This window comes from Okibacterium endophyticum (assembly GCF_054780075.1).
On sequence record NZ_BAAGXA010000010.1, the window covers coordinates 1 to 103,011 of the forward strand.

A 103,011-nucleotide genomic window follows, 5' to 3' on the forward strand; every position below is an offset into this window, starting at 1 on the left:
AGTAGGACACCGCCGGACTTTATTTGGTCAGGAAGGCCACCCATCGTTGGGTGGCCTTCCTGCGTTAACCCCCACACACACCCGTGGTGGTCGCGGCCGGTGACCGAGACTGCCAAGACCTAGGTGTACACCTAGGGCGTGTCCGACAGCTGAGTCATAGTGCCCAGCGAGGAAGCGATCAGATCGGGTTCACCGCTCGAAGCGGGGGATGGGGATGCGAAGCCGGTGCGCTTCGCTCATCGTGTCGTCGAGGACGGCGCGTGCCTCGGCGGCGCGGGGATCCGTGTGCACCGCGAGGCTCCTTTGCGCGATCGGAATCAGTCGAGTCGCCCATGCGATCATCGTCGCGACGAGGAGCGGGTGTCGGTACGGGATCATCGCCATGCGGTGCTGTCCGAGGTCGACTCCTCGAGCCGTCAGCATGGGGACCAGTTCGCGTGTCGTCAAGAAGGCGTCGCGGAAAGCTCGGCGGTCTCCAATCATGTTCGCCAACGACCCGCTGCGCAGCGCCTGGTTGAACATGCCGGCGTCGGCGATGAAGTGAAGCCAGAGCCACCCTCGCATGTCCTTCTGCTGGCGGACGGTCAGGCCCGCCTGCCGGAAGGCAGTGAAGATCTCCTGCACCCGTGGCCGGGGAGAGGCTCCCGTGGTGCCGATGATGACGGAGGGCATCATCGCGCCTCGCAGTACGCCGTCGTCGCCGTAACCGCCGCCCGCTTGCGGGAACCCGAACACGACCCGATCGGGCGGAAGTGGCGCGACGGCGGTGAGCGGTTCCGCCCACACGTTGCCGAGCACGAGAACCGTCGCCTTTCCGAGTCGGGGCGCCAGGAACGCCGCTGCCTCTGCGAGGCGGTGGTGCCCGACGCTGAGCACGATCAGGTCGAAGCCGTCTGTCTCGTCAAGGGACTCGCGCAACGTGGTTCGGTACGACTCGCGAACCCGCCGGCCGAATGGCTTGTGGCGACCGTCGATCACATCCACCTGCACCATGTCGCCGTACTCCGCAACGCGTCCCGGACGCACGTAGAACTCGACATCGTGTCCTGCGGCGTGAAGCACGCGGCCATAGATCGTCGCGATCACTCCGCGACCGAACATCAGAATGCGCATGGCGGGTGTGCCCTCCCGTAAAATGGAGCGTGTCTCCAACTATGAGGATATGGAGACTGTCTCCGATTGTCAAAGGAGGTCACGCGTGGCCGAGGCGCGAGCGCTACGAGCAGACGCACGCCGAAATAGAGACGCGATCGTGGCAGCTGCGCGTCAGGTGTTCGATCGTGATGAGCAGCTGCGCTTCGATGACTTCGCGGCGCGTGCCGGCGTGGGAGTGGGAACGCTCTACCGGCATTTCCCGACACGGGAGGCGTTGGCGACGGCAGTCTACGAGGAGGAAGTCGCCGCACTCTGCGACGAGGCCCGCGACCCGACTCGATCCGCCGACGAAAACCTCGGCGCCTTCTTGCGAGGTTTCGTTGAGTACGTCGTGGCACATAGCGGACTTGCCCGCAGGCTCGCAGCCGTCGTCGACCCGTCCGTGCAGGCCGACGGGGGCATCCAGCTCGAACGCACCGTCACCGAGCTTCTGACTCAGGCCGTCGTCGAAGGCGGCGTACGCAGCGATGCGAGCGCGGGGGCGGTCATGGTCGTGCTGCACGGCATCGGGTCGGCAACCGACCGACCGAACTGGATAGCGGAGTCGCGCGCGGCCGTGGAGATACTACTCGCCGGGCTCAGGGCTGCGTGACGCGGGCCACGGCCTCGCGGAGCAGGACCCGTCGTCGGTCGTGATCGCTGCCGGCAGGGACGTCCGTTCTCGGGCGCGCGGCTCATGGTCGAGGGCATCGTGTACCGATATCGGTGCGGGATCGGCCCGTGGGACTCCACGATCGCTCGCGCGCATCAGCACGCACGCGCCGTCGCCCTCAACACCGTCATCGCCTGGATCAGACATTTGTCAGACACGCCCTAGGCTTCGACAAGCTCGACCACCCGCGGACGGGCACCGACCAGCTCGCCTCTCGCTCACCGCTGGCACGCCGGGCACCAGAAGATGACACGCTGCTCCGTCGCGCGTCGGCCGAGCTCTGCGCGTTCGATCCGGGTGCCGCACCGTCTGCACGGCCGGCCGTCGCGACCGTAGACCCAGCTCTCTCGACCCGGTCGTGTGTCTCCGGTCGTTGTGCGTCGAACGCGATCGCGGTTCGCCGTGATCAGCCGGTGCGAGAGGTCGACCAGCCGCACGGCATCCGTCTCGCCGATCGGGGTCGTGGGCCTCACGCCGCGGAGGAAGCAGAGCTCGTTGGCGTATTCGTTGCCGAGGCCGGCGAGGTTGCGCTGATCGAGCAGTGCGACAGCCGTGGGCACGGACGGGTCGGCGCTGAGCCGCCTAGCCGCTTCCGCAGCATCCCAGTCAGGGCCGAGAGGATCGGGACCGAGATAGCCCACCAGGTCGTCTTCTGCCGATCGCGGCACCAGCTCGAGAACACCGAGGTCGAACCCGACGGTCACCCAGTCGGCGTTCGCCAGCACGGCTCGCGCCTGATGCGCCGGCCGTTTCCACCTGACGCCGAGACGGTAGATGTGCCACGAGCCCTCCATCTTGAGGTGAGTGTGAAGCGTGTGGTCGCCGATCCTGTGCAGGATGTGCTTTCCGCGACTGACCACACCTGACACGGTCTGCCCGGTGAGATCCGACGTGGCGAACCCTGGCACACGCAGGTCGAATCTTGTCAGGGTCTCACCGGCCAGCACCTCGTCGAGATGACGAGCCGTACGCCAGACGGTGTCTCCTTCAGGCACGGATCCGCAGCCCCCGCGGCGTCTCACTGAACCCGGCGCTTCTCAGCACAGCGGCGAACTCCGTGCCGAGAACGAACTCGCCATTGATCTTCTCGACGGCGATCTTGTCGATGCGCCCCGACCGTACGAGCGAGGCGACGGAGGCCGCTGCAACCGAGAGCACCTCTGCATCGTCGGTGAACGCGAGGAGCGTCTTGCCTCCTCTCTCGAGGTACAGCGCCAGTGAGCCGTCGACGAGAGTGACCAGGCTCCCCGCCTTGCGGCCCGGCCGGTGCCTCGTCGCACTCTCGGCGAGGGCGGGCCAGGCGATCGACGCCCCGAAGGGATTGGCCGGATCGGTCGCCGCGAGGGTGATGGCGTCAGACGGGTTCGCGTCGTCGCCGTCAGCACGTGTGTGGGTGCGCAGTCGGTCGACCGTGCCAGACGTCGAGAACTGTGCAGCGCCCAGACCGTCTATGAAGTAGCCCCGTCTCGCCCTGCCCGAATCTTCGAAGCCCGCAAGCACCCGATAGGTGAGTGCAAACCCGCCCGGCACCCCCTCGGCCATCACCGAACCGCGAGTGACGATGCCGTACCTGTCGAGCAGCGTCTCAGCCGTCGCTGCGGCTCGGACCGTCTGATCCTGCTCGGCCAGTGGCAGGATCGACCATCGCCCGCCGAGAGCGGGTGAACCGACCCGTGTGCGCATTGTCGCCGGCCTGACGGCGCGACGCTGGGCCGAGAGTGACGACGAGTACGTCCGAGAACGCGGCGCACGCCTCGTGGTCCGGTGTGCACCACCGGTTCCCGTGAGCATCCGGAGCGGTGAGAAGGTGTCGTTTGTGATAAGACCGGCCCACACCAGTTCCCAGAGCGCGGCGACGAGTGCTTTGTCATCGTGTGTTCCTGTGGCCTCCGCGAGCTGAGTGAAGAAGTATGCGCCTCCTCCGCCGAGTGCGACGAGGATCTCGCGCTGCAGGTCATCGGGTTCGTGGACGCCGGCGGGCGCGTCGAGAGCGACCGGCAGCGTCAGCGGGGCGGACTCGGCCAGATGAAGCGAGACCCACCCGTCGCTGCCGGGCAGTGCACCGGCACCTGACCAGACCACCTCACCTGTCGCTGTCAGCTCGTCGAGCATGGCCGGCGAGTAGTCGGACACACGCTGGGGGAGCACGAGGGTCTCCCATGCCGAAGCCGGCATACGAACACCGGCGAGTTGCTCGATCACCCCGACGACGCCATCGATCCCGGTGAGCGGTGCAGAGACATGCTGCCAGGCCACAAGAAAACGAGCGAACACAGCCTGGTCGACGGGCTCGACCTCGTGCCGGAGCGCCGCGAGGGAGCGCAGGCGCAGGCGGCGAAGGACTCCCGTGTCGCACCACTCGGTATTGTCTGCGTACGCGTCAGCCGCGCTCTGCCGGCCCGCAGCAAGGAACTCTCCGCGGACGACCCGTCGATCATCGGCGAGGCGGCGCAGGGTGTGAGCGGCCACCGCGCTGCCGATCCCGAACCGGCGGGCGACGTCGTCAGTCGTGAACGGGCCGTGTGTGCGGGCATACCGCGCCACAAGATCGAGCAGCGGATCGGCGACCGGTTCGATGAAAGCGTTCGGCACCCCGATCGGAAGCGGAACACCCATCGCATCACGGAGCCTCGACGCATCTTCGATCGCCGCCCACCAGTCTGGGCTGTCTGGGCTGTCTGGGCGTCTGTCGTCGCGCTCGGCGTCGTGACCCGGCCGTCGCACTCTCAGCACACGCCTGTCTCGCTCGAGTTCGGTCAGGTGCTCTGTCGCTTTCGAGACCGCGTCGTCGTCTGCGGGCTCGAGCCTCGCCGCCACCTCAGCCGCGGTGAGGGGACCGAGCAGGCGCAGAAGGTCCGCAACCCCCTCGACACCGCGCATACGGCGCGAGGGGGCGGTCCGCTGCAGCTCCTGTTCTGTCTGTTCGATGACGCCGGGGTCGAGCAGCTCGCGCAGCTCGACCTGGCCGAGGAGCTCTGCGAGCATAGCCGTGTCGAGCGTGAGAGCGGCCGCCTTGCGCTCCGCTATCGGACTGTCGCCCTCATACATGAACTCCCCGACGTAGCCGAAGAGAAGCGACCCGGCGAACGGCGACGGTGTCTCGGTGACTGTTTCGACGAGCCGGACGCCCCTCGCCGAGATGCGCCTGGACAGGTCGAGGAGAGACGGCAGGTCATAGACGTCTTGCAGGCATTCTCGAACCGTCTCGAGAATGATCGGGAAGGTCGGGTATTTTCGGGCGACGTCGAGCAGCTGAGCCGAGCGCTGGCGCTGCTGCCAGAGGGGGGCCCGCCTGCCCGGGGAGTAGTTCGGCAGCAGAAGGGCGCGAGCCGCGCATTCCCTGAATCGCGAGGCGAACAGCGCAGAACCACCGACCTGTTCGGTGACAAGCGCCTCGAGCTCGTCTGCATCGAAGATGAACAGGTCCGCGCCCGGCGGCTCGAGCTCGGTATCGGGAATACGCACGATGATGCCGTCGTCGCTCGCTATCGACGCGCCGTCGATTCCGTACCGCTCGTGCACACGGGCATTCACGGCCAGGCCCCAGGGAGCGTGGACATGCATCCCGTAGGGGGAATGCAGGATGATCCGCCAGTCGCCGAGCTCATCTCGTGTGCGTTCCACAACGAGGGTCCTGTCGGTGGGCAGGTGCCCGGTCGCGCGTCGCTGCTCGGCGATGTAGCTGAGCAGGTTCGCGGCCGCACGGTCGTCGAGACCAGCCTGCGACAGGCGGGCGGCGGCATCCGCCGGCCGTGCCGTGTCGAGCATACGCAGGAACCCGCCCACCGCTTCACCGAGCTCAGCAGGACGGCCGAGGGCATCGCCCTTCCAGAACGGCAGCCGGCCCGGCTGGCCGTAAGCCGGCGTGACCAGCACCCGATCGTGTGTGATCTCCTGAATCCGCCAGCTCGTTGTGCCGAGGGCGAAGACGTCGCCGACACGTGACTCGTAGACCATCTCTTCGTCGAGCTCGCCCACACGAGAACCGGGCCCGGCTGTTCCCGTCGCGGTCGCCGCCGACGGTTCGCCCATAAGGTACACACCGAACAGGCCGCGGTCGGGAATGGTGCCTCCGCTCGTCACGGCCAGGCGCTGAGCGCCTGGACGGCCGGTGATCGTTCCCGCGTCGCGGTCCCATACGATTCGAGGGCGCAGCTCGGCGAACTCGTCTGACGGATAGCGCCCGGCGAGCAGATCGAGAGTGGCCTCGAACGCCGAGCGCGGCAGGTGAGCGAACGGCGCGCTCCTCGTGACGACCTCGTACCATTCCTCGACATCGAGCGGTTCGAGCGCTGTCGCCGCGACCGTCTGCTGAGCGAGGATGTCGAGCGGGTTCTTGGGCACGGCGAGGGACTCGATCTGCCCGGACCGCATCCGTTCCGAGGCGACGGCGGAGTTCACGAGGTCTGCGCGGTGCTTCGGAAAGAGCACACCGCGTGAGGTCTCGCCCACCTGGTGGCCGGCCCTGCCGACCCTCTGCAGACCGCTGGCCACGGACGGCGGTGCCTCGACCTGCACAACCAGGTCGACCTCGCCCATGTCGATGCCGAGCTCGAGGCTCGACGTGGCGACGACACAGCGCAGACGACCGGCCTTGAGGTCGTCTTCGATCAGCGCGCGTTGCTCTTTCGACACGGAGCCGTGGTGGGCCCTGGCGAGCACGGGAATGTCATCCGCGTCACCGTCACCTGTGCGCTCCGCACGAGGCGTGTCAGGAGCATGCCCCGCACCGGCCGCGCCTCTGGTCTGACCGCTCCCGCCCATCAGCGCGGCGGGTGCCCTGGTCTGTGTCGGCACACCGACGAGCTCGAGCGCTGCGTCGTCTGGCGCCATCCGTTCCGCATGGATCTCATTGAGCCTCGCCGTCAGACGCTCCGCGAGCCGTCGTGAGTTCGCGAAGACGATCGTCGACCGATGCTCGAGCACCCTCTCGACGATCGCCTCTTCGACGTGCGGCCAGATGGATCCGCCCCGCTCGCCGTCCGCCCGGACAGGGCCGGCAGCGGAGCCGTCCGGAACCGCGGGCTGCCCGGCACTGAGATCGGTCATGTCTTCGACGGGCACAACGACCCGAAGGTCGAATTTCTTGGCGGCAGGGGGAGCGACGATGTCGACGTGGGCCTTGCCGCCGAGAAAGCGGGCCACCTCTTCTCTCGGCCTCACCGTGGCCGAGAGGCCGATGCGCTGGGCTGGACGCTCGAGCATGGCATCGAGCCGCTCGAGCGAGAGCGCGAGGTGCGCCCCGCGTTTGGTCGCCGCAACGGCGTGCACCTCGTCGATGATGACCGTCTCGACGGAGGTGAGGGTTTTGCGCGCCGCCGAGGTGAGCATCAGGAAGAGAGACTCAGGGGTGGTGATGAGGATGTCGGGCGGTGATGCGATGAGCGCTCGCCGGTCCGAGGCAGGTGTGTCTCCGGAGCGAACGCCGACGGTGACCCGAGGAGCCTCTTCACCGAGCCGGAGCGCTGTCTGTGTGATTCCCGTGAGCGGCGCGCGCAGATTGCGTTCCACGTCGACACCGAGTGCTTTCAGCGGAGAGATGTAGAGCACGCGCGTGGCGGGGGCGGAAAGGGCTTCACCCCGGGGCTCGCGAGGGAGCGAGATGAGCCTGTCGATCGACCACAGGAACGCCGACAGGGTCTTTCCCGACCCCGTCGGGGCGACGACGAGCGCGTGCGAACCGCGCGAGATGGCATCCCACGCCCCCGCCTGCGCGGAGGTCGGCGCGTCGAAGGCACCGGCGAACCACTCCCGCGTCGCCGGCGAGAACCTGTCGAGGACGTCGCTCATGCACCCATCACAGCACATTCGGCTGACATCCCCACGGATGCCAGGCGATTGCACGAGTCCGGCGCAGCGGCGCTCAGCGTGTGCTGAGCTGCCGCGCCACGAACCCGTGGATGTCGGAGAGCTCCTGCTCGTTGATCGCGTGCCCGAGGCCCTCATAGATCCGGCCCGTGAGCGTGGAATGCGAGGGAAGCCACTCGGTCGTCGCAGCGACGTCCGTTTCGGGAATGACATCGTCGACAGCGCCCCTGCCCCAGAACACGGGAGGGCGTCGTTCGGCGAGCGTCTCATCGCCTTCCATCTGGCGAGACGTGATGAATCCGGCCAGGTTCACCCCGTACGCGAAGCGGTCAGGAGCCGTGCGCATCAGGTGCAGCACCATCGCCCCGCCCTGCGAGAAGCCGAGAAGACCGATGGACGCCGGTGTCACCTCGAGGGAATCGATCCAGTCGATGACTGCAGACGCAGACCGGTCGAGGTCCTCGAGGTCTGGTTCCCCGGGTTCGCGGCGCTGGAACCACGACCACCCGTCTACCGGCCAGGGCGCGAGAAGCGGCGCACGCAGAGACGCGATCACAGGCTCGAGCGGAAGGTGTGGCGCGAGACCGAAGAGATCTCCTTCGTGAGAACCATAGCCATGCATCACGATCAGGAGGGGGCGGCCGGCTCGCTCGGGCGCGCGGGCAGACCAGATGACGGCGTCGTCGTCTATCGCAATCCGGTGCATCCGTTCTCCGTTCGACGCCTTCAGCCTAACCACCGGACGACGCACGGTGCGGAGCGGGCGGCATCCGCTGTAAGAATGGAGCATGGCCGTTCGAACACCAGACCCAGACCAGCCCGAAGACTCGGAGCAGAACCCGACACCGGGCTGGCTGAGCGACATCGAACTCGAGCAGATCAGGCACCGCTTGCCGTTGCTGTATGTCGAGGCCGTGCCGGTGCGTGTCGACGGGCTCGGCATCGTGACCGAACTCGGGGTTCTCCTGCGCGCGACGCCGACCGGGCAGATGACGAGAACCCTGGTATCCGGCCGGGTGATGTACGGCGAGATGCTGAGGGACGCCCTGTTCCGGCACATCGAGAAGGACCTCGGCCCGATGGCGTTTCCGTTGCTGCCTGCGTCTCCCGTGCCCTTCCAGATCGCCGAGTACTTTCCGATGCCAGGCGTCTCTCCATACACAGACGATCGGCAGCATGCCGTCGCACTCGCCTATGTCGTGCCGGTGACCGGCACCTGCGAGCCCAGGCAGGATGCCCTCGAGCTGACCTGGATGACCCCCGAAGAAGCGCAGTCGGACGCCGTGAGCGCTGAGATGGAGGGCGGGCGCGGAACGCTCCTGCGTGCGGCGCTCGCGTCTGTGGGCCGCCTGCGCTGAGCCTCTCACAACCCGGAGTACGCTGCTGGTGATGACCAAGGAGCCGTTGACGAGCGAAACCGATCCTCGAACCGTGACCGGCGACTCCGAGCCTGCCGGTGAGCACCCGGCTCCTTCGATCCGCATCGAGACGGAAGCCCTCATCGCCGCGCTCATCGCAGGACTGGCCGGTGGTGTCTTCGCGGCGATCGCGTTCTGGGGCCGCCATGTGCCGATCTGGGGCGATATCTTTCTCGAGGGCAGCGTCGGAGCGATAGGGGTCACCGGGATGGTCGTTGCCGGCCTCGTGTCCAGTGTGGTGAGCTATTGGCGATCGCGCTGGCTGCCCGAACAGAGCTGGCGTCGACGTCTGCCGACATGGAAGACGGTGCTCGACGCCGGAGCTGTTGCGCTCGTGCACACGGCCATCGCCGTGTTCGCGGCGGGGACGCTCTTCTTCGTCCTGCAACTCGCCTTTCGACGGCTCACCGTCGACGGATACACCGCAACCATCGGCGTAGCCCTCGCGATGGCGCTGTCTGCATACGGGCTGTACCTGGCCGTCTCGCAGCTGACCACCGAGTCGATGTCGCAGCGATTGCTTCTCTTTATGACGGTCGGCGTTCTGCTGAGCATGGCCACATCGACCGACCCCATCTGGTGGCGGTACCACTTCAGTCACCTCGGCACCTTCGGCGATCAGCCGAGCATCGTGTTCAATGCGACACTCATCATCGCCGGTCTTCTGGTCACGACATTCGCGCTGTACGTGAGCCGCGACATCCGTCGGCTGGCACGCAGAAGGATCGTGAGGTTCGAATGGAGCGCGAGAGTCATCTCGGCGTTCTTCATCGCGATGGGAATCGCGCTCGCCGGAATCGGCCTCGTTCCGATCAACCTCACCATCATCGGCCACAACGTGTTCGCCGGAGGGACCGTGATCCTCTTCGGTGTGCTGCTTCTGGCGACGCCGATCATGCTCTGGGGGATGCCTGCGGCCCTCGGCATCACGGCGCTCGGCTTTTTCGCGGCACTTGCCGCATCGGCGTGGCTCGCGAGCATCGGCTATTTCAACATCACCGCGTTCGAGCTCGTGGCGTTCGTGATCATGTTCGGATGGATCGCGCTCTTCGTGCGATTCGTCTCTGCAGTGCTCGCCTCGGACAAGGGGACAGGGCCGTCTGAGGAACGGGAGCGCTCGGGCCGGGTGCCGCCTACCGAACGAGCCTGACCTCGTGCAGGTCTTCACCGAGGAACGGCTCGATGTGCTCCGCGCCGTCCGCGGTGAATCCGTTTCGTGTGTAGAAACCGTGCGCACGCGGGTTGTCTGAAGCGACCCAGAGATAGGCCGGGTCGGCGCCGAGAGCGGCATCGAAGAGCTTCTGCCCTGTGCCCGTGCCGTGGTACCGCGAGAGCAGATAGATGAAGTAGAGCTCCCGATCGCGCGGGGCATCGTCGTCGCGCGCGGGCCCGGAGCCGGCGAAACCGATGATCTCGCTGTCTTCGAGCGCCGCGTAGAGGCGATAGTCCTCGCCCTGCGCCACCCAGTGCGACCACAGTTCCGCGATGCGCCGAGGCGAGAGCTTGGCGAGCGTCGCCTCGCTGATGAGGTGATCGTATGTTTCGTGCCAGCAGGTCGCGTGAACGCGACCGAGGGCTTCAGTGTCAGTGTCTCTCACAGGTCGGACGACGACGTCAGTGCTCATAATCCGACGGTAGCCCGGATGCGCGTCGCGTCCTAATCGAGCGGCGGGCATGGCGAAACATCCGCGCTGAGGCACCCCGCGCACGGAAAAGCGCTCGCGCCACCGAACATTTCGGCAGCGCGAGCGCTTTGTGCAGTGCGAGCGAGATGTGCCGCGCCTGACGCGAGTATCAGCCCTGAGCGCGACGCGATCCGCGACCGCGACCGGCCGACTGCCCGCCGACGAGGCTTCCGACGCGCAGCCCACCCGCGCGCGCCGGCTGTGCCTGTGAGCCGCCGCGCGACGATCCGCCGTTCGACTGCGCCGCCGGCTGACCGGAGGCCGCGGGCCGAGGGGAACGGTCACGACGTGAGCGTTCGCCTCGTGCTGTTCCGGCCGCCACGGCGTCACGGGATGCCCCGCCGCGTGCGCGCTTGCGCTGTGCGTTCGCGCCCTGTGAACGGCCTCCGCCCTGCTGCTGCACGGGGCGAAGAACGGGCTTCACATAGGGAGCGATCTCGCCGACGAGCTCGGTGACCTGCTGTGAACTCGCCGTGACCGCAACCGGCGTGACAGTGATCGCTGCCTTGCGGAGCAGCTGCGCGAGGTCGCGCTTCTGCGTCGGAAGGCAGAGCGTCACGACGTCGCCGTCGCTGCCCGCTCGAGCGGTGCGGCCCGAGCGGTGCAGGTACGCCTTGTGTTCCATGGGCGGGTCGACGTGGATCACCAGTTCGACGTTGTCGACGTGCACACCGCGTGCCGCGACATCCGTTGCCACGAGCACACGCGCGGTGCCATCGCTGAACGCAGCGAGGTTGCGGTCGCGCTGGGGCTGCGAGAGGTTTCCGTGCAGGTCGACAGCGGGGATGCCCTGCTCCGTCAGCTTCTTCGCGAGCTTCTTGGCGTGGTGCTTCGTTCGCATAAAGAGAATGCGGCGACCGGTGCCAGAGGCGAGCGTCTTGATGACCTCGTTCTTGGCATCGAGCGACTCGACCTCGAAGACGTGGTGGGTCATCGCCGCGACGGGAGAGTTGGCCTCGTCGACGGAGTGCAGAACCTCGTTGTGCAGGAACTGCCTGACGAGCTTGTCCACGCCGTTGTCGAGGGTCGCGGAGAAGAGCAGTCGCTGGCCGTTGGCCGGCGTGGACTTGAGGATGCGTGTGACGCCGGGCAGAAAGCCGAGATCGGCCATGTGGTCTGCTTCGTCGAGCACCGTGATCTCCACGGCGTCGAGCGAGATGAAGCCCTGCTTCATCAGGTCTTCGAGACGCCCGGGGCAAGCCACAACGATGTCGACGCCGGCCTTCAGTGCGTCGACCTGGCGTTTCTGGTTCACGCCGCCGAAGATCGTTGTCGTCTTGAGCCCGTATGCCCCGGCGAGCGGCGCGAGCACCGCGTCGATCTGCGTTGCCAGCTCACGGGTCGGGGCGAGAACGAGGCCGAGCGGACGGCCGGCGCGGCGAGCGCCGCCGGCGAGTTCTGTTCCCAGCCTGGCTGCCATCGGAATGGAGAACGCGAGGGTCTTGCCTGAGCCGGTCTTGCCGCGGCCGAGCACGTCGCGGCCGTTCAGGGTGTCTGGGAGTGTGTCGACCTGGATCGGGAAGGCAGAGGTGATTCCGGCTTTGGTGAGCGAGGCGACGAGCGGTGCCGGCACGCCGAGCGCGCCGAAGGATGTTTCAGTCAATGTGTGCCTTTCGTGCAGCAGTCTGCACTGTGGTCAAATCTGCGCAGTGGTCAGCACGCTTGTGCTGGAGCGGTGTGCAGATGATTGGCGAAGGCGCCGGAGGGCGCATCCGTTCGCCGTATGAAAGTCATCGACCCGGTCATTGCTGACACGAGGAGAGAAAGCGTTCTACGACGCAAGAGACACATAGTTGTGCCTGCGAGTCATACCAGTCTAGCGCATCGAACGGCGCCAGCCGAACGGCAGGGGTCAGCCAGGTTCGGATGCCCCGTCCGTCGTCTGTTCCGGCGGCTCTGGATCGTATGCCCAGGTCGGCGCGAGCTGTTTCATACGCACCTCGCGCCACTGCCACAACGCCCACAACGGGTACCAGTACAGTGCAGCTGCCGGCCCGCCGATATCGAGCCGATCCCGATAGAGGGCCGCACCGGGCCGATCGGGAACGGCTGACACCGCCATCCGGTGCCGCCACGAGGCGAGAGAAGCGAGCGGTCCCGAGACGCCGCCACCCTCATCGCTCAGGATCCGGGTGCCGTCTGGCCTTCTGTCGTCGCGCAGGGCGATGCGCTGGCGACCGAGAGGAACGAGCCCGGCGGCGCGGATGGTGAGCACATGTTCCGTTCCCGTTGTCCACGACGTCGGGAATCCGCCCTCGATCCCAGAGGCCGTGTGTACAAGGGGGCCATAGAGCTCCTGCAGAACCGCAGGGGAGTGCAGCGCGCGCCAGACCGCTCGTGGCTCACAGTCCAGTTCGACCTTCAGCTGTATGCGCATGCCTCCATCCTGCCCCGTTCACGGCCGCGATGCGCTAGACATGACGTATGGCGATCCGGTACTGGCTGGCAGTGGTGCACAGGGACCACGTGCGGGTCGGCGTGGCAGAGGGATTCGCCCAGGTCGGTCACGGGCGCCGTGAGGGCCTCGGCAGAATGCGCGAGTCAGACGGGCTCGTCTTCTATTCGCCTCGGGAGAGCGCCGACGGGCCGCAGCTCAAGTGCTTCACGGCGATCGGGCGGATCGCCGACGACGAGCTGACACAGGTGCACGCCGATCGCCTCGACGCGACCTGGCGGCCCTGGCGCCGGCGCGTCGACTACCGCCTCGACGTGGGCGAGGCGCCGATCCGGCCGCTGATCGGAGCACTGGACTTCACCAGGGACAAGCTGAACTGGGGATACCAGCTTCGCAGCGGCCTGATCGAGTTGAGCCGGAACGACTTCGACGTGATCGGCAACGCCATGAGGCCCCCGTCCCCAGACGACCGCCTGCGATGATCGGGCGACGAACGCGTTCGGCCGGAGGCTGCCTTCTGTCATGGTTCGTCATCGGACCACGGCAGGCAACGCCCGTCGATACGATAACGGCGTGAGCAACAAGACCGTGAGCGACCAGCCTCAGACGCAGACTCCCGAAACGCAGGTTCCCTATCAGGTGCGATTCGATTTCGGCGCATCGGGTCTCGCCCGGATCGGCCGGGCGGATGTTGTGGTCTGGGTCGACGCGCTCTCCGGCACCGGGGGATCGCAGGCGCCGGACCTGGCCGCTGTGCCACCGGGCTCCGCGGTGATCGCGGCATCACTCGTCAACCGGTCCGCGGCCGCCGACTGGATCCTCGAGCACCAGCTCAGCATCGGCGGGCGGGTCGCCGTCGCTGTCGTCGCGGCCGGTCGTTCCGATGGATTCGCGAGCAACGACATGCTCGCCGCCGGCGCTGTCATCGACGCGCTGGTGACGAGGGGCATCGACTTCACCTCACCGGAGGCGGCCGTGGCCTGTGCGGCATATGAGGGGCTCCGCAATGCCGTCGGTCATCTGTACACGGCCTCGGTCGAGGGCAAGGAACGTGTTGCGGCGGGCGAACGGGACGCTGTGAAAGCAGCGGCCGCCGTCGACAGCTCAGAGGTCGTCGAGGTGCTCAGAGGTCGTCGAGGTGCTCAGCGCAGGCCGTTGAGCTGACGCCCGCCCTGTGCGGCCCGCGCCAGTGCAACGGGCTCACACCAGCTTGCGCAGCGTGCGCAGGTTCCGTGTTGTTGTGGTCTCGCGATAGCGCTTCTTGGCCGATTCCCGTGCGAAGGCCGTGTCGGTGCTCCCGCCGCGCGTGACCTCCCAAAAGATGATCCCGCCAGCGCCGATTTTCGTGGTGCCGAGGTCCGGCGCCGCGGTGACGCGTTCGTCTGCCGGATCGAGCCCGGTCGCGGCGAATGCGAGCAGCGAGTCCAGCGACGCTGTGTCAGACGAGAACATCACGTACGGCTGCTTTGTGTCGACCTCGTCGAACGGGTAGGCATCGATGATCTGTCGCAGCGACGATTGATCGGTCAGCACGATCCAGGCGTCGTAGCCGAAGGCATCCGACAGCGCCTGCTCGATGGTTCGTTTGGTGTCGTCAGCGCCGAGGTGGTCGGCGCCGACGAGATCTGGTGATGGATGCTGAAAGAGCACGTTGCCAGAGGCGAGCACAGTCGTCACGTCGTCGAAGCCCAGGTCGCGGAAAACCGCCGCGAGATCCGATGACCTGATGGTCACGCCCCCGACGTTGACCCCCCGGAGCAGGGCGACCTGCTTGTTCTGCATGTTCGAACTCAACCGTTCTGACTCTCTCTGTTCTGGCTCTCTCTGTTCTGACTCTCTCTGTTCTGACTCTCTCTGTTCTGACTCTCTACTGTTACTTTTCTGACTCTCTACTGTTCTGGTTCGATTCGCCGTTCTGTCTCAACCGCTCCGATCCGGCCGATGAGGTCAGCGCGACGCGGCAGCTCGTTTGCGCGTCGAAGCGCTGATCTCGCGCTTCGTCCAGGTGATCTCGAATCGAGGATCGAAGCGCCGTGAGCACACGGCGCACGAACTCGGTCTCGTCGGCCGCCGGTGGCGGTAGATCGTGTGTCCGCTCGGGCAGGTGCCGACCCACGGTGCGAGTTCGTCGGCGGATTCGCCGTCGTGCAGACGTGAGCCCACGTATCCGAGCCCTGTGGCGACAGCACGCCATTTGGGCCCGTGCCCGGCGCGGGGACCCGCCATCGCGTGAGCGACCTCGTGCAGCAGCACCTGATGGATCTCGTCATCCGCGTATCGCGCGGCGAGATATCTCGACACCGTGATGCGCTTGTCAGAGAAGTTGCACAGGCCCGCACGCCGTTTGGCATTGTCGAAACCGAACGTCCAGACGGCGGCGTCGAGGTGCAACGAGATGAGCGCGTCTGCCCATACCCGCACCCGCACAAGATCTGCCATGCGAGAAATCTACTCCTGGCCACAGACAGAGGGTAAGCATCCGCGAGGGCAACAGCTGGTGAACCGATGCTGTCCGAGCGCCTTCGGCGCGCTTCGGATGCCGCTACCCGGCGGCCGGTTGATCAGATGCACTGAGAAAGGACTCGGTGACGGCCGCAGCGATCAGTGTCGGTTCCAGCTGGTCGTCGGATGCCCCGGCCTTTCTGCGCAGGTCGATGGCGCGTGTGAAATCACCGAGAGCGGCTGCGTAGTCGCGCTGGTCGAAGAAGACACGGCCGCGGTGCTGCAGCGAGAAGGCCTCGAGCAGGTGCCACTCGTGGGTGCGCGCCTCTTCTGCACACGAGGTGAGTTCGTGGACGGCCTCGTCGAACGCGCCACGGAACTGCAGGACCTGCGACCGCAGGAGTCTCGGCCGGATGAGGTCTCGGCGGTTTCCGGTGAAGCGTGCAAGGCGCACGGCTTCATTGGTGATGTCGAGGGCCTCATCGAGCTGGCCGGCGACCTTCAGCAGCCAGCCGCGCTCGAGCAGGGCGCTCAGGCTGCGCATGTCGCCGAGCTCGTCGAGGCGGTCCCCCACGGCCTTGAGGTCGACTTTTTCTCTCAGTGTGACGGCGTCGTAGCCGATGATGATGCTCAGAATCGTCTCCAGGTGGTGCGTGTGCCGTCGGGCTGGTCCGAGCCTACGTCGCGCAGGGCGAATCGAGGGTCTTGGCTGCGGCGTGCCTTCGGTGTTCGCCGAGAGGATGCCGCTGGCCGCTCCAGAAGTACGACTGAGGGACGACGACGGTTAAGCCTTGACCTGGAAGATGCTCTTCGCGGGAAGCGGTGACGGCACAGCTGTCGCGTCCGTCACAACGGGGGCAGAGGCGATGAACGCGCGAAGCTCTGCATCCGCTATCACCTTCGCCGGGTAGGGACCGCCCGCGAGGAGCCGGGGAACGAAGTCGAGCGGAAGCGGCGAATGCGATCCGATCAGCACGACATTGCCGAATCGACGGCCCTTGAGAGTGGCCGTCTCGGCGAACGCAGCGACGTGCTCCACCGCTGCCTGCAGTGTGGCAGCCTGGCCGCGGGCGAAGGCGAGACCATGGCCGTCCGCGACGTTCACGGCGACGATGCCCTCTCGCGTGAGCAAAGCCGAAGCCTCTCGATAGAACTCGAGACTCGTCACGTGGGCCGGAGTGCGCGCCCCTGAGAAGATGTCGACGATGACCAGATCGGTGCTCCCCGTCAGTGCGGCGGGCAACCGCGAGAGCACCTCCCTGGCATCGCCGTAACGCACGCGGATGCCCGCTCTCTTCGACCAGGGAAGGTGTTCGCGCACGAAGTCGACGAGGTCCTGCTCCAGCTCGATCACCTGTTGACGCGAGCCGGGCCGGGTCGCGTCGATGTAGCGAGGAAGAGTGAGCGCACCCGCGCCGAGGTGCACGGCGGTGATCGGCTCACCCGGGGTGCGCACGAGATCGGCGACGTGCCCGATGCGCTGTACGTATTCGAAGAACAGCGCTGAGGGGTCCTCGAGGTTCACGTGGGACTGAGGGGTGCCGTCGACCACAAGCCGATAGCCGCCGGGGACGAACGCGTCCGGTTCGATGACGGCCTCGTGACCGCTGTTCCGCAGGGTGATGCGCGGGTTGTCGGCTCGCTCGCCCCGTGCATTCCCGCGTTTCTCAGCCACACCATGAGCCTACCCGCGCACGGCCCGCACGTTCCCCGGCCTCCGGCCCCTGACGAGCCCCTGACGAGCCGCTGACGTACGCTTGAGATGTGCGAGTCGACCTCAACAGTGACCTCGGTGAGACCGTGAACGGGGTGCGGACGGCGGACGATGACGCGATGTTCGGTGTGATCTCGAGTGCCAACATCGCGTGCGGGTTCCACGCCGGTGACCCGGAGACCATGCGCCGGTTGTGCGACCTGGCCGTCGAGCGCGGAGTGAGCATCGGCGCTCATGTCTCGTACCGAGACGCGAGGGACTTCGGGCGCACGGACGTCGAGGTCGAGCATGGGGTTCTCATCGATGACGTCCTCGAGCAGATAGCGGTGCTCGAGAACGCCGCTCGGCCGGCAGGCACCCGCGTCGCCTACGTGAAGCCGCACGGTGCGCTCTACAACCGCATAGCCCGCGATGAGTCCAGAGCGGATGCCGTTGCCGTCGCAGCCTCGTCGTTCTCGCCTTCCCTTATGCTGATGGGCCTGCCCGGCTCGGCCATCGAGCGCGCGGCGGCTGAACACGGTGTGCCGTTCGTGGGAGAGGGGTTCGCGGATCGGGCGTATCGGGACGACGGATCCCTTGTTCCGAGAACAACGGACGGAGCCGTTCTCACGGGCGACGACCGTGACGTCGCCGGCCGCGCGGTCACCATGGTGACGACGGGCGTTGTGCCCTCCATCTCGGGCGCCGCCGTTCGTGTGCGCCTCGGCTCCCTGTGTGTGCACGGCGACACTCCGGGAGCGGTTCGTCTGGCGCGCCGGGTGCGCGAGGCGCTCGCCGCCGCCGGGGTCGACGTTCGGTCGTTCGCCAGGTGAAGTCCCCGCGGAGCCCCGCCTCCCGGGGAGCTCGCAGAACGACTGCGCCTGGGTTATACCTGAGATTGCGAAACTCGTCAAGGAGATGAGTGGACTTAACGTGCGCGACCGCATACACTGGACCTTTGCGCTCCCAGACGTTTTCTAATGCCTTCATATTGCGGTCGGCCCACGCGTGCACATGCTCGAGTCACTCCGAGTTCGTGCTGTATTTCGCTGACGTCTGGCGAGTTCTCCATTACTCACAGGTAACTAGGCCCGACGGGGCCCACGGAGGTTATTTCCTTGGCTGCTGCGCGCAACGCACCCACCAATCCACCCAAGAACGGCCGCGGAGCTTCCCGCCTCTCGTTCGCCAAGATCAGCGACACCCTGACGGTTCCCGATCTGCTCGCCCTGCAGACCGAGAGTTTCGACTGGCTCGTGGGCAACGACGCGTGGAAGGCGCGCGTCGACGCCGGCACGAAGGCGGGTCGTCAGGACCTCGCGACGAGCTCGGGCCTCGACGAGATCTTCGAAGAGATCTCTCCCATCGAAGACCTCGGCGAGACGATGCAGCTGTCGTTCACGAGTCCGTTCCTCGAGCCGGAGAAGTACTCGATCGACGAGTGCAAGGAGCGCGGCAAGACCTACGCAGCCCCTCTTTATGTCGAAGCCGAGTTCATGAACCACCTCACCGGTGAGATCAAGACCCAGACGGTCTTTATGGGCGACTTCCCGCTGATGACCGAAAAGGGAACCTTCATCATCAACGGCACCGAGCGTGTTGTGGTGTCGCAGCTCGTCCGCAGCCCCGGTGTCTACTTCGAGCGTGCCCAAGAGAAGACGAGCGACAAAGACATCTACTCGGCCCGGATCATTCCGAGCCGCGGTGCCTGGCTCGAGTTCGAGATCGACAAGCGTGACCAGGTCGGTGTGCGCATCGATCGCAAGCGCAAGCAGTCCGTCACCGTGTTCCTGAAGGCGCTCGGCCTGACGAGCGAAGAGATCCTCGAGCGCTTCGCCGGGTACGAGTCGATCGAGGCGACGCTCGAGAAGGACGCGATCCTCACCAAGGAAGACGCGCTGCGCGACATCTACCGCAAGCTCCGCCCGGGCGAGCAGGTCGCGGCAGAGGCGGCCCGCGCGCTTCTCGACAACTTCTATTTCAACCCGAAGCGTTATGACCTCGCCAAGGTCGGTCGTTACAAGATCAACAAGAAGCTCGGCGTCGACGCTCCTCTGCAGAACTCGGTGCTCTCGGTCGACGACATCGTCGAGACCATCAAGTACCTGGTCCGCCTGCACGCCGAGGAGAAGACGTACACCGGCATCCGCGATGGAAAGCCCGCCGAGATCCGTCTCGACACCGACGACATCGACAACTTCGGCAACCGTCGCATCCGTGCCGTCGGCGAGCTCATCCAGAACCAGGTCCGCACGGGCCTGTCGAGGATGGAGCGCGTCGTCCGCGAGCGGATGACCACGCAGGACATCGAAGCGATCACCCCGCAGACCCTGATCAACGTGCGCCCCGTCGTCGCCGCGATCAAGGAGTTCTTCGGCACGTCGCAGCTTTCGCAGTTCATGGGTCAGAACAACCCGCTCGAGGGACTCACCCACAAGCGCCGTCTCTCGGCGCTCGGCCCCGGCGGTCTGTCGCGTGAGCGCGCAGGCGTCGAGGTCCGTGACGTCCACCCCTCGCACTACGGTCGTATGTGCCCCATCGAGACACCTGAAGGCCCGAACATCGGCCTGATCGGCTCGCTGGCGTCGTTCGCCCGCATCAACGCGTTCGGGTTCATCGAGACGCCGTACCGTCGTGTGGTCGACGGCAAGGTCACAGACAACATCGACTACCTCACGGCGATGGAAGAAGACGAGTTCGTCGTCGCCCAGGCCAACGCCCCCCTGAACGAGGACGGATCCTTCAAGGAAGGCCGCGTCCTCGCCCGTAAGACGGGCGACGAGGTCGACCTGGTTCCCGCAGAAGACATCGGCTACATGGATGTCTCGCCGCGCCAGATGGTGTCGGTCGCGACCAGCCTCATCCCGTTCCTCGAGCACGACGACGCGAACCGCGCTCTTATGGGTGCGAACATGCAGCGTCAGGCGGTCCCGCTGCTGCGCAGCGAGTCGCCGCTCGTCGGAACCGGTATGGAGGGCTACGCAGCCATCGACGCCGGCGACGTCATCACGGCGGACAAGTCGGGTGTTGTGCTCGAGGTGTCTGCAGACGTCGTCACCGTTCAGCTCGACGAGGGCGGCACACAGGACTACTACCTGCGCAAGTTCGACCGCTCGAACCAGGGCACGAGCTACAACAACCGTGTCGTCGTCTCTGCGGGCGAGCGTGTCGAGGCAGGCGAGGTCATCGCGGACGGCCCGGCGACGGAGAACGGCGAGCTCGCGCTCGGCAAGAACCTGCTCGTCGCGTTTATGACCTGGGAAGGCCACAACTTCGAAGACGCGATCATCCTGAGCCAGAACCTGGTCAAGGACGACGTGCTCTCGTCGATTCACATCGAGGAGTACGAAGTCGACGCCCGCGACACGAAGCTGGGCAAGGAAGAGATCACCCGGGACCTGCCCAATGTCAGCCCCGAGCTGCTCAAGGACCTCGACGAGCGCGGAGTCATCCGCATCGGCGCCGAAGTCCGCCCCGGCGACATCCTGGTGGGCAAGGTCACGCCGAAGGGCGAGACCGAGCTGAGCGCAGAAGAGCGTCTGCTTCGCGCGATCTTCAATGAGAAGAGCCGCGAAGTCCGCGACACCTCGCTGAAGGTCCCCCACGGCGAGTCGGGAACGATCATCGCCGTCAAGGAGTTCAACGCCGAAGACGGAGACGACGAGCTGGGCTCGGGCGTCAACCGCCGTGTTGTGGTCTACATCGCCCAGAAGCGCAAGATCACAGAGGGCGACAAGCTCGCCGGACGCCACGGGAACAAGGGCGTCATCGCCAAGATCCTCCCGGTCGAGGACATGCCGTTCCTCGCAGACGGCACACCCGTCGACATCATCCTCAACCCGCTCGGCATTCCGGGTCGTATGAACTTCGGCCAGGTGCTCGAAACGCACCTGGGCTGGATCGCGAAGCAGGGCTGGGAGGTCGAGGGCAAGCCGAGCTGGGCGAAGACCCTTCCCGCCGAGGCACACAGTGCGGCGCCGGGAACGAAGGTCGCCACCCCGGTGTTCGACGGCGCAGCCGAAGAAGAGATCGCCGGCCTGCTGGACTCGACGACGCCCACCCGCGACGGTGAGCGCCTGATCGACTCGACCGGAAAGACCCAGCTCTTCGACGGTCGCAGCGGTGAGCCGTTCCCGGCTCCGATCTCTGTCGGCTACATGTACATCCTGAAGCTCCACCACCTCGTCGACGACAAGATCCACGCTCGTTCGACAGGACCGTACTCGATGATCACCCAGCAGCCGCTCGGTGGTAAGGCTCAGTTCGGCGGACAGCGCTTCGGCGAGATGGAGGTGTGGGCGCTCGAGGCCTACGGCGCCGCATACGCGCTGCAGGAGCTGCTCACCATCAAGTCTGACGACGTGCTCGGCCGGGTGAAGGTCTACGAGGCGATCGTCAAGGGCGAGAACATCCAGGAACCGGGCATCCCCGAGTCCTTCAAGGTGCTCATCAAGGAGATGCAGTCGCTGTGCCTGAACGTCGAAGTGCTGTCCGCTGACGGCACCGCGGTGAGCTTGAAAGACACCGACGATGACGCGTTCCGTGCTGCAGAAGAGCTCGGCATCAACATTTCCTCCAGGTTTGAGTCCTCGTCGATCGACGAGATCTAAGCCTGGCCACTGTAGAACTCACCAGTATTTCCGTAGGAGAGAAATTGCTCGACGTAACAACTTTTGACGAGCTTCGCATTGGCCTGGCTACCGCCGACGACATCCGTCGTTGGTCGTACGGTGAGGTCAAGAAGCCTGAAACCATCAACTACCGCACACTCAAGCCGGAGAAGGACGGTCTGTTCGGCGAACAGATCTTCGGACCGAGCCGTGACTGGGAGTGCTCGTGCGGCAAGTACAAGCGCGTGCGCTTCAAGGGCATCGTCTGTGAGCGGTGTGGAGTAGAGGTCACCAAGTCCAGCGTTCGCCGCGAGCGGATGGGCCACATCGAGCTCGCCGCGCCCGTGACGCACATCTGGTACTTCAAGGGTGTTCCCTCACGCCTCGGCTACCTGCTCGACATGGCGCCGAAGGACCTCGAGAAGGTCATCTACTTCGCCGCATACATGGTCATCGACGTCGACGACGAGGGTCGTCACGCCGATATGCCCGGACTCGAGAACGAGCTGCGTCTCGAGATCAAGACCCTCGGCGACCAGCGCGACTCGCGCATCGCCGACCGTCTGCAGAAACTCGAAGACGACCTCGCTGCCCTCGAGGCAGAGGGGGCGAAGGCCGACCAGAAGCGTCGAACCAAAGACGCCGCTGAGAAGGAGATGAGCCAGACCCGCAAGTCCTTCGACGAGCAGATCGCTCACCTCGAGCGTGTGTGGGAGGACTTCCGCAACCTGAAGGTCGGCGACCTCAAGCCTGAGGATGCCGTCTTCCACGAACTGCAGGACCGCTATGGCATCTACTTCGACGCCTACATGGGCGCAGAGGCGATCCAGAAGCGCCTCGAGACCTTCGACCTGGTGGCAGAGGCAGAGACCCTGCACCTGCAGATCGCCGAGGGCAAGGGCCAGAAGAAGATCCGCGCGATCAAGCGGCTGCGCGTCGTCAACTCCTTTGTGCAGACGGGCAACTCGCCGGCTGCCATGGTGCTCGACGTCGTCCCGGTCATCCCGCCCGAGCTGCGCCCGATGGTTCAGCTCGACGGCGGCCGTTTCGCCACGAGCGACCTCAACGACCTCTACCGTCGTGTGATCAACCGCAACAACCGCCTGCGTCGCCTGCTCGACCTCGGTGCTCCCGAGATCATCGTGAACAACGAGAAGCGGATGCTGCAGGAAGCCGTGGACGCGCTGTTCGACAACGGCCGCCGTGGTCGCCCCGTCACAGGAACAGGCAACCGTGCCCTGAAGTCACTGAGCGACATGCTCAAGGGCAAGCAGGGTCGATTCCGCCAGAACCTGCTCGGAAAGCGTGTGGACTACTCCGGTCGTTCCGTGATCGTCGTCGGTCCGCAGCTCAAGCTGCACCAGTGCGGTCTGCCCAAGCAGATGGCGCTCGAGCTGTTCAAGCCGTTTGTGATCAAGCGCCTCATCGACCTGAGCCACGCTCAGAACATCAAGGCTGCGAAGCGGATGGTCGAGCGGAGCCGCGGCGAGGTGTGGGACGTTCTCGAAGAGATCATCCGCGAGCGCCCCGTGCTGCTGAACCGTGCGCCGACGCTTCACCGTCTCGGCATCCAGGCGTTCGAGCCGCAGCTCGTCGAGGGCAAGGCCATCCAGCTCCACCCGCTCGTCTGCGCGGCGTTCAACGCCGACTTCGACGGTGACCAGATGGCCGTGCACCTTCCGCTGTCTGTCGAGGCTCAGGCAGAGGCACGCATCCTGATGCTCGCCTCGAACAACATCCTGAAGCCGTCTGACGGCCGCCCGGTGACGCTGCCCTCGCAGGACATGATCATCGGACTGCACCACCTCACCACCCTCACAGAGGGTGCTGTCGGTGAAGGCCGCGCGTTCTCGAGTGTCGCAGAGGCGATTCTCGCGATGGACCAGGGTTCCCTCCACCTGAATGCCAAGGTGAGGATCCGCCTGAACGACGTGCGCTTCCCCGCGGGTGAAGCGCCCGAGGGCTACGAGGGCGGGCCTGTGCTCAAGGAGACGACCCTCGGCCGGGCGCTCTTCAACGAGGCGCTGCCAGACGACTACCCCTTCGTCGAAGAGGTGGCGGACAAGGGCAAGCTCTCGCAGATCGTCAACGATCTCGCCGAGCGCTACCCGAAGACCGTTGTGGCGGCCACACTCGACAACATCAAGGACGCCGGCTTCCACTGGGCGACCCGTTCCGGAGTCACCGTCGCACTCAGCGACGTTCTCACACCGCCGAACAAGCGGGAGATCGTGGCTGGATACGAGAAGCAGGCCGCCAAGGTGCAGTCGCAGTTCGAGAAGGGCCTCACAACAGACGCCGAACGTCGTCAGGAGCTCATCAAGATCTGGACAGAGGCGACGGACGAGGTCGCCGCGGCCATGCGTGCGAACTTCCCGGTCGACAACACCATCAACCGCATGGTGTCGTCTGGCGCCCGTGGTAACTGGCTGCAGATCCGCAACATCGCGGGTATGCGCGGGCTCGTGAACAACCCGAAGGGTGAGATCATCCCTCGCCCGATCATCTCGAGCTACCGCGAAGGTCTCTCGGTCGCCGAGTACTTCATCGCAACCCACGGTGCTCGCAAGGGTCTTGCCGACACGGCTCTTCGTACCGCAGACTCCGGGTACCTCACCCGTCGTCTCGTCGACGTGTCTCAGGACGTCATCATCCGTGAAGACGACTGCGGCACCACGCGCGGGCTCGAACTGCCCATCGCCGCCGTCGACGCGAGCGGAACGCTTGTGCGCGACGCCAACGTCGAGAACTCGGTGTTCGCCCGTTCGCTGGCCGCAGACGCCGTCGACGCGAAGGGGACTGTTCTCGCAGAGGCGGGTTCCGATGTCGGAGACGTGCTGATCGACGGGCTCGTCGCCGCAGGCGTCGAGAACATCAAGGTTCGCTCGGTGCTGACCTGTGAGTCTGCTGTCGGTGTGTGCGCTGCCTGCTACGGCCGCTCGCTCGCCACCGGGCAGCTCGTCGACATCGGTGAGGCCGTCGGCATCATCGCGGCGCAGTCCATCGGTGAGCCGGGAACCCAGCTCACGATGCGTACCTTCCACACGGGCGGTTCGGCATCCGCCGACGACATCACGCAGGGTCTTCCGCGTGTGCAGGAGCTGTTCGAAGCGCGTACCCCCAAGGGTGCGACGCCGATCGCAGAGTCCGCTGGCCGCATCACGATCGACGAGACGGACAAGAGCCGCAAGCTCATCCTCACGCCGGACAACGGTGACGAGGCGATCGTCTATCCGGTGCTGAAGCGTGCGACGCTTCTCGTCGAAGACGGCGACCACGTCGAGCTCGGCCAGCCGCTGCACATCGGCGCCATCGATCCGAAGGAGGTCCTGCGCGTGCAGGGCGTCCGCGAGGTGCAGAAGCACCTCGTCGGCGGCGTCCAGGGTGTCTACCGTTCTCAGGGTGTGCCGATCCACGACAAGCACATCGAGGTCATCGTTCGTCAGATGCTCCGCAAGGTGACTGTCGTCGACCACGGTGACACCGACCTGCTGCCCGGCGAGCTCGTCGACCGTTCGCGGTACAACGAGCTCAACCGTGCAGCGCTCACCGAGGGCAGGAAGACCGCGAGCGCCCGCCAGGAGGTCATGGGCATCACCAAGGCCTCGCTGGCGACCGAGTCGTGGCTGTCGGCTGCGTCGTTCCAGGAGACCACCCGCGTGCTCACGCAGGCGGCCATGGAGGGCAAGCGCGACCCCCTGCTCGGCCTCAAGGAGAACGTCATCATCGGAAAGCTCATCCCCGCCGGCACCGGGCTCGCCCGTTACCGCAACGTGACGGTGGATGCGACGGAGGAAGCGAAGGCGGAACGGTACCCGAACCGCATCTTCGCGAGCGACGGAACGTTCGATGAGAACGATCTCGGTTTCGTGGACTTCGACACCTTCTCGAGCGACGACTACACCCCGGGTACGTACAACTAACCTGTACGCACTCCACCAGGGCGGGTTCCGGCGCAGCCGGAGCCCGCCCTGTTCGTGTGCGGCGAACGCCGTCTTCGCCCGACCCACCCGCCGCGCGTTCTCGCCGTCGAGAGGGTGCGCGACGATAAAGTGTGCTGAAGCCGGGCGCCGGACGCCCGCGATCGAGGAGTCACAATGAGCAATCCCACACCCGGCAGCACACCACCCGAAGACGAGCCGTCTCGTGCCGAGAGTCCGGCAGACGAGTTCGCCGGCAACCCGGATGCACCGCCTGCCGAGCCGGAACCCCGCCTGCCTTCTGACCAGACGCGAGACGCGGCTCAGCAGCACGACGTCGGCGACGCCGCTCGCACGGATACCGGTCCTGATCTGGCTGGACACGGGCATGCCCACACACCGGAGGTCGCGCACGAGGCGTATGCGGCCGACACGAGCGACGAGGGCCGCCCGTCTGTGATCACACCATCGGAACCGCAGGCGAACACGACATCGTTCGACGACCTGAGCGAGGCGCACAGCGCACCGGCTCAGCAGCGCCATGCGCACACGCGGTCCGGTCCCGTCTTCGTGCAGGCGCCGACGCCGCCGCAGAAGAAGGGCAACAGGGGTTTCGGCATTCTCATCGGCCTTCTCGCCACCCTCGTGTTCGCCCTCGTCTACGGGGGTGTCCTCGCGCTGGTCACCTTGCTGAGCGTCGGAAGCGTCGACATCGTCGGCGGCATCCTGGTGCGGGCACCGTTCTGGCTTCCGGTTGTGATGTTCTTCATCGCGATGGCCGTGCTCGCCGCCATCGTCAACCGAGGCGGATGGTGGGCATACGTCATCGGAGGTTTCTTCGTCGCGGTGTGTGCCTACGGCGCCTACATCGGTGGGGTCCTGGTCGAACGGGCGTTTATGCTCACACCCGCGGACGTCGGCCCGTTCGTCACGTCGATCCTGCTCACCCCTCCGGCTGTCGTCGCCTTCGTCGTCGGCCGAGAGGTGCCCGTCTGGTTCGGCGCGTGGATCGCGGCTCGTGGTCGCAAGGTGCGTGAGCGAAACGACGAGCAGCAACGCGAATACGATCGGCTGCTCGAGCAGGGTCCCGTCGTCTGACCTGCGTGGGAGCGTGGCCGTGCGGCCGCGCGCTCTCTGCTCGTCGAGGTGCGTGCGCAGAGAGCGTGGCTGAGGCCTGTGGGCGGCTATGGGCAGTTCTCCCCATAGCGCCGCTCGGAAACGCTCATATGCTTGGATGGCCATGACTGCAGCTCTTGAGACGATCGTCACGCCTCGCTCCCGTGTGACGGTGAGCGTCACAGGCGCGAGCGACATCGGTCACGTGCGGCAGGTGAACGAAGACAGCTATCTCGCCGAGGCTCCTGTCTTCGTCGTGGCAGACGGAATGGGCGGCCACTCGAAGGGTGATCTCGCCAGCCGTGCGATGGTCGACCAGCTCTCAGTGAGCGTGAGGCGACACGAACCGACGAGCCCCGAAGTGGTGTTCACCGCCATCACGGCCGCCAACGCGCAGATCATGTCGTGGGCTGAGAAGAGCGGCATCGCCGGCACAACGGTCGCCGGGCTGGCCCTGGTGAGTCTCTCGAGCCAGGCCGATTGCCACTGGATGGCCTTCAACATCGGGGACTCGAGGGTCTACCTGTGGGACGACGACACCCTGCGGCAGGTGACCGTCGACCATTCCGCCGTGCAGGAGCTCATCGACGAGGGCACGCTCTCGCACGCAGAGGCCCTCGTGCACCCCGAACGCAACGTCGTGACACGCGCCGTCGGCGTCGAAGTGGATGCGGACCCGGACGTCTGGCTTCTTCCGGCGACCGACCGGCAGGTGTTCCTGATCTGCTCGGACGGACTCACCCGAGAGGTCTCTGAGGCCCAGATCGTCGACGTGCTGCGCTCCGGCGCGGCAGATGCGGCGGCACAGCTTGTGCAACTGGCCCTCGACTCCGGTGCGCGGGACAACGTCACGGTGCTTGTGGTCGACGCCTTCACCGAAGACACCACCCCGCCGAGCCCGGGATATCATGACAGTCGGTCGCTCGGTTACCTCGAGCAGACCCTGCCGAGAATCTGAAGGGTGACGGATGTTCCGTTATGAGCCGGCGCACGCCGAGGACTGGCTGGCCGTCGCCACCGCCGGTCGTGTGCTCGTCGCGCGGGCGGACGGTGACCTCGACCGTGTTCGGACGCTCGCGGCCACAGCCCTGCAGGACGTCTCGGTGCAGCAGGTTCTCGACACCCTGACAGCGCGCGGACTCGGTGCGACAGGACCTTTCGCGCTGGTCTTCTGGGTGGACGGCGCCATGAGCGAGCAGGGCCTCGGCGTGATCGTGCGCGGCGACGCGACGGTGACCGTGGACACCGAAGGAGCCACGGTCACGGTGTCTGCAGGCGGCGTGACCACCTGGACGGAGCAGGTCATCGAGAACGCGACAGCATTCAGCGTTGTCGTCGCGCCGTCGACCCCGTCTGAGATCGCGCTCCCTCTGCGCGACGGTGTCGCCTGGGTCACGCGCATCGACTACCCGGCCTCGGCGGCAGACCCGGAACGCGCCTCCGCCGCGGCGACCGTCACATCGGAGCCGGCGAGCGGCAAGGCGCCCGCCAGAGCATCTGCAACGGCTGACGACGCGGTCACAGGGGACACCGTCGTGAGCGTCGCCGCCGTCGAATCCGGGCCGAGACCGTCCGTGCCTCACACCCGTGCAGCAGAAGAAACCCGCATCTTCGGCACAACGTCGTCGAGCGCGACCAGAGAGGATTCCGCCGCGGGCGCTCCCGACGGCACCCTCGAGGGCGGTCACGACGACTACGACTACCTCTTCGATGAGACGATCGTGCAGAAGGCGAGCACACACCCGGCCGACCCGCCCGGCCGGGAGGGAGCCGGAGGCGATGCCACTGTGTCATCGCATCGGGGTTCGACGCACGACACCCTCGGAGACCACGACGGGCGAACAGTCCTCGCCTCCGACATCCAGGCCGCCAAGAGCGCGAACGCCGGACGGGGGACGAACGCTCACATTCCCCGGGAGCACCACTACACACTCGTTCTCCCCGGCGGAGCCGTGCAACCGCTCACCGCTCCCGTCGTCCTCGGGCGCGCGCCGAGCGTCTCGCATGTTCCGGCATCCGTTCTGCCGCACCTTGTGACCTTGACGGGCGATGACATCTCACGCAGCCACGTGCGCATAGCCGTCGAGGGCGGCACGGTCGTTGTGACCGACCTGCATTCGAGCAACGGAACCCACGTGATCGCACCGGGAAAGGGCCCCCAGCTCCTGCGAGCGGGCGAGCCGACGCCCGTCATCGCGGGCACTGTCGTCGACCTCGGCTCCGGGGTCGAGCTGCGTGTGTCGGAGGCGTAGTTGCGCTCTCGCCAGGTTGCCGCACCACCAGAGCTTCCCGGGTTGCGATACCTGCGGTTGCTCGGCTCCGGTGGCTTCAGCGACGTGTTCCTGTACGAGCAGGAACTCCCGAGGCGGCAGGTCGCCGTCAAAGTCCTCGCCGCCGACGATCTGACCGATGCGTCGCGTTCCGGGTTCGTGTCCGAGGCGAACCTCATGGCGCAGCTTTCCGCGCATCCGTACATCGTCACCATCTACCACGCCGCCTTCGCTCCGGACGGCCGGCCCTATTTCGCCATGGAGTACTGTGCAGGGCCGAGCCTCGCGGAGCAGTACAAGAGCCGCCGCTTCGGCGTCGCCGACGCGTTGCGCACGGGGGTGCGCCTCTCGAGCGCCGTCGCCACGGCGCACGCCGCCGGCATCCTTCACCGCGACATCAAGCCGGCCAACGTGCTGACCAATGCCTACGGCTGGCCCGCTCTCACCGACTTCGGCATTTCGTCTGCCGTCGACACCGAGTTCCCCGCGAACACCACAACGCGAGCCGCGCTCGACTCAGCTGATCAGGCCACCGCGACGGGAACGATCGGCATGTCGATTCCCTGGTCGGCGCCCGAGCTCTTCGACGACCATCCCAACGCCGACGTGCGCAGCGACGTCTTCTCGCTGGCGGCCACCGTGTACACCCTGCTTGCCGGGCATACGCCGTTCGAAATCCCTGGCAGACCGAACGGCGTCGTCGATCTGATCGGTCGCATCGAGCGCGGGGCCATCACACCGATCCAGCGCACGGACATCCCTCGTTCCCTGACCGCTGTGCTGCACAAGGGAATGTCGGCGAACCGGGAGAACCGCTTCTCGAGCGCTATCGACTTCGCACGCGCCCTTCAGCGCGTCGAGATGGAGCTGTCGTACGCACCGACCACCATCGACGTGCCCAACCTCACAGTCCACGACATCGCGGGCACGGAGGCGGCGGACGAGGCCGGCGATGCGACCCGTGTCAGGCAGATGCCGTCGATCAACGCCCACTACCCCGCCACAACGCCGGACGAGCCGCCGACCGCGTCTCTGGCCGGTGGAGCCGGACACGGTCGTGATCAGCAGGCAGATCCGACCGGCGACGACACGGTTGTGCGCCCGCCGCTCCCGGTGCAGCACGGAAGCACCGAAGGGCGGCCGATCGACACGGTCATCAGGCGTCCGGCTGCGGCGGTCCCGCCCGACGACGCATCCGCTGCGTCCGAGCCCGGCCGTCGCCGCTGGGTCCCCGCGGTTCTCGGAGTCGCCGCCGGGGTCGCTGTCGCCGGCGTTGTGACCGCGGCCGTCGTGTTCGGCTCGTCGGAGACCACCGAGGAGCCGAGGCCGTCGGCGACATCAGACCTTGCGGTCGGTGGGGTGCCGACGCCTGAGCAGGTGTCGATCCAGCCGAGCGCGGACGGCACGGCTGTCACCTTCACGTGGGACAACCCGGATCCCCAGGACGGCGATCGATACGTCTGGCAGCGGGTCGGGGGAGCGGAACAGGGCGCCAAGACCCCTACAGACTCCGAGTCGGTGACGATCACCGGCGTCGAACCCGGCAGCGAACAGTGCATTAGCGTTGAGATCAACAGGAACGGAAAGCTCTCGACCGACCCCCTCCGGATGTGCACACAGTGAAGCCACCACGTATCGAGTTCTGCGGTGAATGGTATGACGTCGGCGACAGGCCGTTCTTCGTCGGGCGGGACTCAGACCTCGTGATCGACGAGAACCCGTTCCTGCATCGCCGATTCCTGTCGATCACGAGGGAGAACGACCTGTGGTGGCTGTCGAACGTCGGGAGTCTGCTCGCCGCGACGGTGACGGACACCTCCGGGCAGGTGCAGTCCTGGCTTCCCCCCGGATCACGTCTGCCGATCGTGTTCTCCGAGCTGCAGGTCCTGTTCAGCGCCGGCTCGACCACCTATGAGTTCACCATCCATTCAGAGTCCGAGTTCTTCGGCACGTCGATCATGACCACCGTCTCTGCCGGCACCACGACTGTCGGACCGGTGACGCTCACGAGCAGCCAGCGACTGCTTGTCGTTGCGCTCGCCGAGAACGTCCTCAGGCAGGATTCACCCGGGCGGGGCGAGATCCCCGCCTCTGCGGATGCCGCTCGACGACTGGGCTGGACGCAGACGGCGTTCAACCGCAAGCTCGACAACGTCTGTGACAAACTCGACAGGGTCGGTGTCAGAGGACTCCGCGGCGGGCGAGGAAAGCTCGCCACCCAACGCCGTTCGCGCCTCGTGGAGTATGCGGTCTCCACACGTCTTGTCGGCCCCGATGACCTTGTGCTTCTCGATCGTCTCGACCTCGCGCCGGCGAAGGGTCCGTCGCCGGCCGGTGCCCCAGAGGCATCCGCTGTGCCCGACCGGCCTTCTGAATCGTCCGGTTCCGCCACCGAATCGATGGCTCCGTCTGACGAGAGGTGACCCTCTCCGCGGTTCGATCGCGTGAACACGGCGTGCTAGCTTAACAGGCGGCCCGGTGTAGCCATTTCGGGGGCCAGAGAGACCATGACCCGGAGGTGACCGTGCGCGTGCTGAAATGGCTGAGAGGGCGCAAGATCACCGCGTCGGTCGTCGCGGCGTCGGTCGTCGTCGCAGTGCCGGTCACCTTCGCCGTGCTGCACCACGGTTTTCCCGTGACGGATGTCGACCTGGTTGCGAAAGACGTCTGGGTCACCAACGGGTCTGAGCTGATGGCCGGCAGGCTCAACCGCCAGATCGAAGAGCTCGACGGCTCCGTCGCGAGCGTCTCGAACGACATCGACGTGCTCCAGAACGGCGACAACGTCCTTCTGCACGATCGCTCGTCATCGACCCTCGAGCGCGTCGACCCGGCGTTCACCACACTCATCGAACGCGCAGAGCTTCCGCCAGGGTCAGAGGCCGCCCTCGGAGGCACACGCCTCGCCGTCATCGATCCGGACGACGGAGCCCTGTGGCTCACCGATATCGGTGCCGGGCTTCGATTCTCGACGGCCGACAACGAACCGCTCGCCGAGCTCGGTTCGGGCGCACAGGCCGCCGTCTCTGCGGAGGGCACCGTCTTCGCCGTCTCGCCGTCTGAGAAGCGGATGTACGCATACGCCCCAGAGGGAGGGGAACCGGCGGTCACCACCCTGCCAGAGCTGGGCGACTATCAACTGACGGTCGCGGGAGACACCCCCGTCATCCTCGACCTGGAGCAGAACACTCTCGTCGTCGACGGCGGCCGCTTCGATGAGCTGCCGGAGCCCGCTCTCAAGATCCAGCAGGTGTCGGCGACGCCTGGCGAGGTGGTTGTGGCGTCGGGAACCTCGTTGCTGCGGGTCGAACTCGCGAGCGGTGACGTCGAGACCATCGACGCAGGACTCTCGCAGCCGGTGACCAAACCGATCGAGGTGTCGTCCCCCGTCAACCTCAACGGATGCCTTCACGGCGCGTGGTCGGGCGCGAGCGCCTATGTCGCGCGGTGCGATGGCAACGAGGTGCAGACGCAGAAGATCGAGCCTCTCGCGCGCGGCTCGATTCTCGAGTTCAGGGTCAACCGCGACGTGATCGCGCTCAACAACCTGCAGACCGGCGACGTGTGGCTCGTCGATGCAGACATGCGTCTCGTCAAGAACTGGGAAGAAGTCACTCCGCCTCAGGAGGACGAGGGCGAAGAGGGCGACGAGAAGGCATCGACCCAGTCATTCGAAGACACCCTCGCCGATCGCACGGAAACCAACCGCCCGCCCCTCGCCCGTGACGATGAGCTCGGTGCGAGGCCAGGCAGGACAACCGTGTTGCCCATCCTCGACAACGACACGGACCCAGACGGAGACGTGCTCACCATCGGCAACATCGAGGGGTTCGCAGAGGCCTCTGGAACGCTCGAGTACATCGACGGTTCCCGTGCCCTGCAGTTCACACCGAACCCGACGCAGTCCGCTGGAACGGTGTCGTTCAGGTATTCGGTCTCGGACGGGCGCACGGCAGGCGTCGACTCGGCGACGGTGAGTGTGCTCATCCAGCCACCGGACGCCAACAACCCGCCCGTCGGACAGCGTGAGGGCGCTGTTGTCGTCGAAGCCGGCCAGAGCGTGACCTACAACCCCCTCATCGACTGGCGCGATCCAGACGGCGACGATGTTTTTCTCGTCTCTGCGGCCTCAGACGCCGGCGACCTGGTGCGGTTCTCGCCGGACGGGTTCGTGACGGTGACCCACACGTCTGCGCAGCAGGGGCCGCGAGACGTTGTGTTCGTGGTGTCAGACGGCACTGAGACCGCGACGGGCACCTTCGTCGTCGATGTGAAGCCGAACGGCTCGCAGAACCCGGTCGGAACACCGGACCACATCGAGACATTCGTCGGCGAGCCGGTGTCTGCCCTTCCGCTCGACAACGACATGTCGCCGTCCGGTGATCAGCTGGAACTGCTCGGCGCCGAGGCGCTCAGCGGAGGTCTGTCGACGACGCCGAACACCGACAAGGGCACGATCCAGGTGAACGCGGGGGTCGCCGGCGTCTATTACGTGCAGTACACCCTCGGCGCCGGGCCGAAGACGAGCATCGGCCTGCTGCGAGTCGATGTGAAGGACCACCCGGACGACGCGCTCGCCCCCGTGGCCGTGAGGGACACCGGATACCTGCGCCCGAACGAACCGACCACCCTGAACGTGCTGACCAACGACGCGTCTCCGAGCGGGGAGGTGCTCGCGATCCAGAAGGTCGACGTCCCGGACGACGCGCGCGTTCTCTCGATCGAGGTGCTCAATTCCTCTGTCATACGGGTGACCGCGTCTGCGGCGATCACCGCGCAGCTGCAGTTCAGCTACACCGTCTCGGACGGTGTCAACACCGCAGAGACCACCGTGGCGATCGTCCCCGTTCCTCCGCTCGTCAAACATCAGGCTCCCATCGCCGAAGACGACCAGGTGACCGTGCGCGCCGGTGACGTCGCGAGCGTCGCCGTGCTCGAGAACGACCAGCATCCCGACGGTGCGACCATGGCACTCGACCCGCGACTCGTCGAGGAGCCGCAGGCCGGCCTTGCTTTCGTCACGGACGACAGGCTCCGCTATCAGGCGCCTGCGGAACCGGGAACCTACTCCGTGGTCTACACCGTGACCGACGACTTCGAGCAGAGCGACGTCGGCCAGGTCACGTTCACTGTTGTCGCGCCAGACATCGAGACCAACAACGAACCGGCGCCGAGAACGCTCACCGCCCGGGTTTTCGCGGATTCGCACGTCACCGTGAACGTTCCGCTCGACGGGATCGACCCTGACGGCGACTCGGTGATCTTCGACGGACTCGAGAGCACACCGTCCCTCGGCCTGGTGAGCGAGTCGACGAGTGTGAGCTTCACCTACGAGGCCGCCCCCGGCTCTGCCGGGACGGACACGTTCAGCTATCGGGTGAAGGACGTCTACGGCGCCGTGAGCACCGGTGTTGTGCGTATCGGCGTCATACAGCGGCCGGAACAGACGTCACCGCCGATCGCCGTCGACGACACCATCGAGGTGCAGCCGGGCCGTGTGGCATCCGTCGACGTGCTGGCGAACGACTCCGATCCGAACGGATACGAGATCGCGCTCGATGAGAAGCTGCCCGAGGTGCCGGAGGGGATCGAGGCGAACGCAGACGGTCGTCTGGTCGAGGTCGAGGCGCCGGACGAAGAGACGACCTTCTCGATCCGCTACGAGATCGGCAACGGGCACGGCGGCTCTGACACCGCCTTCATCCAGGTGCGGGTGACGCCCGACGCGACGCTGCAGCCGCCCACGGTGATCGACCACATCGTGGAGCCGGACGAGATCGTCGGCAAGAAGACCGTCGACATCGACGTGCGCGAGGGAGCGAACAATCCTGGTGGGCGTGTTGGCGATCTCGCTGTCAGCGTCGAAGGCCCGAACGCCTCGCAGGCCGAGGTGCTCGACGACGGCAGGGTGCGCGTGACGCTCGCAGAGACCAGGACGGCGATCGCCTACTCCCTGACGAACGAGATCGACGATCTGAGCTCGGCCGCGTTCATCGTGGTGCCGCCGCTCACCGCAGACGGCGCCGAAGAGTCGGAGCCGCCGCGGCTGATCCCCGGACTGGGCGAACAGGTCGTCGACATGAACGGGACGATCAGCTGGAATCTGACCGACATCGCAGAGTCCCCGATCGGCAACGACATAGCGCTCACCGGGGCCGCGGGCGTCTCGGCGACGCGCAGCGACGGAACACCGAACTACGTGAACGACCAGCGGCTGACGTTCACACCCGCCCCTGACTACCGGGGGCCGGCGACGATCACCTTCGAGGTGTCCGACGGAACACCGCACGGTGTCGCCCTGCTCACCCTGCCCGTCACGGTCGGCGATGCCGACATGGAAGACGTGCCGCCGACGTTCACACCGCCCGAGATCACCATCGAAGCGGGCGAAGAGCCGGCGACGCTCGACCTTCGCGCGTCGACGGCGCATCCGAACCCGGCTGTGCTGGAGCAGGTGAGGTACGCAAACCTCTCTGGCCAGGGCAGCGGTGTCGAGGCATCGCTGTCGGGATCGACGCTCACGGCGTCCGCGCCGTTCGGAACCCAGCCGGGCACCGTTGCGACCCTGACCTTCACGGTGTCGTTCAAGGAGTTCGACATCGAGGGCTCTGCGGTGGTGCGCGTGGTGTCGTCGACGAGGCCGCTGCCGTCCACCGTCGAAGACGTCGAGCCCGATGCCAGAAGCAGCAAGGCCGTCACGATGAGCGTGCTCGAGAACGACTACAACCCGTTCCCGGGCGAACCGCTGACGATCGAAGAGGCTGTCATCGATTCGGGCAATGCGACCGTGACGATCTCGGGCGAGAACCTGGTGGTCACTCCCGGGCCGGACAAGAGCCAGGAGATCAGTGTGGTCTACACGGTGATGGACGCCACCAACGATCCGAACCGCCAGGCGCAGGGGCGTGCGAGGGTCGTGGTGATGTCGGCACCGGATGCTCCGCCGGCCCCGGATCTGAGCACCCAAGACGGCAAGATACTGGTCACGATCAATCCGTCCGCGGCGAGCAATGGCGCGCCCATCAGCAGCTACACGGTCTACCGGAACGACGGGGTCGAGCAGTCCGGTGCCGCCGGTGCCGTGCTCACGTTCTCGGGCCAGAACGGCGTCAGCTACACCTTCACCGTGACGGCGACGAACAAGGTCGGCGAGAGCAGCCGGTCGGCCGGTGCATCGGCCACCTCTTACGGTGCGCCGGGAAAGCCGAAGGCGGTTGCGATAGCGCAACCGGGCGATGCCCCGACGACGCTGAGCGCCTCGTGGCAGCCACCGGACAATGACGGGGGAAGCATCACCCGGTACGAATGGCGGTTCCATTCCGGGGCCGGCTCCGGGTCTGGCACCGCTCTGTCGGCCCGATCCAACGAGGTTGGATCGGGAGACTACACGGTCGAGGTGCAGGCCTGCGGCGAGGGCGGTTGCAGCGGCTGGCAATCCTCGCCTGCTGTGCATGTGAGCGATCCCCCGCCTCCCCCTCCGACCGTGACGTACGTCGGTCCCTACGGCGGACCGGCGACGTACTGCGACGGACCCCGGTGTGTGAGCAACGCGCACAAGGTCGAGTTCAGGTATGAGAACTGGGGGGGCGCTCGTACCGAGCAGGTCACGCCGCAGTTCTGCAGAGACGGCCAGTGGCAGGACATGGCGCCGACCCGCCCCCACGACATGGGCGGCAACGGCACCGTCAAGATGACCGCGTTTATGCAGGCAGGGTACTCCTGTGGCGTACGCGTGAAGATCGGGTCGTACACGAGCCCCTCGTTCCCGTGGCCCTGACCAGGGCAACCACCGCAACCACCCCGAGGAGAGAAGTGACCGTCACCCAAGAGCAGGCAGCCTGGTTCGCCGGCGCCTTCGATTCCCTCGTCGGCAACGTCGGCCAGGCGATCCTCGGCAAGAGCGATCCGATCAGGCTCGTCGTCGCGGCGATGCTGAGCGACGGCCACGTGCTTCTCGAGGACTATCCGGGCACGGGCAAGACGGTGCTCGCGAAGGCCCTCGCCAACACGCTCGAGGGCACGAACTCGCGTGTGCAGTTCACCCCCGACCTGCTGCCGTCCGATGTCACGGGCGTCACGATCTACAACCAGGCGAAGAACCAGTTCGAGTTCCACAAGGGCCCGATCTTCGCCTCGATCGTGCTCGCCGACGAGATCAACCGCGCGAGTCCCAAGACCCAGTCCGCCCTGCTCGAGGTCATGGAAGAGGGAGTCGTGACCGTCGACGGCGAGGGATACGAGGTGGGCAGGCCGTTTATGGTGATCGCCACCCAGAACCCGGTCGAGCAGGCCGGGACGTACAAGCTCCCCGAGGCGCAGCTCGACCGCTTTCTCGTCAAGACCTCGCTCGGCTATCCCGACCGCGAGACGAGCGTCGACCTGCTGCTCGACGCGGCGAACCGCGCACGGGCATCACGCGTGAGCGCCATCATCAGTCCCGAGTCGGTTGTGGCGATGTCGCAGCTGGCCGCACAGGTGTACGTCGACCGCTCGGTGATGGAATACGTCACGGACATCATCACGGCGACCAGAACACACGCGGATGTCGCACTCGGCGTGAGCATGCGCGGCGGTCTCTCCCTGGCGCGGATGACGAAGACCTGGGCGCTCTCGCAGGGGAGGACCTATGTCACCCCAGACGACGTCGGTCAGCTCGCGGTTCCCGTGCTCGCACACCGTCTCATCGTCGACGCCGAGAGCGAATTCGCCGGAGCGCGAGCCGAAGACATCATCGCGGGCATCCTCGTCGAGCTGCCGCCGCCCGCATACAGGGCCGCTTAGCCCGGTGAAGAACGTGCTCGACTCGATCGCGCGAGTCACCTCGTCGTGGACGAGCTGGCTGTGGCGGGCTGTCGCACCCGCTCTCGGAGTCGTCTCGACGCTCGGGTGGCTTGTCATCTGCGCAACCGTCATCGTGGCGACGGCGGGTCTTCTGCTCGGATGGGTCGAGCTCACCGTTGTCGCGCTGACGCTCGGAGCGGCACTCGCCGCCGCACTCGTGTTCATCATCGGCCGCGCGAGCTTCGTCGTCGAGATCGAGCTCACGCCGCGGCGTGTGGTCGTGGGGGAGCGCGCGATCGGCCGGGTGCTCGTCACGAACACCGGCAGAAGAAGCTCGTCGTCGACGACGATAGAGCTTCCCGTCGGGCACGGTCTCGCCGAGTTCTCGGTGTCGTCGCTTCGCCCGGGCGAGCAGAACGAGGAACTGTTCGCCGTGCCGACCGCCAGACGTGCGGTGATCCTCGCCGGTCCGGCGGTCTCGGTGCGCGGAGACCAGCTCGGGCTCTTCCGCCGCACGGTGCGCTGGACCGACGCCATCGAGCTCTTCGTCCATCCCCTCACCACGCCGCTGCGTCCAACTGCAGCGGGCCTCGTCCGCGATCTCGAGGGACAGATCACGAAGAAGATCACCAGCAGCGACATCTCGTTCCATGCCCTGCGGTCATACGTCACGGGCGACGACGTGCGATATGTGCACTGGAGGACCTCGGCCAGGACGGGCCAGCTGATGGTCAAGCAGTTCGAAGAGACGAGACGCAGCCAGCTGACGATCATCCAGCTCTGCGACGAGAGGTGGTACGCGGGAGAAGACGAGTTCGAGCTCGCCGTCTCGGTGACGGCATCCATCGGGTCGCAGGTGATCAGGGACGGCACGCAGATCAGCGTTGTGACCGAACAGCGGATCCTGCGCACCCATTCGGTCACATCGCTGCTCGACGACAGCTGCAGGGTAGGGATGCTGACCGGAACAGGGAGCGCACGAGACGCCGCACGAGAGGCGACCAGGCGACTGCCCGCGCCGAGTGTCGTTGTGATCGTCGCGGGATCGAAACTCGACCCCGCTGACTATCGCGCCGTGCAACGCCTGTTCGGCGGTGAGACGAACGTGATCGCCCTGAAGACAGAGCTCGGCGCCCGCGCCCGGCTGCAGGATGCCGCGGGGCTCAGCGTCGCCACAATCGGCGCGCTCACAGAGCTGCCGCGTGTGATGGCGAGGGCGCAATGACCGACCAGGCTCTCCCGGGCACAGCGCCGTCCCAGAACACCACACGAAAGCCGAAGCAGGCGAGAACCGCTGCCGGCGAGCCGGAGGGCGACGCTGTGGGTGCGGCCGCATGGCGGGACCTCGCTGTGCTGCTGCTCCTCGCTGTGACAGGCATTATCGGCTTCGCCCCCGCCTTCGCCGACGGAGTGTTCCTCGTGGCCGGAATCGGCGGCATCCTCGTCGGCGCATGCGCCGGATACCTGTCGCGCCTGTGGCGGCTCAATGCGTTCGTCACCGTGATGCTCGCGGTTGTGGCCTACGTCGTCGTCGGCACACCGCTCGCCGTGCCGTCGCAGGGCCTGTTCGCCGTCCTTCCCACCCTCGACTCGCTTCGGAGCCTGGCGCTCGGGTCGGTGTTCGGCTGGACCGACATCGTCACCCTGCCCGCACCGGTCGCGCAGCCGGACTACATCGACGTTCTGCCGTACGCCTGCGGCTGGCTCGTCGGTCTTGTGAGCGCCGTTCTCGCCCTTCGATGGATGCCGCGGCGCGAGCGCGGCACGCTGGCGGCCTCTGTGCTGCTGGTCGCCCCGTTTGTGCTCTATCTGCTCGGGGTGCTCGTGGGCACCTCGCAGCCGTTTCTCGCGGTTGTGCGCGGGGTCGCGCTCGCGCTCATCGCACTCATCTGGCTGGGTTGGCGGCGAGGAGACAACCGCAATGCCGCGCTGCAGGACCGGGGGCGGCTGCGCAGGACGAGGCTCGTGGGCAGCGGGATCATCGCCGTCGCCGCGCTGCTCGTCGCCGGGGTGACCGGGTCGGTTCTCGCGCCGTCGTCTGACGCACGCTTTGTGCTGCGGGACGAGATCGTGCCCCCGTTCGACCCCACGGACTACCCGAGCCCGCTGAGCGGGTTCAGGGAGTACACCAAAGATCTCGCCGAGACCGAGCTCTTCACGGTGTCCGGCCTCGAAGCCGGTGATCTCATCCGGCTGGCGACGATGGACACTTATAACGGACGGCTGTGGAACCTCGCCGGGCCGGAGACCGCCGCCGACGGCTCCGGATCGTTCACCCTGGTCGGTGAGGACCTGCCCGAGCCCTGGCTTCTCTCGTCGAGCGAGAGCCGCTCGATCGACGTGACCGTTATCGACTATTCGGGGGTGTGGCTACCGCTCGCCGGCCATCCGAAGAGCCTCACCCTTCCTGCGGAGCCGGACGCCTCTCAGGACCTGCGCTACAACCCGGCGACGGCGACGGCAGTTGTGACCTCCGGCGTGTCATCCGGCTACCGGTACTCATTCGACACCGCGCTGCAGGATCAGCCGAGCGACGACGAACTGCTGACCGTGCCTGTCGCGAGCGTGCAGATGCCCCCGGTGCACACCGTTCCAGACATCGTCGCCGCGAAATCCGCTGAATATGTCGGCGAGGCGACGACGCCGATCGAACAGCTGAGGGCCGTGGAGACGGCGTTGCACAACAACGGGTTCCTGAGCCACGGGCTGGCCTCTGACAACGTTCCCTCGCGGGCCGGGCACGGAGCAGACCGCATCGACGAGCTGTTCACGCGGAACCAGATGATCGGCGATGAAGAGCAGTTCGCCGCCGCGTTCGCGCTGATCGCCCGGGAACTCGGGTATCCCGCCCGTGTGGTCATGGGATTCGCGCCGGAGGACGCGGACGGGGGCGCGCCGATCACGGTCACGGGAGAGGCGGTCACCGCCTGGGTGGAGGTGCCGTTCGAGGATGTGGGCTGGATACCGTTCTTCCCGACCCCTGACGAGAAAGAGATCCCGCAGGACCAGACACCGAAGCCGAAGACGGAACCACAGCCGCAGGTCAGGCAGCCGCCGAGGGCGGCCCAGCAGGATGACGATCTGCTCACGAACGTCGAGATCGACGACAAAGACGAGGATGAGAACAACGACCGCGCCGGCATCCCGCTCTGGGTGTGGATCGTGCTCGCCGCTGTCGGCATCCCCGTGCTTCTCTGCATCCTGCCCGCGCTGATCGTCGCACTCGTCAAACGCAGGCGCGTGGCGAAACGGCGAAGAGGCGGCGCCTCGCACCAGCAGGCGGCGGGGGCGTGGGACGAACTCGTCGACCGGCACGCCGAACTCGGCTTTGCCGTTCCGGCACGGGTGACCAGGAGGAACATCGCACGCGGGCTCGCCGCGCAGTACGAGACGCCGAACGAACCGGATGGCCGGCGTATGCCCGACGGCCTGCTCGAGTTCGCGGAGGACACCGACAGGGCGGTGTTCGCCGGTCACGAGGTGCCGGACGACGACGTCGAATCGTTGTGGCGGCGCACGGACGAACAATCGAGCCACGCGACATCGGCGGTAGGCTGGTGGCGTCGGCAGCTCAGGCGGTTCAGGGTGAGCGGCACGAGGACCCTCGCCGATCGGCTGTCGGCACCGGCGCCGAAACGTGAACGGGCAGAGGGCAGGTCGAGCAATGGCTGACGGGCGGGACACCCCGGGCGAAGACAGGGGTGACGAGCGCACCGACGACAGCGGCGCCACCAGGGCGTCCGCGTTCAGAATCGGAATGCCGCCGGGAATGGAGCCCGCACGGGACACGGTGCCCTCGACGGACCAGCCGGAACAGGCACCTCCGACGGCACGTGTGCCGAGCCAGGCCCCCGTCACCGTCAGACGCCCCGAGTTCGGGGTCGCGCCCGTTCGTGCGCCGGCGTCGTCCGGGGTCGCCCCACCCGCGTCGTCTCAGCCCGCACGCCCGGCGTCGCCGTGGCTCCTGCTGCCCGACAACTCGGTGATCCCGCTCGGGCACGGTGTGATCGTCGGGCGCGACCCCCAGCCGCAGGACGGCTATGGCGTGGAAGCACGTGCCCGTCTGCACGACGTCGAGCGGAGTGTGTCGAAGACGCACGCGGTCATCGGCGTGTCAGAGGGTCGTGTCTGGGTGATCGACCTCAACTCGACGAACGGCACGACCATCGTCACAGAAGACGGGGACGACGTGCCGTGCAGACCGGAGGTCGCCACCCCCGTGCCGCGGGGAGCGAGCGCGCGGTTCGGTGAGTATCTCGTGCGCATCATAACGGAATGAACAGGCCGGCCTCATGACCGTGCCAGGCGGTGCCACCAGACCCTCGGCGTACCCGTTTGTGCTCGCGGTCTTCTCGGCCGTGCTCTATCTGGCCCTCATCATCTGCGCCTTCGGTTTCATCAGCCTTCTCACCGACACCGATGTGGTGGCGAGGCCGGATGCCGGGCCCATTCTCGGACCGATGTCCGTTGCGGCTGCGGTTGTCATCGCCCTGACCTGTTTCGTTCGCCGGATGATCGCCGAGAGGCCCGAGAGGCCCGAGAGGCCCGACCGGCCCGAGAGGCCCGACCGGCCCGAGCGGCCCGACCGGCCCGACCGGCCGGACGGTGACATCCGCGCACGCGTGCCCGTCGCCTGGGCGCTCGGTGTCGGGCTTCTCGCCTGGATGGGCTACGCGGTCGCCGCCGGGATGCTGTACGCGCTGCAGACCTCAGCCGTCTCGTTCGTCTTTGTGCTGGCCGAAACGCTTATCCGGCCGTACGGAGTCGCCGTCGGGCTGCTCGGCGCCGCCGTCTCACTGTGCTTTGTGCTTGTGCTCCGAGCCACGGCGCGTCATCCCGTTCGTCCCCTGTGGCCGTGGGAACGGCGAGACGGGCACGGTCGCGAGTAGCATCTGTTGTATGGAGCGGTCGCTCGAGGTGCGCGTGGCCCAGGCGGTCGACGCCTGGCTGCGCTGGTTGCCGCGTTGGCGGCCGGCCACCCACACCGGCCGCACGCGCTTGTGCAGGCGCTGTTTCGGATCACCGATCATCGCGGCGGTCGGCCTCGATCACGACGTGCCGCATGCTGTCCAACACGGGCTCTCGACCAGGATCAAATCGATCGTCGACGACATCGTCGACGAATACACGGAGAAGAACCTGCCCCTTCTGCAGCGTGAGCTCAGACGCGCCGAGGAACGCAAGTCGAGGCAGTACCGACCTGATCGCGGTCTTGAGCCCGAGTACGACGGGCTGCCTCTCGACCCCGAGCCCGTGCCAGGCGAGCCATACCTGTTCACGCTCGCCGGTTTCGCCGACGCCGCACCGGCAGACGACACCACCGCGGCAGAGGAGCAGCCGCTGAGCGACGAAGAGAAGCAGGCGCTGCGCACCGAGATCAGGCTCGCAGACGAATGCGCCATCCACGCGGGCAAGCTCGCGTGCGTCGCCATCGAAGAGCACCGCGACCGCATCCGTGAGGCCGTCGCCCTGTATGTCGAACCGCAGGTCGAGGCGCTGCTCGCCGACCTCACCACGCAGCTGGACGCACCGCCGCCGCGCTGGTGACTGATCCTCCTCTGCCAGACAGCTGTCTGGTTGACTAGAGTGGACTGAGAGAGATCGAGCGCGCTGGAGGTTGAACATTGAGCTGGAACAACGGCGACAGTCAGGGGCCCGGTCAGCCCCCGCAGAATCAGCCCCCGCAGAATCCTTGGGGACAGCCGCAGCAGCCGCCCGCATACCAGCCGCCCCCGGAACAGCCTCAGCAGCCGGTTGCCCAGCCCGGCTATGCGCAACCGTATCCATACGGTCAGGAACAGACCGGTCAGGAACAGACCGGTCAGCAGCCGACGACGCCATACGCGGCACCGGCGCCCACCGGGCACTATGCATCCGTGCCGCCCGGCGGTTCACCTCCCCCTGAGAAGCGCCGTATGAGGAAGGGCGCCGTCATCGGCATCATCTCCGGCGTCGTTGTGCTTGTGCTTCTCGTCGTCGGCGGCATCGTCGGTGTGAACATCGGGAACGCCGCACACGCGCCGGAGAACGACGTCACGGAATATCTCGAGGCGCTGAAGACGGGTGACGCCGAGGCTGCTCTGGAGCTGAGCGGGGCCAAGACAGACGAGGGCGACGTGCTCCTGAGCAACGAGGTCTACGCCGAGACCGAAGACCGGATCTCGCGCTACGCGATCGAGGACTCCACGATCAGCGGCGACACCGCGACGGTCACCGCACGCATCACACAGGGCGGAGAGGACTACACCCAGGAGTTCACCCTCCAGCGGGCGGGAAAAGAGTTCGTCATCTTCGACCTCTGGCAGCTCGAATCGCCGGAGTTCGCCACGATCTCTGTGAGCGTCGATGCGCCCGAGGGCACGGCGACCACTGTCGGCGGTGTCGATGTGACCGAGCGCGAACCCGGTGAGAGTGGCGCGTGGGAACTGAGGGCGCTCCCCGGCACCTATGCGATAAGCGTCGCCGAGAGCGAGTGGTTCTCGGCAGAGCCGCAGACAGCGAGCGTCATCGGTTTCGGGCCAGACGCGTCACCGGAGGCGGCTGAGCTCTCGATCGCACTCACCGAAGCGGGCACCCAGGCCGCTGAAGAAGCGGTGAACGCCTACCTCGATCAGTGTGTCGCCGCCGCGCAGCTGCAGCCAGAGGGCTGCCCTTTCCAAGCGACAGGCGGAACACCGGGATACGAGTACACGAACGTCGTATGGACAGTCGATCCCCGCCCCGACTTCACCATCGGCGAATATCGCGACGGCACCTGGCCGGTCAGCACGGACAGTGAGGGGAGCGCCTCGATGACCTGCGACCTGCGCGACCCGGCGAGCGGTGCGACGGGGACCGCGACGGCCGGTCCGATGCCGGTCTCCGTCCGAGGACAGATCACGGCATTCGGCGAAGACGGGGCCACGTACGAGCCGTGAGGCGACGCGGCGGCGGCCGCCGCCCGGCATCCCGACTCGTTTGACCAACAGGTGGCCAGAAGGTATTCTTTATCGGGTGTGCGCTTTGTCGCGCCGCTGACCCGTGCCCTCACACCGCTCGCGTCGGCAGAAAGACAACTTTCACACTGCAAGGGCGACGTGCGCAAGCCGACGCCCCCACGGCATACTCACCACATCAAAAGCCCCGCAGTTCTGCGGTGCCGGTGGGTCCAAAAGAACTCGCCCATGTCGGACTCCGGTTCGCGAAGCGCGAATGCTAGCAATCAGATAGCAGCTGTCACCGTGCAGCAATAACAAGGAGAAGCAGTGCCAACCATTCAGCAGTTGGTCCGCAAGGGTCGCTCGCCCAAGGTCTCGAAGACCAAGGCGCCCGCCCTGAAGGCCAACCCCCAGCAGCGCGGTGTGTGCACACGTGTGTACACCACCACCCCGAAGAAGCCGAACTCCGCGATGCGCAAGGTCGCTCGTGTGAAGCTCTCGAACGGCACAGAGGTCACCGCCTACATCCCCGGTGAAGGCCACAACCTGCAGGAGCACTCCATGGTGCTCGTCCGCGGCGGTCGTGTGAAGGACCTCCCCGGCGTGCGTTACAAGATCGTCCGCGGTGCACTCGACACCCAGGCCGTGAAGAACCGCAAGCAGGCTCGCAGCCGGTACGGCGCGAAGATGGAGAAGAAGTAATGCCACGTAAGGGCCCAGCACCCAAGCGCCCCGTCGTCGCCGACCCCGTCTACGGTGCCCCGATCGTCAGCCAGCTCGTCAACAAGATCCTTGTCGACGGCAAGAAGGGCCTCGCCGAGCGCATCGTCTATGACGCGCTCGAAGGCGTGGCAGCGAAGAACGGCCAGGATGCCGTCGTCACACTGAAGAAGGCCCTGGACAACGTGCGCCCGACCCTCGAGGTTCGCTCACGCCGCGTCGGCGGCTCGACCTATCAGGTGCCGGTCGAGGTCAAGCCTCACCGTGCGAACACCCTCGCCCTGCGCTGGCTCACGAGCTATGCGAAGGGCCGTCGTGAGAAGACGATGACCGAGCGCCTCACCAACGAGATCCTCGACGCGTCGAACGGGCTGGGCGCAGCGGTCAAGCGTCGTGAAGACACTCACAAGATGGCCGAATCGAACAAGGCCTTCGCGCACTACCGCTGGTAGCAGCTCGCATCCACGGGCGGGTGCGGCGGCGGAAAAGCCGCCAGCACCCGCACCCGGATGCCTTTCACAACTGATACTCCCTGGAGGAACCCTGTGGCACAAGACGTGCTCACTGACCTGAACAAGGTCCGCAACATCGGCATTATGGCGCACATCGATGCTGGTAAGACCACCACGACAGAGCGCATCCTGTTCTACACGGGCGTCAACCACAAGATCGGCGAAACCCACGACGGTGCGTCGACGACGGACTGGATGGAGCAGGAGAAAGAGCGTGGAATCACGATCACCTCTGCAGCCGTCACCTGTTTCTGGAACCAGAACCAGATCAACATCATCGACACCCCTGGGCACGTCGACTTCACGGTCGAGGTAGAGCGCTCGCTGCGCATCCTCGACGGCGCCGTCGCGGTCTTCGACGGCAAAGAGGGCGTTGAGCCCCAGTCAGAGACCGTCTGGCGTCAGGCTGACAAGTACAACGTTCCGCGCATCTGCTTCGTCAACAAGATGGACAAGCTCGGCGCGGACTTCTACTACACGGTCGACACCATCGTCAGCCGCCTCGGAGCCAAGCCTCTTGTCATGCAGCTTCCGATCGGCTCAGAGAGCGAGTTCGAGGGTGTTGTCGACCTCGTCGAGATGCGTGCCCTCACCTGGCGCGGCGACGCAAAGGGCGACGTCCAGATGGGCGCGACCTATGCGGTCGAAGAGATCCCAGCCGATCTCAAGGAGAAGGCAGAGGAATACCGCAACAAGCTCCTCGAAACCGTCGCAGAGACGAGCGACGAGCTTATGGAGAAGTACTTCTCGGGCGACGAGCTTATGGTTGCCGAGATCAAGGCGGCGATCAGAAAGCTCACCGTCTCGAGTGAGATCTATCCTGTGCTCTGCGGATCGGCGTTCAAGAACCGCGGAGTGCAGCCGATGCTCGACGCCGTTGTCGACTACCTGCCCTCGCCCCTCGACGTGCCGCCCGTGCAGGGCCACGACGTGCGAGACGAAGAGAAGATCATCGAGCGCCGCGCCGACTCGAGCGAGCCCTTCGCGGCGCTTGTGTCGAAGATCGCCGTTCACCCCTTCTTCGGTCGTCTGACATACATCCGCGTCTACTCCGGTCACCTCGAATCGGGCGCGCAGGTCGTCAACTCGACCAAGCAGAAGAAGGAGCGCATCGGCAAGATCTTCCAGATGCACGCCAACAAGGAGATGCCCGTCGACTCCGTCACCGCCGGTCACATCTACGCGGTCATCGGTCTGAAAGACACAACAACCGGTGACACGCTCTCGGACCCGGCACACCAGGTGGTCCTCGAGTCGATGACCTTCCCCGAGCCGGTGATCGAGGTGGCAATCGAGCCGAAGACCAAGGCCGACCAGGAGAAGCTCTCGACGGCGATTCAGAAGCTCGCCGAAGAGGACCCGACGTTCCGCGTCGAGCAGAACTCCGAAACGGGCCAGACGGTCATCAAGGGAATGGGCGAGTTGCACCTCGACATCCTCGTCGACCGGATGAAGCGCGAGTTCAACGTCGAGGCCAACGTCGGAAAGCCGCAGGTCGCGTTCCGCGAGACGATCCGCAGGGCCGTCGAGAAATACGACTACACCCACAAGAAGCAGACGGGTGGATCCGGTCAGTTCGCGAAGATCCAGTTCGCGGTCGAGCCCCTCGAGATCACTGCGGAGCAGACCTACGAGTTCTCGAACAAGGTGACCGGCGGTCGCATCCCCCGCGAATACATCCCCTCGGTCGACGCCGGTTTCCAGGATGCCCTGCAGGTCGGCATTCTCGCCGGCTACCCGATGGTCGGCGTCAAGGCGACACTGCTCGACGGTGCCGCGCACGACGTCGACTCGTCGGAGATGGCGTTCAAGATCGCCGGCTCGATGGGCATCAAAGAAGCACTCCGCAAGGCCAACCCGGTTCTGCTCGAGCCGCTGATGGCCGTCGAGGTGCGTACTCCTGAGGAGTACATGGGCGACGTCATCGGTGATATCAACTCGCGCCGCGGGCAGATCCAGTCGATGGAGGATGCATCCGGTGTGAAGGTCATCCGTGCTAACGTGCCGCTTTCGGAGATGTTCGGATACGTGGGCGACCTGAGGAGCAAGACCTCGGGCCGCGCCGTGTACTCGATGGCATTCGAGAGCTACGCGGAGGTCCCGAAGGCAGTTGCCGAAGAGATCATCCAGAAGGGCAAGGGCGAGTAATTCCGCCCACGTCGTCGGTGACGCGGCCTCGCGTCTCATCGCCGGTGGCACCCTAGTAACATAAGTACACAAATCCCCGTAGTAATCCGGTCGCAATCCAGTGCCCGGGGTAGCTACACGAGAGTCCTGAGGAGGACCCACAGTGGCTAAGGCCAAGTTCGAGCGGACCAAGCCGCACGTCAACATCGGAACGATCGGTCACGTCGACCACGGCAAGACCACCCTCACCGCAGCGATCTCGAAGGTGCTTGCTGACAAGTACCCCTCGGCAGTCAACGTTCGGCGCGACTTCGCGTCGATCGACTCGGCTCCCGAAGAGCGCCAGCGCGGTATCACGATCAACATCTCGCACGTCGAGTACGAGACTCCGAAGCGCCACTACGCGCACGTTGACGCCCCTGGGCACGCTGACTACATCAAGAACATGATCACCGGTGCCGCGCAGATGGACGGCGCGATCCTCGTGGTCGCCGCCACCGACGGCCCGATGGCTCAGACGCGTGAACACGTGCTCCTCGCCAAGCAGGTCGGCGTTCCGTACCTGCTCGTCGCCCTGAACAAGGCCGACATGGTCGATGACGAAGAGATCCTCGAGCTCGTCGAGCTCGAGGTGCGTGAGCTCCTCTCCAGTCAGGACTTCGACGGCGACAACGCTCCCGTCATCCAGGTCTCCGGTCTCAAGGCTCTCGAGGGTGACGAGAAGTGGGTCAACTCGATCGTCGAGCTGATGGAAGCCGTCGACAACTCGATCCCCGACCCGGTGCGTGACAAGGACAAGCCGTTCCTTATGCCCGTTGAAGACGTCTTCACGATCACCGGTCGTGGAACCGTCGTCACCGGCCGCGCCGAGCGTGGAACCCTCGCCATCAACTCCGAGGTCGAGATCGTCGGCATCCGCCCGACGCAGAAGACCACGGTCACCGGTATCGAGATGTTCCACAAGCAGCTCGACGAGGCGTGGGCAGGCGAGAACTGTGGTCTGCTGCTTCGCGGTACCAAGCGCGAAGACGTGGAGCGCGGCCAGGTCGTCGTCAAGCCGGGTTCTGTGACCCCTCACACCAACTTCGAGGGAACCGCCTACATCCTCTCGAAGGACGAGGGTGGCCGTCACAACCCGTTCTACGCGAACTACCGCCCGCAGTTCTACTTCCGCACCACCGACGTCACCGGCGTCATCACGCTGCCAGAGGGCACCGAGATGGTTATGCCCGGCGACACGACCGAGATGACGGTTGAGCTGATTCAGCCCATCGCCATGGAAGAAGGCCTCGGCTTCGCGATCCGCGAGGGTGGCCGCACCGTCGGTGCCGGTACCGTCACCAAGGTCCTCAAGTAACATCGTTCGGGCAGTCTCGACTGCATACGATCCCTGAAGGGGGTCGGGCTTCGGCCCGGCCCCCTTCGGCGTTTCCCGGGCACCACGGCCGTGCGCCCGCTCTCTGTGACCTTTCCGGACCGGGGTGGCCGCTGCAACGCGCACCTCTGTCCGGAACGGCCACAGAGAGCGCCTGAGCCGACCAGCGCGCCTGAGCCGACCGGCGCGCCTGAGCCGACCGGCGCGCCTGAGCCGACCGGCGCGCCTGAGCCGACCGGCGCGCCTCGATCGAGTTTGTCCACACGTCAATGGCGAACGGATGACTGTCCACAGATCTCGTGCCACGGAACGAACGGTTCACGCGTACGCGAATATCGACATGTGAACGGTTCGCGTCTTCTTCGCTTCGGCCTTGACTTTCCAGCCGAGTTCCTCCTGCCGGCAGATGAGCGCGAGTTGCGGCGTCGTTGGGCTTCCGGACAGATCGAGCGCCTCCGTCGGGGCGCCTATGCCGATGTGCCGACAGAGAAGTGGCGAGCGGTCGACGACGATCAGCGCTATCTCGCATCTATTCTCGCCGTTGTCGCAACTCGTCGAAGCGAGGTGGTGGTGTCGCACCTCTCGGCAGCTGCAGTGCACAGATATCCGATGTTTGGAGGTTGGCCGAAGGTCGTGGACATCACGGAGCCGCCGGACTCGAACCGGCGAAGTCGAAATTCCGTGCGCGTTCGTCGGCGCACGGTTGGTGATGAATCCGTTGTGAGAGTAGACGGGGTGCTGGTGACCACTCCGGCGCGCACTCTCGCGGATGTCGCGCGTACGGCATCCTTTCGTGTGGCGGTCGTGATGTTGGATTTCGCCTTGAGCCCGGGGCGGGCACACGACGCGCAGCGGGTGACAAAGCAGCAGGTGCTCCAGGAGCTCGGGCCGGTGCCAGACGCATCGGGGGTCGTGCGTGCCCGGGCGGTCATAGAGTTCGCGGACGGTCGCTCGGGTTCGGTGGGCGAGAGCATCAGCCGCATTGTCATCGACGAGATCGGGTTTCCGGAGCCCGATCTGCAGGTCAGGCATCCGTCGCCCGCCGGAAGCTATTTCGAGACGGATTTCGAGTGGCCGCGATATCGGCACATCGGGGAGTTCGACGGCGCGGCGAAGTATCTCAAAGAGGAGTACCTGCACGGGCGAACTCCCGGAGAAGTAGTGCGTGCAGAGAAACGCCGCGAGGACAGCCTGCGCAGCGCCGGCAGCACGGTTACGCGGTGGGGTATCGAGGAACTGCGCAACCCTGTCGAGCTACGTGACATGCTCCTCGACGCTGGTCTTCCCCTTGTGCGTCGCCCGCGCCGCCGACGGTGATGCGTCTGGCCCATCCCTATGGGGCCTTTCCGGACCTAGGTGCGCGTTACAGCGGTCACCTAGGTCCGGAAAGGTCACACAGAGGGGTGCGAAGGGAGGCGAGGGGCTGACGAGGAAGCGCGACACGCCCGGGTTGCACATAGGGGACTTTTCTGTCAGACTCTTCTAGTTCAACATTTCGAGCGGCTGCGCGTGCGCGGCGTTCGGATCACTGCCAGGCAGTGCATAGGTCGAGTCTGACAGGTCACAGAGTCCGGGCAAGTCAACCTAGGCCGCGGGCAGCAGAACAACTCCTTAATCGACATTCTCCTAGACGTGGGTGATCCCTGTCTGTCGTCCGAGAGGGCGAAGAAGTCGAGGGAACCCGTGCCGGGCGAAAGCGTGGAACGGGCTTGACAGTAGAACAGTGGTGCTTTCAGCAGGTAGTGCCAAGCGGCAACGCTAAGAAGCGCGTCCAATGCGAAGTGATTCGTAAGACGCAAGACAGAGAGTGAGTCACACAATGGCGGGACAGAAGATCCGCATTCGACTTAAGTCGTATGACCACGAGGTCATCGACACCTCGGCGCGCAAGATCGTCGACACAGTGACCCGCGCGGGCGCTACGGTCGTCGGACCCGTGCCCCTCCCGACGGAGAAGAACGTGGTGGCCGTCATCCGTTCGCCCCACAAGTACAAGGACAGCCGCGAGCACTTCGAAATGCGCACGCACAAGCGCCTGATCGACATCGTTGACCCGACGCCGAAGGCTGTCGACTCGCTTATGCGTCTCGACCTGCCGGCCGACGTCAACATCGAGATCAAGCTCTGAGCTGGATAGGGACGAGAGAAACCATGTCTACGCAGAATAAGACCAGCAAAGGTCTGCTCGGCACCAAGCTCGGCATGACCCAGGTATGGGACGAGAACAACAAGCTCGTCCCCGTCACCGTGATCCAGATCACCCCGAACGTTGTGACACAGATCCGCACACCAGAGGTCGACGGGTACAACGCCGTTCAGATCGCCTACGGCCAGATCGACCCCCGCAAGGTGAACAAGCCCGACGCGGGCCAGTTCGAGAAGGCAGGCGTCACACCTCGCCGCCACCTGACGGAGATCCGCACGGCAGACGCCGCTGACTACTCACTCGGTCAGGAGCTCTCCGTCGACGGTGTCTTCGAGGCAGGCCAGAAGGTGGATGTCGTCGGAACGTCGAAGGGCAAGGGCTTCGCCGGTGTGATGAAGCGCCACAACTTCAAGGGCGTCTCGGCATCACACGGTTCGCACCGCAACCACCGCAAGCCCGGCTCCATCGGCGCATCGGCGACGCCGAGCCGTGTCTTCAAGGGTCACCGCATGGCCGGCCGGATGGGTGGGGAGCGCGTCACCGTGCTCAACCTGCACGTCCACGCGGTCGACGCAGAAAAGGGCCTGCTGCTCGTCAAGGGCGCCGTGCCAGGCGCACGCGGCCGCATCGTATTCGTTCGCAACGCAGTGAAGGGAGCCTAGTCATGGCTACCAAACTCGACGTTCTCGACCCCACGGGCAAGAAGGCCGGCTCTGTCGACCTTCCCGCAGAGGTGTTCGACGTACAGACCAACGTCCCGCTGATCCACCAGGTGGTTGTCGCGCAGCTCGCGGCAGCTCGCCAGGGCACACACAAGACAAAGCGTCGCGGCGAGGTGTCCGGAGCCGGACGCAAGCCGTTCAAGCAGAAGGGCACGGGCCGCGCCCGTCAGGGGTCCATCCGCGCACCCCAGATGACCGGCGGTGGAATCGTCCACGGACCGGTTCCCCGCAGCTACGCGCAGCGCACACCCAAGAAGATGATCGCCGCGGCACTGCTCGGCGCTCTCTCTGACCGGGCACGCGGCGACCGCCTGCACGTTGTGCAGACGCTCGCCATCGCTGAAGAGCGGATGACGAAGGCGGCCATCGAATACCTCGCCGGCATCGCGTCCTCGAAGCACGTGCTCGTTGTTCTCGAGCGCGACGACGAGCGCGGCTACCTGGCTGTCAGGAACATCCCGACGGTTCACGTGATCAGCCCGGACCAGCTCAACGCGTATGACGTGCTCGTCTCTGACGACATCGTCTTCACCCAGGCTGCGTTCGAAGCCTTCGTCGCCTCGAAGACCACGGCGAAGAAAGCCCTTCGGTCGGCCTCTGAGCCTGTCGAAGCGCAGGAACCGATTGGAGTCACAGAATGAGTGGCAACGACTACAAGGACCCGCGCGACATCATCATCGCGCCGGTCGTCTCTGAGAAGAGCTACGGCCTGATCGACGAGGGCAAATACACGTTCATCGTCGACACCCGTGCGAACAAAACCGAGATCAAGCTCGCCATCGAGAAGATCTTCGACGTCAAGGTCGCGCACGTCAACACACTCAACCGCCAGGGCAAGACACGTCGCACACGCTTCGGCATGGGCAAGCGCAAAGACACCAAACGCGCGATCGTGAGCCTGAAGTCCGGTTCCATCGACATCTTCACGGCTGTCGGCTAGGAGCAGAGGAAAACACTATGGCTATTCGCAAGTACAAGCCCACGACCCCCGGTCGTCGCGGATCCAGCGTCGCTGATTTCGCCGAGATCACCCGTTCCACTCCGGAGAAGTCGCTGCTGCGTCCGCTCTCGAAGTCCGGTGGCCGCAACAACCAGGGCCGCATCACGACCCGCCACATCGGTGGTGGCCACAAGCGCCAGTACCGCGTCATCGACTTCCGTCGCAATGACAAAGACGGCGTGAACGCCAAGGTCGCGCACATCGAGTACGACCCCAACCGCACGGCTCGCATCGCGCTGCTGCACTTCGTCGACGGGACCAAGCGTTACATCCTGGCCCCGGAGAAGCTCAAGCAGGGTGACATCGTCGAGTCGGGGTCGAGCGCCGACATCAAGCCGGGCAACAACCTGCCGCTCAAGAACATCCCGACCGGTACCGTTGTGCACGCCATCGAGCTGAAGCCGGGCGGGGGAGCGAAGATCGCTCGTTCCGCCGGTTCATCGGTGCGTCTCGTCGCCAAGGACGGCCCATACGCCCAGCTGAGGATGCCGTCGGGCGAGATCCGCAACGTCGACGCGCGATGCCGTGCCACGATCGGCGAGGTCGGCAACGCCGAGCAGTCGAACATCAACTGGGGCAAGGCCGGCCGCAAGCGCTGGAAGGGCGTACGCCCGACAGTTCGAGGCGTCGCGATGAACCCCGTCGACCACCCGCACGGTGGTGGTGAGGGCAAGACCTCAGGTGGACGTCACCCGGTCAGCCCGTGGGGCCAGAAAGAAGGCCGCACGCGTCACCCCAACAAGGAAAGCGACAAGCTCATCGTTCGTCGCCGGACGACCGGCAAGAAGCGCTAGTAGGAGTTAGAGAAGATGCCACGCAGTCTCAAGAAGGGCCCCTTCGTTGACGACCACCTGCTCCGCAAGGTCGTTACAGCGAACGAGGCCAACAGCAAGAACGTGATCAAGACCTGGTCGCGCCGTTCGATGATCGTCCCGGCGATGCTGGGGCACACCATCGCGGTGCACGACGGTCGCAAGCACATCCCGGTGTTCGTCACCGAGACGATGGTCGGGCACAAGCTCGGAGAGTTCGCGCCAACGCGCACCTTCCGCGGCCATGTGAAGGACGACAAGAAGGGCCGTCGCCGCTAAGCGGCGGCGATAAGGAGGAGAAGAAATGGTGGAGTCAATCGCACGTGTGCGACACATCCGCGTTACCCCCCAGAAGGCTCGTCGCGTTGTCAACCTGATCCGCGGCAAGCAGGCGCAGGAAGCGCTGGCCATTCTGAAGTTCGCACCGCAGGGCGCGTCGGAGCCGGTGTACAAGCTGGTGGCCTCGGCCATGGCGAATGCCCGCGTCAAGGCAGACAAGGACAACCTGTTCCTCGACGACCAGGACCTGTACGTCTCGCGCGCCTTCGTCGACGAGGGAACAACCCTCAAGCGATTCCAGCCGCGTGCCCAGGGTCGCGCATTCCGCATCAACAAGCGCACCAGCCACATCACTGTTGTGCTCGCCACTCCAGAGGAGGGTACGAAGTAATGGGTCAGAAAGTAAACCCGTACGGCTTCCGTCTCGGCATCACGACCGACCACGTGTCGCGGTGGTTCTCAGACAGCACGAAGCCAGGACAGCGTTACAGCGACTACGTGGCCGAAGACGTCAAGATCCGCAAGCTGCTCGCGACCTCGCTTGACCGCGCAGGTGTTTCGCGCATCGAGATCGAGCGCACACGCGACCGTGTGCGGGTCGACATCCACACGGCCCGGCCCGGCATCGTCATCGGTCGTCGCGGAGCAGAGGCGGAGCGTATTCGCACCGATCTCGAGAAGCTGACCGGCAAGCAGATCCAGCTGAACATCCTCGAGGTCAAGAACCCCGAGCAGGATGCCCAGCTTGTCGCACAGGGCATCGCCGAGCAGCTCTCCGCCCGCGTGGCCTTCCGCCGCGCGATGCGCAAGGGCCTGCAGGGCGCACAGCGCGCCGGTGCGAAGGGTGTTCGCATCCAGGTCTCTGGCCGCCTCGGCGGCGCTGAGATGAGCCGCTCGGAGTTCTACCGCGAGGGCCGGGTGCCGCTGCACACCCTCCGTGCGAACATCGACTACGGCTTCTACGAAGCGAAGACCACCTTCGGCCGCATCGGCGTGAAGGTCTGGATCTACAAGGGTGACATCACCAACAAAGAACTCGCTCGCGAGCAGGCGAACCAGAAGTCGTCTCGCCCCGAGCGCCGTGACGGCGACCGCCGCCGCGCACCGCGCGCCGAGCAGCCCGCCACCGTAGGAGCTGAAGGCTGATCATGTTGATTCCCCGTCGAGTAAAGCACCGCAAGCAGCACCGTCCCGTCCGCACCGGCCAGGCCACAGGTGGCACCAGGGTCGCCTTCGGTGAGTACGGCATCCAAGCACTCACCCCCGCTTACGTGACGAACCGTCAGATCGAGTCCGCTCGTATCGCCATGACACGTCACATCAAGCGTGGTGGAAAGGTGTGGATCAACATCTACCCCGACCGCCCGCTCACCAAGAAGCCCGCTGAAACCCGTATGGGTTCCGGTAAGGGCTCGCCGGAGTGGTGGGTCGCAAACGTCAAGCCGGGTCGCGTCCTCTTCGAGGTCGCCGGTGTGAGCGAAGAACTCGCTCGCGAAGCCCTGACCCGTGCAATCCACAAGCTGCCCCTCAAGGCACGCATCATCAAGCGCGAGGAGGGCGACGCATAATGGCGATCGGTTCCAAGGAGCTCACCCCCACTGAGCTCGACACATTTGAAGACGAGCGTCTCGTCGACGAGCTGCGCAAGGCCAAGGAAGAGCTGTTCAACCTGCGCTTCCAGTCGGCCACAGGCCAGCTCGAGACACACGGCCGCCTGCGTGCCGTGAAGCGCGACATCGCCCGTATCTACACGGTGATCCGCGAGCGCGAGCTCGGTATCCGTGCGACCCCGGCTCCGCTCGAGCCGCAGTCGAAGGCGAGCAAGAAGAAGAGCAAGAAGGCCGACGCGGCGTCAGCTGACGCCGAGACCGCCGATGCAGAGACGAAGGAGGCCTAGGCATGGCTAAGACTGACGCTCCAACAAGCGCAGCAACCGAGGCCGCGGCACAGGCACCTGCTGTCGTCCGTGGTTACCGCAAGACCCGTCGTGGCTACGTCACGAGCGACAGGATGGACAAGACCATCGTCGTCGAGGTCGAAGACCGCGTGAAGCACCCGTTGTACGGCAAGGTCATCCGCCGCACCACCAAGGTGAAGGTTCACGATGAGCAGAACGCAGCCGGCATCGGCGACCTCGTTGTGATCAGCGAGACCCGCCCCCTGAGCGCGACAAAGCGCTGGCGCCTGGTCGAGATTCTCGAGAAGGCCAAGTAGACCGTTCGCGGTCTGCTGTGGAGAAGGAGTAAGAAGTGATTCAGCAGGAATCCAGGCTCAAGGTCGCCGACAACACCGGGGCGAAAGAGCTGCTCACCATTCGGGTGCTCGGCGGATCAGGCCGGCGTTACGCCGGGCTGGGTGACACCATCGTCGCGACGGTCAAGGATGCGATCCCCGGCGGCAACGTGAAGAAGGGTGACGTCGTCAAGGCTGTCATCGTTCGCACCAAGAAGGAGACCCGTCGTGTCGACGGGTCGTACATCAAGTTCGATGAGAACGCCGCAGTGATCTTGAAGAACGACGGTGACCCCCGCGGCACCCGTATCTTCGGACCGGTCGGTCGCGAACTCCGCGACAAGAAGTTCATGAAGATCGTCTCGCTGGCGCCGGAGGTTATCTAGTCATGGCAAAGATCAAGAAGGGCGACCTGGTTCAGGTCATCTCGGGCCCCTCACAGGCCCGCGGTGGTTACCGCGGCAAGCAGGGGCGCGTGATCGAGGTCCTCGTCGAGAGGAACCGTGTCATCGTCGAGGGGGTCAACTACGTCACCAAGCACGTGCGCCAGGGCCAGACCCAGCGCGGCACGAAGACCGGTGGCATCGAGACCCACGAGGCGTCGATCCACATCTCGAACGTCGCACTCGTCGACCCCGAGACCAAGAAGCCGACCCGAGTGGGTCACCGCACCGAGAACGTGACGAAAGACGGCGTCAGCAAGACGGTCCGTGTTCGCTACGCCAAGAGCTCAGGTAAGGACCTGTAATGACCGACACCACTGCTGCGACGGCTGGCAAGATCCAGCCTCGCCTGAAGCAGAAGTACAAGAGCGAGATCTCAGAGAACCTGAAGAGCGAACTCGGCTTCACCAATGTGCACCAGATTCCGACGCTCACCAAGATCGTTGTGAACATGGGTGTCGGTGAAGCGGCTCGTGACAGCAAGGTGATCGACGGTGCGGTCGCAGACCTGACCCAGATCACCGGTCAGAAGCCGCAGGTCACCAAGGCGCGCAAGTCGATCGCGCAGTTCAAGCTGCGTGAAGGGCAGCCGATCGGCGCCCACGTCACTCTGCGCGGTGACCGCATGTGGGAGTTCCTCGACCGACTGCTGTCGCTTGCGCTGCCTCGCATCCGCGACTTCCGCGGCCTCTCGCCGAAGCAGTTCGACGGAAACGGAAACTACACGTTCGGTCTCACCGAGCAGGCGGTTTTCCACGAGATCAACCAAGACAAGATCGACCGCGTCCGCGGTATGGACATCACGGTCGTGACCACAGCGAAGACCGACGAAGAGGGTCGCGCGCTGCTCAGGCAGCTCGGATTCCCTTTCCAGGCGGAAAATGCCTAATATAGGGAGTTCGGTTCCAGAGCAAGGGCGCCCCGCGCCCGCGCCGAAGGGCCCTTTCCAGGCAGAAAACGCCTCAGGTAGAGAGTTCGGTTTCTTCAGCCGTCGCCTGGCGATTGCGCTGAAGGGGCCGTCTTCGGACTGATTCCAGTCTTTATGGGGACGCGCAACCGCCCGTCCCAACCACCACAGGTCGTCATTCGTGTAACGGATGCCGAAACCTGGTGACCAAAGGAACATCACATGACAATGACAGATCCGGTCGCAGACATGCTGACCAGACTGCGCAACGCGAACTCGGCGCACCACGACACCGTGTCGATGCCGCACTCGAAGCTCAAGTCGCACATCGCCGACATCCTCACGAGCGAGGGCTACATCGCCGGGTGGGAAGTCTCAGACGCACGCGTCGGACAGACCCTCACGCTCAACCTCAAGTTCGGTCCGAACCGCGAACGCTCCATTGTGGGCATCAAGCGCGTGTCGAAGCCCGGCCTTCGCGTCTATGCGAAGAGCAACGAACTGCCCAAGGTTCTCGGCGGCCTCGGCGTCGCCATCCTGTCCACCTCCTCAGGTCTTCTCACAGACCGCCAGGCCGAGAAGAAGGGCGTAGGCGGCGAAGTCCTCGCCTACGTGTGGTAGCCAAGAATGTCGCGTATTGGAAGACTTCCCATCGAGATCCCCGCGGGGGTCAGCGTAAACGTCGACGGCAGTGCCGTTGCCGTCAAGGGACCGAAGGGTGAGCTCGCTCTCACCGTTGCGAACCCGATCGAGGTCACGGTCGAAGACGGACAGGTGCTCGTTACCCGTCCAGACGACGAGCGCGAGTCGCGCTCGCTCCACGGCCTGACCCGCACACTCATCGCCAACCAGATCATCGGCGTCACTCAGGGCTACACAAAGGGCCTCGAAGTCGTCGGCACCGGATACCGCGTGCAGCAGAAGGGCAACTCCATCGAGTTCGCCCTCGGTTTCTCTCACCCCGTCACGGTCGAGCCGCCCGCCGGCATCACCTTCACGGTCGAGGGCAACAACAAGCTGACCGTGTCTGGAATCGACAAGCAAGCCGTCGGCGAGGTTGCCGCCAACATTCGCAAGATCCGCAAGCCTGAGCCGTATAAGGGCAAGGGTGTGCGGTACGCCGGCGAGGTTGTTCGCCGCAAGGCCGGAAAGGCTGGTAAGTAACCATGGCCGTAAAGTCAAAGTCGGCTGCCCGTGACCGTCGTCACGCGCGCCTCCGCAAGAAGATCGAGGGAACGGCCGCTCGGCCGCGTCTCGTTGTGACCCGTTCCGCCCGCCACGTTTTTGTGCAGGTCGTTGATGACGCCAAGGGGTTCACCCTTGCGTCGGCATCGACCCTCGAAACGGACCTGCGTTCGTTCGACGGCGACAAGACCGCGAAGGCCAAGAAGGTCGGCGAGCTTGTCGCAGAGCGCGCCAAGACCGCAGGCATCGAAGAAGTTGTATTTGACCGTGGCGGCAACCGTTACGCCGGGCGCGTCGCGGCTGTTGCCGATGGGGCTCGAGAGGGTGGATTGAACCTGTGAGCGAAGAAACCAAGGAGCAGGGCGTGACCGCTGCCGAAGACCAGACCGTGGCTGAGAAGCCGGTCGAAACCGCTGCCGGCTCAGAGCCGCGCACCGGTCGTGACGCGCGCGACGGTCGTCGTGGCGGTCGTGACCGCAACCAGGGTGGCCGTGACCGCGGTGGCCGTGACGCCGACAAGAGCCAGTTCCTGGAGCGCGTCGTCACCATCAACCGTGTGTCGAAGGTCGTGAAGGGCGGACGTCGGTTCAGCTTCACCGCACTCGTCGTCGTCGGTGACGGCAACGGCATGGTCGGTGTCGGCTACGGCAAGGCCCGCGAAGTTCCGCTCGCGATCTCGAAGGGCGTCGAAGAGGCGAAGAAGAACTTCTTCCGCGTTCCGCGCGTCGGCTCGACGATTCCCCACCCCGTGCAGGGTGAGGCCGCGGCCGGTGTTGTGCTGCTGCGTCCGGCAGCCGCCGGTACCGGTGTCATCGCGGGTGGCCCGGTGCGTGCCGTGCTCGAGTGCGCAGGCATCCACGACGTGCTGAGCAAGTCGCTCGGTTCGTCGAACACGATCAACATCGTGCATGCGACGGTTGAAGCACTTCAGATGCTGGAAGAGCCCCGTGCCGTTGCCGCTCGTCGCGGCAAGGAGTACGACGAGATCGCCCCGGCCAAGCTTCTGCAGGTCGAAGCACAGGCCGCCGCGAAAGCTGCGGCGAGCGCAAAGGTAGGTGCCTGATGGCCGCACGTCTCAAGGTCACGCAGATCAAGTCCAAAATTAGTGAGAAGCAGTACCAGCGCGACACGTTGCGCAGCCTGGGACTCAAGCGCATCGGCGATGTGGTCGTCCGTGAGGACAACTCGCAGAACCGTGGCTACGTCAACACTGTTGCTCACCTCGTAAAGGTTGAGGAGATCGACTAATGGCTGACGAGAAGAAAGACGTCACCGAGGAGACCGCCACGGCTCCGAAGAAACCGGCCGCCAAAAAAGCGGACACGCCGAAGGCAGGCACCGCGAAGGCTCCTGCTGCCGCGTCGAAGCCTGCCGCGAAGAAGGCGGACGCCGCGAAGGCCTCCGCAGACACCGCTCCGGCCGGGAAGAAGCCTGCCGCAAAGCGTCCCGCTGCCAAGAAGGCCGCTGAAGAGGTCGCCCCCCGCGCCCAGGTTCTGAAGGTGCACCACCTGCGCCCGGCAGAAGGCTCGAAGAAGGCCAGGACCCGCGTGGGTCGTGGTGAGGGTTCGAAGGGCAAGACGGCGGGCCGTGGCACCAAGGGAACGAAGGCCCGCTACCAGGTGAAGCCCGGCTTCCAGGGCGGCCAGCTTCCGCTGCACATGCGCACACCGAAACTGCGGGGGTTCAAGAACCCGTTCCGTGTCGAGTACCAGGTTGTGAACCTCGAGAAGCTTGCCGAGCTGTACCCGGCAGGCGGAGACGTCACGATCTCTGACCTCGTCGCCAAGGGCGCCGTTCGCAAGAACGAGCCGGTCAAGGTGCTGGGGAACGGCGATATCGCCGTGAAGCTCAACGTCTCTGTCGACAAAGTGTCTGGCTCGGCGGAGGAGAAAATCCTCGCCGCAGGCGGCTCGGTAAAGTAGTAGGACGTCGCACCGGTTCGACTTCACACACGATTGAGTGAAAACCGATTGTTCGATAGGCCCAGTAATCGAGTAGATTCGATTGCTGGGCCTCTCGATTCTCGGGCCCGTTACCGGCAAGACGAGCAGCACCCGTTCGCTCGAAACCAGGAGGCCGTTTTTGTTTAGCGCCGTAGCGCGGATCTTCCGCACACCAGATCTTCGTCGGAAGATCGGCTTCACTCTGGGCATCATTGCCATCTATCGGCTCGGATCCTTTGTTCCGGCGCCGTTCGTCGACTTCGGCAACGTGCAGTCCTGTCTCGAGCAGAACCAGGGAACATCCGGGCTCTACGAGCTCGTGAACCTGTTCTCGGGCGGCGCGCTCCTGCAGCTGTCCATCTTCGCGCTCGGGATCATGCCGTACATCACGGCCTCGATCATCACACAGCTGCTCCGAGTGGTGATCCCGCACTTCGAGACCCTGCACAAAGAGGGCCAGGCGGGTCAGAGCAAGCTGACGCAGTACACCCGTTACCTGACGATCTTCCTCGGTGTGCTTCAGTCCACCACCCTCATCACCGTTGCCAGGAGCGGCGCGCTCTTCGGCACGAACGCGAGCGCGGAGTGCAGCCAGCTGCTGACGAACGACGCCTGGTATGCGGTGCTGCTTATGGTGATCACCATGACGGCGGGCACCGGGCTCATCATGTGGATGGGTGAGCTCATCACCGAGCGCGGCATCGGCAACGGCATGTCGCTGCTCATCTTCATCTCGATCGCCGCGACGTTCCCATCGTCTGTCTGGGCGATCGGACAGGCACGCGGTTTCGAGCTGATGCTCCTCGTGATCGCGCTCGGCCTCGTCATCATGATGGCTGTCGTCTTCGTCGAGCAGTCACAGCGTCGCATTCCCGTGCAGTACGCAAAGCGTATGGTCGGCAGACGAACGTTCGGCGGCAACAACACCTACATCCCGATCAAGGTGAACATGGCGGGGGTGATCCCCGTGATCTTCGCGTCGTCGCTGCTGTACCTGCCCGCTCTCATCGCGCAGTTCAACCAGCCTGCAGCGGGTGAAGAGCCCGCTGCCTGGGTGGTCTGGATCACCACGTACCTCACGAGCGGGGACCACCCGCTGTACATGCTCGTCTACTTCCTTCTCATCGTCGGTTTCACCTACTTCTATGTCGCCATCACCTTCAACCCGGAAGAGGTCGCGGACAACATGAAGAAGTACGGCGGGTTCATCCCGGGCATCCGCGCCGGGCGTCCGACGGCCGAGTACCTGGACTATGTGCTCACGAGGATCACCCTTCCCGGTTCGCTGTACCTCGGTATCGTCGCCCTCATCCCGCTCGTCGCCCTTGCGACGGTCGACGCGAACCAGAACTTCCCGTTCGGCGGCGCATCGATCCTCATCATCGTGGGTGTCGGGCTCGAGACCGTGAAACAGATCGACTCTCAGCTTCAGCAACGGCACTACGAGGGACTCCTGCGATGACGGCAGGGCACGGCACACGCCTGCTCATCGTCGGCCCGCCAGGAGCGGGCAAGGGCACCCAGGCAGCCGTCTTGGCCGACTGGCTCGGAATCCCGGCGATCTCGACCGGTGACATCTTTCGGGAGAACATCGCCGCACAGACCGAACTCGGCAAGCAGGTGGACGAGATCGTCTCCAGCGGTGGATATGTGCCGGATTCCCTGACGAACGAGATCGTGCGTGAACGGCTGAAGCAGCACGACGCCACACACGGGTTCCTGCTCGACGGGTATCCGCGAACAACCGAGCAGGTCGCGGAGCTCGACAGGATACTCGGCGAAGACGGCACGGCGATCGACGCGGTGATCCAGCTCGTCGCCGATCCCGACGACGTCGTCGCACGCCTGTTGAAGCGCGCAGCAGAGCAGGGGAGGGTCGACGACACCGAAGAGGTGATCCGGCACCGACAGGATGTCTATCTCGAGCAGACCGAACCGGTGATCGCCCTGTATCGCGAACGCGGTCTGGTGATCGAGGTGAACGGACTCGGCACTGTGGACGAGGTGAGCCGACGCATTCGTGACGCACTCGTCACCACGGGAATCGACCGCCGGGTGTGACGTGATGTTGCGAAAGTCGATCTACAAGAGCCCATCGGCGTTGCGCCTGATGGTGGCACCCGGACTCGCCACTGCTGCGTCCCTCGCCGCCGCGCGCGACGCGATAGCCGTCGGCGCAACCACACTCGAGATCGACCGGGCGGCAGAGGCCGCGATCGTCGCCAGGGGAGGAGCCTCGAACTTCAAGCTGGAACCCGGTTACAGGCATACCATCTGCGCGTCGGTGAATGACGACGTCGTCCACGGCATCCCGAGCGACAGGCGCCTCGAGCCCGGGGATATCGTCTCTGTCGACAGCGGTGCGATCATCGGCGGCTGGAACGGGGACGCCGCAGTGACGGTCGTGCTGCCCGATCCGTCTCGGCCGGAGCTCGTCGCCGAGCGGCGTCGGCTCTCTGAGGTCACCGAGGGCTCGATGTGGGCGGGAATCGCACGGCTGGCCAGAGCGCGCCACCTCAATGAGGTCGGTGAGGCCGTTCAGGGCCACGTTGAGGACGCCGGTGCGCGTTCGGGGCACCGTTACGGCATCCTGACCGACTATGTCGGTCACGGCATCGGACGATCGATGCACGAGGCCCCTCCTGTTTTCAACTTCCGTGTGAGGCAGAAGGGTCCCGACGTCAAGCCAGGTCTCGTTGTGGCGATCGAGCCCATGGTGGTGCTCGGTGACACCGACACGTATGTGCGCGACGACGGCTGGACGGTTGCGACGAGCGACTCACAGGCCGCCGCTCACTGGGAGCACAGCGTGGCCGTGCACAAGGACGGCCTCTGGGTGCTCACAGCCGAAGACGGAGGAGCGGCGGGGCTTGCTCCGTTCGGAGTCACACCGGCACCGATCGCGTAGCAGGCGTTGTGCCCGCGCCGTACAGTCGAGACATGAGCATCGTGTACCTGATCGACCCGCTGGCGGCACATCGGCATGTGAGCCGCGACGAGATGGAGTCCAGGCTGCGCCGGATCGACCCAGATCAGCCTGCTCTCAGCGTGTTCGACAACGGCCCCGCGCGCGGTGACGGAGTGTTCGAGACCCTGGGGGTGATCGATGGCCGGGCGCGAGGCGTCGAGGCCCACCTCGCCAGGCTCGCGCAGTCCGCGGCGAAACTCGATCTGGACGAGCCGCACCTCGACCAGTGGCGGCACGCCGTCTCTGAAGCCGAGAACGCATTCGCGGCGTCGTCACCGGCAACCGCGCAGGCGAGCATGAGGCTCGTCATCACGAGGGGCGTCGACGGTGCGGGGGCGAACACCTGCTGGCTCACGGTGACGGCTGCCAGAAGCGACTTTCCTGAGCGCCGCACAGGCATCCGCGTGGTCACACTGGACCGGGGGATGCGCAGCGACGTCGCAGAGACGGCACCCTGGCTGCTCACCGGGGCGAAGACGCTGTCCTATGCGGTGAACATGGCCGTGTTGAGGGAGGCCAGGCGTCTGGGGGCGGATGACGCGGTGCTCGTCTCGACGGACGGCTTCGTCTTGGAGGGTCCGACGTCGAGCGTCATCGCCCGGTTCGGGCAGAGACTGGTCACTCCCGGCACGGATCTCGGGATTCTCGCCGGGACCACACAGCGAGCGCTCTTCGGCGTGGCGGCGCGGCTCGGCTATGAGACAGCCTATGAGGCGCTTGCGATCGAGAAGCTGCGCGAAGCGGATGCGATCTGGCTCGTCTCGAGCGTTCGGCTCGCCGCGCCGGTCACGCAGCTGGACGACACCCCCGTCGCGGTCGACAGCGAGCTGACCGCGAGCCTCAATGAGGGGTTGTTGAGGGAGCCGTGAAGCCCCAGCGCTAGTGTGTGAGATGACGCGGCTGCCGCGGCCGGATACGAGGAGGCTCGAGATGGAATTGCACGGTACGGGGATCGGCAACGGTGTTGCCGTCGGCCGGGTGCTCCGGATGCCGGATCCGCTCCCGGAACCGCCGGACGTGCCGAGCAGCCGCACGAGTGACGACGAGTCCGAGCGCGCCCGCTCCGCTCTCTCGAAGGTCGCCGCCGACCTCACCGAGAGGGGGGCCGCGGCGGGTGGCACCGCAGCCGACGTGCTCGAGGCCCAGGCGATGATGGCACAGGACCCGATGCTCGCCGAGCTCGTCTCACAGCGTCTGCAGTCGGGCAGAACCGCAGAGCGCGCCGTGCACGACGCCTTTGCCACGTTTCGTGAGCAGCTTGCGGCGATGGGCGGCTACCTGGCCGAACGGGCGACCGACCTCGACGACGTGTCCCAGCGCGCGGTGGCCGAGCTGATGGGCGTGCCAGCCCCGGGTGTTCCGCGCTCAGAGGAGCCGTTTGTGCTCGTGGCGGGCGACCTCGCTCCGGCCGACACCGCGACACTCGACCTCGATCACGTACGCGCTCTCGTGACGAGGGAGGGCGGTCCGACCTCGCACACGGCGATACTCGCCCGTGAGAATGCGATCGTCGCCGTTGTGGGGGTGGCGGATGCGATGACTCTCGCCGAGGGGGCGCTCGTCGTCGTCGACGCGGCTGCGGGCGCCGTGATCGCGGATCCGTCGGCCGCCCAGGTCGAGGAGGCCACCAGACGCGCCTCCGACCGCCAGAGTGCGGCGGCTGCGCCGGCAACGCCGGGGGCGCTCGCCGACGGCACTGCGATCCCGCTTCTCGCGAATCTGGGATCGTCTGCGTCTGCTCAGGCGGCTGCAGACGCCGGTGCCGAGGGTGTGGGTCTTTTTCGCACGGAGTTCCTGTTCCTAGACGCGGGTGATGAAGCGCCCACGATCGAGCAACAGCGAGAGCACTACGTGCGGCTTCTCGACGCATTCCCCGGAAAGAAGGTCGTTGTGCGTGTGCTCGACGCCGGGGCTGACAAGCCGCTGCCGTTCCTCAGTGACGCGGATGAAGAGAATCCCGCCCTCGGACGCAGGGGACTGAGGGCGCTCAGGGCGAGCGAGGGGATACTTCGCGATCAGCTCACGGCGCTCGCGCAGGCCGGGCAGGCGACGTCGGCGGAGTTGCAGGTCATGGCCCCGATGGTGGCCACTGTCGACGAAACGCGTTACTTCGTGGAGCTGGCCAGAGAGCTGGGAATTCAGACCGCCGGAGTGATGATCGAGATCCCGTCGGCCGCGCTGCTGGCCGACCGTGTGCTCGACGCCTGCGACTTCGCATCCATCGGAACCAATGACCTCACGCAGTACACACTCGCGGCGGACAGGATGCTCGCGTCACTCGCCTCGCTGCAGGACCCATGGCATCCGGCCGTTCTCCGTCTCATCGGCGAGGTGGGCGCCGCAGGGTCGGCGACCGGAAAACCGGTCGGGATCTGCGGTGAGGCCGCCGCGGATCCGCTTCTCGCCGTTGTGCTCGCCGGTCTGGGGGCGACGAGCCTGTCGATGTCGGTGCCCGCCCTGCCAGACGTGCGTGCGTCGCTTCTGCGTTACACGATGGAGGATGCACGTGAGCTCGCGCGTCGCGCGCTCGAGACGGATGGGGCAGAGAATGCGAGGGCAGCCGTTCGCGCGGCAGCGACCGAGATGACGGTCGGCTGACAGCCGGCGCCCGGCGTAGTTGGCTTTTCGGCCAGCATGGCATAAGATTGTCTGTTGGTGCTTTATGCACGCCTTCTGGCGTGCCGCCTGCCGCGTTCATACGTGTCAGAGGGCATCATCATCCAACGCACGACCAGCACGTTCTACTTATTGCGACAGTGAGGCTATGGCCAAAAAAGACGGTGTCATTGAGATCGAGGGCACAGTGGTTGAAGCGCTGCCCAACGCGATGTTTCGCGTTGAGTTGAGCAACGGTCACAAGGTGCTTGCCACCATCAGCGGCAAGATGCGTCAGCACTACATCCGTATCCTCCCCGAGGACCGCGTGATCGTGGAGTTGAGCCCGTATGACCTCACCCGTGGCCGTATCGTCTACCGCTACAAGTAGGACGCGCTGTAAGTAACGGCCGCGAGCGGATGCTCCCCACGGGAACAGGACGCGGCGGCACGAAGACAGCGAACAAAGGAACACACATGAAGGTCAATCCCAGCGTCAAGAGGATCTGCGAACACTGCAAGGTCATCCGCCGCAACGGACGAGTGATGATCATCTGCTCATCGAACCCCCGTCACAAGCAGCGCCAGGGCTAGTCGTTCCGGAGCGCCAGGCGTTCTGGAACACAACTGAAGACACACACAACTGAATACAACAGAAACGGCAGTCTCAGAAGTCTGGGTCTCGGGTCTCGACAGGCTCGGCCACCGATACAGACGGACACCCAGGGGTGGAGGCCCTGGCACCGAAACTGCTCCACACCTCCATTCACTCCTAGGAGAAGCCACTATGGCACGTCTTGCAGGCGTAGACATTCCTCGCGACAAGCGCGTGGAAGTCGCACTGACGTACATCTACGGCGTCGGCCGCACGAGGGCGCTCAAGACCCTCGCCGACACCGACATCAGCGGAGACATCCGCGTGAAGGATCTCAGCGACGACCAGCTGATCGCCCTTCGTGACTACATCGAGGGCAACTACAAGGTCGAGGGTGACCTGCGCCGCGAGGTTGCAGCAGACATCCGCCGCAAGGTTGAAATCGGATCTTACGAGGGCATCCGGCACCGCCGCGGCCTGCCCGTCCGGGGTCAGCGCACCAAGACCAACGCTCGTACGCGTAAGGGTCCGAAGCGCACCGTAGCCGGCAAGAAGAAGGCTCGCTAGGCGTAGCCGCGAGCACCTCGCAGATTTAGGAGATTTCAATGGCAGCACCAAAGGCAGCAGCGCGTAAGCCTCGCCGCAAAGACAAAAAGAACATCGCTGTGGGCCAGGCCCACATCAAGTCGACCTTCAACAACACGATCGTGTCGATCACCGACACCACCGGTGCCGTGATCAGCTGGGCCTCATCGGGAGGCGTCGGCTTCAAGGGCTCGCGCAAGTCGACCCCGTACGCCGCGCAGATGGCTGCGGAGTCCGCAGCACGCCAGGCGCAGGAGCACGGCATGAAGAAGGTGGACGTGTTCGTCAAGGGACCGGGCTCAGGCCGCGAGACGGCGATTCGTTCGCTCCAGGCCGCCGGCCTCGAGGTGGGTTCGATCAACGATGTGACGCCGCAGGCCCACAACGGTTGCCGCCCGCCGAAGCGTCGCCGGGTCTGACGCCCGACGGCGGAGCCGCCGGGTCGTCAGACCCGGCGACGGGTCGAGCAAGCGAGCTCTGCGAGCGCGTCGAGACACCTCCGTCCGAACGGAGAACGTCGGCGTGAGGGAACAACGCAACAGAGTCTGCTCTCACACCGACCCGGCCTCGACGTCAGCCTCCCGCTCCCCGCTCGACCAACGGCATCCACAGCACGTCCACACAACTCAATACCTCGCCAACGCAAGTGTCATATAGCGGACACTTAGCCGAAAGGAATCAATAGTGCTTATTGCACAGCGCCCAACGCTCACCGAAGAGAACGTCTCAGAGTTCCGCAGCAAGTTCGTGATTGAGCCTCTGGAGCCTGGCTTCGGGTACACCCTCGGCAACTCGCTCCGTCGCACGCTGCTCTCATCGATCCCCGGCGCGGCGGTCACGAGCATTCGCATCGACGGCGTGCTGCACGAGTTCAGCACCATCCCGGGTGTGAAAGAAGACGTCACCGAGATCATCTTGAACATCAAGGGCCTCGTGGTGTCGAGCGAGCACGACGAGCCCATCACCGCCTACCTGCGCAAGACCGGAGCAGGACAGGTCACCGCCGCAGACATCTCGGCTCCCGCCGGTGTCGAGGTGCACAACCCGGAGCTCGTCATCGCGACGCTCAACGAGAAGGCGAAGTTCGAACTCGAGCTCACCATCGAACGCGGGCGCGGCTATGTCTCTGCAACGCAGAACCGCAACGAGTTCTCTGAGGCCGGTCAGGTTCCCATCGACTCCATCTACTCGCCGGTGCTCAAGGTCACCTACCGCGTCGAGGCGACTCGCGCGGGAGAGCGCACGGACTTCGACCGTCTGGTCGTCGACGTCGAGACCAAGGCGGCGATCACCCCCCGCGATGCCATCGCCTCTGCGGGAAAGACCCTCGTCGAGCTGTTCGGCCTCGCCCGCGAGCTGAACAACGCGGCAGAGGGCATCGAGATCGGCCCCGCGCCGGTCGACGCCGTGCTGCCGGGCGAGCTCTCGATCCCGATCGAAGACCTCGACCTCTCGGTGCGCTCGTACAACTGCCTCAAGCGTGAGGGCATCAACACGGTGTCTGAACTGGTCGCTCTGAGCGAGACCCAGCTGATGAACATCCGCAACTTCGGCCAGAAGTCGGTTGACGAGGTTCGCGACAAGCTCGTCGAGATGGGTCTTTCGTTGAAGGACTCCGTGCCCGGGTTCGACGGAGCACACTTCTACTCGGGTTACGACGACGAGACCACCCAGGCCTAAGCAGCCTTTCACTTTTGACACTGGAGAACCACAAGAATGCCTAAGCCAACCAAGGGCCCCCGCCTCGGAGGCGGACCAGCACACGAGCGCCTGATGCTCGGAAACCTGGCCGCCGCCCTGTTCACTCACAAGAGCATCAAGACGACCGAGACCAAGGCCAAGCGCCTGCGCCCGGTCGCCGAGCGTCTCATCACGTTCGCGAAGCGCGGCGACCTGCACTCGCGCCGTCGTGTGATGCGCATGATCGGAGACAAGAGCGTTGTGCACGAGCTCTTCACCGAGATCGCACCGCTGGTCGCAGAGCGAGAGGGCGGTTACACCCGCATCACGAAGCTCGGTTACCGCAAGGGCGACAACGCGCCGATGGCGCAGATCGAGCTGGTGCTCGAGCCGGTGACCCCCAAGGTCGCATCGACCAAGCGCACGGCGTCTGCGACACCGGCCGCCGAGCCCGCGGTTGCCGCAGAGCCGGCCGACGCTGAAGCCGTTGAAACCGCTGACGTCGAGAACGCTGACGTCGAGAACGCTGACGCTGAGAACGCTGATGCCGCGGCGACAGAAGAGGCCCCGGCCGACGCCGAGGCCGCTGACGACAAGTAGCCGTTCACAGGCACGATACGAGGCCCTCGCACCAGACGGTGCGGGGGCCTCGTCGTATGCTGGTCGGGTGAATGATCGTGACCCGCTCAGTAGCCGTGTGCCGGCTCCCGCCGTCATCGAGCCACCCTCGCATCCTGAGGTCGCGGTCTGGAGGGCGATCTCGCTCGACGACGTCGACGCGCTGATGCCCGCTCGTCTCGCGATGGACCGTGCTGACCACCCGGAGCACGTCACAGCCAGGCAAGAGATCCTCGACGAGCTCTCGAGCTCACACGTCGACCTGGCCGTCGATTCGATGCTCGCGCTCGGTGCGGATGATCGAGTGCTCGCGTACGGCCTTGTCTCTTTGGAACCCGGACAGGAGACGAGGGTTCAGTCCTCTCTGCTGGGTGGTGTGCATCCGGATGTACGTGGCCGCGGAATCGGGCGGCAATTGATGTCGTGGGAGCGTGAACGGTCTGAGCAGCAGCTGGCCGGTTCGGACAAGACCCTGCCGGGCTGGTCGATCCTTTCGGTCGAAGAGCACAACACGGCAGCCATCTCGCTCGCCGAACAGCAGGGGATGTCCGTCGCCAGGTATTTCACCCAGATGGAACGAGACCTCGCTGAGCCGGTGCCCGAGATCGAGCCGCGAGGCGATGTTCGTATCGTCCCGTTCTCGCCCGGGCTCTCGGAAGCCGCGCGACTCGCGAGGAACGACTCGTTTCGCGATCACTGGGGCAGTCAGTCGACGAACGTCGAGCGCTGGAACAACTTTGCCGGGGGAGAACACTTCAGGAGCGACCTCTCGTGGCTGGCGGTGACGGGGAGGGGCGGAGAAGAGACGGTTGTCGGCTTCGCCCTGACAACCGTCAACGAAGACGATTGGCAGGCCAGAGGGCAGAGATCCGCGTACATCGCCCTCGTCGGGGTCGTGCGGTCGTGGCGCGGGATGCGGATCGCTCCCGCGGTGCTCGCCACGGCACTGACATCCCATCGTGAGGCGGGCCTCGCCGTCTCCATCCTCGACGTCGATTCGGCGAGCCCGACGGGTGCGAACACCCTCTATGAACGAATGGGATTCGTTCCGGGGCACCGCGAGGTGGCCCTCGTCGCTGAATACTGACGCGAGCGACGCAGCGGACGCCCGGCTCTAACGCGACGAACGCTGCGATCGGATGAGCTCCTGCAGTGCGTCGTTGATCGTCTCGGCATAGAGCCTGCCGCCTCGCGGACCCGGATGGATCTTGTCGCCGGCCAGCAGCTCTCCCGCGTATGGGGAGACGGCGTTGTGCCAGTCTGCGATGACAGCGTTCTTGTGAGCGGGGACGGCGTCGACGAGGGCCTGGTTCGCGCCGTCGATCCAGTCACGCGGAGCGTATGCGTTGATGAAGACCACAGCGCGATCTGGTCCGGTGACCTGGAAGATCTCGTCGATCGACGATTGCTGCACCGGTCCGTTGGTTCCCAGGCCGATCAGCACCGTCTGGCGCAGCTGTCCCGCGTCGGCGAGGGCACGCAGCACGCTTGGTGCCGCATACATGGAACGCGACACCGTCGCGTCGATCTGGATACCGGGAAACAGCGCCTGAAGCTCGGGTGCGGCGGCGAGCATCACCGAGTCTCCGACAGCTGTGATCTGGTCTCCGCTCGGCATCGTCGGCACGGGGGAGGGCGTCGCCGACGAGGTCTCTGCGGGCGTGGGCGACTGTCTGGCTGGAGCCGGTGTCTTGGCCGAGATGGCTTCGCTGCCGCGCTGCACGGCATCCTGGGCGCTCGACTGCGACGGAGCGACCACAACGGCCATAACGGTGGCAGACGCGAGTCCGAGGGCGATGACGGTGGCCGCTGCCGTCGTCGCCGACCGCCATCGCCTCGAGACGAGGTGGGAGCGCCATGCCTGAAACGTTCCGCGGAAGCCCGTTCGCCTGACCGGTTGCTCGACGTAGCGGTACGACAGCAGGGCCATGATGACCGTCACGATCGCCGCGATGATGCCGGTGACCACGACGTCGGTCGCCGTCGGGATGCCCTGGGTCGGCATCAGTGCGGTGACGAGCACAAGAACAGGCCAGTGCCACAGGTACAGCCCGTATGAGCGCTCGCCGATGTATCGCATCGGCGGGTTGTCGAGCGCGGAGCCGAGGGCAGAACCGGGGCGGACCGATGCCCAGATCACGATGGCCGTGAGCAGGGTGACGAGGGCGAGGCCGCCGTTGAACGTCAGCGCCTCGTCGTCGTGCAGCAGCCACGAGCCGGCGATGACACCGATCAGGGCGAGGGCGCCGACGGCGCTCGCCGCCCAGGGGGCGATGCGGTTTCCCGCTGTGTCTGCCGGGGTGCGCCGCATGGAGACGGCGAAGGCGAGGGCGGCGCCGAGCAGCAGCCCGAAGGCGTGCGTGTCTGTTCCGTAGTAGAGGCGCGTGGGAGACGCGCCGACGACGGCGAGGTGGTTCATCCACAGGGCGGATGCGACCGCAGCGAGCACGAGGATGACCGGCCGCATCCAGCGGCGCCTGACCGCGAGCACGGCGATCAGGAGGAACGGCCAGACGATGTAGAACTGCTCCTCGACCGCCAACGACCAGAGGTTGCGGAACAGTTCAGGGGTGTCAGAGTCGAAGTAGCTGCTGCCTGCGGCCACCTGCAACCAGTTGTAACTGAAGGTGGCCGCCCCGAGCACCTGAAGGCCGATGCCGACGAGCAGATCTTTGCCGATGAGCAGTGCAGCGGTTGTGCAGACGATCACCAGCACAACGAGTGCGGGCAGGAGCCTTCTGGCCCTGCGCTGCCAGAAACGCCGAAGTGAGACTCGTCCCTCTCGATCCGCGTCGCGCACGAGCAGCCCGGTGATGAGGAACCCGCTGATCACGAAGAAGACATCGACGCCGAGGAACCCGCCCGGCAGGGTGCCGGGGAACAGGTGGTAGACGATGACCAGCGCGACGGCGATGGCGCGAAGACCGTCGAGTCCCGAGAAGCGCCGAGCGGCAGGCAGTGAGCCGCCACCGCTTGTGCTCGGCGCCGGCTCGACAGCAGGCGACGTGAGTGGCTTTGTCATGGCAATCGATCAAGGATAGGCGGTGGGATGGGCGTGGCCGGCATCCGGTGATGGCTAAACTACTTCGGTGCACGGACAAGAACAGGATGCGCGGCGTTTCCGTCTCGACATAGCTTACGACGGGACCGGATTCAGCGGCTGGTCACGTCAGCCGGGTCTTCGCACCGTTCAGGGGGTTCTCGAAGAGGCTATCGCGACGGTGCTCGGGCGGCACGATGACGGCGTGACCCTCGCTGTGGCCGGGCGAACGGATGCCGGTGTGCACGCGATCGGACAGGTCGCCCACCTGGATCTGAACCCCGCCCAGGTCGCGGTCGTCGAACGCCGCCGCTCCGGCGGCCAGGGCGTGCCGTCGCCGGCACAGGGGCTCGTGCGCCGCATCAACGGTGTGCTCGGCCAGTATCCTGACGTGGTCGCCACAGACGCGAGTGAGGCGCCGGCCGGATTCGACGCCAGGTTCTCGGCGATCTGGCGGCGGTATCGGTATCGGCTTGCCGACCTCGGTTCGACGAGGAACCCGCTCGAGAGGGCGAGCACCGTGTGGTACCCGCATCACCTCGACGTGGAGGCGATGGACAAGGCGGCCGAGACGCTGGTCGGCCTGCACGACTTCGCCGCCTATTGCCGGCCGCGCGAGGGAGCCACGACCATCAGGACCCTTCTCGACTACCGGTGGTGGCGCGACGATGAGGGGGTGGTGATCGCCGAGGTGAAGGCTGACGCCTTCTGCCACAGCATGGTTCGTGCTCTGGTCGGCGCCTGTGCGGCGGTGGGGCAGGGCAAGCTCGACGTGAGCGATGTGGTGCGACTCCGCGACGCCCAGAGGCGCACGAGCGCCTTTCCGGTGATGCCGGCACGGGGACTCACCCTCACGCAGGTGGGGTATCCGGAGGACGACCTGCTCGCCGCACGTGCCGAGCTCACACGCGCGAAGCGAACGCTCCCGGGCACCGACGACGACGAGTGACCAGCCGGGCCGGGCAGCAGCGACAGAGAGCAGCGACAGAGAGCAGTGACAGCGAGAGCAGGACTGCGAGAGCAGGACTGCGACGAATTGACCGCGGCAGGTTGCTGGCGTAAGCTTTCTCTTTGGTGTCTATGCCCCCATGGCGAGACACACGAAGTTGAGCCCTCCACCTGCGGCGTTCTGTTCAGAACTCCCAACGGAGTGGGATTCACGAACACCCAACTTACGAGAAAGCAGTACTACTGTGACGCGCACGTATACACCGAAGGCCAGTGAGATCCAGCGCGACTGGGTCGTCATCGACGCCGCAGACGTTGTGCTCGGCCGCTTGGCCAGCCACGCGGCAACCCTGCTGAGAGGCAAGCACAAACCCACATTCGTCAACCACATGGACACCGGTGACTTCGTTATCATCATCAACGCAGACAAGGTCGTGTTGACCGGCCAGAAGGCCGACCAGAAGAAGGCATACCGCCACTCGGGGTACCCGGGTGGCCTCAAGTCGGTCACCTACGGTGAACTGCTTGCGAACAACCCGGTTCGTATGGTCGAGAAGGCCGTGCGCGGAATGCTCCCCAAGACCTCGGTCGGCCGCGCTCAGCTGCGCAAGCTCAAGGTGTACACCGGAAGCGAGCACCCCCACGCTGCACAGCAGCCGAAGACGTACACCCTCAACCAGGTCGCCCAGTAAGCGCGCCGGCTAGAACGAAGGATTCCCACAGTGGCTAAGATTTCAGATTCCATCGAGACTCCAGAGAGCTTCTCGACAGAGAGCACCCCTGAGGCAGCGCCGAAAGCGGTCAGGGTCGTCAGCGTTCCCGGCGCAGCCGTCGGGCGCCGCAAGCAGGCCATCGCCCGCGTACGCCTGATCCCGGGCTCCGGCACGATCACGGTCAACGGCCGTACGCTCGCCGAGTACTTTCCGAACAAGCTGCACCAGCAGCTCATCAACGACCCGTTCACGGTTCTCGAGCTCTCGGGCAGCTACGACGTCATCGCGCGTATCTCGGGTGGCGGCCCGTCCGGCCAGGCCGGTGCCCTGCGCCTCGGCATCGCTCGCTCGCTCAACCAGATCGACGAAGAGAACAACCGCGCGTCGCTCAAGAAGGCCGGCTTCCTCTCACGCGACCCGCGTGTCAAAGAGCGCAAGAAGGCCGGTCTCAAGAAGGCCCGCAAGGCTCCTCAGTTCTCGAAGCGCTAGTCGTTTCGCCTGGACTGCGGCGCATGCCACAGCTTTTCGGTACCGATGGCGTTCGCGGTCTTGCGAACAAAGACCTGACCGCCGACCTTGCTCTCGGCCTCGCCCAAGCCACCGCGGTGGTGCTGGGGCGAGGCCGCAGCGCTGAGGCTCGTCGTGCAGCGGGCAGGCGGCCGACAGCCGTTCTCGCACGCGACCCGCGGATCTCCGGTGACTTCCTCGCCGCCGCCGTCGCCGCCGGTCTTGCCTCGAGCGGTGTCGACGTTCTCGACGCCGGAGTGATTCCGACACCCGCTGCCGCGTTCCTGATCGCAGACATCGACGCCGACTTCGGTGTGATGATCTCTGCGTCGCACAACCCGGCCCCAGACAACGGCATCAAGATCTTCGCCCGCGGAGGCACAAAGCTTCCAGACATCGTCGAAGCGCGCATCGAGGCGTACCTCGACAAAGAGATCCTTATGCCGACGGGTGGCGACGTCGGGCGCATCCGTCGTTTCGCGGATGCCGAGGATCGTTACGTCGTTCACCTGCTCGCCAGCCTGCCGCACCGGCTCGACGGCATCCACGTGGTTCTCGACTGCGCTCACGGAGCGGCGTCTGGTGTCTCGCCGGAGACGTTCAGCAACGCCGGCGCCACGGTCACCGTCGTCGGCAACGATCCGAACGGCACGAACATCAACGACGGCGTGGGTTCGACGCACATCGACAAACTCGCAGAGGCCGTGCTCGCGCACAAGGCGGACATCGGGATCGCCCACGACGGCGACGCCGACCGGTGTCTCGCGGTCGATGCGGACGGACGCGTCGTCGACGGCGACCAGATCATGGCGATCCTGGCCGTGTCGATGAAGGAACGCGGTGTGCTGGTCAAAGACACGCTCGTCGCCACAGTGATGAGCAATCTCGGGCTGCGCATCGCGATGGAAGAGCACGGGATCACGATGGTGCAGACCAAGGTCGGTGACCGGTACGTGCTCGAGGCGATGGACAAAGGCGGGTTCGCCCTGGGCGGAGAGCAGTCGGGCCACGTCATCATGAGCGAGTTCGCCACGACCGGCGACGGTATTCTCACGGGTCTGCACCTGATCAGCGAGATGGCCCGAACGGGCAAGTCGCTCGCCGAGCTCGCCACGGTGATGACGGTGTATCCGCAGATTCTCGTGAACGTGACCGGCGTCGACCGCACCATGATGAACAGCGACGAGGTGCTCGCACAGGCCGTGGCAGACGCAGAGGCCGAACTCGGCGAGACCGGCCGTGTGCTGCTGCGGCCGAGCGGCACGGAACCCCTTGTGCGCGTGATGGTCGAAGCGGCGGACCAGTCGACAGCTGACCGGATCGCACACGCTCTCGCAGACATCGTTCGCTCGCGCCTCGCCGTCTGACTGCGGCGTGAGGAAACAGTCGCGGGAAGAGGACGAATCTGCCGATCGCATCCTCGCCTCGTGCCTATTGCCTCGATTCGTGCGGCCCTCGGCAGCTCAGATCTTGCGCAGCAGCACGGAACTCACCGTGTGGTCCGCCGCCTTGCGCAGCACCAGCTTCGCCCGTGCGCGTGTCGGTCTGATGTTCTCGATCAGGTTCGGCTCGTTCACTGTCTTCCAGTAGTAGGCCGCTCGTTCGCGCGCCTCGTCTTCGCTGAGGTCGGCGAAGACGTTGAAGAACGAGTTCGGGTTGGTGAATGCGCCTCGCTGCAGCGCCATAAAACGCTCTTCGTACCAGGCGGCGATGTCGTTCGTCCGTGCGTCGACGTAGACGCTGAAATCGAAGAGGTCGCTCACCGTGAGGCGATGGGTCTGCGTCGGAGGCTGCAGGACGTTCAGCCCTTCGAGGATCAGCACGTCGGGGCGCCGTACGACCACCTGGGCATCCGCGACGATGTCGTACTTCAAATGAGAGTAGAACGGCGCGCGAACCTCGGCCGCGCCGCTCTTGACCTCCGTCACGAAGCGCAGCAGCGCGCGACGGTCATATGACTCGGGGAACCCCTTGCGGTCCATGATCCCGCGCCGTTCAAGCTCGGCGTTCGGGTAGAGAAAACCGTCCGTGGTGACGAGATCGACGCGGGGGGTGTCAGGCCAGCGCGATAGGAGCTCGCGGAGTATTCTCGCCACCGTCGACTTGCCCACGGCAACGGAGCCGGCGACGCCGATCACAAACGGCGTTCTGTCGGTCCCCGCGCCGAGAAACTGGTTCACGTCTCTGTGTGTGTGGCGCGCGCCGGCGGCATACAGGCTCAGCAGGCGGCTGAGCGGCAGGTAGACCTCTGCGACTTCTCCCATGTCGAGGCGATCGCCCAGGCCGCGCAACTGCACGATCTCGGCGTCAGTCAGAGGTGATTGGGTGCTGGGCGCGAGGCGTGCCCAGTCGTGCCGGTCGATTTCGACGAAGGGGGTTGTCTGGGTGTTGGTGATCGAGCCGGCGAGGTCAGGCATAGCACCTGAGTCTATTGCCAGAATCGTCACTGTATTCTGAGGCCTATGTGCGGAATCGTGGGTTATGTCGGAAAGAACGACAGCATGGGAGTGCTTCTCGGCGGGTTGAGCCGGTTGGAGTATCGAGGTTATGACTCCGCAGGCGTCGCCGTGATCGCAGAGGACGGTGAGATCAGCACCCGAAAGCGTGCAGGCAAACTGGCGGTGCTGAGCGCAGACATCGAAGCGACCCCGATGGCCAGCAGCCACACGGGCATCGGTCACACCAGATGGGCGACGCACGGCGGCCCGACCGACGAGAACGCGCACCCGCACCTCGGAGACGACGGCAGGCTCGCCGTGATCCACAACGGCATCATCGAGAACTTCTCTGTGCTGAAGGCAGAGCTCGTCGAGCAGGGTTTCACGTTCACGAGCGAGACCGACACAGAGGCGGCAGCGGTTCTTCTCGGCCGCGAGTATGCCCAGACACACGATCTGCGTGAAGCGTTCCGCCGCGTCGTCTCACGACTCGACGGAGCCTTCACCCTGCTCGCCGTGCACCGCGACGAGCCTGGCGTCGTCGTCGGTGCGAGGCGGAACTCACCGCTGGTCATCGGCCTGGGCGACGGTGAGAACTTCTTGGGCTCGGACGTGGCCGCGTTCGTGGAGCACACGAGGAACGCACTCGCCATCGGCCAGGATCAGATCGTCGCCATCACCGGCGACTCCGTCGAGGTGACCGACTTCGACGGCAACACCGTCGACGTCGAGGCGTTCGAGGTCAAGTGGGATGCTTCGGCCGCAGACAAGGGCGGCTGGCCCAGTTTCATGGCCAAAGAGATCTCAGAGGAGCCCGAAGCCGTCGGCAACACGCTGCTCGGGCGCATCACAGACGATGGCGCTGTTGTCATCCCGGAGCTCGACGGGCTCGATGAGCTGTTCCTCGGGATCAATCGCATTGTCGTCGTCGCGTGCGGCACGGCGTCGTACGCCGGCTCTGTGAGCAAGTACGCGTTCGAGAAGTGGGCGAGGATACCGACGGACATCGAGCTGAGCCACGAGTTCCGTTACCGTGACCCGGTGATCACACCGGAGACTCTTGTGGTGTCGATCAGCCAGTCCGGTGAGACCATGGACACGTTGATGGCTGTCAAATACGCCAGAGAGGCCGGTGCCAAGACACTCTCGATCTGCAACACGCAGGGCGCGACGATCCCGCGAGACTCAGACGCCGTCGTCTACACACACGCCGGTCCAGAGGTCGCCGTCGCCTCGACCAAGGCGTTCACCGCGCAGATCACCGCGCTGTACCTGCTCGCCCTGCACATCGCCCGCGTTCGAACCGCGAGCCCCGCCGACATCCTCGCAGACGCCGCGGCAGAGCTGCAGCAGATTCCCCGGAAGATCTCGACAGTGCTGGAGCAGACCGAGACCGTCACCCAGCTCGCCCAGTGGATGAGCGACTCACGAGCGGTGCTCTTCCTCGGCAGGCACGTGGGGTTCCCCATCGCGCTCGAGGGTGCGCTCAAGCTCAAGGAGCTCGCGTACATCCACGCAGAGGGCTTCGCCGCCGGGGAGCTCAAGCACGGCCCGATCGCCCTGATCGAGCCGGGGCAGCCCGTGTTCGTTGTGGTGCCGAGCCCGATCGGCTCGCCGCTCATCCACTCGAAGGTCGTCTCGAACATCCAGGAGATCCGCGCGCGGGGTGCGAAGGTCATCGCTGTCGCAGAAGAAGGCGATGCCGCTGTGCTCCCCTTCACGGATGTCGTGATCCGCATACCGCTGGCCGGCCCGCTCTTCGAGCCGTTGCTCGCGATCATCCCCATGCAGATCTTCGCGATGGAGCTGTCGCAGGCGAAGGGACTCGACGTCGACCAGCCCCGGAACCTCGCCAAGTCCGTCACCGTTGAATAGCCGCTGCCATGATCGTCGGAATCGGCGTTGACCTCGTCGACCTGGCCCGTTTCGAACGTGCTGTCGACCGCACGCCGAAGCTGCGTGAGCGACTCTTCGCCGAGAGCGAGCGGCAGCTGCCCCTGCGTTCTCTCGCGGGGCGATTCGCGGCGAAAGAAGCCCTCATCAAAGCGCTCGGTTCGAGTGACGGCGTCCGCTGGCTCGACATCGTTGTGACGAACACAGCTGAAGGAGATCCGGGCTTCAGCCTCAACGGCTCAACGGCATCGGTGGTCGCAGCGCGCGGAATCACCAGCCTGCACCTCTCGATGAGCCACGACGCGGGCGCGGCCATGGCCTTTGTCATCGCTGAGCGGGCGGATGCGGTATGACGGGGTTCAGACAGGCGCTCGTCGACCTCGGGGCCGTCACCGGGAACATCCGGTGTATCGCAGAGGTGTGCGGCACCGAGAACGTTATGGCCGTGGTGAAAGCCGACGGCTACGGCCACGGAGCGCTCGAGGTGGCGAACGCGGCTCTCGCCGGAGGAGCGAACTGGCTCGGTGTCGCGGACATCGCTGAGGGCATAGCCCTCAGGAACGGGGGGATCCGTGCTGACGTGCTGGCGTGGCTGCACGAGCCCGACGCGGATTTCAGCGCCGGGATAACAGCGGGAATCACCATCGGCCTGTCGTCGGCGCGGCAGCTCGAGCAGGTGGCGGCCGCGTCGAGTGGCCGGCCGGCCGCCGTGCAGATCAAGCTGGAGACCGGCCTGAGCCGCAACGGCGCGTCCCCCGCTGAATGGTCTGGCCTGTTCTCACGAGCGCGAGAGCTCGAGATCGACGGCCGGGTGCGGGTCACCGGCCTGTTCACCCATCTCTCGAACGCCTCTGTCGATGACGACCGCGAGGCGGTGCGGATGTTCGAGGGAGGGGTCGCGCAGGCACGCTCTGCCGGACTGTCCCCTGAGCTTCTGCATGCGGCGGCGACCTGCGCGGCCTTCACCGTGCCCGAATCCAGGCTCAACCTCGTGCGCATCGGGATCGGAATGTACGGCCTGAGTCCTGTCGAGGGCAAGAGCTCGGCAGATCTCGGGCTGACGCCGGCGATGACACTCCGTGCCCCCGTGGCAGCCGTCAGGCGGGTCCAGGCGGGAACCGCTGTGTCTTACGGTTACACCTGGAGAACCGAGAAGCCAACGACTCTCGCGCTCGTGCCGCTCGGATACGCGGACGGCGTTCCGAGGCAGGCCTCGAACACCGGAGCCGTCGCGATAGCAGGCCGGCGGCATCCGGTGGCCGGCCGCATCGCCATGGACCAGTTCGTCGTCGACGTGGGAGACGCCGAGGTGAGGGTGGGCGACGAGGTCGTGGTGTTCGGTGACCCGGCACGGGGTGTGCCGAGCGCAGACGAATGGGCCACGGCCGCCGGCACCATCAACTACGACATCGTGACCCGGATCGGTCAGAGGGTCGAACGTCGTTACCTGCCGGGTGATCGTCCGGTGAACGGCGCATAGGCTGGAATCGTGCTGCCTGTTCCCTCTGATCACGTTGTCTCGACACCCGACGAGATGCACGAGCTCGGTGTCGGATTCGGGCGAGGGCTGAGAGCAGGTGACCTCGTTGTGCTCACCGGGCCGCTCGGAGCGGGCAAGACGACCCTCACGAGGGGAATCGGCGAGGGTCTCGGTGTGCGAGGGCCGGTGACGAGCCCGACCTTCGTGCTCGCTCGCACGCATCCGAGCCTCGTCGACGGGCCGCCGCTTGTGCACGTGGATGCGTACCGCCTGAACGATGCGCTGGAGCTCGACGATCTGGACATCGACTTCGCCGGAAGCGTTGTGATCGTGGAGTGGGGGCGCGGCATGCTCGACGGCATCGTCGACGAGTGGATCGACATCGAGATCGCCAGGCCCACAGGCGGCCGGATCACCCGGGGTGCCGGGTCGGGCGGGGCGGATGCCGGTGGCGACGACGAACCGCGGACGGTGCGGATGACCAGGCGCTCGCACGCAGCTGGATGACGCTCATCCGGCTGCGCTTGCCGTGCGCTCGCGACCGCGCTCGGTGCCGGCGTCGCGACGACGAGAACGTCGCCACCGCCACACCTGAACGGCTGCTTCGACGATGATCTGCCTGCTCATCTTCGAGTGACCGGATGCTCGCTCTGAGAAGACGATAGGGATCTCCGAGACGGTGAGCCCCATGCGCTCGGCGCGATGAAGCGTCTCGATCTGGAAGCAGTATCCGTTGGTCGTCGTCGTTCCCACATCGATCATACGGAGGGTGTCGGCGCGAAACGCGCGGAAGCCCGATGTCATGTCGCGCACGGAAGATCTCAGCATCGCCCGCGCATACCAGCTCGCTCCCCGCGAGAGAACAACCCGATTGATTCCCCAGCCGCTTGTGCTGCCGCCCGGAACCCAGCGGCTGCCGAGCACGAGATCAGCTCGGTCGAGCGCGGCGACGAGCGTCGGAAGCGACTCGGCGGGGTGGGAGCCGTCGGCATCCATCTCGATGACGACGTCGTAGCCGCGCTCGAGCGCGGCTGCGAACCCCGCCCGATAGGCGGACCCGAGCCCGGTCTTGCGCTCACGCCGCAGGAGGCTCACCCGGGTATTCTCTGCGGCATGCTCGGAGACCATCTCGCCCGTCCCGTCCGGCGATCCGTCGTCCACAACCATGATGTCCGCCTGGGGGAGCCAGATGCTGATCTCGTCGAGCGTGTGCCGGATGTTCGTCGCCTCGTTGTACGTGGGGACGATGACCAGGGGTTTCATTCGGTTTCCTTTGTGTAGAGGTGAACCACGTTGGTCACGATGCGTGTGCTGCTGTCGAGCCGGAAGCCGGCACGCTCGAGCGACTCCTCGTCCCCGTCCGTCCCGTCCCGTGAACGTGAGATCACCCACACACGCTCCCGCCCGGCGAGGACTTCCGGGCGGCGGTCGAGCGGATCGACCTCGTCCCAGAGGTGGGAGGTCTGCCAGTACGGGCGTCGCAGTCCGAGATCCACAACGTCGGTGAATCCCTCTGGATACAGGTGCAGCGCGAGGCGAGGTTTGCGCGACGACCTGACGTCCTCGTCGAAGACGATGCCGTCGCCGGGCTTGCTGTGCTCACCGATGAACGTGGACACCTGCGCCCAGTCGCTGCCGAACTTCGCTGTCGGCCCGCGTTGCGCGACGCTGATCGGCAGGGCCAGAGCGAGGACCACGAGGACCGCCGCGCCCCGCGCCCACCACCGGTGCACGTACTCGACGGCCACGGCCATGAGGATCGCGGCGGCCGGTGCGCTGAACGAGACGTACCGGGGCGAGTACAGGGGGCCCGCGATCAGGTTGGTGGTGAGGAGGAGGGCCAACGGAACGATCAGCCAGGATGCCGAGAGCAGGAGCACCAGCCGATAACCGTCGCGGCGTCCGGCCGTACCGGGGTCGTCGGCAGGGCGTGAATCGCGCACCTCGGAGGTGCGCGACCTTGAGCGCCACCAGGCGATGCATGCGATTCCGATGAGGATCCAGGCGACGACGGCGAACGCGAGATCGCCGAACCATTGCTCCACCAGGATCTTGCCCGGACTCGTCGCGTCGCGGTGAGCGAGGAACCCGATCTGCCCTCTCTGCCCGACGCAGATCACGAAGAAGGGAAGGCAGAGCGCGGAAGCGATCGCGCCCGCGCTCGCCCAGCGGAGCCAGATGGTCCGGCGGGCCCTGAGCGCGACCAGCACGGCGGCGTGCACGGCCAGGACGAGGATCGTGTACAGGAAGATGTGGGCGCTGAGGGCGACCCCGGCGGCGTACAGCGCGACGAGGCCCTTCGAGGCCGGCCGCCGCACCATCTCGAGAAGCAGGACGGTGAGCCATGTCGCCATCGCCGCTGCAATGGCCGAGGAACGAGCCTCCGCCCCCATAAAGCTCACACGGGGCAGCAGTACGCAGAAGATGCTCGCCAGCAGGGCGAGCCGAGTGTCCGCCAGACGGTTGGCGAGCACGAAGACGCCCGCGACGGTCAATCCGATCGCGATCGCGCTGGGCAACCGCACCGAGAATGCAGAGGCGCCGAACACATCGATCCAGAGGTGGAGGAAGGCGTAGTAGACGACGTGGACCGCGTCGATGTTCCCGGCCATCTCCAGCAGGGATGACCACGGTCGCTGGGCAGACATGACACTGGCCGCCTCGTCTCCCCACATCGACGGCTGCCATGAACCGATAGCTGTGACGATCGTCGCACCTGCGCCGATCGCGACTGGTGCCACCGCCCGGAACCGGCGAGCCGTGTCCGTCGCCCCCGAGGGGGCGCGGGAATCGATGATGCTCATGATCGTTCACGCTAGGCAGTGTTCATGAGTGTGGGATAAGCGCTCGATCCGTACCTGTCGAGACGCCGGGTCAGCGGATGCCGATCAGCGGCGAGGGGACCCGCCCCGGATCGTATCTGCCGGAACTGGCGGCGAGAGATCAGCCTCTGGGTGTGCTCTTCCCGCTGCTCGACGGGGATCGCCTTCATCTCACAAAAGGGAAGGCGAGGGTCTGCCTGATCGTCGCGCCGGTGAGGAGCATCACGATCCGGTCGACGCCGAGGCCGAGGCCGCCGGTCGGTGGCATCCCGTACTCCAGGGCCTCCAGGAACCTCTCGTCCACGTCCATCGCCTCGGGGTCCCCCAGTGAGGCCTTGAGGGATTGCGCCGTGAGCCGGCGACGCTGATCCATGGGATCGCTCAGTTCGGTGTATGCCGTTCCGAGTTCCATCCCGAAGGCGACGAGATCCCACCTCTCTGCAAGACCGGGTGTGCAGCGGTGCTGCCGCGCCAGAGGCGATGTCTCGATCGGGAAGTCCGTGTAGAACGTCGGCGCCGTTGTCTTCGGCTCCACCATCTGCTCGTACAGCTTCTCGACGATGACTCCCGCCGCGTCCGACGGGCTCGTGGCGACCCGGTAGGCCCGAGCGATCTCTCGCAGGACGTCGGGGTCGAGCGTCGGCGAGACCGGGACGCCGATCGCATCGGACACCGCTTCGCAGACGGTGACGACCCGCCACGGCTCTGTCAGGTCCACGCGCTCTCCATCCGGTGAGACCAGGGCGGATGAGCCCGTGGTGGCGATGGCCATCCGGGTGATGAGCTCTTCGGCCAGCCTGCGCATGTCCGTGTAGTCGGCGAACGCGCGGTAGGCCTCCATGGCCGTGAACTCCGGATTGTGTGTGGAGTCGACACCCTCGTTGCGGAAGTTCCGGCCGATCTCGAACACCCGGGGGAAGCCGGCGACGATGAGCTTCTTCAGTGCGAGCTCCGGGGCGATGCGGAGGCTGAGCTCCCGGTCGTACGCATTGATGTGGGTGCGGAACGGCCGAGCGTTCGCGCCACCGTGCGTGTTCTGCAGGATCGGCGTCTCCACCTCGAGGTAGCCGGAGTCCAGAAGCCCGTCCCTCAGTGCGCGCACCGCACGGGACCGGGCTCGCACCAGTTCTGCGGCATACGGGTCCGTCGCGAGGTCGATGTGCCTGTGGCGCACGCGCGTCTCGGCATCGCGCAGCCCGGTGTGCGTGCCGGGCGGCTCGCGGAGGGATTTCGCCGCGAGCTGCCACGTGCGCACGGCGATGCTCGGCTCACCCGTTCTGCTCCGTTCCGCTCGGCCGGTCACGGCGACGATGTCTCCTCGATCCAGATGGACGAATCGCCGGAACCCGTCTGTGCCGTCCTCGGTGGCGATGAGCTGGATACGCCTGTGATCCTCGACGAGGTCCAGGAAGGCCACCCCGCCGTGTCTGCGTCGTGCGACGATCCTCCCCGCGACGGCGAAGTCACCCTCTGGCGCTGGATCCGTTGCGGCGCGCCACGCTTGGACGGTCTCCTCGATGCTGTGTGTGCGCGGCACCGAGGCAGGGTAGAGCTCGACACCCTCGTCGCGGAGCCGCTCGGCACGCTCCTGCCGCACGCGCGTCGCCGACCGGACCCGATGGACCGGCTGTTCCGGCTCGACGGCCTCGACCGCCGCGACGAGCGATGGGAACGAGTCCGGTCGCCTCGGCGCCGACCGGTGCCTCCCGCGGAACAGGACGCTGAGAAACCCTTCGGCCCCGGCCGCGGCCAGCGCGACCCGTCCGAACGAGACGCCGCGGTCCCACAGGAACAGTCGAGGCCGCCACACCGGTTCGTATTTCTCGTTCGCCCGTCGCAGCGAGTCCAGCTGCCATCTTTTTGACATCAGAAGGAGAACGGATCGTTTCATCCGGAGGACGGGTCCCGCGCCCATCCGAGCTCCCCGCACGAGCACGTCGCGGAAGACCGCGAAGTTGAGCGAGATCCGCACGATGCCCCAGGATGCGGCCTCTGACACAAGGGAGGTCACGACGAACTCCGTTGTGCCGTTGACCGCGTCCGGATGCCGTCTCATAACATCGAGAGAGAGACCGTCGCGGTTCCACGGCACGAAGACCAGGATCGCCTTGGTCGCCCCTTGCCTGTCGTGCGCCGTGGCGATCACCGAAGAGCAGTCGCTCGGATCCGCGACCCGCGACAGCGTCATGGAGAACCCGCGTTCCTCTGCATCCGTTCTCCACCCCTCGGCGAGCTCGACGATGGCACGCAGCTCGTCGGCGGTGCAATCGGACTGCCGGCGCAGCCGCACCGTGTATCCGGCTCGCCGCACGCGCCGCCTCGCCGCCGCGAGGTGCGGTGCGTGCAGCAGCGCGCGTGCCGAGGCTCGATCGGTGTGAACGATCGCCTCTTCTCCGAGCACGGTTCCGCGCATTCCGTGACGCGAGTAGAGCGCGGCGCCGCGCTCCGTCGAGGCGAGCACGGCGGGGATCCATCCATAGGACCTCACGACGCCGAGCCATGCCTCCACAGCGTTCGCCCAGGCCTGCTCCCGTCCCAGCGGATCACCGCTCGCCAGCGCCACGCCGCCGAACAGCCGGTACGAGACCGCTGCACCCCGATCGGGCGAGAAGACCACCGACTTGTCGCGTCTGGTCGCGAAGTAGGCCAGCGAGTCCTCTGTCCGGCTCTCGGCCAGCACCCGGCGGAGCTGGAGCTCGTCCGTCGCGCTGAGGAGGCGCTGCTCCCGCGCCGTCCTCAGCAGCAGAATGACGGCGATCAACAGCGCCGCGGCCGAGATCGACGAGATCAGCACCTCGACCCCGGGATCAAGCCGTGAGGTTGTGTCATCGAGGAGCCATACACCTGGCTCGAGCCCTATCGCGGCGTTCGCCGCACTCCACCAGCCATCACTCTTCGAGGTGAGCCTGCCGGGAAAGGCCTGCGAGAGCACCCCGCCGGTGATGACGGCGATCACGACCCCGCCGCCGAACATCGCGGCGGAGCGCGCGTAGGATGCCGGTTCGAGCCGGGCCGAGAACTCCTTGCGCGTGAGCAGCAGCAGCACGGTGAACGCGGCGGCGATGGCCGCCGCGACAGTGTCGCTCACAACGACATCCTCGGCTGCGGTCGACAGGGTTCCCGCTGCGGAGCCAACCAGCAGATCCCAGATCGGAAGGGTAACCGTCGGCAGCTCGAACACGACGAAGAACACCAATGCCCAGCGCTTGCGGCGCTTCGCCGCCGATCCGATGAGGAAGAACAGGACGGCGTCGAACAGGAACGGCTGCGGTGTCAGGCCGAAGAACGCGAAGTAGGACGCCGCCCAATAGACGCCGTCCGGCAGGATCACGTGGGGGATGGCGACGAGGAGCAGTGTGCAGGCGACCAGCTGCAGAACCCGTCCCGTCCACAGCGGCACCGTTGCCTGCCAGGTCCGCGCCCTCTCGCGCCCGGGCCTCGTGCCCTGCGGCTGGGTCGCTGCCCGGCGCTCGTGCACAGAGGATGGGCGCTTTGTGCGCACCGATTCGTCGTTCACGGTGGTGGCGCTCATCGATCCACTCCTTCGGTTCAGCGGAAGATGGCATCGTCGCGCACGGTCTTAAGCGTCAGATATGACTATCCCGCCCCCGTTGCCCTTCCGCCTCTCCGCTCTCTTAGGCTGACCGAGCGCCCCTGCCGGGCCGTCCTGCCGACGGACGGCATCCGCCGAGAAGAAAGGCCGTCATGGACCCGGATGGCCCGATCGAGCTGCCGCCGTTGCTGGACACTGATCTGGGCACCGACCTGCTGGCCACGTACTGGCCGTCCGTCATCGCGCTGCTCCTGTGCGCCTCCTGCGTCCTCTTCGCCGTCAGGGCGGCGAAGAGGACCTCACGCTCCCGCCGCGCACGCGTGTTCCGCACGACCGCGTGGGCCGTTCCGGGCGCGTTGCTCGTTGTGATCTCGCTCGGCCTGGGTGTCAACACCTGGGTCGGCTATTTCCCCTCGGTCACCTCCCTGCAACGTTGGTTCGACGACCAGGCCCGCGATCCCGTCACGGTCTTTCCGAACACCGCCGTGGACGCAAGCCAGGGAACCGACGCCCCCGATGGAGGTGAGCGTCTCACCTCCGACGACCACGGCTACGCCTTTCTGGCGACCGTGCCCAGCACGGCCGGTGGCGTGCCTGATGCCGGTGCCTGGATCTACCTTCCCCCCGGCTACGACGCGGAGGGGAACACCGAGCGGTACCCCGTGATCTATGCGCTGCACGGCGCGCCAGGGAGCGCCGCGGACTGGTTCGCCGGTGGCAGGATCGACTACCTCCTGGATGTGCTCATCACCCGCGGCTCCCTGCCACCGGTGATCGTTGTGTCGCCGGATCTGAACGCGGGTCCGGAGCGCATCGACGCGGAGCCCCTGAACCGGCCGGGCGGGCCGCAGATCGAGGACTTCGTCGTCGAGGACGTCGTGAGCTGGGCGGACGAGCGGCTGCGCACCCGGCCAGACGCCGCCCACCGGGTGATCGCCGGGATGTCGTCTGGTGGCCTCGGCTCCCTGATGTACGGGCTGCACAGCCCCGCGACCTTCGGCGGGGTGGTCTCAATCATGCCGTACCTCACGCCATACACACCCGAGATCGTGAAGGATGAGGGCGCGTTCCTGCGCAACTCCCCGCTCGAGGTCATCGCGACACGGACCGGCGCAACAGACCAGAAGGTCTTCCTCGGTCAGGGCGACGGCGAAGCCGCCACCGAGGCGACGCGGATCCGAGACGCCCTGCGTGCGCAGGGGCAGACCACGACGCTGCGGGTCCTGCCGGGACTCGATCACAACTGGACCGCGGCCCGGACGATCATGCCCTATGGGCTCGTCTGGGTGGCTCAACAGCTCGAATGGCTCTCGCCGTGAGACGTCTTCGACCGCTCGCCGCCCAGGTCGTCAGGTTCGGTCTCGTCGGCGCTGTCGGCCTGGTCGTCGACGTCTGCCTCTTCAACCTGCTCCGGGCGACGCTGCTCGCGCCAGATGAGGTGACCGGCGGGGTGATGATCGCGAAGGCCGTCTCCACGCTCGTCGCGATCCTGGTGAACTGGGTGGGCAACCGGCGCTGGGTGTTCGCGGCAGGCCGGACGTCGCGGCCGGGACGTGAGGGGATGCAGTTCCTCGCCGCCAGCGTTCTGGGCATGGCGGTTCCGCTGATGTGCCTCTGGTTCTCGCGCGACGTCCTCGGGCTGACCTCTGCCGTGGCAGACAACATCGCCTCGAACGTCGTGGGCCTTGCGCTGGGATCCGTGTTCCGATTCGCGCTGTACCGGAGCTGGGTGTTCTCCTCCCGCGGTGTCGCGTCTATCCCGGCCCGGGAGCAGGATGTGAGGGAATCTGTACGGTGAAGCTGGTTCCGCGCGGGCCGGATGCGACAGTGACGACGTAGCCGGATGCCGTCGCCAAAGCCCTGACGATCGCGAGTCCGAGTCCCACGGTGGTCGTGTCGCGGGTGCTCCAGCCCTCCGGGCCTCCGGCCTGCGTGAAACGGTCGAACAGGGTGGGGAGCGCCTTGGCGGGTATGCCGGGGCCGTCGTCTCGGACGGTGATCTCCGTCGCGCCGGCGACAGCCGCCATCGAGACTGTCACGATCGTGCCCGGAGGGGTGTGATGGCCGGCGTTCGCGATGAGGTTCAGAAGAATCCGGCGGATGGCGTCGTCGTCGCCAATGACGATGGCGGACTCCGCGGGAAGTGAGATCTGCCATCGATGTTCCGGATAGGCGAATCGTGCGTCGGAGACGGTCTCGAGCACCAGTTGCGACAGTTCCACCTCTTCGCGGCTCAGAGTCGGGTCGGCGTCGAGCCTGGTCAGCAGGAGCAGGCTCTCCACCAGGGCGCTCATGCGCGCCGCCTCTGCCCCGATGCGATCCAGGGCGTTCGACACCTCCTCCTCGTCCCTGGCGCGCGCGTAGAAGTCGGCGTAGCCGCGGATCGAGGCGAGCGGGTTGCGGAGCTCGTGGCTCGCTTCGGCGATGAACCGGCGCATGGACTCCTCGGTGTGGTGGCGTGCGTTCAGCGAGGACTCCACGTGCTCCAGAAGTTTGTTCAGGGCGCGTGCCACGCGTTCGGCCTCCGACCAGCCGTCGCGGTCGTCGAGAGGAACACGTTCCTGTCGTGCCACCTCGCCGGACGACATGGGTGTCTGCGCGACGCGATCCGCCACGGCGACGACGCGTTCCAGCGGCACCAGGGCGCTCCGCACCACCCGGTACCCGATCACCGCGGTCAGGGCAGCGATGGCGATCCCGATGGCCACCTCCCAGGCGATGAAGGCGCCGATCAGCCCCGCCGCCTCGGTGAGCCCGATGCCGCTGATGACCGTCAGAGGCGTGCCGTCGGCAGACTCCAGCGAGGTCTCCAGCACGAGAAACGACCCGAGGCCGTCGACATCGATCGTCGAGGTCACTTCGTCCCCGGACACTCCCCGCCGTATCGTGGTGATCTCGGCCGACGTGAGCTCGCGGAACTCGAAGTCTCGCCCGAAATACGTCGACGAGGGCGCGACGCCCTCTCCGTTGACGAGGTAGAAGCCGTCGACCGGAGGCATCGGTCCGAGCGGGCTCTGGAAGGACGGCACGTCTCCGGTGGCCGCGAGCTCGCTGTCGATCCGGCTGACCACGCTCTCGGCCGAGAGGAAGAGAGCGTTCTCCGCCTGCGCCATGAGGTTCTGCCGCAGGATGACCACCGAGACGATGCTCAGCAGTGAGACCGCGGCGAGGATCAGTGTGCTGATGACGGCCACGAGGCGCACGCGAAGCGCGTGACGCTGGAGCGCGGAGGCCTGACGCCTCATGTGACCGTGGAGCCCGGGGAACCGGGCTCGCCCGCGCGGAGGATGTACCCGACCCGGCGGAGGGTGTGGATCATCGGGGTCCTCCCGTGATCGATCTTCTTGCGGAGGTACGAGATGTACAGCTCCACGATGTTGGACTCCCGCCCGAAGTCGTACTCCCAGACGCGATCCAGGATCTGCTCCTTGTTGAGGACCCGGTCGGCGTTGATCATCAGAAAGCGGAGCAGGGCGAACTCCGTCGCGGTCAGACGGATGTCGTCGCCTCCGCGGGAGACCTGGTGACTGTCCTCGTTCAGCACGAGATCCCCCACCGTGATCAGCGGCGTCGGAACGTCGACGAGCATGGGACTGCGGCGCAGCAGGCCACGCAGGCGGACGACGACCTCCTCGACGCTGAACGGTTTGGCGACGTAGTCATCGCCCCCTGCAGCGATGCCTGCGATCCTGTTGGCGATCGACCCGTTCGCCGTCAGGAACAGCACCATCGACTCCGGCAGCTCGACTCTGATGAGCCGGAGCACCTGCATGCCGTCGACGTCGGGCAGCACGACGTCCAAGACGATGAGGTGCGGCCGAACCTGCCGGGCGAGGTCGATCGCCGCTGCGCCCGTGGCGGCAGTGTGCACCTCCCACCCCTGCCGGCGCAGGACTGCGGAGAGCAGGTGCCGTAGATTCGGCTCGTCATCGACGATCAGCACGCGCACGGTGCCGGATCGATCGGGTCTGATGCTCATCGACACAGGATGCACCGTCATCCTGTGCGCAGCATAAGCGCGGGATGAGAACACCGCCGTCGATACGATTCCGGGCGCCGAAGCGCGCTCACACACCCGCGTTCACCGGCCGTTCAGATGCGGTGAGTGCAATGGGGTGACCATGGACTTTCGCCAGCTCGACGTGTTCAAGGCGATCGCCGAAGAACTGCACTTCGGCCGCGCCGCGCAGCGCTTGTACCTGTCGCAGGCCTCTGTGAGCCAGTCGCTGCAGAAGCTCGAGGCGGATGTCGGCGCCCGGCTGGTGCACCGGAGCTCACGGAGTGTTCGCCTGACCCCGGCCGGCACCGTGTTCCTGGCCGAGATCCAGCGGGTGTACGCGGCGACGGAGCGAGCTGTCACGCTCGCCAGGCAGGCAGCCGCGGGCCGGAGAGGAACACTTCGGATCTCGACGAACTACCCGGCCAGCAGGCTGCTGTTGCTGCCGTTGCTCGAGGAACTCCGCAGACGGGACCCCGGCATCACAACCATGCTCCGCGAGATGGGGTCGCCGGACCAGCTCCGATCGATCCTGCGCGGTGACCTGGACCTCGGTCTTGTCTACGGTCCGGTGGTCACCGAGGGTGTGGCCAGTGCGCACCTGCTCGACGTGCCGGTTGTGGCGACTGTGCGCCACGGGCATCCGCTCGCCGGGTCTTCCACCCTCGATTTCTCGCGCATTCACGAGTACCCGTACCTCACGGGCTTCGCCGGTGGCAGCACACTGATCGAAGACGCTCTCGTGAGCACGGCGACGGGCCTCGGCGCCGCGCTCGGTCGTTCATCGAGCAACGCCGATCTCTCGGGTTATCTGCTCGAGCTCGAGACGACGGACACGATCGGGTTCAGCTCACTGCCGAGGGGTGAGCAGAGCCGCGCGAACGGGATGCACCTGTTGCGTCTCGCACCGGTCGAACCGATGCTTCAGATACATGCCGCATGGAACGGGCAGGCGGGGGATGAACCTTTGGTGAACACCGTCGTCGAGCAGCTTCGACGCCTTGCGGACGGCGTGGCCGAGGGGCGATAGTGCACGCTTTCATCGATAACGAGGGGTGATCGGTGCATTCGTTTCTCGTCGTTGTCGAACCGGCCGGAAACACACACGATTGGTGCGTCGGCCGGAAGGCCCGCAGCCGACGGAAAGCCACCCCATGCACCTCACACCCCTCGGCTGCCTGGCCGGTATGCCCGCAGGCGGCCTCGCGAGTTCGGGATATCTGGTCGACGACGATGAGACGACTCTTCTGCTCGACGCAGGCCCCGGCACCGCGCTCGCGCTCAGCAGACAGCTTCCCGCAGCCGGGCTGTCGGCGGTGTTCGTGAGCCATCGGCACACGGATCACATCTTCGACCTGCTGCCGATCGGCAAGATGGTTCTCTCATCGCGATTGGATCGCGATGAGAGAACCGGCGAGCTCACGGTGGCCGGCGACGTTCCGCCTGTTCCGCTGCTGGTGCCTGAGGGCACTCTGGCCCTGCTGCAGACTCTCGCTGCGCTGTTTCCGGTGGCGACGCATCCTCTGCTCGACCGGGCGTTCGAGCTCGCGTTCGACGTGCGGGAGTACCGGCCGGGGGAATCCGTGACGTTCGGCGGGCTCTCGCTGCGCTGGGAGCTTCTGAGGCACACGGCGCCGAACTGCGGAATCCGCGTCGAGAACGACGAGGCGAGCCTCGTCTACACCGGCGACACCGGTGTCACGCCGGCGCTCACCGCTCTGGCGTCCGGCGCAGGGACCCTGCTCAGCGAGAGCTCGCTGAGAGAGACGGACACAAGCGAGCACGGGCATCTGAGCTCGGCAGACGCCGGCCGTCTTGCCGCGGAAGCCGGAGTCGCAGAACTTGTTCTGACCCACTTCTCGAGCCCGGACCCCGCAGAGCACGACTGGCATCGCGATCGTGCGGCGGAGCAGTTCGACGGCCCTGTCTCTGTGGCCGTGCCACATCGTCCGACCCCCATCGCATCTACCCGAAAGGCTCTCGCATGACCTCCGTAATCCGCCCTCTCGCCGTCCTCGCCGCCACGGCAGCGCTCGTCGGGCTGACCGCCTGTTCCACTCCGGCCGCATCGAACGACAGCGAGCAGGTGACCATCACCTTCAGCTCGTACAACTACGGAACCCAGGGCGCAGCCGGTGAGGGAACGCAGGCGCTGCTCGACCGGTTCGCCGAGCTGCACCCGGAGATCACCGTTGTGCCAGAGGCGGTGCCGACCGCAGACGTCCTGACGAAAGCGAAAGCAGCCGTCGCTGCGGGCGATGCGCCCGATGTCGTGCAGCTCGGTTACAGCAAACTCGCCGAGGGGTTCGAGACTCTTCCCGTGCAGTCGCTCGAGCAGATCGCCGGGGACGAATGGTCTGATCACGTCGAGGGAATCGCAACAGGCCCGGTGCAGGCGGGCGAGTGGGACGGAGCCGTGCGAGCGCTGCCGTACACGGTGTCCGTTCCCGCGGTCTTCTACAACGCCGACATCTTCAGAGAAGCGGGGCTCGACCCCGAAGACCCTCCCGAGTCGATCGACGAGATCCGTGAGGCGGCAGAGGCCATCGTCGACGTCGGCCATCAGGGTGTCTACATCGGCATCGTCGATTCGGGCAAGTCGGACTACCTGACGCAGTCGGTGCTGGCCAGCGCAGGGGCGTCCACCGTCGACGACGACGGCACTGTCGTCGTCGACTCTGCAGCAGCAGTCGAAGCGATCGAACAGGTTCAGGCGCTCACGAACGACGGCCTTCAGCCGGCGGTGGCGGTCGAGGATGCCCTCGGTGCGTTCTCGTCCGGGGATCTGGGGATGTTCGTCGTCAGCACGGCTGTGCTCGGAAATCTGCAGGCCGCGGCAGAAGGTGTGTTCGACCTTCGCGCCACCGGGTTTCCCCGCTTCGGAGACGAGGAGGCCCGCCCCACCCATTCCGGTGCGGGTCTCATCGTGTTGAGCGACGACCCCGCCAAGCAGGCCGCCGCCTGGGAACTCGTGAAGTTCCTCACAAGCGCCGAGGGCTACACGATGATCACCACAGAGATCGGTTACCTGCCGCTCCGCGCCGACATCGTTGACGACCCCGCCTATCTCGCCGACTACTTCGCCGAGAACACGCTTCTTCAACCGTCGCTCGCGCAGTTGCAGACGATGGCCCCGTACCGCTCGTTCCCCGGCGAGAACGCCAACCAGGCCACTGTGCTCTTGCAAGACGCGGCGGTCGCCCCGATCGTTCTGAGGGGTGCGGATGCCGAATCGACGCTCAGAGAGGTCGCAGACCGGATCCGCGAGCTGGTCGGGCAGGAGTGACGACAACACACAGAGAAGCGCGGGCGCCCGGCGGCCCGCGCTTCTCATCACGCGGCCTCGGATGGCTGTACCTCACCCCGGTCATCCTGGCCATCGGACTGTGGATCTATGGCCCGGCCGTTGCGACGGCCGTGCTGTCCGTCATGGAGTGGAACCTCACAACGCCGCCCGAGGGCTTTGTGGGCATCGACAACCTCGCTCGCCTCGTCACACAACCCGAGTTCGGGCCCGCCATCGGTCAGACGGCTCTCTACGCGCTCGCCTTGCTTCCGTTCTCGACAGTCGTCCCGCTCGTGTTCGCGGTGATGCTGTGGTCGCGGCCGGGGCGCGCGAGCACCGTGTATCGCTCGCTGCTGTTTCTTCCGGTGATGGTCGCACCGGTCGCGGTCGCCGTCTCGTGGCGCTTTCTGCTCAACCCTTTAAACGGGTTCGCGAACGAGGTCATCGGGTGGTTCGGGCTCTCGCCGGTCAACTGGCTGGGCGATCCTGCCCTTGCCCTGCCCGTGATCGTCGTCGTCACGGCGGCTCGCGTCACCGCATTCAACATGTTGCTGTACAGCGCCGCGCTGTCGGGGATCGACCGCAACACGCTCGACGCCGCGCGCATCGATCGCGCGAACCCGGTTCAGATCGGCTGGCACATCGTGATGCCGCAGCTGTTCAGGCCGATAGTGCTTCTCGCGTTTCTCAGTTTCGTGCTCGCCGGTCAGTGGGTGTTCACCAACGTGTCTGTGTTGACGCAGGGAGGCCCCGATGGGGCCACCGACAACGTCTATTACCGCATCTACACTCTGGGGTTCGAGTTCTTCGAGACCGGTATGGCGTCGGCCGCCGCCGTTCTCGTGCTTGTGTTCTTCGCCGCTTCGGGCGCGCTGTGGCTGTTTGTGCGGAGGAGTTCCGATGACGACTGATCGCAGGCGCAGACGCAGGTTCGCCGGCATCAGGGTATGGCATGTCGTGCTCGGCGGGAGTGCTTTCGCGATGTCGTTTCCGGTGCTCTGGGGTGTTGTGTCGTCGTTCAAACCCGCGAACGAGATCTATTCACCGGTTCCGTTCATCCAGAACCCGACCGTCGACAACTATGCCCGGGTGCTGGCGGACTGGCCGGTGGCGCTGCTGGTCGGCAACACGACGGTGATGGCGGCCGGGGTCGCGATCGGTCAGGTGGTGATCGCTGTGCTCGCCGCCTTCGCCCTGGTGCACATCGGGGTCAGGGGAAAGAGAACGCTGATGGCGCTGATGGCGATCTCGCTCGCGGTGCCGCCCCAGGCCTTGATCATCCCGCAGTTCATCGCCACGGCCCGACTCGGGTGGCTGAACACCGAGGCCGGGCTGATCGTGCCGCAGCTCGGATCGAGCGCTCTCGCCGTTCTTCTGCTCGTGCAGCATGTGCAGGCCATTCCGCTCTCTCTCGTCGAAGCGGCACGGATCGACGGCGCCAGGCCCCTGCAGGTCCTCTGGCATGTTGTGCTTCCCGGTCTTCGTCCCGCCATCGCCGCCGTCTTCGTGCTCGTCTTCATCACCACGTGGAACGACTACCTGTGGCCGCTGATCGTGGCGCCCCGAACCGAAGACACAACCGTCCAGATCGGCCTGACCCAATTCATAACGGCAGAGGGGAACGATTACGGCGGTCTGCTCGCTGCCGCGATGCTGACCAGTCTTCCGATCGTGCTCGTGTATCTGGTGGCGTCGAGGCGAATCACAGATGCGTTCCTTCAGGCGGGCCTCAGATGACGGGCACGGGGATGGCACACGTCATCGACACCGTCTGGTGTGATTTCGGCGGAGTGCTCACCCCTCCGATCCCGGCCGCGGTCCGCGCCATCGAAGGAGCGTCAGGTGTGAGCTGGTCCGTGCTGACTGCCGCCGCCGAGAGGGCGGCGGCCGAACAGGGCCTGAGCGGACTGCAGCCGCTCGAGAACGGGGTGATGTCCCAGCGCGACTGGGGAAGGCGGGTCACAGAGCTCCTCCCGGCCGACGAACAGCCTCTGGTGGACCTCGGACGCTTCGGCGACCATTGGTACGCCGGGCGTGAGATCGACACCGCGCTCGTCGGCGAGCTCGAACGATGCGCCGGGGCGGGTATGCGGGTCGGGATGCTCACGAACAGCGTGCGCGAGTGGGAGACGCATCGCGACCGGATGCTGCACGGCGTCACCGTTTTCGAAGCGGTGATCCGATCACACGAACTGGGTTTCGGAAAACCGGATCCGCGTATCTACCGGTATGCGGACGTGCGGCTTCCGCCCGGCCGCGGTGCGGTGCTCATCGATGATTCTCCGGTGAACATCGCGGCGGCACGGGTGCACGGGTGGCATGGTGTGACACATCGGGACACCGCGTCGACGGTCAGAGAGCTCGCTCGGCTCAGGGCGGCGCGTTGTGAAACAGAGGCACGGCTCAATCGTCGCCCTGGACGTCGTCCGGGTGACGTGTGAGGTGCACGATGCTCGCCACAAGACCTCCCCAGACGACGACGATCGAGACGATCAGGAACGTGATGGCTATGGGCGTCATTTCTCTCCCTGTGCAGATGGCGCCTGCGCCGTGCGGGCCTCAGGCGAATCGGGGGTCGCTGCGTCGATGTCGGGATCGAAGTCGTCGACGTCTCTGCTCCAGTGCACAAACGGCATCACCACGGCGACGACAACAAGAAGGGCTATCGTCCCCCACCCGAACACGTTGGTGAACCACGGAGGCATGCCACCGTAGCCCTCGGTGACGAGCGCCGTGATCGTGGAGACGAGCATCCAGATCAGGACGAGCGGCACGAGCACGGCAACGAGTACTCGCCACACGATACCGACCTTGAAACTCGACACCCTGTCGAGATGGTCGCGGAGCTCCGGCAGGCGCCTCACCACCCAGGCGACGAGAATCGTCATCGCGATCGCAGAGGCGACGATGCCGATCTCGTTCGCGAACTTGTCGACGGTGTCGAGCACGTTCAACCCGCTGGTCGTCGAGAACAGAACGATCGAGAGGATCGCCGCCGGGATCCCCATCACGAGAGCGGCGGTCCTCGGTCGCAGGCCGAACTTGTCTTGCACGGAGCCGGAGACAACCTGAAGGATCGACAGCATCGAGGTGAACCCGGCGAGCGTGAGGCAGCTGAAGAAGAGCACACCGAAGAGGGGCCCGCCCGGCATCATCGAGATGATCTGCGGGAACGCGATGAACGAGAGGCTCACACCCGTGATGCCCTCGAGCTCTGCGACGGTTGTGCCGCTCTGCGCAGCCATAAAACCGAGCGCGGCGAACACGCCGATGCCCGCGAGCACCTCGAACGATGAGTTGGCGAACCCGACCACGAGGCCGGACGAGGTGAGGTTGCTCCGCCGTTTCAGGTATGACGAGTAGGTGATCATGATGCCGAAGGCGATCGAGAGTGAGAAGAAGACCTGACTGTAGGCGGCGATCCAGACGCCGGCGTCTGTGAGAGCGGCCCAGTTCGGTGTGAAGAAGGCGTTGAGCCCGTCGAGCGCACCGTCGAGGAACAGCGACCTGATCACCATGATCAGGAACAGCCCGACGAGGAGCGGAAGGAAGATCAGATTGGCCCGCTGGACGCCGCGCTGAATGCCGAGAGCGATGAGCGCGATGGCCACGACCCAGATGATGATCAGCGGGATGAGCACGCCGGGGACGAAGTCGAGTGTCGCCCCCGGCTCGGCGACCTGAACGTAATCGCCGATGAAGAAACCGGCCGGATCGTCACCCCAGGCGAGGTTCACCGAGAACACCGCGTAGCTGAGCGCCCACCCGACGATGACCGCGTAGTACAGCACGATCACGAAGCAGATGGCCGTCTGGAACCATCCGAGGCCTTCCGCCGATCTCTTGAGGCGCCGGAACGCGAGGGGCGGGGTGCCTCTGAACCGGTGGCCGAGCGCGTAGTCGAGAAAGAGGATCGGGATGCCAGCGGTGAGGAGGGCGACGAGGTAGGGGATGAGAAACGCGCCGCCGCCGTTCTCGTATGCGACACCGGGGAAGCGCCAGATGTTGCCGAGCCCGACGGCGGAACCGATGGCCGCCACGATGAACCCCAGGCGGCTCGACCACTGTTCCCTGCCCGGTGAGATCACTTTCGCCACGTCAGTGCCTTTCGAAGGTCGACATTGTCCTCTCGACCACACCATAACCACGTGGGGCACGAAACCGAAGGGTTCCTGAAAACGCGTAGGGTGGAACCGTGCTGCTGGCGATCGACACCTCGACGGGTACCTCTGCTGCGGTTGTGGACCGCGATCGCGGTGTTCTGGCCGAACTGACGTCAGAAGACACGATGCGTCATGCAGAGGTGGTCGGTGCGTTCATCCGTGACGTGATCGCCCAGGCCGGCGTGCGGGCATCCGATCTCTCTGCGGTCGCCTGCGGTATGGGCCCAGGCCCGTTCACGGGTCTTCGGATCGGCATCGCCGCCGCCCGTGTTTTCGCATTCGCCTCGGCCAGACCGCTCGTACCGGTGGTCAGTCACGACGCCATCGCCGCTGCCTGGTATAACGGGTCGCACGCCGGCTCGCTGCTCGTTGTGACGGACGCCAGGAGGCGCGAGGTCTACTGGTCCGGTTATTCCGGCGTCGACGACGCCGGAATCCCTGTTCGCTCCGCGGGCCCCGCACTGGCGAAGCCCGATGACCTCTCAGGCGATCGCGAGAGTGCATACGGCACACGCCTCGACGCACACACGGTATCTGCCGGGGCACTCGGCATGCTGGCAGAGCGGATGCATGCGGCGGGCAGGTCGTTCCAGGCAGACGAACCCGTCTACCTGCGTTCTCCCGACGTCACGATGTCTGCGGGCAAGCGGGTGACGGCGTGACCTGGCGGGTGAGAGAGGCCTGGCCGGAGGACCTCAACGCGATCATGGGGCTCGAGCGTCTGGTGTTCGCGAACGACGCATGGTCGGAAGAGACGATGCGAGGCGAATTGGAATCCGAGCACACGTTCTACGTCGTCGCCTATCCGGTCGGCGACCCCGTCGACATCCAGGGCTACGCCGGACTGATGATGCCGAACGGCGCGAAAGAGGCCGACATCCAGACGGTGGCCGTTGCGCCGGAGGTCAGGCGGATGGGACTCGGGCGTGTGCTCGTGCAGGCCCTCATCAACCGCGCGCGCGATGCGCGAGCCAGGGAGGTCTTTCTCGAGGTGAGGCAGGACAACCCGGCAGCGCAGGCGCTCTATGCCGAACTCGGATTCGAGTCGATCGGGGTGCGACCGGGGTACTACCAGCCGGATGACGTTGATGCCGTGGTCATGAGGCATGCCATTTCTCACGTCGCCCAGGCAGGGGGAGCGGAGTGAACAGGCAGGAGCCCCTTGTGCTCGGAATCGAGACGTCGTGCGACGAGACGGGTGTCGGAATCGTTCGAGGCAGGAGCCTGCTCTCGAATACGATCGCGTCGTCGATGGATGAGCATGCCAGATACGGGGGAGTGGTGCCGGAGGTGGCCGCGCGGGCGCATCTCGAAGCGCTGACCCCCGCCATCCGTGCCGCTGTGGACGAAGCGGGCATCTCGCTCGACGATCTGGATGCCGTCGCCGTGACGAGCGGGCCGGGGCTCTCGGGTGCACTGATGGTCGGGATCGGTGCGGCGAAGGCGCTCTCGGTCGCCCTGGACAAGCCGCTGTATGCCGTGAATCACCTCGTCGGGCACGTGGGGGCAGACATCCTCGACGAGAACGGCGAACCGTTCGAGTACCCGACGATCGCCCTGCTGGTGTCGGGCGGTCACACCTCGCTGCTTCTTGTCCGCGATCTCGTTGACGACGTCGAGTTGTTGGGGGAGACGATCGACGACGCCGCTGGAGAGGCTTTCGACAAGGTCGCCCGGATTCTCGGCATGCCGTACCCGGGCGGGCCGCGCATCGACGAGGCTGCGGCGCGTGGGGATCGCACGGCCATCCGCTTTCCGCGCGGCTTGAGTCTGCCCAAAGACCTGCAGAGGCACCGGTACGACTTCTCGTTCTCTGGGCTCAAGACATCTGTGGCGAGGTGGGTCGAGCGGATGCAGGACGATGGCGAGGTTGTGCCCGTCGCCGACGTCGCGGCGAGTTTTCGCGAGGCCGTCGCAGACGTGCTCATCACGAAGGCTGTCGCGGCGTGCGCTGACTTCGGGGTTCCGCGGCTTCTGCTCGGCGGCGGCGTCGTCGCGAACGCCCGTGTTCGGGAGCTGGCTGCGGAACGGACGCAGGCGGCGGGCATCGCCCTGAGAATTCCTGCGCTGTCGCTGTGCACAGACAACGGTGCCATGATCGCCGAGTTGGCGGCGCAACTCATCATGGCCGGCCACGAGCCGAGCTCGCTCGACTTCGGGGCAGATTCCACACTTCCCGTCACCACAATCCAGGTGCGTTGAGAGTCAACCGCGTACGCTAGCGGTGTGCGCCAGTCGCACAGCTACCAACAGGAGAAGCGATGTCTGATCAGAATGCTCCGCGTGCGGACAAGGACCCGTCCGCGCATCCGCCCCACGGCACGCCGCAGTCCGGCGGCACGCCGCAGTCCGGCGGCACGCCGGATCAGTCGCAGCAGGGTCAGCAGGGTCAGGGGTCGCAGCAGGACGCGCCGCAGGGTCAGCAGCAGGGCGCACAGCCGCCGCAGCAGGGCGCACCGCAGTCGCAGCAGCCTCAGCCGCAGGGTCAGCAGCCGCAGGGCCAGCATCCGCAGCAAGGCCAGCAGTCGCAAGGTCAGCAGCCGCAGGGCCAGTGGCCAGCACCCAACCCGTGGCAACAGGCTCCCCCGCAACAGGCTCAGCAGGCTCAATCGCCGCAGCAGGGTCAGCCACCGCAGCAGCGAGAGTGGCCGCCTGCACCCAGCCAAGGGCAGCAGCCTCTCCAGCAGGGTCAGCCGGCTCAGCCGCCGAGTCCCTCCCAGCCGCGGTGGTCGGAGCAACAACGCCCCGATTTTCCTCAACCGGAGCAACATGACCCGTCGCGGAACCAGCCGTTCGCCCCGCGTTCGCCGGAGCCCAGGCCACCGCAGACAGGTCCGGCACAGCATCAGGAGCCGCAACCCCAATCATTCGTGCCGCCGAGCACACCGGGGTTCGGGCAGCCGCCACAGCCTTACGCGCAGCCGGCGTCCCAGCCCGGTTATACGCAGCCGGCTCCGCAGCCCGGTTATGCGCAGCCGGCTCCGCAGCCCGGTTATGCGCCTCCCCACACGCAACCCTCTGGTCAGGGAGGGTACGCGCAGTCGCCGGTGCAGCCCGGTTATGCGCAGTCGCCGGTGCAGCCCGGCTACGCACAGCAGCCCTACCAGCCGACGCCCAAGCAGCCGAAGCCGCGCAAACCGAAGCTCGGCCTCTGGGCGCTGATCTTCGGTGTGATCGGTGTGATCGGGGGCATCATCTTCGGGTGGACTCTGCCATTCGCGCTCGCCGCGTTCATCATGGGTCTCATTGCACGCAAGCGCGAAGCACCGGCCACGGGCAAGGCGCTCGCCGCGGTGATCACCGGTGCCGTGGGCATCCTGCTCTCGATCGGATGGTTCACCTATAGCCTCATCGTGGTGTTGGGCGGCTGACGCGCCGAGCTGCCTTTTTGACCCGGCCCTGGTGGTGTTTCTCGATAGCCCTAACCGGTGGTCGAGCTTGTCGAGACCTTCTGTGGGTCGAGACTGCCCCGCGGTGGTCGAGCTTGTCGAGACCTTCCGTGGGTCAATCCCACTCCGGTGGTCGAGCGTGTCGAGGCCTCCCGCCGGTCGAGCCCGCTCCCTATCGGTGGTCGAGCTTGTCGAGACCTCCTACCGGTCGAGCCCGCTCCCTATCGGTGGTCGAGCTTGTCGGCACCTCCCGCTGCGCCGGGGTTTTATCGGTGGAGGTAGTGTTTGCGGTTGAGCCAGGCTGGCCCGACCATCCGGGGTTTCCCGTGTGTGAAGTGGATGTTCCATTGGTTGGTGCTGAGGAGTTGGTGGTCTCGGTAGCAGACCATGACTCCGTTGCTGACAGCTGTGGTGCCGTTTTGGGACCATTCGAGGACGTGGTGTGCTTCGAGTAGGTGTGCGGGGATGTTGCAGCC

99 protein-coding genes and 1 pseudogene are annotated in these 103,011 nt (G+C 65.8%); 79 read left to right on the forward strand and 21 right to left on the reverse strand.

What is annotated here, in order from left to right; genetic code table 11:
* Window positions 1-189 precede the first annotated feature (189 nt).
* Window positions 190-1,113, reverse strand: a complete 924-nt coding sequence (locus ACYVF5_RS13240) for a ketopantoate reductase family protein (protein WP_460947162.1) — start codon at window positions 1,111-1,113, stop codon at window positions 190-192.
* An 85-nt stretch (window positions 1,114-1,198) separates the two neighbouring features.
* Here ACYVF5_RS13240 and ACYVF5_RS13245 point away from each other — a divergent pair, with 85 nt between their 5' ends.
* Both ACYVF5_RS13245 and ACYVF5_RS13250 read left to right on the forward strand, forming a co-directional pair.
* The gene (locus ACYVF5_RS13245; RefSeq protein ID WP_460947164.1) at window positions 1,199-1,747 is read left to right on the forward strand and encodes a TetR/AcrR family transcriptional regulator; all 549 of its coding nucleotides are present in this window, start codon (window positions 1,199-1,201) and stop codon (window positions 1,745-1,747) included.
* Window positions 1,748-1,798: 51 nt separating this feature from the next.
* Window positions 1,799-1,912 (forward strand): annotated as a pseudogene (locus ACYVF5_RS13250) (IS5/IS1182 family transposase); the annotation flags it as partial.
* Window positions 1,913-2,025: 113 nt separating this feature from the next.
* Here the strand turns inward: ACYVF5_RS13250 and ACYVF5_RS13255 are convergent.
* The 3 genes from ACYVF5_RS13255 to ACYVF5_RS13265 all read right to left on the reverse strand — a co-directional run bounded on the left by ACYVF5_RS13255 (window position 2,026) and on the right by ACYVF5_RS13265 (window position 8,321).
* A complete protein-coding gene (locus tag ACYVF5_RS13255) occupies window positions 2,026-2,802 on the reverse strand; it encodes a DNA-formamidopyrimidine glycosylase family protein (RefSeq protein ID WP_460947166.1) in 777 nt (258 codons plus the stop codon).
* On the reverse strand, window positions 2,795-7,597 hold the full coding sequence (locus ACYVF5_RS13260; RefSeq protein WP_460947168.1) for an ATP-dependent helicase: 4,803 nt from the start codon (window positions 7,595-7,597) through the stop codon (window positions 2,795-2,797). The genes ACYVF5_RS13255 and ACYVF5_RS13260 overlap by 8 nt, the downstream gene beginning before the upstream one ends.
* Before the next feature lie 73 nt (window positions 7,598-7,670).
* Window positions 7,671-8,321 carry an alpha/beta hydrolase gene (locus ACYVF5_RS13265; RefSeq protein ID WP_460947170.1) on the reverse strand — a complete coding sequence of 217 codons (651 nt, stop codon included), beginning with the start codon at window positions 8,319-8,321 and terminating at the stop codon, window positions 7,671-7,673.
* Window positions 8,322-8,403: 82 nt separating this feature from the next.
* Here ACYVF5_RS13265 and ACYVF5_RS13270 point away from each other — a divergent pair, with 82 nt between their 5' ends.
* Window positions 8,404-8,973, forward strand: a complete 570-nt coding sequence (locus ACYVF5_RS13270) for an NUDIX hydrolase family protein (RefSeq protein WP_460947172.1) — start codon at window positions 8,404-8,406, stop codon at window positions 8,971-8,973.
* A gap of 31 nt (window positions 8,974-9,004) precedes the next feature.
* Window positions 9,005-10,183 carry a hypothetical protein gene (locus ACYVF5_RS13275; protein ID WP_460947174.1) on the forward strand — a complete coding sequence of 393 codons (1,179 nt, stop codon included), beginning with the start codon at window positions 9,005-9,007 and terminating at the stop codon, window positions 10,181-10,183.
* Here ACYVF5_RS13275 and ACYVF5_RS13280 read toward each other — a convergent pair.
* The 3 genes from ACYVF5_RS13280 to ACYVF5_RS13290 form a co-directional block, all read right to left on the reverse strand.
* The gene (locus ACYVF5_RS13280; RefSeq protein ID WP_460947176.1) at window positions 10,167-10,658 is read right to left on the reverse strand and encodes a GNAT family N-acetyltransferase; all 492 of its coding nucleotides are present in this window, start codon (window positions 10,656-10,658) and stop codon (window positions 10,167-10,169) included. The two genes, ACYVF5_RS13275 and ACYVF5_RS13280, sit on opposite strands and share 17 nt — an antisense overlap.
* Before the next feature lie 169 nt (window positions 10,659-10,827).
* Window positions 10,828-12,321, reverse strand: coding sequence for a DEAD/DEAH box helicase (locus ACYVF5_RS13285; protein WP_460947178.1), 1,494 nt, complete (start codon window positions 12,319-12,321; stop codon window positions 10,828-10,830).
* Between the two features lie 249 nt (window positions 12,322-12,570).
* A complete protein-coding gene (locus tag ACYVF5_RS13290; protein ID WP_460947180.1) occupies window positions 12,571-13,095 on the reverse strand; it encodes a hypothetical protein in 525 nt (174 codons plus the stop codon).
* Window positions 13,096-13,142: 47 nt separating this feature from the next.
* On the opposite strand from ACYVF5_RS13290, the gene ACYVF5_RS13295 reads away from it, so the two are divergent.
* Complete coding sequence (locus ACYVF5_RS13295; protein WP_460947182.1) at window positions 13,143-13,595, forward strand: EVE domain-containing protein; 453 nt, start codon at window positions 13,143-13,145, stop codon at window positions 13,593-13,595.
* A gap of 91 nt (window positions 13,596-13,686) precedes the next feature.
* Window positions 13,687-14,277 (forward strand): 2-phosphosulfolactate phosphatase, encoded by a 591-nt coding sequence (locus ACYVF5_RS13300; RefSeq protein WP_460947184.1) that lies wholly within the window; start codon window positions 13,687-13,689, stop codon window positions 14,275-14,277.
* Between the two features lie 36 nt (window positions 14,278-14,313).
* Here the strand turns inward: ACYVF5_RS13300 and ACYVF5_RS13305 are convergent, their stop codons facing one another.
* The 4 genes from ACYVF5_RS13305 to ACYVF5_RS13320 form a co-directional block, all read right to left on the reverse strand.
* Complete coding sequence (locus ACYVF5_RS13305; RefSeq protein WP_460947186.1) at window positions 14,314-14,895, reverse strand: DUF1697 domain-containing protein; 582 nt, start codon at window positions 14,893-14,895, stop codon at window positions 14,314-14,316.
* Between the two features lie 165 nt (window positions 14,896-15,060).
* Complete coding sequence (locus ACYVF5_RS13310; protein WP_460947188.1) at window positions 15,061-15,552, reverse strand: SprT-like domain-containing protein; 492 nt, start codon at window positions 15,550-15,552, stop codon at window positions 15,061-15,063.
* Between the two features lie 103 nt (window positions 15,553-15,655).
* Window positions 15,656-16,099, reverse strand: a complete 444-nt coding sequence (locus tag ACYVF5_RS13315; RefSeq protein ID WP_460947190.1) for a hypothetical protein — start codon at window positions 16,097-16,099, stop codon at window positions 15,656-15,658.
* A 240-nt stretch (window positions 16,100-16,339) separates the two neighbouring features.
* Window positions 16,340-17,230 (reverse strand): spermidine synthase, encoded by an 891-nt coding sequence (locus ACYVF5_RS13320; RefSeq protein WP_460947192.1) that lies wholly within the window; start codon window positions 17,228-17,230, stop codon window positions 16,340-16,342.
* A gap of 89 nt (window positions 17,231-17,319) precedes the next feature.
* On the opposite strand from ACYVF5_RS13320, the gene ACYVF5_RS13325 reads away from it, so the two are divergent.
* The 53 genes from ACYVF5_RS13325 (at window position 17,320) to ACYVF5_RS13585 (ending at window position 71,393) form a co-directional block, all read left to right on the forward strand.
* On the forward strand, window positions 17,320-18,081 hold the full coding sequence (locus ACYVF5_RS13325; protein ID WP_460947194.1) for a LamB/YcsF family protein: 762 nt from the start codon (window positions 17,320-17,322) through the stop codon (window positions 18,079-18,081).
* 285 nt (window positions 18,082-18,366) lie between these two features.
* Window positions 18,367-21,858: a DNA-directed RNA polymerase subunit beta gene (gene rpoB / locus ACYVF5_RS13330; RefSeq protein ID WP_460947196.1), complete on the forward strand. Its 3,492-nt coding sequence runs from the start codon at window positions 18,367-18,369 to the stop codon at window positions 21,856-21,858.
* A 44-nt stretch (window positions 21,859-21,902) separates the two neighbouring features.
* The gene (gene rpoC / locus ACYVF5_RS13335; protein WP_460947198.1) at window positions 21,903-25,781 is read left to right on the forward strand and encodes a DNA-directed RNA polymerase subunit beta'; all 3,879 of its coding nucleotides are present in this window, start codon (window positions 21,903-21,905) and stop codon (window positions 25,779-25,781) included.
* A 174-nt stretch (window positions 25,782-25,955) separates the two neighbouring features.
* A complete protein-coding gene (locus ACYVF5_RS13340) occupies window positions 25,956-26,876 on the forward strand; it encodes a hypothetical protein (RefSeq protein WP_460947200.1) in 921 nt (306 codons plus the stop codon).
* 142 nt (window positions 26,877-27,018) lie between these two features.
* Window positions 27,019-27,852 carry a PP2C family protein-serine/threonine phosphatase gene (locus tag ACYVF5_RS13345; RefSeq protein ID WP_460947202.1) on the forward strand — a complete coding sequence of 278 codons (834 nt, stop codon included), beginning with the start codon at window positions 27,019-27,021 and terminating at the stop codon, window positions 27,850-27,852.
* 10 nt (window positions 27,853-27,862) lie between these two features.
* Window positions 27,863-29,146, forward strand: coding sequence for an FHA domain-containing protein (locus ACYVF5_RS13350; protein WP_460947204.1), 1,284 nt, complete (start codon window positions 27,863-27,865; stop codon window positions 29,144-29,146).
* Window positions 29,147-30,787 (forward strand): protein kinase domain-containing protein, encoded by a 1,641-nt coding sequence (locus ACYVF5_RS13355; protein ID WP_460947206.1) that lies wholly within the window; start codon window positions 29,147-29,149, stop codon window positions 30,785-30,787.
* Entirely contained in the window at window positions 30,784-31,587 is an 804-nt protein-coding gene (locus ACYVF5_RS13360; protein ID WP_460947208.1) for an FHA domain-containing protein, read from the forward strand. Before ACYVF5_RS13355 ends, ACYVF5_RS13360 begins: the two co-directional genes overlap by 4 nt.
* 101 nt (window positions 31,588-31,688) lie before the next feature.
* Window positions 31,689-36,941, forward strand: a complete 5,253-nt coding sequence (locus ACYVF5_RS13365) for an Ig-like domain-containing protein (protein ID WP_460947210.1) — start codon at window positions 31,689-31,691, stop codon at window positions 36,939-36,941.
* 35 nt (window positions 36,942-36,976) lie between these two features.
* Complete coding sequence (locus ACYVF5_RS13370; protein ID WP_460947212.1) at window positions 36,977-37,945, forward strand: AAA family ATPase; 969 nt, start codon at window positions 36,977-36,979, stop codon at window positions 37,943-37,945.
* Window positions 37,946-37,949: 4 nt separating this feature from the next.
* The gene (locus ACYVF5_RS13375) at window positions 37,950-39,170 is read left to right on the forward strand and encodes a DUF58 domain-containing protein (protein ID WP_460947214.1); all 1,221 of its coding nucleotides are present in this window, start codon (window positions 37,950-37,952) and stop codon (window positions 39,168-39,170) included.
* Window positions 39,167-41,617, forward strand: a complete 2,451-nt coding sequence (locus ACYVF5_RS13380) for a transglutaminase family protein (protein ID WP_460947216.1) — start codon at window positions 39,167-39,169, stop codon at window positions 41,615-41,617. Before ACYVF5_RS13375 ends, ACYVF5_RS13380 begins: the two co-directional genes overlap by 4 nt.
* On the forward strand, window positions 41,610-42,224 hold the full coding sequence (locus tag ACYVF5_RS13385) for an FHA domain-containing protein (protein ID WP_460947218.1): 615 nt from the start codon (window positions 41,610-41,612) through the stop codon (window positions 42,222-42,224). Before ACYVF5_RS13380 ends, ACYVF5_RS13385 begins: the two co-directional genes overlap by 8 nt.
* A gap of 13 nt (window positions 42,225-42,237) precedes the next feature.
* Window positions 42,238-42,834 carry a DUF6121 family protein gene (locus ACYVF5_RS13390; protein WP_460947220.1) on the forward strand — a complete coding sequence of 199 codons (597 nt, stop codon included), beginning with the start codon at window positions 42,238-42,240 and terminating at the stop codon, window positions 42,832-42,834.
* A 10-nt stretch (window positions 42,835-42,844) separates the two neighbouring features.
* Window positions 42,845-43,492, forward strand: a complete 648-nt coding sequence (locus tag ACYVF5_RS13395; RefSeq protein ID WP_460947222.1) for a spermidine/putrescine ABC transporter substrate-binding protein — start codon at window positions 42,845-42,847, stop codon at window positions 43,490-43,492.
* A 77-nt stretch (window positions 43,493-43,569) separates the two neighbouring features.
* Window positions 43,570-44,862: a hypothetical protein gene (locus ACYVF5_RS13400; RefSeq protein ID WP_460947224.1), complete on the forward strand. Its 1,293-nt coding sequence runs from the start codon at window positions 43,570-43,572 to the stop codon at window positions 44,860-44,862.
* A 327-nt stretch (window positions 44,863-45,189) separates the two neighbouring features.
* Complete coding sequence (gene rpsL / locus ACYVF5_RS13405) at window positions 45,190-45,564, forward strand: 30S ribosomal protein S12 (protein WP_460947226.1); 375 nt, start codon at window positions 45,190-45,192, stop codon at window positions 45,562-45,564.
* Entirely contained in the window at window positions 45,564-46,034 is a 471-nt protein-coding gene (rpsG, locus tag ACYVF5_RS13410) for a 30S ribosomal protein S7 (protein ID WP_460947228.1), read from the forward strand. Before rpsL ends, rpsG begins: the two co-directional genes overlap by 1 nt.
* 93 nt (window positions 46,035-46,127) lie before the next feature.
* Window positions 46,128-48,242, forward strand: a complete 2,115-nt coding sequence (fusA, locus tag ACYVF5_RS13415) for an elongation factor G (protein ID WP_460947230.1) — start codon at window positions 46,128-46,130, stop codon at window positions 48,240-48,242.
* 142 nt (window positions 48,243-48,384) lie between these two features.
* Window positions 48,385-49,578 (forward strand): elongation factor Tu, encoded by a 1,194-nt coding sequence (tuf, locus tag ACYVF5_RS13420; RefSeq protein WP_460947232.1) that lies wholly within the window; start codon window positions 48,385-48,387, stop codon window positions 49,576-49,578.
* A gap of 738 nt (window positions 49,579-50,316) precedes the next feature.
* Complete coding sequence (locus ACYVF5_RS13425) at window positions 50,317-50,913, forward strand: hypothetical protein (protein WP_460947234.1); 597 nt, start codon at window positions 50,317-50,319, stop codon at window positions 50,911-50,913.
* 502 nt (window positions 50,914-51,415) lie between these two features.
* The gene (gene rpsJ / locus ACYVF5_RS13430) at window positions 51,416-51,724 is read left to right on the forward strand and encodes a 30S ribosomal protein S10 (protein WP_085018734.1); all 309 of its coding nucleotides are present in this window, start codon (window positions 51,416-51,418) and stop codon (window positions 51,722-51,724) included.
* Between the two features lie 23 nt (window positions 51,725-51,747).
* Window positions 51,748-52,404, forward strand: a complete 657-nt coding sequence (gene rplC, locus ACYVF5_RS13435) for a 50S ribosomal protein L3 (protein ID WP_460947237.1) — start codon at window positions 51,748-51,750, stop codon at window positions 52,402-52,404.
* 2 nt (window positions 52,405-52,406) lie between these two features.
* Window positions 52,407-53,105 carry a 50S ribosomal protein L4 gene (gene rplD, locus ACYVF5_RS13440; protein WP_460947239.1) on the forward strand — a complete coding sequence of 233 codons (699 nt, stop codon included), beginning with the start codon at window positions 52,407-52,409 and terminating at the stop codon, window positions 53,103-53,105.
* Complete coding sequence (gene rplW / locus ACYVF5_RS13445; protein ID WP_460947241.1) at window positions 53,102-53,404, forward strand: 50S ribosomal protein L23; 303 nt, start codon at window positions 53,102-53,104, stop codon at window positions 53,402-53,404. The genes rplD and rplW overlap by 4 nt, the downstream gene beginning before the upstream one ends.
* A gap of 17 nt (window positions 53,405-53,421) precedes the next feature.
* On the forward strand, window positions 53,422-54,258 hold the full coding sequence (gene rplB / locus ACYVF5_RS13450; protein WP_460947243.1) for a 50S ribosomal protein L2: 837 nt from the start codon (window positions 53,422-53,424) through the stop codon (window positions 54,256-54,258).
* Window positions 54,259-54,273: 15 nt separating this feature from the next.
* On the forward strand, window positions 54,274-54,555 hold the full coding sequence (gene rpsS / locus ACYVF5_RS13455; RefSeq protein WP_157157198.1) for a 30S ribosomal protein S19: 282 nt from the start codon (window positions 54,274-54,276) through the stop codon (window positions 54,553-54,555).
* Window positions 54,556-54,580: 25 nt separating this feature from the next.
* Complete coding sequence (rplV, locus tag ACYVF5_RS13460) at window positions 54,581-54,946, forward strand: 50S ribosomal protein L22 (protein ID WP_460947245.1); 366 nt, start codon at window positions 54,581-54,583, stop codon at window positions 54,944-54,946.
* Window positions 54,946-55,701: a 30S ribosomal protein S3 gene (gene rpsC / locus ACYVF5_RS13465; protein WP_460947247.1), complete on the forward strand. Its 756-nt coding sequence runs from the start codon at window positions 54,946-54,948 to the stop codon at window positions 55,699-55,701. The genes rplV and rpsC overlap by 1 nt, the downstream gene beginning before the upstream one ends.
* Before the next feature lie 2 nt (window positions 55,702-55,703).
* Entirely contained in the window at window positions 55,704-56,123 is a 420-nt protein-coding gene (rplP, locus tag ACYVF5_RS13470; RefSeq protein WP_460947249.1) for a 50S ribosomal protein L16, read from the forward strand.
* Window positions 56,123-56,452 carry a 50S ribosomal protein L29 gene (gene rpmC, locus ACYVF5_RS13475; RefSeq protein WP_460947251.1) on the forward strand — a complete coding sequence of 110 codons (330 nt, stop codon included), beginning with the start codon at window positions 56,123-56,125 and terminating at the stop codon, window positions 56,450-56,452. Before rplP ends, rpmC begins: the two co-directional genes overlap by 1 nt.
* A 2-nt stretch (window positions 56,453-56,454) precedes the next feature.
* Complete coding sequence (rpsQ, locus tag ACYVF5_RS13480) at window positions 56,455-56,769, forward strand: 30S ribosomal protein S17 (protein ID WP_460947253.1); 315 nt, start codon at window positions 56,455-56,457, stop codon at window positions 56,767-56,769.
* A 35-nt stretch (window positions 56,770-56,804) separates the two neighbouring features.
* Window positions 56,805-57,173, forward strand: a complete 369-nt coding sequence (gene rplN, locus ACYVF5_RS13485; protein ID WP_460947255.1) for a 50S ribosomal protein L14 — start codon at window positions 56,805-56,807, stop codon at window positions 57,171-57,173.
* A 2-nt stretch (window positions 57,174-57,175) separates the two neighbouring features.
* Window positions 57,176-57,535 carry a 50S ribosomal protein L24 gene (rplX, locus tag ACYVF5_RS13490; RefSeq protein WP_460947257.1) on the forward strand — a complete coding sequence of 120 codons (360 nt, stop codon included), beginning with the start codon at window positions 57,176-57,178 and terminating at the stop codon, window positions 57,533-57,535.
* Window positions 57,535-58,119 (forward strand): 50S ribosomal protein L5, encoded by a 585-nt coding sequence (rplE, locus tag ACYVF5_RS13495; RefSeq protein ID WP_460947259.1) that lies wholly within the window; start codon window positions 57,535-57,537, stop codon window positions 58,117-58,119. The genes rplX and rplE overlap by 1 nt, the downstream gene beginning before the upstream one ends.
* A gap of 240 nt (window positions 58,120-58,359) precedes the next feature.
* A complete protein-coding gene (gene rpsH, locus ACYVF5_RS13500) occupies window positions 58,360-58,758 on the forward strand; it encodes a 30S ribosomal protein S8 (protein WP_460947261.1) in 399 nt (132 codons plus the stop codon).
* 6 nt (window positions 58,759-58,764) lie between these two features.
* On the forward strand, window positions 58,765-59,301 hold the full coding sequence (gene rplF, locus ACYVF5_RS13505; protein WP_460947263.1) for a 50S ribosomal protein L6: 537 nt from the start codon (window positions 58,765-58,767) through the stop codon (window positions 59,299-59,301).
* Between the two features lie 2 nt (window positions 59,302-59,303).
* Entirely contained in the window at window positions 59,304-59,663 is a 360-nt protein-coding gene (gene rplR, locus ACYVF5_RS13510; RefSeq protein ID WP_460947265.1) for a 50S ribosomal protein L18, read from the forward strand.
* Window positions 59,664-59,710: 47 nt separating this feature from the next.
* Complete coding sequence (gene rpsE / locus ACYVF5_RS13515; RefSeq protein ID WP_460947349.1) at window positions 59,711-60,385, forward strand: 30S ribosomal protein S5; 675 nt, start codon at window positions 59,711-59,713, stop codon at window positions 60,383-60,385.
* A complete protein-coding gene (gene rpmD, locus ACYVF5_RS13520; protein WP_460947267.1) occupies window positions 60,385-60,570 on the forward strand; it encodes a 50S ribosomal protein L30 in 186 nt (61 codons plus the stop codon). The genes rpsE and rpmD overlap by 1 nt, the downstream gene beginning before the upstream one ends.
* Window positions 60,570-61,244, forward strand: a complete 675-nt coding sequence (gene rplO / locus ACYVF5_RS13525) for a 50S ribosomal protein L15 (protein WP_460947269.1) — start codon at window positions 60,570-60,572, stop codon at window positions 61,242-61,244. Before rpmD ends, rplO begins: the two co-directional genes overlap by 1 nt.
* A gap of 160 nt (window positions 61,245-61,404) precedes the next feature.
* A complete protein-coding gene (gene secY / locus ACYVF5_RS13530) occupies window positions 61,405-62,727 on the forward strand; it encodes a preprotein translocase subunit SecY (protein ID WP_460947271.1) in 1,323 nt (440 codons plus the stop codon).
* Window positions 62,724-63,326 carry an adenylate kinase gene (locus tag ACYVF5_RS13535; protein WP_460947273.1) on the forward strand — a complete coding sequence of 201 codons (603 nt, stop codon included), beginning with the start codon at window positions 62,724-62,726 and terminating at the stop codon, window positions 63,324-63,326. Before secY ends, ACYVF5_RS13535 begins: the two co-directional genes overlap by 4 nt.
* A gap of 4 nt (window positions 63,327-63,330) precedes the next feature.
* Window positions 63,331-64,173, forward strand: a complete 843-nt coding sequence (gene map / locus ACYVF5_RS13540; protein WP_460947275.1) for a type I methionyl aminopeptidase — start codon at window positions 63,331-63,333, stop codon at window positions 64,171-64,173.
* 32 nt (window positions 64,174-64,205) lie between these two features.
* A complete protein-coding gene (locus ACYVF5_RS13545; protein ID WP_460947277.1) occupies window positions 64,206-65,102 on the forward strand; it encodes an aminodeoxychorismate lyase in 897 nt (298 codons plus the stop codon).
* A gap of 61 nt (window positions 65,103-65,163) precedes the next feature.
* On the forward strand, window positions 65,164-66,831 hold the full coding sequence (ptsP, locus tag ACYVF5_RS13550) for a phosphoenolpyruvate--protein phosphotransferase (RefSeq protein ID WP_460947279.1): 1,668 nt from the start codon (window positions 65,164-65,166) through the stop codon (window positions 66,829-66,831).
* A 166-nt stretch (window positions 66,832-66,997) separates the two neighbouring features.
* A complete protein-coding gene (gene infA / locus ACYVF5_RS13555) occupies window positions 66,998-67,219 on the forward strand; it encodes a translation initiation factor IF-1 (RefSeq protein WP_460947281.1) in 222 nt (73 codons plus the stop codon).
* An 86-nt stretch (window positions 67,220-67,305) separates the two neighbouring features.
* Window positions 67,306-67,422, forward strand: a complete 117-nt coding sequence (gene rpmJ / locus ACYVF5_RS13560; protein ID WP_460947283.1) for a 50S ribosomal protein L36 — start codon at window positions 67,306-67,308, stop codon at window positions 67,420-67,422.
* Window positions 67,423-67,615: 193 nt separating this feature from the next.
* Window positions 67,616-67,990: a 30S ribosomal protein S13 gene (gene rpsM / locus ACYVF5_RS13565; protein WP_460947285.1), complete on the forward strand. Its 375-nt coding sequence runs from the start codon at window positions 67,616-67,618 to the stop codon at window positions 67,988-67,990.
* A gap of 38 nt (window positions 67,991-68,028) precedes the next feature.
* Entirely contained in the window at window positions 68,029-68,427 is a 399-nt protein-coding gene (rpsK, locus tag ACYVF5_RS13570; RefSeq protein ID WP_460947287.1) for a 30S ribosomal protein S11, read from the forward strand.
* A 265-nt stretch (window positions 68,428-68,692) separates the two neighbouring features.
* A complete protein-coding gene (locus tag ACYVF5_RS13575; RefSeq protein WP_460947289.1) occupies window positions 68,693-69,688 on the forward strand; it encodes a DNA-directed RNA polymerase subunit alpha in 996 nt (331 codons plus the stop codon).
* Window positions 69,689-69,724: 36 nt separating this feature from the next.
* Window positions 69,725-70,288, forward strand: a complete 564-nt coding sequence (gene rplQ / locus ACYVF5_RS13580; protein WP_460947291.1) for a 50S ribosomal protein L17 — start codon at window positions 69,725-69,727, stop codon at window positions 70,286-70,288.
* A 67-nt stretch (window positions 70,289-70,355) separates the two neighbouring features.
* The gene (locus tag ACYVF5_RS13585; RefSeq protein ID WP_460947293.1) at window positions 70,356-71,393 is read left to right on the forward strand and encodes a GNAT family N-acetyltransferase; all 1,038 of its coding nucleotides are present in this window, start codon (window positions 70,356-70,358) and stop codon (window positions 71,391-71,393) included.
* A 27-nt stretch (window positions 71,394-71,420) separates the two neighbouring features.
* Here ACYVF5_RS13585 and ACYVF5_RS13590 read toward each other — a convergent pair whose 3' ends face one another.
* The gene (locus ACYVF5_RS13590) at window positions 71,421-73,328 is read right to left on the reverse strand and encodes an acyltransferase family protein (protein ID WP_460947294.1); all 1,908 of its coding nucleotides are present in this window, start codon (window positions 73,326-73,328) and stop codon (window positions 71,421-71,423) included.
* Window positions 73,329-73,395: 67 nt separating this feature from the next.
* Here ACYVF5_RS13590 and truA point away from each other — a divergent pair, with 67 nt between their 5' ends.
* From truA to glmM, 4 genes are all read left to right on the forward strand, one after another.
* A complete protein-coding gene (gene truA / locus ACYVF5_RS13595) occupies window positions 73,396-74,295 on the forward strand; it encodes a tRNA pseudouridine(38-40) synthase TruA (protein WP_460947296.1) in 900 nt (299 codons plus the stop codon).
* Between the two features lie 244 nt (window positions 74,296-74,539).
* Entirely contained in the window at window positions 74,540-74,986 is a 447-nt protein-coding gene (gene rplM / locus ACYVF5_RS13600; protein WP_460947298.1) for a 50S ribosomal protein L13, read from the forward strand.
* A 30-nt stretch (window positions 74,987-75,016) separates the two neighbouring features.
* The gene (gene rpsI / locus ACYVF5_RS13605; protein WP_460947300.1) at window positions 75,017-75,496 is read left to right on the forward strand and encodes a 30S ribosomal protein S9; all 480 of its coding nucleotides are present in this window, start codon (window positions 75,017-75,019) and stop codon (window positions 75,494-75,496) included.
* 23 nt (window positions 75,497-75,519) lie between these two features.
* Window positions 75,520-76,881, forward strand: coding sequence for a phosphoglucosamine mutase (gene glmM, locus ACYVF5_RS13610; protein WP_460947302.1), 1,362 nt, complete (start codon window positions 75,520-75,522; stop codon window positions 76,879-76,881).
* A gap of 96 nt (window positions 76,882-76,977) precedes the next feature.
* Here glmM and coaA read toward each other — a convergent pair whose 3' ends face one another.
* Window positions 76,978-77,931 carry a type I pantothenate kinase gene (gene coaA / locus ACYVF5_RS13615; RefSeq protein WP_460947304.1) on the reverse strand — a complete coding sequence of 318 codons (954 nt, stop codon included), beginning with the start codon at window positions 77,929-77,931 and terminating at the stop codon, window positions 76,978-76,980.
* Between the two features lie 45 nt (window positions 77,932-77,976).
* On the opposite strand from coaA, the gene glmS reads away from it, so the two are divergent.
* From glmS to tsaE, 4 genes are read left to right on the forward strand one after another with little or no spacing between them, the layout of a single operon-like run.
* Entirely contained in the window at window positions 77,977-79,827 is a 1,851-nt protein-coding gene (gene glmS / locus ACYVF5_RS13620; RefSeq protein WP_460947306.1) for a glutamine--fructose-6-phosphate transaminase (isomerizing), read from the forward strand.
* Between the two features lie 8 nt (window positions 79,828-79,835).
* The gene (locus tag ACYVF5_RS13625; RefSeq protein ID WP_460947308.1) at window positions 79,836-80,198 is read left to right on the forward strand and encodes a holo-ACP synthase; all 363 of its coding nucleotides are present in this window, start codon (window positions 79,836-79,838) and stop codon (window positions 80,196-80,198) included.
* A complete protein-coding gene (gene alr, locus ACYVF5_RS13630; RefSeq protein ID WP_460947309.1) occupies window positions 80,195-81,325 on the forward strand; it encodes an alanine racemase in 1,131 nt (376 codons plus the stop codon). The genes ACYVF5_RS13625 and alr overlap by 4 nt, the downstream gene beginning before the upstream one ends.
* 54 nt (window positions 81,326-81,379) lie before the next feature.
* Complete coding sequence (tsaE, locus tag ACYVF5_RS13635; protein ID WP_460947351.1) at window positions 81,380-81,832, forward strand: tRNA (adenosine(37)-N6)-threonylcarbamoyltransferase complex ATPase subunit type 1 TsaE; 453 nt, start codon at window positions 81,380-81,382, stop codon at window positions 81,830-81,832.
* 3 nt (window positions 81,833-81,835) lie between these two features.
* On the opposite strand, the gene ACYVF5_RS13640 is transcribed toward tsaE, so the two are convergent.
* The 3 genes from ACYVF5_RS13640 to lysX form a co-directional block, all read right to left on the reverse strand.
* Window positions 81,836-82,588 carry a polyprenol monophosphomannose synthase gene (locus ACYVF5_RS13640; protein WP_460947311.1) on the reverse strand — a complete coding sequence of 251 codons (753 nt, stop codon included), beginning with the start codon at window positions 82,586-82,588 and terminating at the stop codon, window positions 81,836-81,838.
* The gene (locus tag ACYVF5_RS13645) at window positions 82,585-84,129 is read right to left on the reverse strand and encodes a glycosyltransferase family 39 protein (RefSeq protein ID WP_460947313.1); all 1,545 of its coding nucleotides are present in this window, start codon (window positions 84,127-84,129) and stop codon (window positions 82,585-82,587) included. Before ACYVF5_RS13645 ends, ACYVF5_RS13640 begins: the two co-directional genes overlap by 4 nt.
* A gap of 184 nt (window positions 84,130-84,313) precedes the next feature.
* The gene (lysX, locus tag ACYVF5_RS13650) at window positions 84,314-87,679 is read right to left on the reverse strand and encodes a bifunctional lysylphosphatidylglycerol synthetase/lysine--tRNA ligase LysX (RefSeq protein ID WP_460947315.1); all 3,366 of its coding nucleotides are present in this window, start codon (window positions 87,677-87,679) and stop codon (window positions 84,314-84,316) included.
* Between the two features lie 173 nt (window positions 87,680-87,852).
* On the opposite strand from lysX, the gene ACYVF5_RS13655 reads away from it, so the two are divergent.
* Both ACYVF5_RS13655 and ACYVF5_RS13660 read left to right on the forward strand, forming a co-directional pair.
* Complete coding sequence (locus ACYVF5_RS13655; protein WP_460947317.1) at window positions 87,853-89,019, forward strand: alpha/beta hydrolase; 1,167 nt, start codon at window positions 87,853-87,855, stop codon at window positions 89,017-89,019.
* The gene (locus ACYVF5_RS13660) at window positions 89,016-89,498 is read left to right on the forward strand and encodes a GtrA family protein (protein WP_460947319.1); all 483 of its coding nucleotides are present in this window, start codon (window positions 89,016-89,018) and stop codon (window positions 89,496-89,498) included. Before ACYVF5_RS13655 ends, ACYVF5_RS13660 begins: the two co-directional genes overlap by 4 nt.
* Here ACYVF5_RS13660 and ACYVF5_RS13665 read toward each other — a convergent pair.
* Both ACYVF5_RS13665 and ACYVF5_RS13670 read right to left on the reverse strand, forming a co-directional pair.
* Complete coding sequence (locus ACYVF5_RS13665) at window positions 89,455-90,945, reverse strand: sensor histidine kinase (RefSeq protein WP_460947321.1); 1,491 nt, start codon at window positions 90,943-90,945, stop codon at window positions 89,455-89,457. The two genes, ACYVF5_RS13660 and ACYVF5_RS13665, sit on opposite strands and share 44 nt — an antisense overlap.
* On the reverse strand, window positions 90,942-91,679 hold the full coding sequence (locus tag ACYVF5_RS13670) for a response regulator transcription factor (protein WP_460947323.1): 738 nt from the start codon (window positions 91,677-91,679) through the stop codon (window positions 90,942-90,944). Before ACYVF5_RS13670 ends, ACYVF5_RS13665 begins: the two co-directional genes overlap by 4 nt.
* Window positions 91,680-91,821: 142 nt before the next feature.
* On the opposite strand from ACYVF5_RS13670, the gene ACYVF5_RS13675 reads away from it, so the two are divergent.
* The 6 genes from ACYVF5_RS13675 (at window position 91,822) to ACYVF5_RS13700 (ending at window position 97,424) form a co-directional block, all read left to right on the forward strand.
* Complete coding sequence (locus ACYVF5_RS13675; RefSeq protein ID WP_460947325.1) at window positions 91,822-92,727, forward strand: LysR family transcriptional regulator; 906 nt, start codon at window positions 91,822-91,824, stop codon at window positions 92,725-92,727.
* 124 nt (window positions 92,728-92,851) lie between these two features.
* Window positions 92,852-93,685 carry an MBL fold metallo-hydrolase gene (locus ACYVF5_RS13680; protein WP_460947327.1) on the forward strand — a complete coding sequence of 278 codons (834 nt, stop codon included), beginning with the start codon at window positions 92,852-92,854 and terminating at the stop codon, window positions 93,683-93,685.
* Complete coding sequence (locus tag ACYVF5_RS13685; RefSeq protein WP_460947329.1) at window positions 93,682-94,983, forward strand: extracellular solute-binding protein; 1,302 nt, start codon at window positions 93,682-93,684, stop codon at window positions 94,981-94,983. Before ACYVF5_RS13680 ends, ACYVF5_RS13685 begins: the two co-directional genes overlap by 4 nt.
* A complete protein-coding gene (locus tag ACYVF5_RS13690) occupies window positions 94,980-95,894 on the forward strand; it encodes a carbohydrate ABC transporter permease (RefSeq protein ID WP_460947331.1) in 915 nt (304 codons plus the stop codon). Before ACYVF5_RS13685 ends, ACYVF5_RS13690 begins: the two co-directional genes overlap by 4 nt.
* Window positions 95,884-96,720, forward strand: a complete 837-nt coding sequence (locus tag ACYVF5_RS13695; protein WP_460947333.1) for a carbohydrate ABC transporter permease — start codon at window positions 95,884-95,886, stop codon at window positions 96,718-96,720. Before ACYVF5_RS13690 ends, ACYVF5_RS13695 begins: the two co-directional genes overlap by 11 nt.
* The gene (locus tag ACYVF5_RS13700) at window positions 96,717-97,424 is read left to right on the forward strand and encodes an HAD-IA family hydrolase (RefSeq protein ID WP_460947335.1); all 708 of its coding nucleotides are present in this window, start codon (window positions 96,717-96,719) and stop codon (window positions 97,422-97,424) included. The genes ACYVF5_RS13695 and ACYVF5_RS13700 overlap by 4 nt, the downstream gene beginning before the upstream one ends.
* Here the strand turns inward: ACYVF5_RS13700 and ACYVF5_RS13705 are convergent.
* Window positions 97,387-97,503 (reverse strand): methionine/alanine import family NSS transporter small subunit, encoded by a 117-nt coding sequence (locus ACYVF5_RS13705; RefSeq protein WP_460947337.1) that lies wholly within the window; start codon window positions 97,501-97,503, stop codon window positions 97,387-97,389. The two genes, ACYVF5_RS13700 and ACYVF5_RS13705, sit on opposite strands and share 38 nt — an antisense overlap.
* Complete coding sequence (locus tag ACYVF5_RS13710) at window positions 97,500-99,080, reverse strand: sodium-dependent transporter (protein ID WP_460947339.1); 1,581 nt, start codon at window positions 99,078-99,080, stop codon at window positions 97,500-97,502. The genes ACYVF5_RS13705 and ACYVF5_RS13710 overlap by 4 nt, the downstream gene beginning before the upstream one ends.
* Window positions 99,081-99,178: 98 nt before the next feature.
* Here ACYVF5_RS13710 and tsaB point away from each other — a divergent pair, with 98 nt between their 5' ends.
* From tsaB to ACYVF5_RS13730, 4 genes are read left to right on the forward strand one after another with little or no spacing between them, the layout of a single operon-like run.
* Window positions 99,179-99,808: a tRNA (adenosine(37)-N6)-threonylcarbamoyltransferase complex dimerization subunit type 1 TsaB gene (gene tsaB / locus ACYVF5_RS13715; protein WP_460947341.1), complete on the forward strand. Its 630-nt coding sequence runs from the start codon at window positions 99,179-99,181 to the stop codon at window positions 99,806-99,808.
* Window positions 99,805-100,293: a ribosomal protein S18-alanine N-acetyltransferase gene (gene rimI, locus ACYVF5_RS13720; protein ID WP_460947343.1), complete on the forward strand. Its 489-nt coding sequence runs from the start codon at window positions 99,805-99,807 to the stop codon at window positions 100,291-100,293. The genes tsaB and rimI overlap by 4 nt, the downstream gene beginning before the upstream one ends.
* Window positions 100,290-101,348, forward strand: a complete 1,059-nt coding sequence (gene tsaD / locus ACYVF5_RS13725) for a tRNA (adenosine(37)-N6)-threonylcarbamoyltransferase complex transferase subunit TsaD (protein ID WP_460947345.1) — start codon at window positions 100,290-100,292, stop codon at window positions 101,346-101,348. The genes rimI and tsaD overlap by 4 nt, the downstream gene beginning before the upstream one ends.
* Window positions 101,349-101,407: 59 nt before the next feature.
* Window positions 101,408-102,517 carry a hypothetical protein gene (locus ACYVF5_RS13730; RefSeq protein WP_460947347.1) on the forward strand — a complete coding sequence of 370 codons (1,110 nt, stop codon included), beginning with the start codon at window positions 101,408-101,410 and terminating at the stop codon, window positions 102,515-102,517.
* A 284-nt stretch (window positions 102,518-102,801) separates the two neighbouring features.
* Here the strand turns inward: ACYVF5_RS13730 and ACYVF5_RS13735 are convergent, their stop codons facing one another.
* Window positions 102,802-103,002, reverse strand: a complete 201-nt coding sequence (locus ACYVF5_RS13735; protein ID WP_460942924.1) for an HNH endonuclease — start codon at window positions 103,000-103,002, stop codon at window positions 102,802-102,804.
* Between the last annotated feature and the right edge of the window lie 9 nt (window positions 103,003-103,011).

Excerpts from the sequence above, each read along its gene's own strand:
- ACYVF5_RS13240 (WP_460947162.1), bottom strand. The coding sequence starts at position 1,113 with ATGCGCATTCTGATGTTCGGTCGCGGAGTGATCGCGACGATCTATGGC.
- ACYVF5_RS13260 (WP_460947168.1), bottom strand. The coding sequence starts at position 7,597 with ATGAGCGACGTCCTCGACAGGTTCTCGCCGGCGACGCGGGAGTGGTTC.
- ACYVF5_RS13265 (WP_460947170.1), bottom strand. The coding sequence starts at position 8,321 with ATGCACCGGATTGCGATAGACGACGACGCCGTCATCTGGTCTGCCCGC.
- ACYVF5_RS13270 (WP_460947172.1), top strand. The coding sequence starts at position 8,404 with ATGGCCGTTCGAACACCAGACCCAGACCAGCCCGAAGACTCGGAGCAG.
- ACYVF5_RS13275 (WP_460947174.1), top strand. The coding sequence starts at position 9,005 with ATGACCAAGGAGCCGTTGACGAGCGAAACCGATCCTCGAACCGTGACC.
- ACYVF5_RS13280 (WP_460947176.1), bottom strand. The coding sequence starts at position 10,658 with ATGAGCACTGACGTCGTCGTCCGACCTGTGAGAGACACTGACACTGAA.
- ACYVF5_RS13290 (WP_460947180.1), bottom strand. The coding sequence starts at position 13,095 with ATGCGCATACAGCTGAAGGTCGAACTGGACTGTGAGCCACGAGCGGTC.
- ACYVF5_RS13295 (WP_460947182.1), top strand. The coding sequence starts at position 13,143 with ATGGCGATCCGGTACTGGCTGGCAGTGGTGCACAGGGACCACGTGCGG.
- ACYVF5_RS13305 (WP_460947186.1), bottom strand. The coding sequence starts at position 14,895 with ATGCAGAACAAGCAGGTCGCCCTGCTCCGGGGGGTCAACGTCGGGGGC.
- ACYVF5_RS13310 (WP_460947188.1), bottom strand. The coding sequence starts at position 15,552 with ATGGCAGATCTTGTGCGGGTGCGGGTATGGGCAGACGCGCTCATCTCG.
- ACYVF5_RS13315 (WP_460947190.1), bottom strand. The coding sequence starts at position 16,099 with ATGCGCAGCCTGAGCGCCCTGCTCGAGCGCGGCTGGCTGCTGAAGGTC.
- ACYVF5_RS13340 (WP_460947200.1), top strand. The coding sequence starts at position 25,956 with ATGAGCAATCCCACACCCGGCAGCACACCACCCGAAGACGAGCCGTCT.
- ACYVF5_RS13345 (WP_460947202.1), top strand. The coding sequence starts at position 27,019 with ATGACTGCAGCTCTTGAGACGATCGTCACGCCTCGCTCCCGTGTGACG.
- ACYVF5_RS13350 (WP_460947204.1), top strand. The coding sequence starts at position 27,863 with ATGTTCCGTTATGAGCCGGCGCACGCCGAGGACTGGCTGGCCGTCGCC.
- ACYVF5_RS13380 (WP_460947216.1), top strand. The coding sequence starts at position 39,167 with ATGACCGACCAGGCTCTCCCGGGCACAGCGCCGTCCCAGAACACCACA.
- ACYVF5_RS13385 (WP_460947218.1), top strand. The coding sequence starts at position 41,610 with ATGGCTGACGGGCGGGACACCCCGGGCGAAGACAGGGGTGACGAGCGC.
- ACYVF5_RS13390 (WP_460947220.1), top strand. The coding sequence starts at position 42,238 with ATGACCGTGCCAGGCGGTGCCACCAGACCCTCGGCGTACCCGTTTGTG.
- ACYVF5_RS13395 (WP_460947222.1), top strand. The coding sequence starts at position 42,845 with ATGGAGCGGTCGCTCGAGGTGCGCGTGGCCCAGGCGGTCGACGCCTGG.
- rpsG (WP_460947228.1), top strand. The coding sequence starts at position 45,564 with ATGCCACGTAAGGGCCCAGCACCCAAGCGCCCCGTCGTCGCCGACCCC.
- rpsJ (WP_085018734.1), top strand. The coding sequence starts at position 51,416 with ATGGCGGGACAGAAGATCCGCATTCGACTTAAGTCGTATGACCACGAG.
- rplC (WP_460947237.1), top strand. The coding sequence starts at position 51,748 with ATGTCTACGCAGAATAAGACCAGCAAAGGTCTGCTCGGCACCAAGCTC.
- rplD (WP_460947239.1), top strand. The coding sequence starts at position 52,407 with ATGGCTACCAAACTCGACGTTCTCGACCCCACGGGCAAGAAGGCCGGC.
- rplW (WP_460947241.1), top strand. The coding sequence starts at position 53,102 with ATGAGTGGCAACGACTACAAGGACCCGCGCGACATCATCATCGCGCCG.
- rplB (WP_460947243.1), top strand. The coding sequence starts at position 53,422 with ATGGCTATTCGCAAGTACAAGCCCACGACCCCCGGTCGTCGCGGATCC.
- rpsS (WP_157157198.1), top strand. The coding sequence starts at position 54,274 with ATGCCACGCAGTCTCAAGAAGGGCCCCTTCGTTGACGACCACCTGCTC.
- rplV (WP_460947245.1), top strand. The coding sequence starts at position 54,581 with ATGGTGGAGTCAATCGCACGTGTGCGACACATCCGCGTTACCCCCCAG.
- rpsC (WP_460947247.1), top strand. The coding sequence starts at position 54,946 with ATGGGTCAGAAAGTAAACCCGTACGGCTTCCGTCTCGGCATCACGACC.
- rplP (WP_460947249.1), top strand. The coding sequence starts at position 55,704 with ATGTTGATTCCCCGTCGAGTAAAGCACCGCAAGCAGCACCGTCCCGTC.
- rpmC (WP_460947251.1), top strand. The coding sequence starts at position 56,123 with ATGGCGATCGGTTCCAAGGAGCTCACCCCCACTGAGCTCGACACATTT.
- rpsQ (WP_460947253.1), top strand. The coding sequence starts at position 56,455 with ATGGCTAAGACTGACGCTCCAACAAGCGCAGCAACCGAGGCCGCGGCA.
- rplX (WP_460947257.1), top strand. The coding sequence starts at position 57,176 with ATGGCAAAGATCAAGAAGGGCGACCTGGTTCAGGTCATCTCGGGCCCC.
- rplE (WP_460947259.1), top strand. The coding sequence starts at position 57,535 with ATGACCGACACCACTGCTGCGACGGCTGGCAAGATCCAGCCTCGCCTG.
- rpsH (WP_460947261.1), top strand. The coding sequence starts at position 58,360 with ATGACAATGACAGATCCGGTCGCAGACATGCTGACCAGACTGCGCAAC.
- rplF (WP_460947263.1), top strand. The coding sequence starts at position 58,765 with ATGTCGCGTATTGGAAGACTTCCCATCGAGATCCCCGCGGGGGTCAGC.
- rplR (WP_460947265.1), top strand. The coding sequence starts at position 59,304 with ATGGCCGTAAAGTCAAAGTCGGCTGCCCGTGACCGTCGTCACGCGCGC.
- rpmD (WP_460947267.1), top strand. The coding sequence starts at position 60,385 with ATGGCCGCACGTCTCAAGGTCACGCAGATCAAGTCCAAAATTAGTGAG.
- rplO (WP_460947269.1), top strand. The coding sequence starts at position 60,570 with ATGGCTGACGAGAAGAAAGACGTCACCGAGGAGACCGCCACGGCTCCG.
- ACYVF5_RS13535 (WP_460947273.1), top strand. The coding sequence starts at position 62,724 with ATGACGGCAGGGCACGGCACACGCCTGCTCATCGTCGGCCCGCCAGGA.
- map (WP_460947275.1), top strand. The coding sequence starts at position 63,331 with ATGTTGCGAAAGTCGATCTACAAGAGCCCATCGGCGTTGCGCCTGATG.
- ACYVF5_RS13545 (WP_460947277.1), top strand. The coding sequence starts at position 64,206 with ATGAGCATCGTGTACCTGATCGACCCGCTGGCGGCACATCGGCATGTG.
- ptsP (WP_460947279.1), top strand. The coding sequence starts at position 65,164 with ATGGAATTGCACGGTACGGGGATCGGCAACGGTGTTGCCGTCGGCCGG.
- infA (WP_460947281.1), top strand. The coding sequence starts at position 66,998 with ATGGCCAAAAAAGACGGTGTCATTGAGATCGAGGGCACAGTGGTTGAA.
- rpmJ (WP_460947283.1), top strand. The coding sequence starts at position 67,306 with ATGAAGGTCAATCCCAGCGTCAAGAGGATCTGCGAACACTGCAAGGTC.
- rpsM (WP_460947285.1), top strand. The coding sequence starts at position 67,616 with ATGGCACGTCTTGCAGGCGTAGACATTCCTCGCGACAAGCGCGTGGAA.
- rpsK (WP_460947287.1), top strand. The coding sequence starts at position 68,029 with ATGGCAGCACCAAAGGCAGCAGCGCGTAAGCCTCGCCGCAAAGACAAA.
- rplQ (WP_460947291.1), top strand. The coding sequence starts at position 69,725 with ATGCCTAAGCCAACCAAGGGCCCCCGCCTCGGAGGCGGACCAGCACAC.
- ACYVF5_RS13590 (WP_460947294.1), bottom strand. The coding sequence starts at position 73,328 with ATGACAAAGCCACTCACGTCGCCTGCTGTCGAGCCGGCGCCGAGCACA.
- glmM (WP_460947302.1), top strand. The coding sequence starts at position 75,520 with ATGCCACAGCTTTTCGGTACCGATGGCGTTCGCGGTCTTGCGAACAAA.
- coaA (WP_460947304.1), bottom strand. The coding sequence starts at position 77,931 with ATGCCTGACCTCGCCGGCTCGATCACCAACACCCAGACAACCCCCTTC.
- glmS (WP_460947306.1), top strand. The coding sequence starts at position 77,977 with ATGTGCGGAATCGTGGGTTATGTCGGAAAGAACGACAGCATGGGAGTG.
- ACYVF5_RS13625 (WP_460947308.1), top strand. The coding sequence starts at position 79,836 with ATGATCGTCGGAATCGGCGTTGACCTCGTCGACCTGGCCCGTTTCGAA.
- alr (WP_460947309.1), top strand. The coding sequence starts at position 80,195 with ATGACGGGGTTCAGACAGGCGCTCGTCGACCTCGGGGCCGTCACCGGG.
- tsaE (WP_460947351.1), top strand. The coding sequence starts at position 81,380 with ATGCACGAGCTCGGTGTCGGATTCGGGCGAGGGCTGAGAGCAGGTGAC.
- ACYVF5_RS13640 (WP_460947311.1), bottom strand. The coding sequence starts at position 82,588 with ATGAAACCCCTGGTCATCGTCCCCACGTACAACGAGGCGACGAACATC.
- ACYVF5_RS13645 (WP_460947313.1), bottom strand. The coding sequence starts at position 84,129 with ATGAGCATCATCGATTCCCGCGCCCCCTCGGGGGCGACGGACACGGCT.
- lysX (WP_460947315.1), bottom strand. The coding sequence starts at position 87,679 with ATGAGCGCCACCACCGTGAACGACGAATCGGTGCGCACAAAGCGCCCA.
- ACYVF5_RS13655 (WP_460947317.1), top strand. The coding sequence starts at position 87,853 with ATGGACCCGGATGGCCCGATCGAGCTGCCGCCGTTGCTGGACACTGAT.
- ACYVF5_RS13665 (WP_460947321.1), bottom strand. The coding sequence starts at position 90,945 with ATGAGGCGTCAGGCCTCCGCGCTCCAGCGTCACGCGCTTCGCGTGCGC.
- ACYVF5_RS13670 (WP_460947323.1), bottom strand. The coding sequence starts at position 91,679 with ATGAGCATCAGACCCGATCGATCCGGCACCGTGCGCGTGCTGATCGTC.
- ACYVF5_RS13675 (WP_460947325.1), top strand. The coding sequence starts at position 91,822 with ATGGACTTTCGCCAGCTCGACGTGTTCAAGGCGATCGCCGAAGAACTG.
- ACYVF5_RS13680 (WP_460947327.1), top strand. The coding sequence starts at position 92,852 with ATGCACCTCACACCCCTCGGCTGCCTGGCCGGTATGCCCGCAGGCGGC.
- ACYVF5_RS13685 (WP_460947329.1), top strand. The coding sequence starts at position 93,682 with ATGACCTCCGTAATCCGCCCTCTCGCCGTCCTCGCCGCCACGGCAGCG.
- ACYVF5_RS13695 (WP_460947333.1), top strand. The coding sequence starts at position 95,884 with ATGACGACTGATCGCAGGCGCAGACGCAGGTTCGCCGGCATCAGGGTA.
- ACYVF5_RS13700 (WP_460947335.1), top strand. The coding sequence starts at position 96,717 with ATGACGGGCACGGGGATGGCACACGTCATCGACACCGTCTGGTGTGAT.
- ACYVF5_RS13705 (WP_460947337.1), bottom strand. The coding sequence starts at position 97,503 with ATGACGCCCATAGCCATCACGTTCCTGATCGTCTCGATCGTCGTCGTC.
- ACYVF5_RS13730 (WP_460947347.1), top strand. The coding sequence starts at position 101,408 with ATGTCTGATCAGAATGCTCCGCGTGCGGACAAGGACCCGTCCGCGCAT.